This is a genomic window from Rahnella selenatireducens (assembly GCF_046449555.1).
Classification (GTDB): Bacteria; Pseudomonadota; Gammaproteobacteria; order Enterobacterales; family Enterobacteriaceae; genus Rahnella; species Rahnella selenatireducens.
This window is the reverse complement of record NZ_JBKEZJ010000003.1, coordinates 344,539-459,881: the sequence shown is the minus strand read 5'-3', so window position 1 is coordinate 459,881 and position 115,343 is coordinate 344,539. Positions and strand designations below refer to the sequence as shown.

92 protein-coding genes and 1 pseudogene (2 of these 93 only partly in view) are annotated in these 115,343 nt (G+C 53.2%); 43 read left to right on the top strand and 50 right to left on the bottom strand.

The features are described from left to right. The 4 genes from rpsA to serC all read right to left on the bottom strand — a co-directional run. Positions 1-1,566, bottom strand: the 5' portion of a protein-coding gene (gene rpsA, locus ACLBVC_RS07750) for a 30S ribosomal protein S1 (protein WP_101076455.1). 111 nt of this gene lie to the left of the window's left edge; 1,566 of the gene's 1,677 nt are visible here — the first part of the coding sequence; the start codon lies at positions 1,564-1,566; the stop codon falls past the left edge of the window. Between the two features lie 156 nt (positions 1,567-1,722). Next, positions 1,723-2,421: a (d)CMP kinase gene (gene cmk / locus ACLBVC_RS07745; protein WP_195812796.1), complete on the bottom strand. Its 699-nt coding sequence runs from the start codon at positions 2,419-2,421 to the stop codon at positions 1,723-1,725. Between the two features lie 195 nt (positions 2,422-2,616). Continuing rightward, positions 2,617-3,900, bottom strand: coding sequence for a 3-phosphoshikimate 1-carboxyvinyltransferase (gene aroA, locus ACLBVC_RS07740; RefSeq protein WP_410149143.1), 1,284 nt, complete (start codon positions 3,898-3,900; stop codon positions 2,617-2,619). Positions 3,901-4,004: 104 nt separating this feature from the next. Further along, complete coding sequence (gene serC / locus ACLBVC_RS07735) at positions 4,005-5,090, bottom strand: 3-phosphoserine/phosphohydroxythreonine transaminase (RefSeq protein WP_410149142.1); 1,086 nt, start codon at positions 5,088-5,090, stop codon at positions 4,005-4,007. 352 nt (positions 5,091-5,442) lie between these two features. Between serC and ycaO the strand changes: the two genes are divergently transcribed. The 4 genes from ycaO (at position 5,443) to pflA (ending at position 11,907) form a co-directional block, all read left to right on the top strand. Continuing rightward, the gene (gene ycaO / locus ACLBVC_RS07730) at positions 5,443-7,206 is read left to right on the top strand and encodes a 30S ribosomal protein S12 methylthiotransferase accessory factor YcaO (protein WP_410149141.1); all 1,764 of its coding nucleotides are present in this window, start codon (positions 5,443-5,445) and stop codon (positions 7,204-7,206) included. A gap of 476 nt (positions 7,207-7,682) precedes the next feature. Further along, positions 7,683-8,540, top strand: a complete 858-nt coding sequence (gene focA / locus ACLBVC_RS07725; RefSeq protein WP_095922616.1) for a formate transporter FocA — start codon at positions 7,683-7,685, stop codon at positions 8,538-8,540. A gap of 74 nt (positions 8,541-8,614) precedes the next feature. After that, on the top strand, positions 8,615-10,897 hold the full coding sequence (gene pflB / locus ACLBVC_RS07720; protein WP_195812800.1) for a formate C-acetyltransferase: 2,283 nt from the start codon (positions 8,615-8,617) through the stop codon (positions 10,895-10,897). Between the two features lie 269 nt (positions 10,898-11,166). Then, positions 11,167-11,907, top strand: coding sequence for a pyruvate formate lyase 1-activating protein (gene pflA / locus ACLBVC_RS07715; RefSeq protein WP_015689580.1), 741 nt, complete (start codon positions 11,167-11,169; stop codon positions 11,905-11,907). A gap of 78 nt (positions 11,908-11,985) precedes the next feature. Here the strand turns inward: pflA and ACLBVC_RS07710 are convergent, their stop codons facing one another. The 12 genes from ACLBVC_RS07710 to lrp form a co-directional block, all read right to left on the bottom strand. Continuing rightward, the gene (locus tag ACLBVC_RS07710; RefSeq protein ID WP_410149140.1) at positions 11,986-13,131 is read right to left on the bottom strand and encodes an MFS transporter; all 1,146 of its coding nucleotides are present in this window, start codon (positions 13,129-13,131) and stop codon (positions 11,986-11,988) included. A gap of 133 nt (positions 13,132-13,264) precedes the next feature. Then, complete coding sequence (napF, locus tag ACLBVC_RS07705) at positions 13,265-13,834, bottom strand: ferredoxin-type protein NapF (RefSeq protein WP_410149139.1); 570 nt, start codon at positions 13,832-13,834, stop codon at positions 13,265-13,267. Further along, positions 13,834-14,445, bottom strand: a complete 612-nt coding sequence (gene dmsD, locus ACLBVC_RS07700; RefSeq protein ID WP_410149138.1) for a Tat proofreading chaperone DmsD — start codon at positions 14,443-14,445, stop codon at positions 13,834-13,836. The genes napF and dmsD overlap by 1 nt, the downstream gene beginning before the upstream one ends. Before the next feature lie 61 nt (positions 14,446-14,506). Beyond that, complete coding sequence (locus ACLBVC_RS07695; RefSeq protein ID WP_410149137.1) at positions 14,507-15,364, bottom strand: dimethyl sulfoxide reductase anchor subunit family protein; 858 nt, start codon at positions 15,362-15,364, stop codon at positions 14,507-14,509. A 1-nt stretch (position 15,365) separates the two neighbouring features. Further along, positions 15,366-15,983, bottom strand: a complete 618-nt coding sequence (locus ACLBVC_RS07690; RefSeq protein WP_104921445.1) for a DMSO/selenate family reductase complex B subunit — start codon at positions 15,981-15,983, stop codon at positions 15,366-15,368. 11 nt (positions 15,984-15,994) lie between these two features. Next, positions 15,995-18,442 (bottom strand): dimethylsulfoxide reductase subunit A, encoded by a 2,448-nt coding sequence (gene dmsA, locus ACLBVC_RS07685; protein ID WP_410149136.1) that lies wholly within the window; start codon positions 18,440-18,442, stop codon positions 15,995-15,997. Between the two features lie 83 nt (positions 18,443-18,525). Beyond that, positions 18,526-20,982 carry a selenate/tellurate reductase subunit YnfE gene (gene ynfE, locus ACLBVC_RS07680; protein ID WP_410149135.1) on the bottom strand — a complete coding sequence of 819 codons (2,457 nt, stop codon included), beginning with the start codon at positions 20,980-20,982 and terminating at the stop codon, positions 18,526-18,528. 290 nt (positions 20,983-21,272) lie between these two features. Continuing rightward, on the bottom strand, positions 21,273-22,565 hold the full coding sequence (gene serS, locus ACLBVC_RS07675) for a serine--tRNA ligase (RefSeq protein ID WP_410149134.1): 1,293 nt from the start codon (positions 22,563-22,565) through the stop codon (positions 21,273-21,275). A gap of 107 nt (positions 22,566-22,672) precedes the next feature. Further along, complete coding sequence (locus tag ACLBVC_RS07670) at positions 22,673-24,016, bottom strand: replication-associated recombination protein A (RefSeq protein WP_129638968.1); 1,344 nt, start codon at positions 24,014-24,016, stop codon at positions 22,673-22,675. A gap of 7 nt (positions 24,017-24,023) precedes the next feature. After that, complete coding sequence (gene lolA, locus ACLBVC_RS07665) at positions 24,024-24,635, bottom strand: outer membrane lipoprotein chaperone LolA (protein WP_410149133.1); 612 nt, start codon at positions 24,633-24,635, stop codon at positions 24,024-24,026. Between the two features lie 195 nt (positions 24,636-24,830). Further along, entirely contained in the window at positions 24,831-28,313 is a 3,483-nt protein-coding gene (locus ACLBVC_RS07660) for a DNA translocase FtsK 4TM domain-containing protein (RefSeq protein WP_410149132.1), read from the bottom strand. 122 nt (positions 28,314-28,435) lie between these two features. After that, the gene (lrp, locus tag ACLBVC_RS07655; RefSeq protein WP_013574775.1) at positions 28,436-28,930 is read right to left on the bottom strand and encodes a leucine-responsive transcriptional regulator Lrp; all 495 of its coding nucleotides are present in this window, start codon (positions 28,928-28,930) and stop codon (positions 28,436-28,438) included. 721 nt (positions 28,931-29,651) lie between these two features. Between lrp and trxB the strand changes: the two genes are divergently transcribed. From trxB to infA, 5 genes are all read left to right on the top strand, one after another. Then, on the top strand, positions 29,652-30,620 hold the full coding sequence (gene trxB / locus ACLBVC_RS07650; RefSeq protein WP_410149131.1) for a thioredoxin-disulfide reductase: 969 nt from the start codon (positions 29,652-29,654) through the stop codon (positions 30,618-30,620). Positions 30,621-30,768: 148 nt separating this feature from the next. Continuing rightward, complete coding sequence (gene cydD / locus ACLBVC_RS07645) at positions 30,769-32,535, top strand: heme ABC transporter permease/ATP-binding protein CydD (RefSeq protein ID WP_410149130.1); 1,767 nt, start codon at positions 30,769-30,771, stop codon at positions 32,533-32,535. Between the two features lie 2 nt (positions 32,536-32,537). After that, positions 32,538-34,259 carry a heme ABC transporter ATP-binding protein/permease CydC gene (cydC, locus tag ACLBVC_RS07640; RefSeq protein ID WP_410149129.1) on the top strand — a complete coding sequence of 574 codons (1,722 nt, stop codon included), beginning with the start codon at positions 32,538-32,540 and terminating at the stop codon, positions 34,257-34,259. A 51-nt stretch (positions 34,260-34,310) separates the two neighbouring features. Beyond that, complete coding sequence (gene aat / locus ACLBVC_RS07635) at positions 34,311-35,045, top strand: leucyl/phenylalanyl-tRNA--protein transferase (protein ID WP_410149128.1); 735 nt, start codon at positions 34,311-34,313, stop codon at positions 35,043-35,045. A 93-nt stretch (positions 35,046-35,138) separates the two neighbouring features. Beyond that, positions 35,139-35,357 carry a translation initiation factor IF-1 gene (infA, locus tag ACLBVC_RS07630; protein ID WP_002211347.1) on the top strand — a complete coding sequence of 73 codons (219 nt, stop codon included), beginning with the start codon at positions 35,139-35,141 and terminating at the stop codon, positions 35,355-35,357. Between the two features lie 220 nt (positions 35,358-35,577). On the opposite strand, the gene clpA is transcribed toward infA, so the two are convergent. Together clpA and clpS are read right to left on the bottom strand one after the other, a co-directional pair. Then, positions 35,578-37,860 (bottom strand): ATP-dependent Clp protease ATP-binding subunit ClpA, encoded by a 2,283-nt coding sequence (gene clpA / locus ACLBVC_RS07625; protein WP_152324209.1) that lies wholly within the window; start codon positions 37,858-37,860, stop codon positions 35,578-35,580. Between the two features lie 27 nt (positions 37,861-37,887). Beyond that, on the bottom strand, positions 37,888-38,208 hold the full coding sequence (clpS, locus tag ACLBVC_RS07620) for an ATP-dependent Clp protease adapter ClpS (protein ID WP_104924673.1): 321 nt from the start codon (positions 38,206-38,208) through the stop codon (positions 37,888-37,890). Between the two features lie 394 nt (positions 38,209-38,602). On the opposite strand from clpS, the gene cspD reads away from it, so the two are divergent. Both cspD and ACLBVC_RS07610 read left to right on the top strand, forming a co-directional pair. Continuing rightward, positions 38,603-38,824 (top strand): cold shock-like protein CspD, encoded by a 222-nt coding sequence (gene cspD, locus ACLBVC_RS07615; RefSeq protein ID WP_152324210.1) that lies wholly within the window; start codon positions 38,603-38,605, stop codon positions 38,822-38,824. Between the two features lie 307 nt (positions 38,825-39,131). Next, positions 39,132-40,121: a VirK/YbjX family protein gene (locus ACLBVC_RS07610; RefSeq protein ID WP_410149127.1), complete on the top strand. Its 990-nt coding sequence runs from the start codon at positions 39,132-39,134 to the stop codon at positions 40,119-40,121. On the opposite strand, the gene ACLBVC_RS07605 is transcribed toward ACLBVC_RS07610, so the two are convergent. Then, the gene (locus ACLBVC_RS07605) at positions 40,118-41,851 is read right to left on the bottom strand and encodes a DUF2813 domain-containing protein (RefSeq protein ID WP_410149126.1); all 1,734 of its coding nucleotides are present in this window, start codon (positions 41,849-41,851) and stop codon (positions 40,118-40,120) included. The genes ACLBVC_RS07610 and ACLBVC_RS07605 overlap by 4 nt on opposite strands. A gap of 188 nt (positions 41,852-42,039) precedes the next feature. On the opposite strand from ACLBVC_RS07605, the gene ACLBVC_RS07600 reads away from it, so the two are divergent. The 7 genes from ACLBVC_RS07600 (at position 42,040) to ACLBVC_RS07570 (ending at position 51,643) form a co-directional block, all read left to right on the top strand. Next, positions 42,040-42,939, top strand: a complete 900-nt coding sequence (locus tag ACLBVC_RS07600) for a LysO family transporter (RefSeq protein ID WP_410149125.1) — start codon at positions 42,040-42,042, stop codon at positions 42,937-42,939. A gap of 169 nt (positions 42,940-43,108) precedes the next feature. Continuing rightward, positions 43,109-44,761, top strand: a complete 1,653-nt coding sequence (gene hcp, locus ACLBVC_RS07595) for a hydroxylamine reductase (protein WP_410149124.1) — start codon at positions 43,109-43,111, stop codon at positions 44,759-44,761. 7 nt (positions 44,762-44,768) lie between these two features. Next, on the top strand, positions 44,769-45,782 hold the full coding sequence (gene hcr, locus ACLBVC_RS07590; RefSeq protein WP_410149123.1) for an NADH oxidoreductase: 1,014 nt from the start codon (positions 44,769-44,771) through the stop codon (positions 45,780-45,782). Between the two features lie 215 nt (positions 45,783-45,997). Then, on the top strand, positions 45,998-47,719 hold the full coding sequence (poxB, locus tag ACLBVC_RS07585) for a ubiquinone-dependent pyruvate dehydrogenase (protein WP_410149122.1): 1,722 nt from the start codon (positions 45,998-46,000) through the stop codon (positions 47,717-47,719). A 90-nt stretch (positions 47,720-47,809) separates the two neighbouring features. Further along, positions 47,810-48,823 carry a low-specificity L-threonine aldolase gene (gene ltaE / locus ACLBVC_RS07580; RefSeq protein WP_410149121.1) on the top strand — a complete coding sequence of 338 codons (1,014 nt, stop codon included), beginning with the start codon at positions 47,810-47,812 and terminating at the stop codon, positions 48,821-48,823. An 81-nt stretch (positions 48,824-48,904) separates the two neighbouring features. Further along, positions 48,905-50,341 carry a DUF2867 domain-containing protein gene (locus tag ACLBVC_RS07575; RefSeq protein WP_410149120.1) on the top strand — a complete coding sequence of 479 codons (1,437 nt, stop codon included), beginning with the start codon at positions 48,905-48,907 and terminating at the stop codon, positions 50,339-50,341. A 267-nt stretch (positions 50,342-50,608) separates the two neighbouring features. After that, a complete protein-coding gene (locus ACLBVC_RS07570; RefSeq protein ID WP_195812822.1) occupies positions 50,609-51,643 on the top strand; it encodes an NAD-dependent epimerase/dehydratase family protein in 1,035 nt (344 codons plus the stop codon). 20 nt (positions 51,644-51,663) lie between these two features. Here ACLBVC_RS07570 and ACLBVC_RS07565 read toward each other — a convergent pair whose 3' ends face one another. Beyond that, a complete protein-coding gene (locus ACLBVC_RS07565; protein ID WP_410149119.1) occupies positions 51,664-52,509 on the bottom strand; it encodes an N-acetylmuramoyl-L-alanine amidase in 846 nt (281 codons plus the stop codon). Continuing rightward, the gene (locus ACLBVC_RS07560) at positions 52,506-52,832 is read right to left on the bottom strand and encodes a heavy metal-binding domain-containing protein (RefSeq protein WP_013574757.1); all 327 of its coding nucleotides are present in this window, start codon (positions 52,830-52,832) and stop codon (positions 52,506-52,508) included. Before ACLBVC_RS07560 ends, ACLBVC_RS07565 begins: the two co-directional genes overlap by 4 nt. Before the next feature lie 176 nt (positions 52,833-53,008). On the opposite strand from ACLBVC_RS07560, the gene ACLBVC_RS07555 reads away from it, so the two are divergent. From ACLBVC_RS07555 to ACLBVC_RS07505, 11 genes and pseudogenes are all read left to right on the top strand, one after another. Then, positions 53,009-53,590, top strand: coding sequence for a lipoprotein (locus ACLBVC_RS07555; RefSeq protein ID WP_410149118.1), 582 nt, complete (start codon positions 53,009-53,011; stop codon positions 53,588-53,590). Between the two features lie 230 nt (positions 53,591-53,820). After that, the gene (artP, locus tag ACLBVC_RS07550) at positions 53,821-54,549 is read left to right on the top strand and encodes an arginine ABC transporter ATP-binding protein ArtP (protein ID WP_195812970.1); all 729 of its coding nucleotides are present in this window, start codon (positions 53,821-53,823) and stop codon (positions 54,547-54,549) included. A 48-nt stretch (positions 54,550-54,597) separates the two neighbouring features. After that, a complete protein-coding gene (artJ, locus tag ACLBVC_RS07545) occupies positions 54,598-55,329 on the top strand; it encodes an arginine ABC transporter substrate-binding protein (protein ID WP_101075960.1) in 732 nt (243 codons plus the stop codon). A gap of 12 nt (positions 55,330-55,341) precedes the next feature. Continuing rightward, entirely contained in the window at positions 55,342-56,058 is a 717-nt protein-coding gene (gene artQ, locus ACLBVC_RS07540; RefSeq protein WP_410149117.1) for an arginine ABC transporter permease ArtQ, read from the top strand. Next, on the top strand, positions 56,058-56,726 hold the full coding sequence (gene artM / locus ACLBVC_RS07535; RefSeq protein ID WP_410149116.1) for an arginine ABC transporter permease ArtM: 669 nt from the start codon (positions 56,058-56,060) through the stop codon (positions 56,724-56,726). Before artQ ends, artM begins: the two co-directional genes overlap by 1 nt. A gap of 222 nt (positions 56,727-56,948) precedes the next feature. Continuing rightward, positions 56,949-57,683 carry an arginine ABC transporter substrate-binding protein gene (locus ACLBVC_RS07530; RefSeq protein ID WP_410149115.1) on the top strand — a complete coding sequence of 245 codons (735 nt, stop codon included), beginning with the start codon at positions 56,949-56,951 and terminating at the stop codon, positions 57,681-57,683. Positions 57,684-57,858: 175 nt separating this feature from the next. Further along, positions 57,859-58,743: a cytidine deaminase gene (cdd, locus tag ACLBVC_RS07525; protein WP_410149114.1), complete on the top strand. Its 885-nt coding sequence runs from the start codon at positions 57,859-57,861 to the stop codon at positions 58,741-58,743. 158 nt (positions 58,744-58,901) lie between these two features. Further along, positions 58,902-60,599 carry an NAD-dependent malic enzyme gene (locus tag ACLBVC_RS07520; RefSeq protein ID WP_410149113.1) on the top strand — a complete coding sequence of 566 codons (1,698 nt, stop codon included), beginning with the start codon at positions 58,902-58,904 and terminating at the stop codon, positions 60,597-60,599. Positions 60,600-60,830: 231 nt separating this feature from the next. After that, the gene (gene sanA, locus ACLBVC_RS07515; RefSeq protein WP_410149112.1) at positions 60,831-61,748 is read left to right on the top strand and encodes an outer membrane permeability protein SanA; all 918 of its coding nucleotides are present in this window, start codon (positions 60,831-60,833) and stop codon (positions 61,746-61,748) included. A 274-nt stretch (positions 61,749-62,022) separates the two neighbouring features. After that, positions 62,023-66,090, top strand: a pseudogene (locus ACLBVC_RS07510) (RHS repeat-associated core domain-containing protein). Between the two features lie 79 nt (positions 66,091-66,169). Next, on the top strand, positions 66,170-66,844 hold the full coding sequence (locus ACLBVC_RS07505) for an ankyrin repeat domain-containing protein (protein WP_410149111.1): 675 nt from the start codon (positions 66,170-66,172) through the stop codon (positions 66,842-66,844). Between the two features lie 463 nt (positions 66,845-67,307). Here ACLBVC_RS07505 and mglC read toward each other — a convergent pair whose 3' ends face one another. The 7 genes from mglC to ACLBVC_RS07470 all read right to left on the bottom strand — a co-directional run bounded on the left by mglC (position 67,308) and on the right by ACLBVC_RS07470 (position 75,918). Then, positions 67,308-68,318 carry a galactose/methyl galactoside ABC transporter permease MglC gene (mglC, locus tag ACLBVC_RS07500; RefSeq protein WP_101075966.1) on the bottom strand — a complete coding sequence of 337 codons (1,011 nt, stop codon included), beginning with the start codon at positions 68,316-68,318 and terminating at the stop codon, positions 67,308-67,310. Positions 68,319-68,336: 18 nt separating this feature from the next. Continuing rightward, a complete protein-coding gene (mglA, locus tag ACLBVC_RS07495) occupies positions 68,337-69,872 on the bottom strand; it encodes a galactose/methyl galactoside ABC transporter ATP-binding protein MglA (RefSeq protein ID WP_410149110.1) in 1,536 nt (511 codons plus the stop codon). A 226-nt stretch (positions 69,873-70,098) separates the two neighbouring features. Beyond that, positions 70,099-71,097 carry a galactose/glucose ABC transporter substrate-binding protein MglB gene (gene mglB, locus ACLBVC_RS07490; protein ID WP_410149109.1) on the bottom strand — a complete coding sequence of 333 codons (999 nt, stop codon included), beginning with the start codon at positions 71,095-71,097 and terminating at the stop codon, positions 70,099-70,101. Positions 71,098-71,346: 249 nt separating this feature from the next. Then, on the bottom strand, positions 71,347-72,378 hold the full coding sequence (gene galS / locus ACLBVC_RS07485) for an HTH-type transcriptional regulator GalS (RefSeq protein ID WP_410149108.1): 1,032 nt from the start codon (positions 72,376-72,378) through the stop codon (positions 71,347-71,349). A 269-nt stretch (positions 72,379-72,647) separates the two neighbouring features. Next, positions 72,648-73,802: a DUF418 domain-containing protein YeiB gene (gene yeiB, locus ACLBVC_RS07480; RefSeq protein ID WP_410149107.1), complete on the bottom strand. Its 1,155-nt coding sequence runs from the start codon at positions 73,800-73,802 to the stop codon at positions 72,648-72,650. Positions 73,803-73,976: 174 nt separating this feature from the next. Beyond that, positions 73,977-74,648 carry a GTP cyclohydrolase I FolE gene (gene folE, locus ACLBVC_RS07475; protein ID WP_410149106.1) on the bottom strand — a complete coding sequence of 224 codons (672 nt, stop codon included), beginning with the start codon at positions 74,646-74,648 and terminating at the stop codon, positions 73,977-73,979. Between the two features lie 142 nt (positions 74,649-74,790). After that, positions 74,791-75,918 (bottom strand): YbfB/YjiJ family MFS transporter, encoded by a 1,128-nt coding sequence (locus ACLBVC_RS07470; protein ID WP_410149105.1) that lies wholly within the window; start codon positions 75,916-75,918, stop codon positions 74,791-74,793. A gap of 200 nt (positions 75,919-76,118) precedes the next feature. On the opposite strand from ACLBVC_RS07470, the gene ptrR reads away from it, so the two are divergent. The 3 genes from ptrR to fghA are packed head-to-tail and all read left to right on the top strand — an operon-like array spanning position 76,119 to position 79,087. Next, positions 76,119-77,045 (top strand): putrescine utilization regulator PtrR, encoded by a 927-nt coding sequence (ptrR, locus tag ACLBVC_RS07465; protein ID WP_410149104.1) that lies wholly within the window; start codon positions 76,119-76,121, stop codon positions 77,043-77,045. 47 nt (positions 77,046-77,092) lie between these two features. Continuing rightward, on the top strand, positions 77,093-78,217 hold the full coding sequence (locus ACLBVC_RS07460) for an S-(hydroxymethyl)glutathione dehydrogenase/class III alcohol dehydrogenase (RefSeq protein ID WP_195825023.1): 1,125 nt from the start codon (positions 77,093-77,095) through the stop codon (positions 78,215-78,217). Between the two features lie 12 nt (positions 78,218-78,229). Beyond that, positions 78,230-79,087, top strand: coding sequence for an S-formylglutathione hydrolase (gene fghA / locus ACLBVC_RS07455; protein WP_410149103.1), 858 nt, complete (start codon positions 78,230-78,232; stop codon positions 79,085-79,087). 354 nt (positions 79,088-79,441) lie between these two features. On the opposite strand, the gene ACLBVC_RS07450 is transcribed toward fghA, so the two are convergent. The 7 genes from ACLBVC_RS07450 to ACLBVC_RS07420 all read right to left on the bottom strand — a co-directional run bounded on the left by ACLBVC_RS07450 (position 79,442) and on the right by ACLBVC_RS07420 (position 86,826). Further along, positions 79,442-79,894 (bottom strand): type II toxin-antitoxin system PemK/MazF family toxin, encoded by a 453-nt coding sequence (locus tag ACLBVC_RS07450; RefSeq protein WP_410149102.1) that lies wholly within the window; start codon positions 79,892-79,894, stop codon positions 79,442-79,444. Positions 79,895-80,003: 109 nt separating this feature from the next. Beyond that, positions 80,004-80,309 carry a hypothetical protein gene (locus ACLBVC_RS07445; RefSeq protein ID WP_410149101.1) on the bottom strand — a complete coding sequence of 102 codons (306 nt, stop codon included), beginning with the start codon at positions 80,307-80,309 and terminating at the stop codon, positions 80,004-80,006. A gap of 63 nt (positions 80,310-80,372) precedes the next feature. Then, positions 80,373-81,287: a glutathione ABC transporter permease GsiD gene (gene gsiD / locus ACLBVC_RS07440; RefSeq protein WP_410149100.1), complete on the bottom strand. Its 915-nt coding sequence runs from the start codon at positions 81,285-81,287 to the stop codon at positions 80,373-80,375. Between the two features lie 8 nt (positions 81,288-81,295). Next, a complete protein-coding gene (gene gsiC, locus ACLBVC_RS07435; protein WP_410149099.1) occupies positions 81,296-82,216 on the bottom strand; it encodes a glutathione ABC transporter permease GsiC in 921 nt (306 codons plus the stop codon). 109 nt (positions 82,217-82,325) lie between these two features. Next, positions 82,326-83,882 carry a glutathione ABC transporter substrate-binding protein GsiB gene (gene gsiB / locus ACLBVC_RS07430; protein ID WP_410149098.1) on the bottom strand — a complete coding sequence of 519 codons (1,557 nt, stop codon included), beginning with the start codon at positions 83,880-83,882 and terminating at the stop codon, positions 82,326-82,328. Between the two features lie 80 nt (positions 83,883-83,962). Then, the gene (locus ACLBVC_RS07425) at positions 83,963-85,819 is read right to left on the bottom strand and encodes a dipeptide ABC transporter ATP-binding protein (RefSeq protein ID WP_410149097.1); all 1,857 of its coding nucleotides are present in this window, start codon (positions 85,817-85,819) and stop codon (positions 83,963-83,965) included. Continuing rightward, entirely contained in the window at positions 85,816-86,826 is a 1,011-nt protein-coding gene (locus tag ACLBVC_RS07420) for an isoaspartyl peptidase/L-asparaginase family protein (protein WP_410149096.1), read from the bottom strand. The genes ACLBVC_RS07425 and ACLBVC_RS07420 overlap by 4 nt, the downstream gene beginning before the upstream one ends. Positions 86,827-87,108: 282 nt before the next feature. Here ACLBVC_RS07420 and tsgA (ACLBVC_RS07415) point away from each other — a divergent pair, with 282 nt between their 5' ends. Then, complete coding sequence (tsgA, locus tag ACLBVC_RS07415) at positions 87,109-88,308, top strand: MFS transporter TsgA (RefSeq protein WP_410149095.1); 1,200 nt, start codon at positions 87,109-87,111, stop codon at positions 88,306-88,308. 80 nt (positions 88,309-88,388) lie between these two features. Here the strand turns inward: tsgA (ACLBVC_RS07415) and ACLBVC_RS07410 are convergent, their stop codons facing one another. Continuing rightward, the gene (locus tag ACLBVC_RS07410; protein ID WP_410149094.1) at positions 88,389-89,297 is read right to left on the bottom strand and encodes a LysR family transcriptional regulator; all 909 of its coding nucleotides are present in this window, start codon (positions 89,295-89,297) and stop codon (positions 88,389-88,391) included. A gap of 159 nt (positions 89,298-89,456) precedes the next feature. Here ACLBVC_RS07410 and xapA point away from each other — a divergent pair, with 159 nt between their 5' ends. Continuing rightward, positions 89,457-90,290, top strand: coding sequence for a xanthosine phosphorylase (gene xapA, locus ACLBVC_RS07405; protein WP_152324241.1), 834 nt, complete (start codon positions 89,457-89,459; stop codon positions 90,288-90,290). A gap of 9 nt (positions 90,291-90,299) precedes the next feature. Next, complete coding sequence (tsgA, locus tag ACLBVC_RS07400; protein ID WP_410149093.1) at positions 90,300-91,496, top strand: MFS transporter TsgA; 1,197 nt, start codon at positions 90,300-90,302, stop codon at positions 91,494-91,496. A gap of 72 nt (positions 91,497-91,568) precedes the next feature. Here the strand turns inward: tsgA (ACLBVC_RS07400) and ACLBVC_RS07395 are convergent, their stop codons facing one another. Continuing rightward, positions 91,569-91,802, bottom strand: a complete 234-nt coding sequence (locus tag ACLBVC_RS07395) for a DeoR family transcriptional regulator (RefSeq protein ID WP_101075987.1) — start codon at positions 91,800-91,802, stop codon at positions 91,569-91,571. A 245-nt stretch (positions 91,803-92,047) separates the two neighbouring features. On the opposite strand from ACLBVC_RS07395, the gene moeA reads away from it, so the two are divergent. Then, positions 92,048-93,289, top strand: coding sequence for a molybdopterin molybdotransferase MoeA (moeA, locus tag ACLBVC_RS07390; RefSeq protein WP_410149092.1), 1,242 nt, complete (start codon positions 92,048-92,050; stop codon positions 93,287-93,289). Between the two features lie 2 nt (positions 93,290-93,291). After that, on the top strand, positions 93,292-94,053 hold the full coding sequence (gene moeB, locus ACLBVC_RS07385; RefSeq protein WP_410149091.1) for a molybdopterin-synthase adenylyltransferase MoeB: 762 nt from the start codon (positions 93,292-93,294) through the stop codon (positions 94,051-94,053). Between the two features lie 181 nt (positions 94,054-94,234). Here the strand turns inward: moeB and ACLBVC_RS07380 are convergent, their stop codons facing one another. After that, on the bottom strand, positions 94,235-95,827 hold the full coding sequence (locus ACLBVC_RS07380; RefSeq protein ID WP_101075990.1) for an ABC-F family ATPase: 1,593 nt from the start codon (positions 95,825-95,827) through the stop codon (positions 94,235-94,237). Between the two features lie 187 nt (positions 95,828-96,014). After that, positions 96,015-96,902, bottom strand: a complete 888-nt coding sequence (locus ACLBVC_RS07375) for a nucleoside-specific channel-forming protein Tsx (RefSeq protein ID WP_152324246.1) — start codon at positions 96,900-96,902, stop codon at positions 96,015-96,017. Positions 96,903-97,255: 353 nt separating this feature from the next. Between ACLBVC_RS07375 and parS the strand changes: the two genes are divergently transcribed. Together parS and ACLBVC_RS07365 are read left to right on the top strand one after the other, a co-directional pair. Then, positions 97,256-97,717, top strand: a complete 462-nt coding sequence (gene parS, locus ACLBVC_RS07370) for a type II RES/Xre toxin-antitoxin system antitoxin (protein ID WP_410149090.1) — start codon at positions 97,256-97,258, stop codon at positions 97,715-97,717. Next, positions 97,714-98,172, top strand: a complete 459-nt coding sequence (locus tag ACLBVC_RS07365; RefSeq protein ID WP_410149089.1) for an RES family NAD+ phosphorylase — start codon at positions 97,714-97,716, stop codon at positions 98,170-98,172. The genes parS and ACLBVC_RS07365 overlap by 4 nt, the downstream gene beginning before the upstream one ends. 37 nt (positions 98,173-98,209) lie before the next feature. On the opposite strand, the gene ACLBVC_RS07360 is transcribed toward ACLBVC_RS07365, so the two are convergent. Together ACLBVC_RS07360 and ACLBVC_RS07355 are read right to left on the bottom strand one after the other, a co-directional pair. Next, entirely contained in the window at positions 98,210-98,662 is a 453-nt protein-coding gene (locus tag ACLBVC_RS07360) for a DMT family transporter (RefSeq protein WP_410149088.1), read from the bottom strand. Positions 98,663-98,665: 3 nt separating this feature from the next. After that, complete coding sequence (locus ACLBVC_RS07355; protein WP_410149153.1) at positions 98,666-99,100, bottom strand: DMT family transporter; 435 nt, start codon at positions 99,098-99,100, stop codon at positions 98,666-98,668. Positions 99,101-99,216: 116 nt separating this feature from the next. On the opposite strand from ACLBVC_RS07355, the gene ACLBVC_RS07350 reads away from it, so the two are divergent. Further along, positions 99,217-100,146 (top strand): LysR family transcriptional regulator, encoded by a 930-nt coding sequence (locus ACLBVC_RS07350; RefSeq protein WP_410149087.1) that lies wholly within the window; start codon positions 99,217-99,219, stop codon positions 100,144-100,146. A gap of 636 nt (positions 100,147-100,782) precedes the next feature. Here ACLBVC_RS07350 and ACLBVC_RS07345 read toward each other — a convergent pair. The 4 genes from ACLBVC_RS07345 to betI form a co-directional block, all read right to left on the bottom strand. Next, complete coding sequence (locus ACLBVC_RS07345; protein ID WP_410149086.1) at positions 100,783-101,241, bottom strand: GNAT family N-acetyltransferase; 459 nt, start codon at positions 101,239-101,241, stop codon at positions 100,783-100,785. Positions 101,242-101,363: 122 nt separating this feature from the next. Continuing rightward, on the bottom strand, positions 101,364-103,049 hold the full coding sequence (gene betA, locus ACLBVC_RS07340) for a choline dehydrogenase (protein WP_410149085.1): 1,686 nt from the start codon (positions 103,047-103,049) through the stop codon (positions 101,364-101,366). A 24-nt stretch (positions 103,050-103,073) separates the two neighbouring features. Next, positions 103,074-104,543, bottom strand: coding sequence for a betaine-aldehyde dehydrogenase (gene betB / locus ACLBVC_RS07335; protein WP_410149084.1), 1,470 nt, complete (start codon positions 104,541-104,543; stop codon positions 103,074-103,076). A 45-nt stretch (positions 104,544-104,588) separates the two neighbouring features. Then, positions 104,589-105,176 carry a transcriptional regulator BetI gene (gene betI / locus ACLBVC_RS07330; RefSeq protein WP_410149083.1) on the bottom strand — a complete coding sequence of 196 codons (588 nt, stop codon included), beginning with the start codon at positions 105,174-105,176 and terminating at the stop codon, positions 104,589-104,591. A gap of 236 nt (positions 105,177-105,412) precedes the next feature. Between betI and ACLBVC_RS07325 the strand changes: the two genes are divergently transcribed. After that, a complete protein-coding gene (locus ACLBVC_RS07325) occupies positions 105,413-107,467 on the top strand; it encodes a choline transporter (RefSeq protein ID WP_410149082.1) in 2,055 nt (684 codons plus the stop codon). A 54-nt stretch (positions 107,468-107,521) separates the two neighbouring features. Here the strand turns inward: ACLBVC_RS07325 and ACLBVC_RS07320 are convergent, their stop codons facing one another. Continuing rightward, the gene (locus ACLBVC_RS07320; RefSeq protein WP_410149081.1) at positions 107,522-108,397 is read right to left on the bottom strand and encodes an alpha/beta fold hydrolase; all 876 of its coding nucleotides are present in this window, start codon (positions 108,395-108,397) and stop codon (positions 107,522-107,524) included. A 171-nt stretch (positions 108,398-108,568) separates the two neighbouring features. Here ACLBVC_RS07320 and leuC point away from each other — a divergent pair, with 171 nt between their 5' ends. Together leuC and leuD are read left to right on the top strand one after the other, a co-directional pair. After that, complete coding sequence (gene leuC, locus ACLBVC_RS07315) at positions 108,569-109,975, top strand: 3-isopropylmalate dehydratase large subunit (RefSeq protein WP_410149080.1); 1,407 nt, start codon at positions 108,569-108,571, stop codon at positions 109,973-109,975. A 10-nt stretch (positions 109,976-109,985) separates the two neighbouring features. After that, positions 109,986-110,594, top strand: a complete 609-nt coding sequence (gene leuD / locus ACLBVC_RS07310; protein ID WP_410149079.1) for a 3-isopropylmalate dehydratase small subunit — start codon at positions 109,986-109,988, stop codon at positions 110,592-110,594. A gap of 5 nt (positions 110,595-110,599) precedes the next feature. Here the strand turns inward: leuD and ACLBVC_RS07305 are convergent, their stop codons facing one another. From ACLBVC_RS07305 to ACLBVC_RS07290, 4 genes are all read right to left on the bottom strand, one after another. After that, positions 110,600-111,514, bottom strand: a complete 915-nt coding sequence (locus tag ACLBVC_RS07305) for a LysR substrate-binding domain-containing protein (protein WP_410149078.1) — start codon at positions 111,512-111,514, stop codon at positions 110,600-110,602. A 22-nt stretch (positions 111,515-111,536) separates the two neighbouring features. Next, positions 111,537-112,643 carry an endonuclease/exonuclease/phosphatase family protein gene (locus ACLBVC_RS07300; RefSeq protein ID WP_410149077.1) on the bottom strand — a complete coding sequence of 369 codons (1,107 nt, stop codon included), beginning with the start codon at positions 112,641-112,643 and terminating at the stop codon, positions 111,537-111,539. A 256-nt stretch (positions 112,644-112,899) separates the two neighbouring features. After that, positions 112,900-114,576: a kdo(2)-lipid A phosphoethanolamine 7''-transferase gene (gene eptB, locus ACLBVC_RS07295; RefSeq protein WP_410149076.1), complete on the bottom strand. Its 1,677-nt coding sequence runs from the start codon at positions 114,574-114,576 to the stop codon at positions 112,900-112,902. A 235-nt stretch (positions 114,577-114,811) separates the two neighbouring features. Further along, a protein-coding gene (locus tag ACLBVC_RS07290) for a heavy metal sensor histidine kinase (protein ID WP_410149075.1) crosses the window boundary here: on the bottom strand, positions 114,812-115,343 show its 3' end. The gene runs 926 nt beyond the window's last position; 532 of the gene's 1,458 nt are visible here — the last part of the coding sequence; its start codon lies beyond the right edge, outside the window — the gene reads right to left on this strand; it ends in the stop codon at positions 114,812-114,814.

Here is a 115,343-nt window from a genome sequence, read left to right as displayed (position 1 = left end):
CTTAGCGCGGACGGACAGGCTTACTACACGGTTCTTACGGTCAACACCGGTGAATTTAGCTTCAACTTCATCACCAACGCTCAGAACCAGAGTTGCATCTTCAATACGGTCGCGAGAAGCTTCTGAAGCGCGCAGGTAACCTTCTACGCCGCCAGCTAATTCAACTGTAGCACCTTTGGCGTCAACTGCTGTGACTTTACCAGTAACAATAGTACCTTTCTTGTTAACAGACAGGTAGTTATTGAATGGATCTTCAGCCAGTTGTTTCACGCCCAGGGAGATGCGTTCACGTTCTGCGTCAACTTGCAGGACCACAGCTGCGATTTCGTCGCCTTTCTTGTATTCACGAACTGCTTCTTCGCCTGCAACGTTCCAGGAGATGTCAGACAGGTGAACCAGGCCGTCGATGCCGCCGTCCAGACCAATGAAGATACCGAAGTCAGTGATTGACTTGATTTTACCTTCAACACGGTCGTTCTTGTTGTGGGTTTCTGCAAATTGCTGCCATGGGTTGTTTTTGCATTGTTTCAGGCCCAGGGAGATACGACGACGTTCTTCGTCGATATCCAGAACCATAACTTCAACAACATCGCCCACGTTAACAACTTTAGATGGGTGGATGTTTTTGTTAGTCCAATCCATTTCAGAAACGTGAACCAGACCTTCAACGCCTTCTTCGATTTCTACGAAGCAGCCGTAATCAGTCAGGTTGGTAACGCGACCAGTCAGTTTAGTACCTTCTGGGTAACGTTTAGCGATAGCGACCCAAGGATCTTCGCCCAGTTGTTTCAGACCCAGTGACACACGGGTACGTTCACGGTCAAATTTAAGAACTTTAACAGTGATTTCATCGCCAACATTGACGATTTCGCTTGGGTGTTTAACACGTTTCCAAGCCATGTCAGTGATGTGCAGCAGGCCGTCAACGCCGCCCAGATCAACGAATGCACCGTAGTCAGTGAGGTTCTTAACGATACCTTTAACTTCCATGCCTTCCTGCAGGTTTTCCAGCAGCTGATCGCGCTCTGCGCTGTTCTCAGACTCAATTACTGCACGACGGGAAACAACAACGTTGTTGCGTTTCTGGTCCAGTTTGATGACTTTGAACTCAAGATCTTTGCCTTCGAGATGCAGCGTGTCGCGAACAGGACGAACGTCTACCAGTGAACCTGGCAGGAACGCACGAATACCGTTCAGCTCAACGGTGAAGCCGCCTTTAACTTTACCGTTGATAACACCGGTAACAGTTGCAGATTCTTCGTAAGCTTTTTCCAGCGTGATCCAAGCTTCATGACGTTTAGCTTTTTCACGGGACAGCAGAGTTTCACCGAAGCCGTCTTCAACAGCGTCCAGCGCAACATCAACTTCGTCGCCAACCTGGATTTCCAGTTCGCCCTGTGCGTTTTTGAATTGTTCTGCCGGGATTGCAGACTCAGATTTCAGACCGGCGTCAACCAGTACGATATCTTTGTCGATAGACACAACAACACCACGAACGATGGAACCAGGACGGGTTTCGATTGTTTTTAAGGATTCTTCAAAGAGTTGAGCAAAAGATTCAGTCATGTTGATAATCTTTAAGTTCTTAAGTTTAACGTCCATCTGGCTTCCTGCTGGATGGGGTTGTTTCAAATGCCCCGCTACAGATCCTTGCGGCGAGGTTAAAAAAAACTATAGCCAAAACTGGCACTGAATATTCTTCAGCACCAGATTACGGCTCGATTACCGGGTTTGTTTTTGCGGCAATCCTAGAATTTCTGTGGCATAAGCCAGTGCTTTTTCGATGACTTCCTCGATGGACATGCTGGTTGAATCCAGCAATAACGCATCAGGAGCAGCCACTAAGGGCGCGATAGGCCTGTTACGATCACGGTCATCACGTTCTTTGATCTCGGCTAAAAGCCGTTCAAAGTTAACACTAAAGCCTTTTTCCTGCAACTGTAGCATTCTTCTGTTTGCACGTTCCTCTGAACTCGCGTCCAGAAAGATCTTCACAGGCGCGTCAGGGAAAACCACGGTGCCCATATCACGACCGTCGGCAATCAGGCCAGGCGTTTCACGGAACGCACGCTGACGACGCAACAATGCTTCACGAACACGGGGGAAAGCCGCAGCCTGTGAGGCCGTATTCCCGACCGTCTCGGTGCGGATTTCATTGCTGACATCCTCACCTTCTAAAATTACTTGCAACTGCCCGTCCTGAGCGACAAAACGAACGTCGAGATGTGCGGCCAGCGGAACTAATGCCTCTTCTGAGACAATGTCAACCTGGTGATGTAAAGCCGCCAGCGCTAAAACGCGGTAAATGGCACCGGAATCCAGTAAGTGCCAGTTAAAGGCTTCGGCCAAAGCTTTACACAAAGTACCTTTACCTGCACCACTTGGCCCATCAACGGTGATTACCGGGGCTAAAGCCGTCATTTTTGTCTCCTTTCGGTGGGGAATACCCGCTTCATTAGCCTCAGACGACTAATTCAGGAGCGGCATTATACGCTGCCTTTGTGGCAACTGTTACCCCGCATTTTTCAGTTGCCTAAAAAGCGGACGTTTCTGACACCTTGAAAGCAAAAAGCGGACATCAAAGATGTCCGCCGTCTTCACACATACCGGAAGAGTTTAAGCCAGAGTGCTGATCGCAGCCAGTTGATCAAAATAGTCCGGGAAGGTTTTCGCCGTACATTTTGGATCAAGGATGGTCACTGGCGTATCCGACAGCGCTACCAGCGAGAAACACATCGCCATACGGTGGTCATTGTACGTACCGATTTCTGCGAATTTGAGCGCTTTTGGCGGCTCAACGCAGATGTAATCCTCCCCCTCTTCAACTGTCGCGCCGACTTTACGCAGCTCTGTGGCCATCGCAGCCAGTCGGTCGGTTTCTTTAACGCGCCAGTTATAAATGTTACGCAGCGTGGTAGGACCTTCGGCAAACAACGCCGCCGTGGCGATAGTCATTGCCGCATCCGGGATATGGTTCATGTCCATATCGATGCCTTTCAGCTCACCGCGAGTACATTCAATATAGTCCTCAGCCCAGTGAATGGTCGCACCCATTTTTTCCAGCACATCAGCAAAACGAATATCGCCCTGCATGCTGTTTTTACCGATGCCGGTCACACGAACAGTGCCGCCTTTGATGGCTGCAGCCGCGAGGAAATAGGAGGCAGATGACGCATCACCTTCCACCAGATAAGCGCCCGGTGAAACGTATTGCTGTTTCCCTTTGATATGGAACTGTTGATATTGGTTATTATCAACTTCAATACCAAAGTTTTTCATCAGGTTAAGGGTGATGTCAATATACGGCTTTGACACCAAATCGCCTTTAATCTGAATCGTGGTGTCGTTTTCAGCCAGCGGTGCAGTCATTAACAACGCCGTCAGGAACTGGCTCGAGACGCTGCCATCCACGCTGACATCACCGCCGCGGAAACCACCGCGCAGGCGCAGAGGCGGATAATTTTCCTGCTCGAGATAATCAATCTGTGCGCCGCCCTGACGCAGGGCATCAACCAGATGGCCAATCGGACGTTCTTTCATCCGCGGTTCGCCCGTCAGCACGACATCCTGTTCACCCAGACACAGTGCCGCCGCCAGCGGGCGCATTGCCGTTCCGGCATTACCAAGAAACAGTTCAGCCCCTTTAGCATTGGAAAAAGCGTGGCCCAGCCCGTCAATTTCGCACTCTGTGCGGGACGCTGATAAACGATGTGTAACACCAAGTTCCGTCAGCGCGTTCAGCATGTGACGCACATCGTCACTATCTAGCAGGTTAGTCAGGCGGGTAGTGCCCTGTGCAAAAGCAGCCAGTAAAAGCGCACGGTTAGAAACACTTTTTGAGCCAGGTAAGTTGATGCTGCCGTTAACCAATGCAACGGGTTGTAATGTCAGGGATTCCACTCTTTCTCCAATTCTTCATTTCATAAAATGACCCCGGACAGTGAGCCGGGGTCATTTTTAAGGCTTCTTACTAAAGCATTGTACAGGCCCGAAAGCCAGCGCGCTTAACCATGGCGTTTTTCGAATTCCGCCATAAAGTCGGTCAGCGCTTTGACACCTTCAATCGGCATTGCATTATAAATGGATGCACGCATCCCACCGGCTACACGGTGGCCTTTCAGCGCATGCAAACCGGCTTCCTGAGCCTGGTCCAGGAACAATTTATCCAGTGACGCATCAGCCATCTGGAACGGAACGTTCATCCAAGAACGGTTCGCTGGGGCAACCGGGTTACGATAGAAACCGGTGCGATCGATGGAACCGTACAGCAGTTCGGCTTTGGCTTGATTGCGTTTTTCCATTTCACGCAGACCACCCTGCTCTTTTAGCCACTTGAAGACCATACCTGAAAGATACCAGGCGAACGTTGGCGGGGTATTGAACATGGAATCGTTCTCAGCCAGCACGGTGTAATCAAGGATAGAAGGCAGTTCAGTGCGCGCTTTACCTAATAAATCTTCGCGTACGATAACCAGCGTCAGGCCAGCCGGGCCGATATTTTTCTGTGCACCGGCATATATTACGCCAAAGCGGCTGACATCAATCGGGCGCGAAAGAATGCAGGAAGAGTAGTCAGCAACAACGATTTTATCGCCGAAATCAGGCATTTCATCGATAGCAATACCGTCAATGGTTTCGTTCGGGCAGTAATGAACGTAAGCAGAATTCGCATTCAGCTTCCACTCGCTCATTGGCAGAATGCCGCGTTTCCCATCAAGGGTCGTGGTGACGTCAATAACATTAGGTGTGCAGTATTTTTGCGCTTCTTTAACGGCGCTGTGAGCCCAGTAACCACCATCGATATAATCAGCAGACGCTTTATCGCCCAGCAGATTCATCGGCACTGCGGCGAATTGCGCACGCGCGCCACCGTGGCAGAACAGCACTTTGTAGTTCGAGGGAATATTCAACAGGTCACGAATATCCTTTTCGGATTCTTCAGCGACCTGGATAAACTCCTTACTACGGTGACTGATTTCCATCACCGAGGTACCCAGTCCGTGCCAGTTGCACAATTCCTGTTCTGCACGACGCAATACTTCAGCCGGGATCATTGCCGGACCTGCACTAAAATTATAAACCTGAGTCATTTCCCCTCACCACTTCTCTTGAGACAGCCACAAAGTAACAACTAATTTACCGGTTTTATCATCCCAGACAAGCAGTCTGCAACGGTTATTCATCACGACCTGATAAACAGCGATGAGAGGTTGAACGCAAGGTTCTTTCTTCCTTTTAATACTGATTTTGCGGGATTATGTTTGCATGAGCAGAGAACGCACAAATCGTGGTTTTTCCCTGGCATCGCGGTGGCGCTTACACCCGTTTTACCTACAAGCCTTTGAGTTCACAACACGATTACATTGTTAACACGAATACATGGAGGTAATGCGCAAAACCCCGTATCATTGCGCGTTTTTAGCACGCTCAAAAGTGAACTCAATGACGCAAACTTTTATTCCTGGTAAAGACGCGGCGCTGGAAGATTCCATTTCCCGCTTCCAACAAAAACTCACCGATCTCGGCTTTAATATCGAAGAAGCTTCCTGGCTGAATCCGGTTCCCCACGTCTGGTCAGTGCACATTCGCGACCGCGACTGCCCGCTGTGCTTCACCAACGGTAAAGGCGCCAGCAAAAAAGCCGCTCTGGCTTCTGCTTTGGGTGAGTATTTTGAGCGTCTGTCGACCAACTATTTCTTCGCCGATTTCTATTTGGGTAAAGAAATTGCTAACAGCGACTTCGTGCATTATCCGAACGAGAAATGGTTTACGCTGCCTGAAGATAACCTTCTGCCTGAAGGTATTCTGGATGAGCGTCTGCACGCATTTTACGATGCAGATAAAGAACTGGTCGCCAGCGATCTGATTGATCTGCAATCCGGTAACCCGGATCGCGGGATTTGCGCATTGCCGTTCACCCGTCAGTCTGACCTGGAAACCGTATATATTCCGATGAACATCATCGGTAACCTGTATGTGTCTAACGGCATGTCTGCCGGGAATACCGCGAACGAAGCCCGCGTTCAGGGTCTGTCTGAAGTCTTTGAGCGTTATGTCAAAAACCGTATCATCGCGGAATCTATCAGCCTTCCAGAGATCCCTGCAGACGTTCTGGCACGCTATCCGGGTGTGGTTGAAGCCATCGCCAAACTCGAAGAAGAAGGTTTCCCTATCCTGTCTTACGATGCCTCGCTGGGCGGCAACTATCCGGTCATTTGCGTGGTGTTGTTCAACCCGGCAAACGGGACTTGTTTCGCTTCCTTCGGCGCACACCCGGATTTCGGTGTTGCATTGGAGCGTACGGTCACTGAATTACTGCAAGGCCGCAGCCTGAAAGATCTGGACGTCTTCACCGCCCCGACCTTCGATGACGAAGAAGTGGCTGAACATGCCAATCTGGAAACTCATTTCATCGATTCCAGCGGTCTGATTTCTTGGGATATGTTTAAACAGGATGCCGACTATCCGTTTGCAGACTGGAGTTTCAGCGGCACGACAGAAGAAGAATTCGCCACGCTGATGGCAATCTTTGATAAAGAAGACGCTGAAGTTTACATCGCGGATTACGAGCATCTTGACGTGTACGCCTGCCGCATCATCGTTCCGGGTATGTCTGACATTTATCCTGCAGAAGATTTGCTGCTGGCCAACAACAGCATGGGTGCTCATCTTCGCGATCAGTTGCTGACTCTTCCAGACAGCGACCTGCCAAAAGAAGCTTATCTGGAAATGATCACGCAGCTTGATGATGAAGGCCTGGATGACTTTACGCGCGTTCGTGAACTTCTGGGCATCGCCAGCGGAAAAGACAACGGCTGGTATACCCTGCGCGTGGGCGAGCTGAAATCTATGCTGGCACTGGCGGGCGGCGATTTGGATCAGGCGCTGACGTGGGCTGAATGGGCACATGAATTCAACGCGTCTGTTTACAGCGATGAGCGCAACAATTATTACCGTTGTCTGCAGACGCTTCTTCAACTATCACTGGAAGAAGATCGTGATCCGGCTCAGTACTACACGGCATTCGTGAAAATGTACGGTCAAAAAGCGGTTGATGATGCTTCAGCAGCCATCAGCGGTGAAGAACGTTTCCACGGTTTGTTTGCCGTAGACGCTGACCTCAAGGCGCTGCCAGCTCATCAGGCGCTGCTGGGCGCTTACGAAAAACTGCAGGTAGCAAAACGCCGTTACTGGTCAAAAGCCTGATTTTCCGGCATTTAAAAAACCGACGAACCGGCGGAATTTTCTGCCGGTTTTTTTATTTCCCTTCGTAATGGCTTTGGGGGTTATTTACCGCCAAATGTTTGACTCAGCCGAAAAAATGACGTGTAATTCGCCGCGAAATAAAGGCTTGCTGTCATTTTTCTGAAATAAGTACGACGGACTTTTTAATAAGTTACTTATCTGTAAAAAATACAAAGTCAAATTGACCACAGCCATTAACAATGGCTTATTTTAATTTACGCATAAATAAAAATAAATTGAGCATCCATCAACTTTATTTGTAAAAATTAAAATGTTTTTATTCGTTTATTTTCATTGAGTTATCTAAAAAACCACCCATTCAGTAGTACATCGAAAAGCACCAAAACCCGCCTCGTATGATCCACGTCAATTTTTACGTTATACTGCTTTGCTAGTATCTCGTTGCGCAGTGCATAGCCCTGAATAAGAGAGTTAATGTGAAAGCTGACAACCCCTTCGATCTAATATTACCCGCCGCTACAGCGAAAGTTGCTGAAGATGCCGGCGTTTATAAAGCCACCAAACAGCCGTTAAAAACATTCTTTTTAGCCATTACTGCTGGCGTCTTTATTTCTATCGCCTTTGCTTTTTATATCACTGCCACCACAGGCACCGGCACCGTTCCTTACGGCCTCGCAAAACTCGTTGGGGGCATCTGCTTCTCACTGGGATTAATGCTGGTCGTTGTCTGCGGCGCTGACCTGTTTACCTCCACTGTGCTTATCGTGATTGCGAAAGCCAGCGGGCGTATCACCTGGGGGCAATTGGCACGTAACTGGGTCAATGTCTATATTGGTAACCTTATTGGATGTCTGTTCTTTGTCGCACTGATTTGGTTCTCGGGTGAGTATATGGTCGATAATGGTTTGTGGGGACTGAACGTTCTGCAAACTGCTGACCATAAAATGCATCACACGTTTATTGAAGCCGTTTGTCTGGGCATTCTGGCTAACCTGATGGTGTGCCTGGCGGTATGGATGAGTTACTCCGGCCGCAGTCTGATGGACAAAATGTTCGCAATGATCCTCCCCGTCGGCATGTTCGTCGCCAGCGGTTTCGAGCACAGCATTGCCAACATGTTCATGATCCCTTTAGGCATCGTAGTGAAGAACTTTGCGACACCAGAATTCTGGCAGGCTGTCGGCGCAACTCCGGCACAATTCGCAGAACTGAACATCACTAACTTTATCATCGACAATCTCATTCCTGTGACCATCGGTAACATCATCGGGGGCGGTTTGCTGGTAGGGTTAACGTATTGGGTCATATATCTTCGCGATGAGAAGCACCACTGATACAACGTGGCACTCTTGTTACGACAGTTTTACACGCGATTTTTAAGAAATCCAAATTAGAAGGTAGGTGCAAAATGTCCAAGCTCAATGAAAAATTGACCAACGCATGGGAAGGTTTTAGTGCTGGTGAATGGCAGAACGGCGTAAACGTCCGCGACTTCATTCAGAAAAACTACACACCGTATGAAGGTGATGAATCCTTCCTGGCTGGCGCGACTCAAGCGACAACCACCCTGTGGGATAAAGTGATGGAAGGTATCAAACTGGAGAACCGCACTAAGGCTCCTGTTGATTTTGATACTGACGTTGCGGCTACCATCACTTCTCATGACGCTGGCTACATCAATAAATCTCTGGAAACTATCGTTGGTCTGCAAACTGACGCGCCATTGAAACGTGCTCTGATCCCATTCGGCGGCATTAAAATGGTTGAAGGTTCATGTAAAGTTTATGGCCGTGAACTGGATCCAGCGCTGAAAAAAGTTTTCACCGACTACCGTAAAACCCATAACCAGGGTGTTTTCGACGTTTACACCAAAGACATTCTGAACTGCCGTAAATCTGGCGTTCTGACCGGTCTGCCAGATGCTTATGGCCGTGGCCGTATCATCGGTGACTACCGTCGCGTTGCGCTGTACGGTATTGATTTCCTGATGGCTGATAAATACGCACAATTCCAGTCTCTGCAAAACGATCTGGAAAACGGCGTGAATCTGGAAATGACCATCCAGCTGCGTGAAGAAATCTCTGAACAACATCGTGCTTTGGGTCAGATTAAAGAAATGGCTGCCAAATACGGTTGCGACATTTCTGGCCCTGCTACCAACGCACAAGAAGCGGTTCAATGGACTTACTTCGGCTACCTGGCTGCGGTGAAATCCCAGAACGGCGCTGCAATGTCCTTCGGCCGCGTATCTACCTTCCTTGACGTGTTCATCGATCGTGATATCAAAGCAGGCAAACTGAACGAAGAACAGGCTCAGGAACTGATTGACCACCTGGTTATGAAACTGCGTATGGTTCGTTTCCTGCGTACCCCTGAGTATGATGAACTGTTCTCCGGTGACCCAATCTGGGCGACTGAATCCCTGGCAGGTATGGGTGTTGATGGTCGTACTCTGGTAACCAAAAACAGCTTCCGCTTCCTGAATACCCTCTACACCATGGGGCCTTCACCAGAGCCGAACATGACCATCCTGTGGTCTGAAAAGCTGCCAATGAACTTCAAAAAGTACGCAGCGAAAGTGTCTATCGATACCTCATCTGTACAGTATGAGAACGATGACCTGATGCGTCCTGACTTCAACAACGATGACTACGCTATCGCTTGTTGTGTGAGCCCAATGGTTGTGGGTAAACAAATGCAGTTCTTCGGTGCTCGTGCAAACCTGGCGAAAACTATGCTGTATGCAATCAACGGCGGCGTTGATGAAAAAATGAAAATCCAGGTTGGCCCTAAAGAAGCGCCAATGATGGATGAAGTGCTGGACTATGACAAAGTTATGGATCGCATGGATCACTTCATGGACTGGCTGGCTAAACAGTACGTCACAGCACTGAACATCATTCACTACATGCATGACAAATACAGCTACGAAGCTGCGTTGATGGCTCTGCATGACCGTGATGTGTATCGCACAATGGCATGTGGTATCGCAGGTCTGTCAGTGGCTGCTGACTCCCTGTCTGCTATCAAATATGCAAAAGTTAGCACCATCCGTGACGAAGACGGCCTGGCTGTAGACTTCAAAATTGAAGGCGAATATCCGCAGTTCGGTAACAACGATTCTCGCGTAGACGATATCGCTTGTGACCTGGTAGAACGTTTCATGAAGAAAATTCAGAAACTGCGTACCTACCGTGGCGCTGTAGCAACTCAGTCTGTTCTGACCATCACCTCTAACGTGGTTTATGGTAAGAAAACAGGTAACACTCCAGACGGTCGTCGTGCTGGTGCTCCATTCGGCCCAGGCGCAAACCCAATGCACGGTCGTGACCAGAAAGGTGCGGTTGCCTCTCTGACCTCTGTTGCTAAACTGCCGTTTGCTTACGCAAAAGATGGTATTTCTTATACCTTCTCTATCGTTCCAAATGCGCTGGGTAAAGATGATGATGTTCGTAAAGCGAACCTCGCGGGCCTGATGGATGGTTACTTCCACCACGAAGCGTCCATCGAAGGTGGTCAACACCTGAACGTGAACGTCATGAACCGCGAAATGCTGTTAGACGCGATGGAACATCCTGAAAACTATCCTCAGCTGACCATCCGTGTTTCTGGTTATGCAGTACGCTTCAACTCACTGACTAAAGAACAGCAACAAGACGTTATTACCCGTACTTTCACCAAGTCCCTGTAATAATCTGCTAATGATTTAGTGTGATATAAAAAGGCTCCACAACGTGGAGCCTTTGTTTCTTCCTCCCTGCCCGCACTGTCCTCGCGACAGTCTGTTTTGCCAGAGCGCTATACGTTGTGGACCTCTGGCAAAGCAGTACCGCCATTGCTGACAATCAACCTTATTGATTGTCTGGTATCATAAACATGTGGTTTCCAGTTTATCTCTGCCAGGCCAGCATCCGCACATTTAGACTGCTATTCATTGGTCAATATGGAGAATAACCCGCAATGTCAGTTCAAGGTCGCATCCACTCATATGAATCCTGTGGCACCGTTGACGGCCCAGGTATCCGTTTCATTGTATTTTTCCAGGGTTGCCTGATGCGTTGCATGTATTGCCACAATCGCGATACCTGGGACACACATGGCGGGAAAGAGATCAATGTCGATGACTTAATGAAAGAAGTGGTGACCTATCGCCATTTTATGAATGCTTCTGGCGGCGGCGTAACGGCTTCTGGTGGAGAAGCAATTCTTCAGGCTGAATTCGTGCGTGACTGGTTCCGCGCGTGTCAGAAAGAAGGCATTAACACCTGTCTGGACACCAACGGTTTTGTCCGCCGTTATGATCCGGTGATCGACGAATTACTGGATGTCTCAGATTTGGTAATGCTCGATCTGAAACAGATGAACGACGATATCCACCAGAATCTGGTCGGCGTCTCTAACCACCGTACCCTGGATTTTGCCCGCTATCTGGCTAAACGTAATCAGCGTACCTGGATCCGTTATGTGGTTGTGCCGGGCTGGTCAGATGATGATGATTCCGCACACAAACTCGGTGAGTTCACCAAAGACATGACGAACATCGAGAAGATTGAACTGTTGCCTTATCACGAGCTGGGCAAACACAAATGGACTGCGATGGGCGAGAAATATGGTCTGGATGGCGTGAACCCACCGACTAAAGAAATCATGGAACGCGTGAAAAATATTCTTGCCAGCTACGGACACAAAGTCATTTATTAATGAGCTGATTGTTTATGGTAAAATTGTTGCCCAAAAAAAGACGCCTGAAGGCGTCTTTTTTGCTTTTAAATATTCGTATCAGGCGGTTGCCACCGGATTATGATGATGGTCGGCTTTACGCATCAACATCACCAGATAAACCAGTGAAACTACAGCGATCATCACAAACAGCAGACGGTCTGAATAGCTTTGCATCAGTAACGCGGTCATCGTCGGCCCTGCAAGGCTTCCGATGGTGTAACTCATCAGCAAAGCCTGATTCATCGCGACCAGTTCTTCAGAATTGACTTTTTCACAAGCCCAAGACATTGCAACCGGATACAACGTAAAGCCCGCGCATCCGAGAATGAACAGCGTCGGCGCCATCGCATAACCGCTCAGCATAGCGATACTGCCGAGGATCACGGCGAAGATCTGGATACGGAGTACCATCAGGCGGCCGTAACGATCGGCCAGACGCCCTACCGGCCATTGCCCGATAATCCCGGCGCTGACGAGAAGCGCCATCCAGTATCCGACATCAGCATCGCTCATGCCCTGATGCGCAAGAAACAGCGGCATCAGTCCATACAGAGAGCCCAACACAATGCCGGAAATGATACAGCCGTTGATCCCAAGGCGGGCGTTGCGGCGTCTGAACATCGGCATGACCGCATGCCGCGGCTGGTCGATATCCTGATTCTCAATATGAATCATCAAAATCGGCAGAATGGCGATAACGATCAGCGCCGTGACCCACGGCAGCACGCTCAGCAACGCTGTTGGAACTGTGCCGACCAGCAGTTGCCCGACCACGGTACCGATGTAATACATGATCATGTATGCCGCCAGCAGCTGGCCACGGTTTTTCACCGTACCGCTGCGCAGCAACGCGCTTTCCACCACAACCCAGATCAGCGCGCAGCCTACACCGGCAACAAAGCGTGCAGTAACCCAGCTCCAGAAGTCCATCGAAAGCGCCAGACCTGCAGTGGCGACAGCAAACATGATGCAGGAAAGATAATAGCTGCGGTTAAAACCAATGCGTTTTATCAGGCTACCGGCAATCAACGTACCCAGCAAATTACCGGTGAAATACGATGAACTGACAAGCCCGACCTGCCAGGTTGGCAATTGTTCGTGACTGAGCCACAACGGCACCAGCGTGTTTAAAGCGGCGATAGAAATCGTCAGCAGGAGAAGTCCGCACAACAGCAGAGCGACAGGACGGGAATAGGCGGACATAGGTTGTTGACGACCACAAAATCGAGGAAATTGCGCGCATCATGCCACCGGCCAACAAAATGTCAATCTGGCAAAAAGAGGCCCGCGCACAAACTGAGGGGTGATGATTGAAAACGCTAATCAAGCAAAGAGATCAGGAATCATGATGCTTCAATGACAACTGAATATCACCATGATAACAAACAAGTTTGCATTTCCCGCAGCCGTCACACTTCTGATTATCTGCGGAAGGTTGATTCTGTTGATTAAAAAATATTGCCGTGTGCGGACACGCAATTTCGCACATCCTGCACAAATCATCCATTCGCCCTAAACACTGCTGCAAAATTACCGGGCGCAGTCCCGTATCCGGCGCAGTATCTGGATCAAGCGCGCCACGGTCACAGGCATGAGTACAGGCACCACAAAAATCGCATTCTGCATACTCGATACTGAGCACGGCCTTACCGGACTCAACGCTGAGTAGTCCCACCGGGCACGCGTCAGCGCAATGCCCGCACCCGTTGCATTGTTGCAGGAAAAGCGGTTCCGCAATCGCCTGCGGTGGACGCGGAACTGCCCGCTGGAACATATCTGCGGCGACCGTGTTTTCTTCTGCGTGCGGCTTTGCGGATGACAATAATCCACGGAATAATCCCCGGCGGCTGACAACCCGGCTGCTCATCCAGGCGTGATAATAGTGGTTATCCCGTGGATCACTCATCAGAAATACAATTCCTTCGCCGGAGGAATTTTCAGCGCCAGCATCTGACCCCATCCGTTAAGCGTTGATTCCGCCAGAACGGCCACGCCCTCATACCAGGGATGTTCAGCTTTTATTCGCAGCAATTCGAAATAACGTCCCGACCACGGCAGTAAATGTGCCGTCAGATACTCACCGAGGAGTTGAGGTGAATTTTCGGCCAGCCAGGCAGACATCATCAGCATCAGTCCAATGTGATCTTCCGGTTCGGCCTGCGTCAGATGCGGTTCAATATGGTTCACGCGCATCCACTGGCGCAATGCCAGTGTAGAATCACCAAAAATGACCGATTCTTTATCGAGATAGACCGAGCCCCACGGCGGAGCCGGTAAGGCATATGGCCCGACGAACAGGCGCTGCCATGCTTCATTTAACTCTTCCGCAGACGCCTTAGTCTGAGCAAACAATTCTGCGGCACGGGCCTTTGCATCGTGCGTTGCACAGGGCCACATCGGCTTCCAGCCGCTGTCTTTCAATAATGCGACCAAAGGCTGAACTTGGTCTGAATCCGGGGGATAAAACAACATCGCGCCCAACACCTTCGCGGTTAAACTTATTGATTCTGCTGACATAGTTTACTCTTTCTTTCGGGGCACACCGCTTCCGGCGGCGTGTCCCCTTGATGAACTGAAATCAGCCGCTGACGGCCATACCGACGGTCATGTGCAAACCATAGAAAATCACACGTCCAATCAGCTCACCGGCAACGACCAGCACGAAAGCTAAAACCATCGAAGCGATCGCAGGACGCTTGCGCAGTATCAAAGGGCAAATCCAGCAACCCAGTCCTAATGCAATCAGCACCAGCCGTGAAACTGACAACATGCCGTATTGCGGAATCAGCGCAGAAGCCGCCTGAACGGCGCTGTTGATCGAGGCAAGGCTGGCACTTTGCATTACCACCACACACATACTGACGACCAGCGCCGTGACACTGATAACCGGCAGCAGACGAAGCGCACAGCCGTTAAAATCAGCGCCGCGCAGCAGCAAATACCCCAGAACCGGGCCGCCAATCAGCACCGTCAGTCCGAAGTGGAACGCGGTGTAAGCATTATCCCACGTTGGTACTGTATTAATTTCGTAAACACGGCACATGGCATAAACGAAACCAATACCTGCCACCATGGTCACGATCAGCCAGACTTTTCCCAATGCGCGCGGCATTTTATTGAGGACAGCCAGCAGCCAGTAAATCCCACCTAAAGCAAAGAAGAGTGAGCCACTGCCGATCTCATTACTGAGCGGCGAAGCGCCGAGACGGTTGAGAGAATTGAAAGCGCGCAGTGGTGAGCCCAGGTGCAGAACAGAGGCGATAAAAGCCACCGCCATCAGCACCCAGAGGAAAAACATCGACAGGTGGATCCGACGACATTCTTCTTCGCTACGCCGGGTCAGCAATGCAATCGCCAGCACGATAAATGCACCAACTACGCATTGCCCGAGAACCGTAAAGACCATTAAAGGCCATTCATGCCATCCGTTTCCCATCTCAAACCTCCTTCGGGTTAGCCAGATAACCCGTGGTATCGCCTACAGGACGGCAATTCGCATTGGGTTTAATGACGATATTAGGGTGAGTAAAATGCGCAGCGGGCAAAGGCGCGACTTCAGCCAGCTCGCCGTATTTCGCACGCAGCTCTTCGATCGGTGCCATATCCAGCGCGCGCAGCGGGCAGGACTCAACGCAAATAGGCTTCTTGCCTTCTGCGATCCGCTCGTAGCAGCCGTCGCATTTCGTCATATGCCCTTTGGCTTCGTTGTACTGCGGCGCACCGTACGGGCACGCCATATGGCAGTAACGGCAACCGATGCACACGTCTTCGTTGACCACCACAAAACCGTCCTCCCGCTTATGCATCGCACCACTCGGGCAAACCTTGGTACAGGCCGGATCCGCGCAGTGGTTGCAGGAAATCGACAGGTAATAGGCGAAGACATTCTGATGCCAGCCATCGCCGTCCTGCTGCCAGTCGCCACCGGCATATTCGTATACCCGGCGAAAACTGACATCAGGCGTCAGATTTTTGAAATCCTTACAGGCCAGTTCGCAGGTTTTACAGCCTGTACAGCGGCTTGAATCAATATAAAATCCATATTGAGTTGTCATGTTTTGCTCCATTAAACCTTAGCCACTTGCACAAGGTTGGTGTGAGAGGGGTTACCTTTCGCCAGCGGTGAAGGTCTTTGAGACGTCAGTACGTTGATGCTGCCCGCGCGGTCGATCTTTTTACTGTCGGGGGAATACCAGGCACCTTCGCTGAGCGCGACAACGCCCGGCATCATGCGTGGTGTCACTTTGGCGGCAATACGCACTTCGCCGCGATCGTTGTAGATGCGGATCATGTCGCCGTTCGTGATACCGCGCTGTGAAGCATCCATCGGGTTGATCCACATTTCCTGACGACAGGCAGCTTTGAGTACGTCGACATTGCCGTAGGTTGAATGGGTGCGTGCTTTGTAATGGAAACCGGTCAGTTGCAGGGGATATTTGCTGGCCAGCGGGTCGTCATAGTTCTCAAAACCGGCTGCATAAACCGGCAGCGGATCAATCACATCGTCTTTGGCGAGTTCCCATTCGGCGGCAATTTTTGCCAGCTCTGCCGAGTAGATTTCGATTTTGCCGGAAGGCGTATCCAGCGGATTTGCAACAGGATCTTCACGGAACGCTTTATACGCCACGTGATGCTGTTGAGGATCGCGTTTCTTGAACATGCCCTGTTTACGGAATGTGTCGAAATCCGGCAGTTCCGGCAGTGCTTCGCGGGATTGCTGATACAGATGACGCATCCACTCTTCCTGCGTGCGCCCTTCCGTAAACTTCTGCTCAACGCCCATACGACGCGCCAGTTCAGAGGTCATTTCATAAATATTTTTGCACTGGAAACGTGGCTTGATCGCCTGATCGGCAAAAATGATGTAGTCCATATTGCCGCAGGAAGCATCCAGGCAAAAATCCATCTGCTCAGACGCCGTACAGTCCGGCAAAATAATGTCGGCGTATTTCGCTGACGACGTCATGTGATTATCAATCACTACGATCATTTCGCATTGCGTATCGTCCTGCAGAATGTCATGCGTACGGTTGATATCAGAATGCTGATTGATCAGACAGTTACCGGCGTAGTTCCAGATAAACTTGATCGGGACATCCAGTTTGGCCTTTCCGCGTACGCCGTCTTTGGTGGCCGTCATTTCCGGGCCACGGACAATAGCGTCAGTCCAGAGGAACATGGAAATGCTGGTTTGGATCGGGTTTTCAAACGTCGGCATACGAACAAACGGGATTTCGTACGAACCCTCGCGCGCGCCGGAGTTCCCGCCGTGAACGCCCACGTTGCCGGTCAGAATCGCCAGCATCGCAATGGCACGGGTTGCAATTTCGCCGTTTGCATGGCGCTGCGGTCCCCAACCCTGAGTAATAAAGGCCGGTTTTGCCTGACCGATTTCACGCCCCAGCTTCACGATTTTATCGACAGAAATGCCGGTAATTTTGGCTGCCCATGCAGGTGTTTTTGCAATCCCATCCGGACCCTCGCCGAGAATATAGGCTTTATAGTGGGCATTTTGCGGGACACCGGCCGGTAGGGTTTTCTCATCGTAACCGACACAATATTTATCAAGGAACGGCTGATCGACCAAATTTTCGATAATCATTACGTGTGCCAGCGCAGCCGCAAGCGCCCCGTCGGTTCCCGGGCGAATCGGAATCCATTCATCTTCACGACCCGCTCCAGTATCGGTATAACGCGGATCGACAATAATCATGCGGGCGTTGGACTTCTGGCGGGCTTGCTCAAGATAATACGTCACGCCACCGCCGCTCATACGGGTTTCGCCCGGATTATTCCCGAACAGAACCACCAGCTTACTGTTTTCAATATCTGAAGGACTGTTGCCGTCCGCCCAGCCGCCGTAGGTATAATTCAGACCGGCGGCAATCTGTGCGGAGCTGTAATCTCCATAATGATTGAGATAACCGCCGCAACAGTTCATCAGGCGCGCAATCAGGGTTTTACCCGGCGGCCACGAACGCGTCATGGTGCCGCCCAACGTGCCGGTGCCGTAGTTCAGATAAATCGCTTCATTGCCAAAACGCTGAATAATGTCTTTCAGGCTGCCAGCCAGCGTGTCGAACGCTTCATCCCAACTGATTGGCTTAAATTTGCCTTCACCGCGTTTGCCGACGCGCTTCATTGGGTATTTCAGGCGGTCGGGATTGTAAACACGACGGCGCATTGAACGCCCGCGCAAACAGGCCCGCACCTGATGCAGCGCCTCATAATCATCTTCGCCAGTATTGTCGGTCTCGACGTAACGAATTTCGTCGTCCACCACGTGCATTCTGAGCGGACAACGGCTGCCGCAGTTGACCGTGCATGCACTCCAGACCACTTTCTCTTCGGCCGTTTTTGTCGTCGCGGGGGCTGAATCTGCTCGCACAAATTTGAACGGCAGCGATATTCCTCCTACTGCGGCGGCCATCCCGGCCAGCGTAGTTCCTTTGACCAGTTCGCGGCGGCTGATCCCGCTACCTGAACCGGATTTAGTTCTGTTTTGTTCCGACATTACATACTCCACATACGCCCCGGTTTAAGGGACGAAAATTTAACAACCGTGTCACTGAGCCTGGCTCTTTGTCCGTCGCTTCTTTAGACTTTTTCTATTTGAATCAGATTGGTATGTTGAGGATTCCCCTTCGCGAGAGGCGAAGGCCGCTGAGTCGTCAGCGTGTTCATGCAGGCACCATGGTCAATACGATCACCACTCATATTGGCCTGATGCCATGCACCCTGGCCCATAGCAACAACGCCGGGCATGATGCGGGGCGTGACTTTCGCTGCCACACGGACTTCACCACGGTCGTTGAAAACTTTCACTTTGTCGCCGTTTTGGATACCACGGGTTTGCGCATCCATCGGGTTGATCCAGACTTCCTGACGGCACGCGGCCTGCAAGACATCAATATTGCCGTAGGTTGAATGGGTACGCGCTTTGTAATGGAAACCGAACATCTGTAGCGGAAACTGGCCTCGTTTCGGATCATCCCAGCCTTCGAAAGTGGAGGCATAAACCGGTAACGGGCTGATGGTTTCGTCTTTTTGCAGCTCCCATTCACCGGCTATTTTTGCCAGCGCAGAAGAGTAAATCTCGATTTTTCCTGAGGGCGTTTTCAGCGGATTAGCCTGAGGATCCTGACGGAATTTTTTGTAGGCAACGAAATGCCCGGCCGGATCCTTGCGCTTATAAATTCCCATTTCACGCAGCTCTTCATAGGCCGGTAATGCCGGATCGTTTGCCAGCATTTTCGAGTAGAGCGCCTGCAACCACTGCCGTTGTGTACGGCCTTCCGTGAATTTCTGATAAACATCCGGGCCAAGCCGCCGCGCGACTTCGCTCATCATTTCGTAGATACCTTTTCGTTCAAACTTAGCGGATGTCGCAGGTTGAATGAAAATCAGATACCCCATATTCCCCGCGTAATCATTGGGAATGATGTCTTCCTGCTCTACGGTCATTAGATCCGGAAGCAGGATATCGGCGTATCTGGCCGAAGAGGTCATGAAGTTTTCGAGCACGACGATCATTTCGCACTGTGAATCGTCCTGCAAAATATCGTGGGTTTTATTGATGTCAGAATGCTGATTGGTAATGGTATTACCGGCATAGTTCCAGATGAACTTGATCGGAACATCCAGCTTGTCTTTACCGCGAACGCCGTCAGCTTTAGCCGTCATTTCCGGGCCACGCGCAATCGCATCGGTCCAGCTGAAACAGGAAATCTGCGTCTGAACCGGATTGTCCAGCACCGGCATGCGCTCAATGGTGATGGTATAGGTGGATTCCCGCGCCCCGCTGTTACCGCCGTTAATCCCAACGTTTCCGGTCAAAATCGGCAGCATGGCGATCGCACGCGATGTTAGTTCACCATTGGCCTGACGTTGTGGCCCCCACCCCTGAGAAATGTAGGCCGGTTTTGCCTGGCCGATTTCCCGCGCCAGTTTCACGATTTTGTCTGCAGGAATACCAGTGATTCGCGAAGCCCATTCCGGTGTTTTAGCGGTGCCGTCCGCGCCCTGCCCGAGAATATAAGCTTTGTAATGGCTGTTGGCGGGGGCGTCTGCCGGTAAGGTTTTTTCGTCGTAACCTACACAATACGAATCAAGGAAAGCCTGATCGACCATGTTTTCGGTGATCAATACATGTGCAAGCCCGGCGACCAGGGCGGCGTCGGTTCCGGGACGGATTGGGATCCATTCATCTTCGCGCCCTGCGGCGGTGTCGGTATAACGCGGGTCGATCACGATCATTCTGGCGTTTGAGCGCTGACGCGCCTGCTCAAGATAGTAGGTAATCCCACCGCCGCTCATGCGTGTTTCAGCCGGATTATTGCCGAACAGTACCACCAGTTTGCTGTTTTCGATGTCGGACGTGCTGTTGCCGTCGTTGCTGCCATAGGTGTAAGGCATGGCGCAGGCAATTTGCGCGGTGCTGTAAGTCCCGTAATGGCTGAGGAAACCGCCGTAGCAGTTCATCAGACGAGCGACCAGCGAGGCGTAAGGTGATGAGCGGGTAATGTTGCCGCCCACAACGCCGGAAGTGTAATTGATATACACCGCTTCATTGCCGTATTTGGCGACAATTCGCTTCAGGTTGTTGGCAATCTCGTCGAAGGCTTCTTCCCAGCTGATGCGTTTAAATTTCCCTTCACCACGCTTACCCACGCGTTTCATCGGATAATTCAGACGTTCCGGGTGATTCATACGGCGGCGGATCGAACGCCCGCGCAGACAGGCCCGAACCTGATGATCGCCGTAAATATCGTTGCCGGTATTGTCAGTTTCGACCCAGTAAACTTCATCATCACGGACATGAAGACGCAGCGCACACCGGCTGCCGCAGTTAACTGAGCACGCGCCCCATACCACTTTATCTTCGGGTGTTGAAACCGTTTTGCCACCGGTCACGTCGGCTAAAACCTTGCGGCTGAAAGGAAGTGAAACACCTCCCGCCGCGATGGCTAATCCGGCCAGCGTAGATGTTTTCATCAGCGTACGGCGGCTGATACCGTTCTTTTCCGTGATCTTATCTGATTTGATTACCGACATTTTCGCGCTCCGCTAAGTTGCCTCGCCATAGCGCACCGGTTATAAAAACCGGCGTCTAAAACCCTGGCAAGAAAATGAGCGGGTCGTGAAGTTTATATTCTCAGATTAGAAAAGTACCCACTCAGATAGCGTGGATATTACTTATTAAGGGTTAGTAAACTTTGTCTGCTATCAAAAAACGTCGGGTTGACTCAGGCAAATTGCCGGATATTTAACGCATCGCACTATTTTATACATAAAAAAAGCGCCCGGAGGCGCTTTTTCGCTATATTATTCAGAACATAACGGGGTTAGCCGATATATTCTAAACCGCCCATGTAAGGACGCAATACTTCCGGCACTTCTATCCGGCCATCAGCTTGCTGATAGTTTTCCAGCACAGCGACCAGCGTACGACCGACTGCCAGACCCGAGCCGTTCAGGGTATGAACGAGACGTGGTTTTTTGTCCGTTTTATTGCGGAAGCGAGCTTGCATACGACGCGCCTGGAAATCCCACATGTTTGAACATGAGGAGATTTCGCGGTAAGTGTCCTGCGCTGGTAGCCACACTTCCAGATCGTAAGTTTTGCTTGAACCGAAGCCCATGTCGCCGGTACACAGCAACATTTTACGGTATGGCAGATTCAGTAACTGAAGCACTTTTTCAGCATGACCGGTCAGTTCTTCCAGCGCCTGCATGGAATCTTCCGGACGAACAATCTGAACCATTTCGACTTTATCGAACTGGTGCATACGGATCAGGCCACGGGTATCACGTCCATAAGAACCGGCTTCTGAACGGAAGCAAGGTGTATGGGCGGTCATTTTAAGTGGCAGAGATTCTTCTTCCAGAATTTCGTCACGAACCAGATTCGTCAGCGGCACTTCTGCGGTTGGGATCAGCGCATAGTTGCTGCTGCCGGCTTCTTCATCCAAAGGCTTAGTGTGGAACAGGTCTTCGCCAAACTTCGGCAACTGACCTGTACCGTACAGCGTCTCGTGGTTAACAAGATACGGCACGTAGGCTTCCAGATAACCGTGTTGCTCGGTGTGCAGATCCAGCATGAACTGGGACAGCGCGCGGTGCATGCGGGCGATTTGCCCTTTCATGACCACAAAACGAGCGCCGGTCAGTTTCACTGCAGCAGCGAAATCCAGACCGCCTGCCATTTCGCCCAGCGATACGTGATCGCGGACGGAGAAATCGTACTGGCGCGGTGTGCCCCAGCGGCTGACTTCCTGGTTATCGTTCTCGTCTTTACCGGCAGGTACTGAATCATCTGGCAGGTTTGGAATAGCGGAAGCGATATCTCGGATATCGTTCTGCAATGCGTCCAGCTCAGCTTTCGCAGCGTCCAGCTTCTCACCCAGCGTATTCACTTCCAGACGCAGGGGTTCGATGTCTTCGCCACGGGCTTTTGCCTGACCGATAGATTTCGATCGTGCGTTACGTTCAGCCTGGAGAGTTTCCGTTTCTACCTGCAAGACTTTGCGGCGTTCTTCCTGAGAACGCAGCGTTTCCACATCGAGTTTAAAACCTCTGCGAGCGAGTTTTTCTGCAACTGCGTCTAGCTCATTACGCAGCAGATTGGGATCCAGCATGCTAATCCTGTACGTGTCGTTATTGAATGTTAATTTGACGATGCACGCTGCCTGAAATAGCAGCGTGTCAAAGAGTTATCACTGGTAACCTTACCGCAACGATAAAATTAGCGGTAGCGTTTTGTGGGGCTATTTTGATCTTGTTCAGCGAGCCATGCCAGCTTTTCGCCGATCTTACCTTCGAGTCCCCGTGAAGTCGGGTAATAATACTGCGTGCGGGCCATTTCTGGTGGGAAATAATCTTCACCGGCTGCGTAGGCATTAGGCTCATCATGCGCATAACGGTATTCCGCGCCCAACCCCATTTCTTTCATCAGTTTGGTCGGTGCATTACGCAGGTGTTCCGGTACATCGTAATCAGCCATTTCACGTGCATCGCGCATTGCCGATTTGAAAGCGGTATAGACCGCATTACTTTTCGGCGCACACGCCAGATAAACAATGGCCTGAGCAATGGCACGTTCGCCTTCCGCAGGGCCGACGCGCGTAAAGCAGTCCCAGGCCGAAATCGCCACCTGCATACCACGTGGATCGGCGTTGCCGACGTCTTCAGACGCAATCGCCAGTAAACGCCTTGCGACATACAACGGATCGCCACCAGCGGTAATAATGCGTGCGTACCAGTACAGCGCCGCATCCGGTGAGGAACCGCGCACAGATTTATGTAACGCAGAAATCAGATCGTAGAAACGGTCACCCTTATTATCGAAACGCGCGCTGCGCTCACCGGCAATCTCGGTCAGCAGTTCCGGCGTCAGCGTGCGATAGCCTTTGGCATCAATCTCAGCCATATCAGCCATCATTTCGATGCTGTTCAACGCACGACGGGCGTCGCCATTAACAAGTTCAGAAAGCATGCGGCGCGTTTCAGGCGGAACACGAATTTTTTCGTTGGCGTAACCACGCTCAGCGTTCGTCAGCGCCTGATCGATGACTTTTTCGATATCTTCAGCCGTCAGCGATTTGAGGAGATAAACACGAGCACGGGATAACAAGGCGGAATTTAGTTCAAAAGACGGGTTTTCTGTTGTAGCACCGATAAACGTAATTGTGCCGTCTTCGATATGAGGCAGAAAAGCATCCTGCTGGCTTTTGTTGAAACGATGGACTTCGTCAACAAACAGAATGGTGCGACGCCCGGCATCACGGTTTTGCCGCGCGCGCTCGATAGCCTCGCGAATATCTTTCACCCCTGAGGTCACCGCTGAAATGCGCTCAACATCGGCATTTGCATAACGGCCAATGAGTTCTGCCAGTGTGGTTTTCCCGGTTCCCGGCGGCCCCCACAAAATCATCGAGTGCAACTGACCCGCCTCGATGGCACGCGGCAAAGGCTTGCCCGGCGCGAGAAGATGCTGCTGACCAATGTATTCTGCAAGGGTTACTGGCCGCATTCTGGCGGCCAGTGGCTGGAATTCATTCTGGGAAAAATCGAGTGACAGATTACTCAAGCTTACCTCACTGACGCTGGTCGTCCACCGTCACACCTTTCGGGGGAGTAAATTTAAACTTCGCATCATCGACTGACGCGTTTTGCTCACCCTTTAGGGTATAAGCGCTCTTTTGACCATCCTGCTCAACCGCAGTAAAGCTTTTAATGGTACCTGTTGGCGTAACGGTGATAGCAAATTCCTTCAGATTTCCGGTGGACGCTTTCGGCGTCAGCTGGAAGTCGTCACCCTGCTGCTTCACGTTATATTTCGACCAGTCGCTGCTGTCGTTGCGGGTAATCAGCATAAATGGCGTGTTGCCGGTAGCATTTTTCAGCCAGGTTGCAGTAACCTGCTCAACAAACGGGTTGTAGAACCACAGTGTTTTGCCATCAGAAACCAGGATACTTTCGTCAGGCGTCGTCATATGCCAGTTAAACAGGTTTGGACGTTTGACCCACAGTTCGCCTTCACCCTGCTGAACGGCAGAACCGTCATCGCTGGTGACAGTCTGGGTGAAGCTGGCGTGGAAAGTGTTCAGTTTACCCAAGCGGGATTTGAGATCACTGCTGGCATCCGCCAAAACGGAAGCGGAGGTAAATGCAGTCAGTAAACACCCTACCAATAACAATTTTTTCATTCTTATAGTTACCTTAAAAATCCTTAAACTTCAGACGATGCCTTTCATAAAGACAAAAGACGTATGGTGCGAACTCTATCCGAGGCAACGCCCCGGTGGTAGCTCAATCATCTGAAAAGCAGTCATTTTACGCATCTTTGCACAAGGGCCGCATTCGCGACCCTTCTTAACAAAAACCCGGCAAAACCCAATGATTTATTCGTGTGATGGCGGAGCCAGCACTTCTCGGTTACCGTTATGGCCCGGCGCACTGACAATGCCCTGCGCTTCCATCTGTTCTACAATTCGCGCCGCACGGTTATACCCGATACGGAACTGACGCTGAACACCTGAAATAGACGCACGACGCTTGTCGACGACGAACGCAACGGCCTGATCAAACAGGGCATCGAGCTCTTCATCACCGTCCAGACCCAGACCGCCGCCTTCGCCATCGTCACCACCAGAAACGATGCTTTCGATGTACTTAGGACGACCGCGGGCCTTCCAGTCCTGAACCACAGCATGCACTTCCTGATCACGAACAAACGCGCCGTGAACACGAACCGGAATCGACGAGTTTGGCGCCATATACAACATGTCACCCATACCCAGTAACGATTCTGCGCCGCCCTGATCGAGGATGGTGCGGGAGTCAATTTTGCTCGAAACCGTGAAGGCAATACGCGTCGGAATGTTTGCCTTGATCAGACCCGTAATGACGTCGACGGAAGGACGCTGCGTTGCCAGCACCAGGTGGATACCGGCCGCACGGGCTTTTTGTGCCAGACGCGCAATCAGCTCTTCCACTTTTTTACCGACGGTCATCATCAGGTCAGCAAATTCGTCAACCAGCACAACGATAAACGGCTCCTTTTGCAGATATGGCGGTTCTGCGGCCATACCGTCGCCCGGTTTCCAGAATGGATCCGGAATCGGTCTGCCCATTGCTTCAGCTTCAAGAATACGTTCGTTATAACCCGCCAGATTACGCACCCCCAGCGCTGACATCAGCTTATAGCGACGTTCCATTTCACCGACACACCAGCGAAGCGCATTAGCTGCATCTTTCATGTCGGTAACCACTTCGGTCAGCAGGTGCGGGATCCCTTCATACACAGACAACTCGAGCATTTTCGGGTCGATCATAATGAAGCGCACATCTTCCGGCTTGGATTTATATAACATGCTGAGGATCATGGCGTTAACGCCCACAGATTTACCGGAACCGGTTGTACCGGCCACCAGCAAGTGCGGCATTTTCGCCAGATCGGCGATAACAGGTTCGCCTGAAATGTCTTTACCCAACACGATCGTCAGCGGAGACGTACTTTCTTTAAATTTCGCACAGTCCAGCACTTCTCGGAGATATACGGTCTGGCGCTTTTTGTTCGGCAATTCCAAACCAACGTACGGCTTGCCGGGGATCACTTCCACGACACGCACGGCGACGGCGGATAATGAACGGGCAAGGTCACGCGACAGGTTGGAAATTCGCGCCGCTTTTACGCCCGGCGCCAGATCCAGTTCAAAACGTGTGATGACCGGCCCCGGCAACTTCCCGACGACATCCGCTTTAATGCGGTAATCATTCAGACGCGCTTCAATCAGATTACCCATCTGTTCGAGAGCGAATTCATCAACCGGCTCGGCTTCCGCCGGTGGCGAAGTCAGCAAATCCAGAGACGGCAGCGGCGTTGTCGGCTTGACCAGCGGCTGCTCATTACGCATCAGGAAGGGATGGATCAGGCTGTCCATATCAGGCTGTGGCGACGGCGATGACTGACGTGGCGCTTCGTATTCCTGCGAATGTTGCACCGGTTCTGAAGCGGCCTGACGCTGATAAGGCGGCTGTTGTGCAAATGTCGCAGGCTGCGGTTCATCTTCTGCCTGAGCTGGCAACGTGAATAACGGTTCTGACGGTGTGTCATCCACCAGATCGGCCATTGGCGAGAAGCTGAATGCATCGTGCTGGCTCAGTTTCATCGCAGCCGCAGCGAAATCATCCGCAACAGTGTTTGTCGTTTCCGGCGGCAGATTCTGCGAGTGATGATGCTGAACCAGACCACTTTGTGGCTCGACATCCTGCTGATAACGGGCATTTTCACGCGCCGCAAACGCATTACGTAGTTCTGCTTCCTGCAACGCTGCCTCTTCATCAGGCTCATCATCGGTGACAGATTCACCGTAGCGTTCCTGCTGCTGAGCCGCAAAAGCTTCCTGCAACGCCGCTTCCTGTCGGGCTTCCTCATCAGCCTGCGCCAGAGGATCTTTATGCCAGTCAGCATGTTCAGCCTCTTTTTGCACGGCAGCCTGTGCATTTTCCTGCTGTTCGGCGATGCGTTGAGACGGCAATTTAATCCCGTAGGAAGCCAGTTCGCGACGCGTTGGAATACGCACTGGATTTGGACGCGGCAATTCCGGCCCGAAGCCTTTTTTCACCTGTGGATTTTCATCACTCACGGCGCTGAAAGCAGGCATAAACGTATTGCCGGCAGAAGTTGCCGCCGACTGGCCTGCCTGCGCAAGGCCAGTTGCCAGTGCTGCCGTGGCCGCGACGCTCGCAATTTGCGCCGCATCAGGTGCCGCAGAGCTGAAATCAAACGGAGAACGTGAATGCTCAACCGCCGTCTGCCAGTTACCCATACTCGGGCCATCGTCATCGCTGCGCTGAATCGGTGCCGGAGACGGCGATTGCTGTACCGGCTGCGGGTGACGCGGCACGGGTGTCTCTTCCGGAATTTCGAAGTTGTATAACGGCGGAGCCGCAGGCTGCGGTGCTTGCGGAGGCGGAGCAATTTCTACCACCGGAGGTTCAGCCGCATACGGATTCACTGTCTCTGCCTTCATAGCAGGAGCCGGTTCGGCCGCAATGGCCTGCGTAACCGGAGGCGTTTGCAACGCAGGTTCTGTTACAGAAGGCGCAGAGAAAAGAACGTCGTCTTCGTCAGCGTCTGAACCCGCGACAGCCTCTGGCACAGCGGCCGCCGCAGTAGCAGCAACCACTTTCGCCGCCGGTTTTTCGTCGCCTTCTTCCAGTAACGGATCGTCCTGCCCGTCGTATTCGTAATCTTCCTCACGGCGCGAACGGTTGGTCACAATATTGGTGACGCCAAGCACTGCGCCACCGATTTTCTCCGCGATAGTCAGCCATGACCAGCCGGTGAACAGCGTCAGCCCGGCCGCCCAGACGCACAGCAGAACCAGCGTTGCCCCGACGTTATTGAAGTACGGCGTCATCGCTGTGCTCAGCAAACTGCCGATTACACCGCCCGACGCGAAATAGTACAGGTCATCGACGTTGACGGATGCCAGACCGCAAGACGTGACAATGAGCGCCAGCGTCCCGATAAGGCGCAGCGACAGAGCAAAATAATCGACGAAATCCTGGTGATCGCGCTGACGAAAAGCCGCCCAGCACAGACTCAGGATAATAGGGGGAATAGCGTAACCAAATACGCCAAAAATGAAGAACAGCGTGTCGGCCATCCAGGCACCCACACCACCGCCCCAGTTATGAATGGGCCCATGCCATGCGGTCTGCGACCAGCTTGGATCAGAGGGGTTAAAACTCACCAGTGCTGCCATTAAATAAGCAGCAAAAATCGCTACCACAACCAGCAAAGCCTCCAGAATACGGCGACCATTGCTCAGTCTTTTCAGGGTAACGTCTTTATCTTCTGTGTATTCCTGGCTCAAGAAAGGCTCTCCAGGTTCCTGTGAACTGAGAAAAAGCAACAGCGCCGAGAGTTGACCCCGGCGCCATAGCTGTATAGATACACAGGAGTGTAGCTAAAAATGCAAGGTTTTGCACCTGACAATTACCGGGTCTTAATGACCAGGCGATTCGTCTGTTTCACTTCTTCCATTACCACATAGGTACGAGTGTCATTAACACCCGGCAGACGAAGCAAAGTCTCACCTAACAACTTACGGTAAGCCGACATATCAGGTACGCGGGTTTTCAACAGGTAGTCGAAATCCCCAGAAACCAAATGACACTCCTGAATATCTTCGAGTTTTTGTACTGCCGCATTGAACTGCTCAAACACATCTGGCGCGCCGCGGTTGAGAGTGATCTCAACAAATACCAGCAACGAAGCATCCAGATAATGCGGGTTGAGCAATGCGGTATAACCATTGATGAAACCCTGACGTTCCAGACGACGAACGCGCTCCAGACATGGAGTTGGAGATAATCCCACACGTTTGGAAAGCTCGACGTTTGAAATCCGGCCATCCTTTTGCAATTCGTTGAGGATGTTACGGTCAATACGGTCGAGATCTTTTCCCGGACGTTTTTTGTTGTCTACCATTATTATTGTCTCTCTGCTGTCCTTCCCTGCACCTGCCATACCCCAGCCAACTTCAATGTCTAAGGGTTGTCCCAAGCGAAGACCCGATTATTAAGGTTTACGCATCCAAAAGCCGTGTTGATCCCCTGTCAAAAGGAACACTGCCGTATAAACGGATACTCAAAAGAAATAACCTTGCGAAATTAATAGGTTGTAAACAGCCAACCTGATTCACTAAACCCTGCTGGAACTAAAAAACCAAAAAGCAAGACCAGAACGGGTCCGGTAGCAGCCAATTGCATAAATTCAAGTCACAGGCAGGCAGTTAATTTCTTCTTCCCCTGATGTTTTCGCAAATGCACAGCGGATTGTCAAAGTAAAAGAAGCAAAATCAGAAGAACGTGCCAGATTGAAAAGCCAGCGCCCCCTTTTTAGCTATCTTTTATCTTTGAACAATAACAATTCCGTTCACGCCTTATTTCAGTCAAATCCACACAAACTGCCGTGATTTGTCATCAAAAGTCCGCATACGGGCAAACAACCTCCCAGCGCATTCATGTCTTTGCGCTGTTTTTTTACTCTAACCATCAAACAGTTACCTGCGGCGAAATCCTTTCTACGCGGGTTCGGCAGTAAAAACTATCAGACAAATCGTTAACAACATCTGAGTTTGCTTTTTTTAACGCGCTATTTTCCCTACAATCGGTCTATCGCTAGTCGCCATCGCGGAGATGAATTACGCATGAGTACGGTTAAACACAGTAAATTATTGATTCTGGGCTCTGGCCCGGCGGGTTATACCGCTGCGGTTTATGCAGCACGCGCTAACCTCAACCCGGTTTTAATCACCGGTGTGGAAAAAGGCGGTCAACTGACCACCACGACGGAAGTGGAAAACTGGCCGGGCGATCCGGAAGGTCTGACTGGTCCGGGTTTAATGGAACGCATGCACGAGCACGCGACCAAATTTAATACCGAAATTATTTTCGACCATATCAATAAAGTTGATTTGCAGAACCGTCCGTTCCGCCTGACCGGTGACAGTGGCGAATATTCCTGTGACGCGCTGATTATTGCTACCGGTGCTTCTGCACGTTATATCGGTCTGCCTTCTGAAGAAGCCTTTAAAGGACGCGGTGTGTCTGCCTGTGCAACCTGTGACGGTTTCTTCTACCGCAATCAGAAAGTGGCGGTAGTCGGCGGCGGCAACACCGCTGTAGAAGAAGCGCTTTATCTGGCGAATATCGCCTCTGAGGTTCACCTCATTCACCGTCGTGACAGTTTCCGTGCGGAAAAAATCCTGGTTGACCGTCTGAACGATAAAGTCGCCAGCGGCAACATCGTTCTGCACACGCACAAAACGCTGAACGAAGTTGTCGGCGACCAGATGGGCGTCACCGGCGCGAGCCTGCTTGATGTCCGCACTGACGAAAAATCGCAGGTTGACGTGGCTGGCGTGTTCATCGCTATCGGACACAGCCCGAACACCGGCATTTTCGAAGGTCAGCTGGAACTGAAAGATGGCTACATCAAAGTGCAGTCCGGCTCGCATGGCAACGCTACACAGACCAGCATTCCCGGCGTTTTCGCCGCAGGCGACGTGATGGACCACATCTATCGTCAGGCAATTACCTCTGCGGGCACCGGCTGTATGGCGGCACTCGACGCCGAGCGTTATCTGGACGGTTTATCGCAAGCGCCGGATTTATAATTACTCTCCGAGGTAATTACCGGACCCAGAGTCCACATAAAGAGTAACGAATTGGGCGGCTTAATTGCCGCCTTCTTGTTTTCAGTCCTAACTCAAGCATGTAACATGAGCGGCCTCCCATCCGGATTGCTGCGCAGACTGATGCCTGATGAATAAAACACGACAACAAGAACTTATCCGCTGGTTAAAACAACAAAGCTCACGCGCCAAAGGCTGGATCCGTCTGTCCATGATGCTGGGTTTGCTCTCTGGTTTACTGATCCTTGCACAGGCCTGGCTGATGGCCGGACTGTTACACGGTCTGATCATCGAACAAGCGCCGCGTGAAACGCTCTTGCAAAGCTTCCTGCTGATGGCCCTGACGTTTATTCTGCGCGCCGTCGTGACCTGGCTGCGCGAACAGGTGGGCTTTATCTGCGGGCGGGTTATTCGTCAGGAAATGCGCAAACTGGTTCTGGATCGCCTCGAAAAACTGGGGCCCGCGTGGATTCAGGGCAAACCGGCCGGTAGCTGGGCAAGCATCATTCTTGAACAAATCGAAGATATGCAGGATTACTATGCTCGCTATCTTCCGCAAATTGCATTGGCCGGGATTATTCCCCTGCTGATTCTGGTCAGCGTGTTCCCGATTAACTGGGCTGCCGGATTAATTCTGCTCGTGACTGCCCCGCTAATCCCGCTGTTTATGGCGTTGGTGGGCATGGGCGCGGCGGATGCAAACCGTCGTAACTTTGTTGCACTGGCCCGTCTGAGCGGTAATTTCCTCGACAGCCTGCGCGGGTTGGACACCTTACGCCTCTTCAACCGCGGCACCGCCGAAGTGGAGAAAATCAAACGCTCCACCGAGAACTTCCGTGCGCGTACCATGGATGTCTTACGTCTGGCATTTCTGTCCTCTGCAGTTTTGGAGTTTTTCGCTTCGATTTCCATCGCTGTCGTCGCCGTTTATTTTGGTTTCTCCTATCTGGGTGAGCTTAATTTTGGCAGCTACGGCACGCCGGTTACGCTCTTTGCCGGTTTCCTGGTGCTCATCCTCGCACCGGAATTCTTCCAGCCGTTACGTGATTTAGGCGCGTTCTATCACGCCAAAGCGCAGGCGGTCGGCGCAGCAGAAAGCCTGCTGACGTTCCTGAGCGCCGAAGAAACCGGGATGGGTGACGGCGATAAGACCTGGCCACGTGGTCAGGACGTTTCACTCGAGGCACGTGACCTGTTTGTTCAGTCACCGCAGGGGAAAACGCTGGCGGGGCCGCTGACGTTTACGGTTCCTGCCGGGCAACGTATTGCGATTGTCGGGCTGAGCGGCGCGGGTAAAAGTTCCCTGCTCAATGCGCTTCTCGGTTTTCTGCCTTATCAGGGTTCACTGAACGCCAGCGGCATTGAGCTGAAATCGTTGCGCAATGATGAATGGCGTAAACAACTGAGCTGGGTCGGCCAAAATCCACATCTGCCGGAACAGACGCTGCGTTCGAATATTCTGCTGAATCAGCCAGATATCAGCGAAGCACAGCTCCAAAGCGCAATTAACCGTGCGTATGTGAATGAATTCCTGCCACTACTGCCTGAGGGGCTGGAAACTGAACTGGGCGACAGCGCGGCGCGATTGTCGGTGGGTCAGGCACAGCGTGTTGCTGTCGCGCGCGCCCTGCTTTCTCCCTGCCGGTTATTGCTGCTCGATGAACCCACCGCCAGCCTTGACGCACACAGCGAAAAACGCGTGATGAGTGCTTTAAACGAGGCGTCCCGATCGCAGACCACGCTGCTGGTTACGCATCAGCTGGAAGATACACGCGACTACGACGAAATCTGGGTCATGGAGAAGGGGCAAATCGCTGAGCGCGGCACATTCGCGCAGCTGGTTGCTCAGGGTGGATTGTTCGCCAGTTTGTTATCACAGCGCAGTAAGGAGCTGTAATTATGAGAATTCTTCTGCCTTATCTCGCGTTATATCGCCGTCACTGGTTCCGCCTGTCGCTGGGTGTCATTCTGGCTATCGTCACGCTGATGGCCAGCATCGGGCTGCTCACGCTTTCCGGCTGGTTCCTGGCGGCGTCTGCCGTTGCCGGGCTGGCCGGGCTTTATACGTTTAACTATATGCTGCCTGCAGCCGGGGTTCGCGGCGCGGCCATTACGCGAACGGCAGGACGCTATGCCGAGCGGCTGGTGAGCCATGATGCGACGTTCCGCGTACTGGCTCACCTTCGCGTATTCACCTTCACTAAAATCATGCCACTGACGCCGGGCGGTATTGCGCGTTTCCGTCAGGCTGATTTGCTCAACCGACTTGTCGCCGACGTCGATACGCTGGATCATCTTTATCTGCGCGTAATATCGCCGCTTATCAGTGCGCTGGTGGTGACCATTCTGCTGACTATCGGGCTGAGTTTCCTCGATGTCACGCTGGCCCTGACGCTGGGTGCTATTATGCTGGCGCTGATGGTGCTTCTGCCGGTGATTTTCTACCGTGCCGGAAAACCTGCAGGACGTGAACTGACGGCGCTGCGCAGCGATTACCGTACGCAGCTAACTGCATGGTTGCAGGGGCAAGGCGAGCTGGTGGTTTTTGGCGCTCAGCCGCAATTTCGTCAGCAACTGGATGATATTGAACGCCGCTGGATGTTGCGTCAGCAGCAGCAGGCAAAACTGACCGGTCTGTCGCAGGCAATGATTATTGCCGCTGCCGGGCTGACGGTGACGCTGATGTTGTGGCTGGCAGCGGGTGGGCTGAGTGCTTTCCCGCAACCCGGCGCGCTGATTGCGTTGTTTGTCTTCACGCCTTTAGCGGCGTTTGAAGCGCTCGGGCCTGTTGCTGCGGCCTTCCAGCATCTCGGGCAGGTTATCGCATCAGCGCAGCGCGTAAGCCAGATCATCAGCCAGCCTGCTGACGTGGCATTTCCGCCGCAAGGCCCGGCAGCCGGTGAGCAGGTCAGCCTTACGCTAAAAGACGTTAATTTCACCTATCCGGGCCAGCCATTGCCGGTGCTGAAAAATATCACACTGGATGTCTGCGCCGGTGAGCATATCGCCCTGCTCGGCCAGACCGGTTGTGGCAAATCTACGCTGTTGCAGTTGCTGACGCGCGGCTGGAATATCAGCAGTGGTTCGCTGATGCTTAACGGCCATGACATCACGGAATACGATGAAGCGACGCTGCGCCGGACGATCACCGTTGTCAGTCAGCGCGTACACGTTTTCAACACCACGCTGCGTGAAAACCTGAGGATGGCGTCGCCAAAATGTTCCGATGAACAGATTGCCGACGTTCTGAAACAGGTTGATTTGCATGTTCTTCTGGAAAACGAAGGGTTGAACGCGTGGCTTGGCGAAGGTGGTCGTCAGCTTTCCGGCGGCGAACAGCGTCGTTTAGGCCTTGCCCGCGCCCTTTTACATGATGCGCCGCTGTGGTTGCTCGACGAACCGACTGAAGGTCTGGATGCCGAAACGGAACAACATATTTTGGCACTGCTGCACAAGCATTGTCAGAATAAGACGCTACTCTTAGTGACGCACCGCCTCCACGGTCTGGAAACTCTCGACAGAATATGTGTCATGGAAGAGGGTCAGATTGTGGAACAAGGTGATCACCAGACACTGGCCGCCGCACACGGACGTTACGCGCGTTTTCTTTCGCGGGGCTGATGTTGTTTCAGGTTTTAACGGCGGCCCGCAGGTCGCCGGATAAGGAGATCTATGCGGTTAGTGAAGCTTGAGGCCAATTCTGTTCATTTCCCGGATCCAGACACTGCACTGTTGGAGCCAAACGGCCTGCTGGCTATCGGAGGGGATCTCACCGCGCCACGCCTGCTTTCAGCTTATCAAAACGGGATCTTCCCCTGGTTTGAACCCGGTGAGATGATCCTCTGGTGGACGCCCGATCCACGCGCCATTCTGGTTCCTGAAGAGCGCCACGCCAGCCGAAGCCTGCGACGTTTTATGCGTAAAAAACCTTACCGTTACACGCTCAACCAGCGTTTTGAGCAGGTCATCCGCGCCTGCGCCATGCAGCGCGAAGACGGTACGTGGATTGGCCCTCTGGTGCAGCGGGGCTATCAGGAATTGCATGAAGCAGGCCGCGCGCATTCCGTTGAGGTTTGGGAAGATGATGAGCTGGTCGGCGGTTTATACGGCGTGTCTGTCGGCGGATTATTTTGCGGTGAGTCGATGTTCAGCCGCCGGGAAAATGCCTCCAAATGTGCGCTGATGGTATTTTGCCAACATTTTTCCCGCAATGGAGGAGAACTGATTGACTGTCAGGTGCTCAACCCTCACACTGCGTCGCTGGGTGCGAGAGAGATCCCCCGCCGCCAATTTTTGCAGCAGTTATCCGAACTTTCGCAACGCGCGTTAGCGCCGGATTGCTGGTTGCCACAAGACTTATCCCCACATGATGAAGACCTGCCGGTGTTCCCGAAGGATAGGGAATAGGTGCGGTCATGGACCATACTTCTTTACATAATGTGGGTTTTTCGGCATTATCTTGCCGGTTAAAAACTATGGTAGTTAGACCTAGAGGATTCGATGGCCAAAGAAGACAACATTGAAATGCAAGGCACCGTACTTGATACGCTGCCAAACACTATGTTCCGCGTAGAATTAGAAAACGGACACGTAGTTACCGCTCACATCTCCGGTAAAATGCGTAAGAACTACATCCGCATCCTGACGGGCGACAAAGTCACTGTAGAGCTGACCCCGTACGACCTGAGCAAAGGCCGCATTGTCTTCCGTAGCCGTTAATAAGCGGCTCACTCATCGCTGATTTTCCGGCGATCCCTGAGGATACCCTCTTCGCCCTTCCTGCTTTTGCAAGGGCGTTTTGTGGTATCCGCAATTCGGCATTTTTTTCATTATCCTTTCTGAAATCCCTCACTAATTCCTGTAATTAAATAAAGAATCTCAGAAAGAAAAAAGGCGATGTTTTCACATCGCCTTTTGTTTTTTCGTCACGGATGAGAAATCAGTGCACCGCGCCTTCCGGTTTTTTCTTCTGCGCACTCATGAAGTGATAAGTCAGCTTGTCGGCCTCTTTATCCAGCGCCACAGAAACGGAACCACCGTCCACCAGAGAACCAAACAGCAGCTCATTGGCGAGTGGTTTTTTCAGGTTTTCCTGAACGGTACGGGTCATCGGACGCGCGCCCATTGCACGGTCATAGCCTTTCACCGTCAGCCAGTCGCGGGCTTCATCACTGACTTCCAGTGAAACACCTTTCGCATCCAGCTGCGCCTGCAACTCAACGATAAACTTATCAACGACCTGCTGGATGACATCCGTAGACAGATGGTTGAACCAGATTACATTGTCCAGACGGTTACGGAATTCCGGTGTAAAGGTACGTTTGATCTCTTCCATTGCATCCGGGCTGTTATCCTGATGAACCAGACCAATCGACTTACGTTCCGTTTCACGCACACCGGCGTTGGTGGTCATCACCAGAATCACGTTACGGAAGTCCGCTTTACGACCGTTGTTATCAGTCAGCGTCCCGTTATCCATCACCTGCAACAGCAGGTTGAAGACGTCAGGATGGGCTTTCTCGATTTCATCGAGCAGCACCACGGCGTGAGGATGTTTAATAACCGCATCCGTCAGCAAACCGCCCTGATCGAACCCGACATATCCCGGAGGCGCACCAATCAGCCGGCTGACTGTGTGGCGCTCCATATATTCCGACATATCAAAGCGCAGCAATTCGATATCCAACGCTTTGGCCAGCTGAACCGTGACCTCTGTTTTACCGACACCCGTAGGCCCGGCGAACAGGAATGAACCGACAGGCTTGTGATCCTGACCCAAACCGGCACGACTCATTTTGATCGCTTCAGTCAGTGCTTCAATGGCAGGATCCTGCCCGAAGACCAGCATTTTCAGACGATCGCCCAGGTTTTTCAGCACATCACGGTCAGTCGCCGAGACGGTTTTTTCCGGTATGCGGGCAATACGCGCAACCACGCTTTCAATGTCGCTGACGTTAACAGTTTTCTTGCGTTTGCTGACCGGCATCAACCGGCTGCGGGCGCCCGCTTCGTCAATGACGTCGATAGCTTTGTCCGGCAAGTGACGGTCATTGATGTACTTAACCGACAACTCAACTGCTGCACGCACCGCTTTCGCGGTATAACGCACGTCGTGATGCGCTTCGTATTTGGTTTTCAGGCCATTAATAATCTGAACGGTTTCTTCAACGCTTGGCTCAGTAATATCAATTTTCTGGAAGCGACGCGCCAGGGCACGGTCTTTCTCAAAGATATTGCTGAATTCCTGATACGTCGTTGAGCCGATCACTCTGATTTTACCGCTCGACAGCAACGGTTTAATCAGGTTAGCCGCATCCACCTGCCCACCCGACGCCGCACCGGCACCGATGATTGTGTGGATTTCATCAATAAACAGAATGCTGTTCTTATCCTGCTCGAGCTGTTTAAGCAGGGATTTGAAACGTTTTTCGAAATCACCGCGGTATTTAGTGCCCGCCAGCAAGGAACCGATATCCAGCGAATAGAGCGTGCAGTCGGCCATGACTTCAGGCACATCACCCTGCTCGATTCTCCATGCCAGACCTTCAGCAATGGCGGTTTTACCGACACCGGACTCGCCCACCAGCAGCGGGTTGTTTTTACGGCGACGGCAGAGCACCTGAATGGCGCGCTCAAGTTCTTTATCACGGCCAATCAGCGGATCGATGCCACCTACGCGCGCCAACTGGTTAAGATTAGTGGTGAAGTTCTCCATACGATCTTCCCCCGCCGACTGCTCTTCGTTAACTGGGTTTTCCGCATTGTTTTGCGCCTGGCCCCCCGTTTCATCTTTACGAGTACCGTGCGAAATAAAGTTCACCACATCAAGGCGGCTGACATCATGTTTGCGCAGAAGGTAGGCGGCCTGTGATTCCTGTTCGCTGAAAATCGCGACCAGAACATTGGCGCCAGACACTTCGCTTCGACCGGAAGATTGAACGTGGAATACCGCACGTTGCAGAACTCGCTGGAAACTCAGCGTTGGCTGGGTATCACGTTCCTCTTCACTGGCAGGTAAGGTGGGTGTGGTTTGCTCGATGAAGGCTTCCAGTTCCTGGCGCAAGGCCACGAGATCTACTGTACAAGCTTCAAGCGCTTCACGGGCAGCAGGGTTGCTGAGCAACGCCAGCAACAGGTGCTCCACGGTCATAAACTCATGCCGGTGCTCACGGGCTCTTGCGAAAGCCATGTTGAGACTGAGTTCAAGTTCTTGATTGAGCATAGGCACCTCCCAAATAGATTGCCTTAATCAGGCTTTTTCCAGCGTACACAGCAACGGATGCTCATTCTCCTTGGCGTACTCATTCACATGTGCGACTTTGGTTTCCGCGACTTCGGCGGTATAAACACCGCAGACCGCTTTGCCTCTATAGTGCACCTGGAGCATCAGTTGCGTTGCACGTTCAATATCATAAGAAAAGAACTTTTGCAGAACGTCAATCACAAATTCCATTGGAGTGTAATCGTCGTTGTTTAATATAACTTTATACATAGATGGCGGTTTTACCTCATCCTTTTGTTTATTCGCCGTCAAATGTTCAAAGTTTAGCCAGTCTTGATTATTGCCCATTGCCTGTTCATCACCTGTGAAGATCATATTGGAAGCCAAATACACCGACATAAAGACTTTCTGCGGAGTCTCATGTTGTAATTCCGGTATTTTACCATTTCTGGCTTCACCTTGCCGCTGCACAAAATGTCTTCCCCACACCCGACTCCGCTACCGAAATTTTAACAAAATAAGTCAATAGCGTTACCTGCTTCAAAGTTTGGTTATCTGCTCCCTTGGGACAAATGCCGTTTCCTTGACGTCCAACTCTATTCCACTAGAGTGTAAATTCGTGAGCTGAACGGATAGTAAACAGGCCTGAACAGGTGTTTATCTGCTGCGTTCTGGCCTTCGTGCTCACTCAACTGGCTTTATCTATTTACTACCAGACTAGTCATGAGAGGGATGTAGCAGCATGCAGACGGGTACTGTTAAATGGTTCAATAATGCTAAAGGCTTTGGCTTCATTTGCCCGCAAAATGGCGGTGAAGACATCTTCGCTCACTACTCCACAATCCAGATGGAGGGTTACCGGACACTCAAGGCCGGACAGCAGGTCAATTTTGACGTTCATGAAGGCCCAAAGGGGAATCATGCCAGCCTCATTGTTCCGGTGGAAAGCGAAGCGGTCGCCTGACCCCTTCAGCATACAGACTCGAATCACGCTCAGCGTGTGTTTATTGACAAATCAAATGCCGGTCACTCACTGACTGGCATTTTTATTTATGGGGGAGAATGCTTCTGGCTTCAAGCCCTGCACGCAAAAAAAAGGTCATTTTTTAGACACCAATTGCTAAGACAGTACACAAAACAAATTAAGTCTAAACATAATCTCAACAAATCACGTTCAATTTCTCCATAATTTGCCCCGTTGCATACCTGTTTATTCTCGCCCTGTTGAAATAACCGTTACCGATATCCGGTTCACTTTGACAGGTAATCCCATGACCACTTTCAGCTACCCTTCCGCAGAGAAGGCTCCGCTTTCCGGCCTTCAGTTGATGACGGCGTTACTTTCCTGCCGCACGGTGCCGGGTCCGTCATGGAAATTGCCGCGTTACCGGTTCAAATTCCTTTACCGTGCACTGCTGCATCCGCGCCGGACCTTCGCAATGCTCGATTATCTCGCGCATCATCCGCAGCGCGATGAAATTCTGGCGGCGATGCCAAGCCTGCCGTGCAAATTGCATCGTATTTATCAGACGGCCAATATCACGCCGGAACAGGCGATGAAGCGCATTACCGATCACTACGACATGATCGGCCACTGCCTGCCGGATGCGATTAATCACGGTTATCTCAGCAAAAAAGAGATGGCGATCGCTACGCTGACCGGCAAAGAAGAGCAGCGTTATGCCATCACCTTCAACGCTATCGCCCGCCTGGATAAAGAAGGCGAAGCCACGCTGACATTCCATAATGCCGAAGGCGTTTCCATTGCTATCGTGACGTTCTCGTTTATTGAATATCAGGGGAAACCGACGCTGTTTATTGGCGCGTTGCAGGGACCAAAGGCGAATGTGGATCATCAGGAAATTCAGCTCGCGACCAAAGCTTGTCACGGATTATTTCCAAAACGTCTGGTGATTGAAGCGCTGACAACGCTCGCAGATGTCACGGGCATGACGCAGATTGTGGCGGTCGGTAACCACACGCACATTTATGAAAATCCGCGCTATAAAAAACGCAAAGGCATGGTGTTTGCCGATTACGACAGCTTCTGGGAAACAATGGAGGCAAAACAGGGGGAAGACGGATATTTCCATCTGCCACGCCAGATTGCCCACCGCCCGCTGGAAGAAATCGCCAGCAAACGTCGTTCCGAATACCGCCGTCGCTATCAGTTGCTCGATGACCTGGAAAGCCAGATCCGCCAGAACTTCACCCGCGGACACGGCAATCCGGTCACGATACATGAAACACGGGCGGTTTAATCCGCCCTGCCGCGCGCCAGCCAGGCCACGCGGGAAAACATTTGCCGCAGCAGCGGAGGAATCGACGCGGTTCCCCGCAAAGACGCCGACATCGCCACATCAATGGCCAGATCTGGCTTCGAGCTGCGGTGAATCGCTTTATCGATAATTCGTCGCGGCGCCATCGGCACATTCGCCGCTATCGCCGAATTCTTGCGATACACGTCCTCGAACCCTTCACGATACAGGAAATACTCGATGTCCTGCGCCGGTAACGCCGTCAGGCGGTAACGCAGTGTATCGTCATGATTTTCCACGTTGGCAATGACCGTCGCCGCGTATTTGCGCCCGGCCTCGTCGCCGTCGACCAGAGCATGCCACTCAATGCCCATCTGCCGGGCGAAACGCAGCAACGGCTTCAGGCCACACTGCGCAAACTCAATCACCTTAATGCCTTCAGATTCGAAATGATAACCGCACTGTCGCGCCAGCTGATTGAGCAACCACACTTCCGTTTCGCCTTCCACCAGCAGCCAGCAGCGCGCAAACAAAGACGAAGGCCGGTTAAAGCGGATATGGAAAGCAATGCGCCGGCTGTCTTCCATGCTCAGCCCTTCCGGCCCGATACCATAAGCCGCCACGCGCCCGGATTCACGTACCAGCCTGCAAATCTGCTCGACCGGCACCAGCGAAAGCAAATCGCCGGAATTGGTCGTGGTGATCCGTTGCAGCGGCAGCTGATCCAGCAATCCCCACGCCACTGACAACATGATCGGATGCAGACGGGTTTCGGGGTCTTCAATCAGCAATAAAGGCCGCGCGTCCGGATGCAGCACCACTGAACCCTTCGCCTGCAATAAAGTGGAAAACATACCCAGCAGCATCACCCGCATGCTGCGGCTGTTCGGCTCTGCAATCATGCGGTTGATGTTATCCAGCGAACGCCACGCCCGGCGGCTCTCGGCGCGGCCATGCCGTTTTTGCTGCCACGGCATGCTGTTTGATGTGCCCTGCTCGGCAAAATAATGCTCCAGTAACTGCTGCATCGCGGACAGCCCGCTGCGCAGTTCGCTGTTGGTCAGCGTTTGCGGGTTATGCACCAGCCCGCGCGTCAGTTCGTCGAGCTGTTTCGCCAGTTCTTCATTATTCACCGCTAACCGCGGCGCCAGCGTTTCGCTGCGCAGACGCCGGATAAACCGCGCGTCACGTAAACGCAGTACCGGACTCAGACGGATCAGCGCCTGTGCCAGCGGGTCGATCGTCGTCAGATTTAACGGCTGACCGTTGGACGACAGAAAACTGCGCAATGTCATCACGCTGCCGTCATCATCCAGTTCGCCTTCCAGCCGGTAATAAATCCGGTTCAGCTTGTCAGCGCATTTCACCCATAATGGGGATAGCGGATTAAAACGCGGTGACGTATGGTGCCCAGCCTGGTTTTCACAAAACGTAAACACGACGTGCAGATACTGTGATTTGGATTCCTGTTCCCCGGCGGGAAAATAGAAATCCTCCTCTTTGAAACAGTAAAGTTTGGGTTCAGGCGAGAGCAGAAGCGTCAGGGCATCGAGCAGACTGGACTTACCCCAGGCGTTTTCACCAATCAGAACCGTATTCGTCAGAAAGGATTCTGCCTGTCCCTGACTGGCAGAACCGGTAATTGAAGCGCCCCGTTGCGCGGGCTGAGTCAGTGTCAAAGACAGCCGGTTGATACCCCGAAAACCGACAATATCAATATGTTCCAGATACATCAGACGCCTCCTGTGCGCTCAGTGCTTCACTGAGCATGGCGTTAAAAAAGGGTTCAGGTCAAGCCCGCAGAACGCGCTCTGCGGGCCGAAGCCGCTTTACAGTCTGATTACTTTTCGTTAGCGTGTCGGGCGGCATTTTCTGTGTCGCGCTCCGTTATGGAACCTCACTTTTCAGGGATTTTTGCATTATGTATTCCGGGCTGTTAATTATTCTTTTGCCGCTGATTGTCGGTTATCTCATTCCGCTCAAAAACCGGTCCATGCTGCATCTGGTTAACCAACTGCTGAGCTGGATGGTGTACGTTATTCTTTTCATTATGGGCATCAGTCTGGCTTTCCTCGACAATCTCAGTGCGAATTTATTACTGATTTTCAAATATGCCGCCGTCAGCTTCCTGTGCATTTTCGTGATGAACTACGCCGCGCTGTGGCTGCTCGAACGCCGCCGTCCGTGGAAAACCCAGCACAAACAGGAAAAGCTGCCTTCACGCGTCCATATGGCGCTGGAATCCCTGAAGCTCTGCGGCGTGGTCATCGTCGGTTTTGCACTCGGCCTGACGCAATGGCACTGGCTGACGTTCGCCTCGCAGGCCAGCGAAATCGCTCTGCTATTCCTGCTGGCGCTGGTGGGATTGCAACTGCGCAACAGCAGCATGACGCTGCGCCAGATTATCCTCAATCGCCGCGGCATGATGGTCGCGCTCGTGGTGGCAGTCAGTGCGTTAATCGGCGGTGCGATTGCCGCCGTGCTGCTTGGCCTGCCTCTGAAAACCGGTCTGGCACTAGCCTCGGGTTACGGCTGGTATTCCCTTTCAGGTATCGTTCTGACGGATTCATTCGGGCCGGTGATTGGCAGCGCCGCGTTCTTTAACGATCTGGCGCGTGAGCTTTGCGCCATCATGTTGATCCCGACGCTGGTACGCAGCAGCCGTTCGACCGCGCTGGGACTGTGCGGCGCAACGTCGATGGACTTCACCCTGCCGGTTTTACAACGCAGCGGCGGGCTGGATATGGTGCCGCCCGCGGTGGTTCACGGTTTTGTGTTAAGCCTGATCGCCCCGGTGCTGATGGCCTTTTTCTCCGCCTGATATCTGTCCTTCCCGCTGTATTCTGACAGCGGGAAATACCCCTGCAAAAATTGCTTTAAATCAACTTCCCCCCACATTGTCTTAAAAACCCCTTCATTTCTTTTCTCACCAGTCATAGGCTTGCATCAAAACAAGCATTTAAAATGCAACTTTATAAAAGGACCTCATTATGTTTTGTGTGCAATGTGAACAAACAGTCCGCACCCCGGCGGGCAATGGCTGCGCTTATGCGCAGGGTATGTGTGGTAAAACCGCTGAAACTTCCGATTTGCAGGACTTGCTGGTCGCCGTTTTACAGGGCTTATCGGCCTGGGCGCTGGCAGCGCGTGGTTACGGTATTGTCGATGAAGACATTGACAGCTTCGCGCCACGGGCCTTTTTCTCCACGCTGACCAACGTTAACTTCGATTCCGACCGCATCGTCGGGTATGCGCGTGAAGCGATTATTCACCGTGAAGCACTGGCGGTTCGCTGCCGTCTGATGGATCCGGAAATCACCGTTGATCACCCGCTGTCGGCGCTGGAACTGGTCAGCGATAACCTGAATGACCTGCAACAGCAGGCACAGCAATTTGCGCTTAACGGCGACAAAGCGCAGATCGGCGATGACATTCACGGGCTGCGCATGCTGTGCCTGTACGGTCTGAAAGGTGCGGCGGCCTATATGGAACACGCGCACGTGCTCGGCCAGTCGGACACCGCAGTTTATGCTGAGTATCACCGCCTGATGACGTGGCTCGGTACGCAACCTTCCGACATGGGCGTGCTGCTCGAAAACGCGATGGCGATCGGCAAAATGAACTTCGGCGTGATGGCAATTCTGGATAAAGGCGAAACAGACGCTTACGGCCATCCGCGCCCGACGTCCGTTAACGTACGCCCGCTGGCGGGGAAAGCGATTCTGATTTCTGGCCATGACCTGAAAGATTTGCAGATGCTGCTCGAACAGACCGCTGGCACCGGCATTAATATTTATACCCACGGAGAAATGTTGCCGGCGCACGGTTATCCGGAACTGAAAAAATTCCCGCACCTGGCCGGTAACTACGGCAGCGGCTGGCAGAATCAGCAGGTTGAATTTGCCAAATTCCCCGGCCCTGTAGTGATGACCTCCAACTGTATTATTGACCCTAACGTCGGCAACTACGGCGACCGCATCTGGACCCGCAGCATTGTCGGCTGGCCGGGCGTACAGCATCTGGAAGGCGAAGATTTCGCGCCGGTGATCAGCCAGGCATTGCAACTGGCCGGTTTCCCTTACAGTGAGATCGAGCAGGAAATTACTGTCGGCTTTGGTCGCCAGACGCTGCTCAGCGCGGCCGACACCGTGATTGATTTAGTCGCTGCCAAAAAATTGCGTCATATCTTCCTGATCGGCGGTTGTGACGGCAGCCGCGGCGAACGCAGTTACTTCACCGATCTGGCGCGCAGCGTGCCGCAGGATTGCGCGATCATGACGCTGGCCTGCGGGAAATACCGCTTCAACAAACTGGACTTCGGCACCATCGAAGGCCTGCCGCGTCTGCTGGACGTCGGTCAGTGTAACGACGCTTACTCCGCAATTATTCTGGCGGTCAATCTGGCCGAAAAACTCGGTTGTGGCGTGAATGATTTGCCGCTGAGTCTGGTGCTTTCGTGGTTCGAGCAGAAAGCAATTGTGATACTGCTGACGCTGTTGTCTCTGGGCGTGAAAAACATCGCCACCGGCCCGACCGCTCCGGCCTTCCTGACCGACAATCTGCTGGCGGTGCTTAACGAACAGTTCGGCCTGCGTTCGATTACGTCGGTTGAGCAGGATCTGAAAACCATGCTGGCGGAGTAAATCTGAGATGAACTTTCCTTTATTTCCTGACCAGCCGACGGCGCTGTGCCAGAACCGCATGCAGGTGTATTCCGTTACGCAGGAAACGCCCGATGTCTGGACGCTGTCGCTGATCAATCACGACGTTTATCCGTATCAGCCGGGCCAGTTTGCGCTGGTGAATATCGGCCAGAGCGGTGACGTACAGCGCGCGTATACGCTGTCCTCTACTCCGTGTTTGAGCCGGTTTATCCAGCTGACGGTGCGCCGGATTGATGGCGGTGAAGGCTCCGGCTGGCTCACACAGCAGGTTAAACCGGGCGATTACCTGTGGCTTTCGGATGCTCAGGGCGACTTCACCTGTGAAACACTGCAGCCTTTATTACTGCTGGCCGCCGGTTGCGGCGTAACGCCGGTGATGTCCATTGCGCGCCGTATTCTGGCGCATTCTCCGGCGCAAAGTGTGCAGGTGTTTTACAGCGTCCGCAGCCCGCAGGACGTCATTTTTGCGCAAGAATGGCAGCATATGGCCGCGCAATATCCGCAACTTCGCCTGACCATTCTGGCAGAAAATGATGCGGCGCCGGGCCAGATTGCAGGGCGTCTGAGTCAGGACTTACTGCAAAGCCAGATGGCGGATATCGCTGCGCGCCGGGTGATGATTTGCGGGCCTGCACCTTATATGGAGCTGGCCGGGAAATGGGCGGCTGAGCTGGGCGTTCCAGCACAAAACATCGTTAAGGAACAGTTCCAGGCCACAAAAGTGATTGTTTCAGCAGACCAGCAACTGACGCTGACCCGCCTGACGCCGCTGGCAAACTACCGCGTGCCGGTCGGTTCAACACTGCTGGCCGCCCTGGAGCAGCACAAACTGCCGGTCACAGCGGCCTGCCGCGCGGGCGTTTGCGGCAGTTGCAAAACTCGCGTGCTGTCCGGTAATTACACAACCACCAGCCGCATGACGCTCACCGACGAAGAAGTCGCGCAAGGCTATGTTCTGGCGTGCAGTTGCCAGCTTCAGGGCGACGTCACGCTCGCCTGATCCCCGCAGCCTCAAACTGCCCGCTCATGACTTTTTACAGTCTGAGCGGGCAGATTTACAAAACTTCACCTTCCCTCCCTGCGTAATTTTGTATGGTTTAAGGCTGTGCATTCATGGATGTAATCAGTGGACTATGCTTAATCCACTTATTTAAAACCCGCCCGCAGACTTCATGCATAACGAAAGATCACGGGCACACCGGAGGGAATCAGTTGATGAAACAAAGCGTAGCGTCATATCTGGCGAAAACTCTTGAAGCAGCAGGCGTAAAACGAATCTGGGGCGTAACCGGCGATTCGCTTAACGGGCTGAGCGACAGCCTGAACCGCATGGGCACCATCGAATGGCTCGGCACGCGTCATGAAGAAGTCGCCGCCTTTGCCGCCGGTGCCGAAGCACAAATCACCGGCGAACTGGCGGTCTGCGCCGGTTCCTGCGGCCCCGGCAACTTGCATCTGATCAACGGCCTGTTCGACTGCCATCGCAACCACGTCCCGGTACTCGCCATCGCGGCGCATATTCCCTCCAGCGAAATCGGCAGCGGCTATTTTCAGGAAACCCATCCGACCGAATTATTCCGCGAATGCAGCCACTATTGTGAATTAGTCACCAACCCGGAACAGCTTCCACAGGTGCTGGCGATCGCCATGCGTAAGGCGATCCTGAACCGCGGCGTTTCCGTCATTGTTTTGCCTGGCGATGTTGCGCTGAAACCGGCACCGGAAGACGCCAAAGTCAGCTGGTATCCGCCGCAGTTGCCTAAAGTACAACCTCAGCAGACCGAACTGGATAAGCTGGCCGAACTGCTCAATGGCGCGACCAACATTACCCTGATGTGCGGCAGCGGTTGTGCCGGTGCGCACGACGAAGTGATCACGCTGGCGGAAACCCTGAAAGCGCCAGTAGTACATGCTCTGCGCGGAAAAGAACATATTGAATGGGATAACCCGTATAGCGTCGGCATGACCGGGCTGATCGGTTTTTCCTCCGGTTTCCACGCCATGATGAATGCCGACACGCTGATCCTGCTCGGCACGCAATTCCCCTACCGCGCGTTTTATCCGACTGACGCAAAAATCATTCAGATAGATATCAATCCGGGCAGTATCGGCGCTCATTGCCATGTCGATATGGCGCTGGTCGGCGATATCAAATCCACCCTGACCGCCGTTCTGCCGCAATTACAGGTGAAAACCGGGCGTAAGTTCCTCGACAAAGCCCTGAAGCATTATGAAGAAGCGCGCAAAGATCTCGATGCGCTGGCAACGCCGAACGACAAACAGGCCATCCACCCGCAATATCTGGCACAGCAAATCAGCCGCTTCGCCGATGCCAACGCCATCTTTACCTGTGACGTCGGCACGCCTACGGTCTGGGCGTGCCGTTACCTGCAAATGAACGGCCAGCGCCGTCTGCTCGGTTCGTTTAACCACGGCTCGATGGCCAACGCCATGCCGCAGGCCATCGGCGCACAGGCGATTGACCGCACGCGTCAGGTGGTGGCGCTGTGCGGCGACGGTGGTTTTGCCATGCTGATGGGCGATTTCCTGACGCTGGCACAGCAAAAACTGCCGGTGAAAATTGTCATATTCAACAACAGCGTGCTGGGGTTTGTGGCGATGGAAATGAAAGCCGGCGGTTATCTGACCGACGGCACCGAGCTGAAAAACCCGGATTTCGCGGCGATTGCCGAAGCGGCAGGAATCAAAGGGATCCGCGTGGAAAAAGCTTCCGACGTGGACGCGGCATTGCAGGACGCGTTTGCTTATCAGGGGCCGGTGCTGGTGGATGTCATCACCGCCACCGAAGAACTGGCGATGCCGCCGCAGATTAAATTTGAGCAGGCAAAAGGCTTCAGCCTCTACATGCTGCGGGCGGTGATCAGCGGCCGGGGTGACGAAGTCATCGAACTGGCAAAAACCAACTGGCTGCGATAACCCCGACAGGGATATAGTGAAGAGTCTGGCGGGCACAGGTTGCCCGCTTTTTCCTCCACTTAACATTCACCTGGTAGAAGGATTATTACGTTGATCGATTTACGCAGTGATACCGTAACCCGCCCCAGCGAAGCTATGCGTCAGGCGATGGCCAGCGCTGAAGTCGGCGATGATGTCTACGGCGATGACCCAACGGTAAATGCTTTGCAGGACCTGGCCGCGAAACTGTGTGGCAAAGAAGCCGCGCTGTTTTTACCGACCGGCACACAGGCTAATCTGGTTGCCCTGCTGACGCACTGTCAGCGCGGAGAAGAATATATTGTCGGTCAGAAAGCCCACAACTATATGTATGAAGCCGGCGGTGCCGCCGTTCTCGGCAGCATTCAGCCGCAGCCGCTCGACATGGCCGCCGACGGTTCCATTCCGCTGGATAAAGTTGCCGCTGCCATCAAACCCGATGACATTCACTTTGCCCGCACCCGTCTTCTGAGCCTGGAAAATACGCACAGCGGCAAAGTGCTTCCACTCGATTATCTGCAAAAAGCTTACGCGTTTACCCGCGAAAAAGGGCTGGCGCTGCACATTGATGGCGCGCGCATCATGAATGCCGCGGTAGCGCTGAACGTCGAGCTGAGCGAAATCACCCAATATTGCGACACCCTGACCATATGCCTGTCGAAAGGTCTGGGCGCGCCGATTGGTTCCCTGCTGGTCGGCAGCAAAGAGTATATCCACCGTGCGAACCGCTGGCGCAAGATGACCGGCGGCGGCATGCGCCAGTCCGGTATTCTGGCCGCAGCAGCCATTTATGCGCTGGAAAACAACGTGGCGCGTCTGAAAGATGACCATGACAACGCACAATGGCTGGCTGAACAGCTGAGCAATATCGGCGTGGAAATCGCTGAACCCGGCCCGCAGACCAACGTTCTGTACATCAAACAGAGCGCTGAACTGGCCGAAAAAATGGGCCCGTGGATGCGTGAGCGCGGTGTCATCATCAGTGCCGGACCGCTGACCCGCGTGCTGACTCACATAAACATCAGCCGTGAAGACCTGCAAAAAGTCGTCACCCTGTGGCAGGAATTCCTGCACCAGCACGCCTGACAGTCAACCTGTCTTCGGCGGCCAGCCCTCCGGCTGCCGCCGTATTTTCATGATTTCCCCTACACTCAGAGCAAACGGATTATGCCAAGAATTGTCGTCCTCGGCGCCAGCGGATATATCGGACAACATCTGACTGCCCACCTGAGCCAGCACGGTTTTCAGGTTACTGCGGCTGCGCGGCGCATCGAATGGTTGCAACAACAAAAATGGCCCCACGTTCGTTGCTGTTTTGCGGATGTCTACCAGAGCAAAACGTTGACCAGCGCCTTCGAAGGTGCCGACGTACTGGTGTATCTGGTTCATGCTATGACCGAAGAGGATGATTTGCTGGAAAAAGAACGTCAGGCCGCCCAGCACACCCTGCTGGCGCTGCGCGACTCCTCCATCAAACACATTGTTTATCTCGGCTCCATGCAGCCGGAAGGCAACCATTCCCCCCATTTGCAGGCACGCAAACTGACCGGCGACTTGCTGCGGATGAGCAATATTCCGGTGACAGAACTGCGCACCGGCATTGTGATCGGCGCAGGTTCAGCGGCGTTCGAAGTCATGCGCGACATGGTGTACAACCTGCCCGTTCTCACGCCGCCGCAGTGGGTTCGCTCGAAATCCTCGCCGGTGGCGCTGGAAAATCTGCTGAATTATTTGCAGGGTCTGGTGACTTTACCTGCCAGCGGAAACCGTATTTTCGACGCCGCCGGACCGGAGTACATCAGCTATCAGACGTTGTTCGAACGCTTTATTGCCCAGAGCGGAAAACGCCGCTGGCTGATTCCTGTTCCGCTGCCGACCTCTTTTGTTTCGGTGTATTTCCTCAGTCTCATTACTTCAGTGCCCACCTCACTCGCCAAAGCGCTGATTCAGGGGTTGAACCACGATCTGCCCGCCGACAGTGAAGAACTTAAGGCGCTGATCCCGCAGGAGCTGATTTCGATTGATGAGGCAATCCGCCGCACGCTGGAAAAGGAACAACAGCAGGTCATGGATTCGCCCGACTGGGGTTATGACCCGGACGCCCGTGCGCGCTGGCGACCCGGCTACGGTTACTACCCGAAACAGGCGGGCTTTACGCTGGAAACATCGGCATCAAAAGCGTCCCTGTGGAAAGTGGTGCAGAAACTCGGTGGCGCGGAAGGCTATTTTTACGCCAACGGATTATGGAAAACCCGGGCACGCATTGACGATCTGCTCGGCGGTGGCGTGCAGTATGGACGCCCTGACCGGGATGCGCTGAAAATCGGCGATAAAATTGACGGATGGAAAGTGATCAGCCTGAAACCCCAGCGCGAACTGGCGCTGTTATTCGGGATGAAAGCACCGGGGCTCGGGCGGCTGACGTTCACGATCACCGACCACGGCGAAAGCCGCAGTCTGGACGTTCGCGCGTGGTGGCATCCGGCCGGGTTCAGCGGTTTGCTCTACTGGTTCAGTATGATGCCCGCTCATCAGTTTATTTTTCGAGGCATGGCGAAACGCATCGCCAGTCTGGCCCGTCAGAAAGACCGCTGCGGAAGCTGAAAGGGTTTATTTAAAGCGCAATCGCACAGTTTCAGACATTGCCGCCCCCCTTTCCCATTGCAACCCGCACAATTTCACGAAAGAATGGCGCGCTTATTGCTGAGAGGCGCCCCAGCCTCAGTAATTTCACTCATTGGGATGTACTCAAAATCATTCGGGTTGCAGCAAGGCAGCAAACGAATGAATCCCGATGAGCTGACTGGAGTCAGTGATTCGGGTGAATGAGAGCAGCGAACACCGCTGCAACGTGAAGGATGAAGAGTAGTTATGAGAGTTTTGGTTACCGGCGCAAGCAGTGGTTTAGGGCGCAATGCGGTCGAGTTTTTGCGAAATAAAGGGATTAAAGTCCGGGCGACGGGTCGTAATGCCGCCATGGGTTCACTTTTGCAAAAAATGGGCGCGGAATTTATTCATGCCGATCTCACCACGCTGGTTTCGGCGCAGGCTAAAGCCTTGCTCGCCGATGTCGATACCGTCTGGCACTGTTCCGGGCTGATGTCGCCGTGGGGGAGCGAACAGGAATTTGAACTGGCGAACGTCCGCGCGACGCGTCGTCTGGGCGAATGGTCCACGGCGTACGGCGTGGAAAATTTCGTGCATATTTCGTCACCGGCGATTTATTTCGATTTCCATCATCACCGCGACATTCCGGAAGACTTCCGCCCTCACCGTTTCGCCAACTCTTTCGCCCGCAGCAAAGCCGCCGGAGAGCAGGTGATCCACACACTGGCGATGTCCAATCCGCAAACGCATTTCACCATTTTACGCCCGCAGGGTTTGTTCGGGCCGCACGATAACGTGCTGCTGCCCCGTCTGCTGCAAATGCTGAAATATGGCGGTACGCTGATGCTGCCGCGCGGTGGCGAAGCGCTGGTCGACATGACCTACGTGGAAAACGCGGTTCACGCGATGTGGCTGGCGACGCAGTCCGAATCCACAGAATCCGGGCGCGCATTTAACATTACCAATCAGCAACCGCGTCCGCTGCGCACCATGGTGAAGCAACTGATGGAAAGTCTGGACATCAAATACCGCATCCGTTCAGTACCTTATCCGCTGCTGGACATGATGGCGCGCGGCATGGAACGCATCAGCAAAAGCTCACACAAAGAGCCTGTGCTGACGCATTACAGCGTCGCGAAACTGAATTTCGATCTCACGCTTGACACACAGCGCGCACAGAAAGAGCTGGGATATGTGCCGGTGATTTCGCTGGATCAGGGAATTATCCGCACCGCTGCCTGGCTGCGCGATCACGGTAAACTTCAGGGCCTGCACGGCATCGGTCCGAAACGCGACTGACCGCGAGGTCAGCCGCTTTCTCAGTGAGTAGAATCCGGGAATTGCTGCAACAGCGCCAGAACAATGGCTTCTGACTGCGCATCAGCATTCCCGCGATAATCACTCTGCCTGAAATGCATCTGGAACGCCGAAATCACACGGCGCGCCTGCTCCGGCGTCATGTTTTCCGTCACGCTATAACCGTACTGTTTAAGCAAAGTCAGCAAATGCGCCTGATCCACCGGCTGCTGCGGATTTCTGCCCGCCAGAAAATGGCTGACCCGCGCCGCATCCGGCCAGGCACCAATCCCCCGCGCCGCCATCTGTTGCCACGGGAATAATGGCCCCGGATCATCTTTACGCTGCGGCGCAATATCGCTGTGAGCGACCACGTTACGCGGCTCAATCTGATAGCGCGCGACAATGCCTTTGCTCAGGTCTGCCAGCAAATCGATTTGCGCGGACGGGAACGGATAGAATTTTTTGCCCAGAAGCGTCGTGCTGTAGCCTTTGTTTTCCAGCTCAATGCCGATGGACGTATCGTTAAGATTGGTGCGTCCGCGCCAGCCGCTGGCTCCCGCATGCCAGGCACGCATGTTTTCCGGCACCAATTGCCACGCGACCGGTTTCCCGTTTTCACGCGGCGGTTGCGCCGGGATCAGATAATGCGCACTGACATGTTCATCGGTAAGCGTATTTAATGCGTTGTGGAAATCTTCAGCCGTGTAGTGGATGACCAGAAAGCGCACCCGCTGATCCATGCCCTGCGCCTGCCGCGTCATTTCCAGCCGGTAAGGTAAATTTTCCGCCTGATCACTGCTCTGACAGCCCGTCAGGGCCAGCAAAAGCGCGGCAATCACGCCGCTTCTGATGCCCAAACGCCTCATTTCCGATGCACGATAACTGCGGTGCCGGAGACGCTGACCATCAGCATGCTGCTGTCTTTGCCCACGGTTTCGTAATCGATATCAATGCCGACCACGGCGTTAGCACCGCGTTCTTTCGCCTGCTCTTCCAGCTCGCGAAAGGCAATCTCACGCGCTTTGCGCAGTTCTTTTTCATACGCGCCTGAACGGCCGCCGACGATATCGCGCACGCCCGCGAAGAAATCACGAAAAATGTTCGCACCTAAAATCGCCTCGCCCGTGACCACACCGCAATATTCCGCGATGGTAAAACCTTCCAGGGTCGGAGTGGTTGAAATTTGCATGAGTATTCCTTATCAGTTGTCGTCCACATGTCGGAGAAAATCACCCGGATAGCATAAACGATGTCTCCCACCTGAACGTATCATTTCTCTGCGCCATGCATTAAGCCAAATCGGTTTTATACTGTAGGATTAAGAAAGTCATGGTGAAAACGTTCAATCTTTCAGTAAGGAATACGATGAAAAAGAAAATTCTTGTCGCCGCCATCCCTCTGGTATTGATGTTAAATGCCTGTACCACGGTTGACCCTGCCTATAAGGATATTGGTAGCCGCAGCGCGCCATGTATCGACGGTGGTCCCGACAGCGTCGCCCAACAATTCTATGATTTTCGTATCAAACAGGGCGGCAGCGGAATCCCAGATTCCGGCCAGCTCTCCGCTTACCGGCCTTATCTGAGCACCGCACTTTACGCTGCGCTGCTCAAAGCACAGTCGCAGCCGAAAGTGGATATCGCGGCCTCGCCAAATGAGAAAGCCGGTGCAGGTTCAGGCGATGGCGACATTTTCTCAAGCCTGTTTGATGGCCCGACGTCCGCCTCCGTTGACAGCGCATCCACCATTCCCAACACCGACGCCCGCAATATACCGCTGCGCGTCACGTTCACCCGCGAAAAAGATAAAGGCGCGACCACGCACTGGAAAGATGAAGTCCTGATGGTACGTGAAGGCAAATGCTGGACCGTTGATGACGTGCGCTATATGGCTAATCTGGACTTCGTTTCTAACGGGACATTACGTCAGGTTTTGGAAAACCAGTAATCCCGCTTTCTTAAAAAAGCCGCCTAAGTTGACGTCTTAATGTGTCTGCATAACAGGGGTTAATACTGAATATCGTCATTAACCAACATTTGCATCACAGCGATGCAACAATATCTTGTGCTACACTTTGCCACCTGGGCGGCGACACATAATTTTTAAGCCGTGATCGTTGCATAACTATGCTGTGGAAGTTACCATCTGCGGCATCAATGGCTATTCACTATTTGCGCATGAGTATTCAACTTAATAGCATCAACTGCTTCTATGGCGTGCATCAGGCGCTATTTGACATTCAGCTCGACTGCCCTGCCGGTGAAACCCTCGTTTTACTGGGTCCAAGTGGTGCAGGTAAAAGCTCTCTGTTACGTGTTCTGAACCTGCTGGAAATGCCCCGTTCAGGCACACTGCAAATCGCCGGTAACACCTTCGATTTCACCCGCAAACCGGATGAAAAAGCGGTCCGCGAACTGCGTCAGAACGTTGGCATGGTTTTCCAGCAATACAATCTGTGGCCGCACCGCACCGTACTCGACAACTTACTGGAAGCCCCGATGCGTGTTCTGGGTCTGACAAAAGATGTCGCGATGCAACGTGCCCAGAAATTGCTGACCCGTCTGCGCCTGACCGATTACGCTGATCGTTTTCCGCTGCACCTTTCCGGTGGCCAGCAGCAGCGTGTGGCGATTGCTCGTGCTCTGATGATGGAACCTCAGGTTCTGTTGTTTGATGAACCGACCGCCGCGCTTGACCCGGAAATTACCGCTCAGATTGTCAGTATTATTCGCGAACTGGCAGGCACCGGGATTACTCAGGTGATTGTGACCCACGAAGTGGAAGTGGCACGTAAAACGGCAAGCCGCGTGGTGTACATGGAGAATGGACGCATCGTGGAACAAGGTGACGCGTCGATTTTCGCTCAGCCGAAAACCAAAGAGTTTGCGAGCTACCTTTCCCACTAAAACTTTTTCCTATCAACATATTGATTGATGTTTTCTACGGAGTAAGCGATGAAAAAATTAGTAATTGCCGCGGTTCTGGCGACCGTCAGTTTGTCTGCCAGCGCTGCTGATACCATCCGTTTCGCGATGGAAGCGTCTTATCCTCCGTTTGAGTTTGTAGACTCCAGCAATCAGATTCAGGGCTTCGATGTCGATCTGGCCAACGCCATGTGTAAAGAGATGCAGGCTACCTGCACATTCACAAACCAGGCCTTCGACAGTCTGATTCCAAGCCTGAAATTCCGTCGTTTTGATGCGGTAATTTCCGGTATGGACATCACTCCTGAGCGTGAAAAACAAGTTTCCTTTACCAACGCTTACTACGATAACTCCGCTATTTTCATCGCCCACGCTGGCCAGTTTGCTGACGTAGCAGCGCTGAAAGGCAAACGCGTCGGTATGCAAAACGGCACCACTCACCAGAAATTCCTGATGGATAAACATCCGGAAATCACTGCCGTGCCTTACGATAGCTACCAGAATGCCGTGCTGGATCTGAAAAATGGTCGTCTGGACGCTGTGTTCGGTGACACCGCCGTAGTCAACGAATGGCTGAAGCAGAACAAAAATCTGGCCGCTGTGGGTGACAAAATCACTGATCCAACTTACTTCGGTACCGGTCTGGGTGTTGCCGTTCGTCAGAACAATACCGAGCTGCTGACTAAACTGAACGATGCTCTGGCAAAAGTGAAAGCAGACGGCACCTACAAGACGCTGTATTCCAAATGGTTCCAGCAATAAGTTTGCCTATCAATGACTGAATTCCAACCTTTAGCAAGCGCCGCCGGGATGACCGTCGGCCTTGCCGTTTGTGCGCTGGTCCTCGGCCTGATTCTGGCGATGATCTTCGCAGTCTGGGAATCTGCCCCGTGGAAGCCACTCAGTTGGCTCGGTACGGCGTGGGTCACTGTGCTGCGCGGTCTGCCAGAAATTCTGGTCGTGCTTTTCATCTACTTTGGCTCATCACAGCTGCTGATGGTGCTGGCGGATGGCTTTAACCTCAATCTCGGGCTGTTCACGGTGCCGATAAAGCTGCCCATCGAAAACTTCGAAGTTAGCCCGTTTGTCTGTGGTGTCATCGCCCTTTCGCTGCTGTATTCCGCTTATGCTTCGCAGACGCTGCGCGGCGCGCTGAAAGCCGTTCCGCAAGGCCAGTGGGAATCCGGTCAGGTGCTGGGCATGAAAAAATCGGCGATCTTCTTCCGCCTGATCATGCCGCAAATGTGGCGTCACGCGCTGCCGGGCCTGAGCAATCAGTGGCTGGTTCTGCTCAAAGACACCGCGCTGGTGTCACTGATCAGCGTGAATGATTTGATGCTGCAAACCAAAAGTATCGCCACGCGGACACAGGAACCTTTTACCTGGTACGTGATTGCGGCCTGCATTTATCTGATTGTCACCCTGTTCAGCCAGTTCGTGATTAAACGCATCGAACTGCGTACCACCCGCTTTGAACGGAGTGCTTCCTGATGTGGGAATATTTACCTGAAGTCCTGAAAGGATTGCACACCAGCCTGACACTGACCGTGGCGGCGCTGATTGTTGCGCTGCTGCTGGCGATGATTTTCACCGTGATCCTGACGCTGAAAGTGCCCGTGGTCAGCCAAATCGTTAAAGGTTACATCACGCTGTTTACCGGTACGCCGCTGCTGGTGCAAATCTTCCTGATTTATTACGGCCCCGGTCAGTTTCCTTCTATTCGCGAAATCCCGTGGTTGTGGGAAGTGCTGTCACAGCCGTGGCTGTGTGCGATGTTTGCACTGGCGCTGAACAGTGCCGCTTATACCACGCAACTGTTTACCGGTGCGGTACGTGCAATCCCATCCGGCCAGTGGCAGTCCTGCGAAGCGCTGGGCATGTCGAAACCGCAGACCCTGCGAATTCTGCTGCCGTATGCGTTTAAGCGCGCACTGTCGTCCTACTCCAACGAAGTGGTGCTGGTCTTCAAAAGTACCTCTCTGGCGTACACCATTACGCTGATGGACGTTATGGGGCACAGCCAGTTGATGTATGGCCGCACCTACGACGTGATGGTATTTGGCGCCGCCGGTCTGGTTTATCTGTGTGTAAACGGGTTACTGACCCTGATGATGCGCCTGATAGAGCGCCGTGCGCTGGCGTTTGAACGCCGAAATTAATGAACACCGGACGGTGAAGGGACGAGAAATCGTCCCTTTTTTATGCCTGCAAAATAGCTCGCCAATCTTCATTTAATTTTTTAATCAAATTTATTGCATACAAATTCATTTAATGGCAATTTAAACGCAGGTTTCACTTCCTGCCAGTTACCCGATTACATTAATAAAATCAGTAAACTGAACCATGAAGGGAATGTCATTTTTTGAACAGGAATGTATTGCATGAAAAAGCTGATTCTCGCTGCCGTTTTATCTGCCACCGCTTTCGCCGCTACCGCTGCTGAGACCATTCGTTTCGGGACTTCCGCAACCTATCCACCGTTCGAATCCATGGACGCTAACAACCAGATCGTCGGGTTTGATATGGATCTGGCGAAGGCCGTTTGTCAGCAAATGCAGGAAACCTGCACGTTTACCAACCAACCGTTTGACGGGCTGATCCCGGCGCTGAAATTCCGTCGTTTTGACGTCATCATTTCCGGTATGGACATCACAGAAGAGCGCAGCAAGCAGGTCACTTTTACCCAGCCTTACTACGCCAATACCGCCATGATTATCGGGCCGAAGGGTAAATTCTCTTCTATAGCCGATCTGAAAGGTAAACGTGTCGGCCTGGAAAACGGCACCACGCACCAGAAATACCTGATGGAAAAACACCCTGAAATCACCACCGTCGGTTATGACAGCTATCAAAATGCGATTCTGGATCTGAAAAGTGGTCGTCTGGATGGGCTGCTCGGCGATACTGCCGTGCTGAATGGCTGGCTGAAATCCAACCCAAATCTGGGTGAAGTGGGCGAACTGATTAAAGATCCGCATTACTTTGGTACTGGCGTGGGAATGGCCGTGCGTCCGGAGAATAAAGAATTACTGGCGAAACTGAATGCGGCGCTCGATGGTATTAAAGCTAACGGCGAATTCAAAAAGATTAACGACAAGTGGTTCCCGGCACACTGATTCCCCTTCATCATTCAGGCAGAAAGCCGCCTTTCATGGCGGTTTTCTGCGTGACATCTCTCAAAACTGCAACTCCACTTCTTCTGTTTCATCAAAAAAGTGACATCTGTCACACTTAGTTCACGTAATGACTTCTACACTGTTCAACCGTAATCACAGTCGAGATCGAATGTTTATGCACGCACGTTTTCACACCGCCTTTGCGGCACTCCCTGAAAATTTATCCTCCGCGCTTGAGCCGTTTCTGCGACATGATGACTTCCCGGCAATGTTCACGGCCACCGAGGTTGCGCAGATAAAACAGGCAACCGGTCTGGACGACGACGCGCTGGCATTCGCCCTGTTACCGCTGGCAGCAGCCTGCTCTGTGACGCCGATTTCCCATTTCAACGTGGGCGCAATTGCCCGCGGAACCTCCGGTAATCTGTATTTCGGTGCCAACATGGAATTTGCCGGTGCACCCATGCAGCAAACCGTTCACGCCGAACAATCTGCGGTCACACATGCCTGGCTGCGTGGCGAAACGCGTCTGGCCTCAATCACCGTCAATTACACGCCTTGCGGCCATTGCCGCCAGTTTATGAATGAACTGACCAGCGGCACAGCGCTGGATATCCATCTGCCGGATCGTGAGGTCGCGACGCTCGGCGATTATCTGCCGCATTCCTTCGGGCCGAAGGATCTGGATATCACCACACTGCTGATGGATAAAGTCGATCACGGTTACACGCTGAAAAACCCTGACGCGCTGGCAGCGCATGCGCTGGATGCCTGCAACCAAAGCCATGCGCCGTACAGCAAATCGCACAGCGGGGTGGCGCTGGAGACGCATAACGGCAAAGAGTTTGCCGGGCGCTACGCGGAAAATGCCGCTTTCAACCCGAGCCTGCCTCCGTTACAGGCGGCATTGATTCTGCTGAACCTTTCCGGCGAAGACTGCCTGAAAGTGCGTCGCGCCGTGCTGGTTGAACAGGAAGGCGCGCTGATCACCCAAAATGACGCCACCCGCGCCACGCTGAAAGCCATCGGCTGCGAGGATGTCACCACGCTGACCTGCTAAGTCTGCCGGGTTTCGTGATCTACCTAACACTAATGACTACGTTCCTGTAGTCATTAGTTACATAACATTCTCTGATTTGAATTCTCCGTTTCCTCTCTGTTACCCTTCCGTCTCTAAACTATAAAAATTAACATTCTGAGCCCCGGAAGAGTAAAACGATGGAACTTGAATACGAAAGCAAACGTCCCCTGTACATCCCTCACGCTGGCCCTATCCTGTTAGAATTTCCGTTACTGAATAAAGGCAGTGCGTTTACCGAAGAAGAACGCAGCAATTTTAACCTCCACGGCCTGCTGCCTGAAGCCGTCGAAACAATAGAAGAACAGGCCGACCGCGCCTACCGTCAGTTCCAGAATTTCAAAACTGACATCGATAAACACATCTATCTGCGTAACATTCAGGACACCAACGAGACGCTGTTTTACCGTCTCCTGGACAGCCATCTCAGCGAAATGATGCCAGTGATTTATACCCCGACCGTCGGCGAAGCCTGCGAACATTTCTCTGATATCTACCGCCGCGCCCGCGGCCTGTTTATCTCCTACCCTAACCGCGCGCACATCGACGACATGCTGCAAAACGCCACCAAACAACACGTCAAAGTGGTGGTGGTGACGGACGGCGAGCGCATTCTGGGTCTGGGCGACCAGGGCATCGGCGGCATGGGCATTCCTATCGGAAAATTGTCCTTATATACCGCATGTGGCGGCATCAGCCCGGCCTATACCCTGCCGGTCGTACTCGATGCAGGCACCAACAACCCGCAACTGCTCAACGATCCGCTGTACATGGGCTGGCGTCATCCGCGTATCACTGGCGAGGAGTACGAGGCGTTTGTCGATCAGTTCATTCAGGCGGTAAAAATCCGCTGGCCGAACGTACTGTTGCAGTTCGAGGACTTCGCGCAGAAGAACGCCATGCCGATCCTCGAACGTTACCGCGACGAACTGTGCTGCTTTAACGATGATATTCAGGGCACCGCTTCCGTGGCACTGGGCAGCCTGATTGCCGCCAGCAAAGCCGCCGGTGGCAAACTGAGCGACCAGACGGTCGCCTTCCTCGGCGCTGGTTCTGCCGGTTGTGGTATCGCAGAACAAATTATCGCGCAGATGAAATCCGAAGGCCTGAGCGATGAAGAAGCCCGCGCGAAAGTCTTTATGGTGGATCGCTTCGGTCTGCTGACGGATAAACTGCCGAATTTACTCGATTTCCAGAGCCGTCTGGTGCAGAAAAGCAGCGCGCTGACCGGCTGGGGCATGAGCAGCGACAGCATTTCCCTGCTTGATGTGGTGCGTAACGCCAAACCGACGGTGCTGATCGGCGTTTCCGGCCAGCCGGGGCTGTTCACGGAAGAAATCATCCGTGAAATGCATAAACACTGTGCCCGTCCGGTCGTCATGCCGCTGAGTAACCCGACATCGCGCGTGGAAGCGACACCAGCCGATATCCTGAACTGGACGGACGGCGCGGCACTCGTCGCCACCGGCAGCCCTTTTGCGCCGGTAAGCCATAAAGGCACGCTGTACCCTATTGCGCAGTGCAACAACTCCTTTATCTTCCCGGGTATCGGGCTGGGTGTGATTGCGTCCGGGGCAACCCGTGTCACCGACGGCATGCTGATGGCCGCCAGCCGGACACTGGCAGAATGCTCACCGCTGGCGACGGAAGGCAAAGGTTCGCTGCTGCCGGATGTGAATGACATTCAGGGCGTCTCGAAATGCATCGCGATGGAAGTGGGTAAAGCAGCGCAGTTGCAGGGCGTGGCGATGGTGACGTCTGAAGATTCGCTGTCCAAAGCAATTGAGCACAACTTCTGGGCACCGCAGTACCGTTCCTACAAACGCACATCATTCTGATCCCGCATTATCCGTAAGAATCAGACTGACCATGATCCAGACCAATGCCCGCGCATTGGTCTTTTCTTTTCACTTAAATTGCAGCCCTTCGCGCAAATCAGACAGTAATTCACTGAAAAGTGCTGAAAAAACCCGCGATGCCGGTGGATACAGAGTGCAACGTATTGCGTCCCCTAAACAGGTAAAGTAGCCTTGGATCCGATTTCAATTCGATCATAAACAGGGATATCTATGATTAAGCGACTTATAGCTGGCGTTACCGGCATCGTTATTCTGATGCTGGCGGTCGCTATCGGGCTTGATCAGTGGATCAGTCTGCGCACTCAGCCATACATTTATGATGAAGTGCAGACCCTGCCTCACCGTCAGGTTGGCGTCGTGCTGGGCACTTCTAAGTATTACCGCACCGGCGTGATCAACCAGTATTACCTGTACCGCATTCAGGGCGCGATTAACGCGTACAACAGCGGTAAAGTGAAATACCTGCTGCTGAGCGGCGACAATGCACAGCAAAGCTACAACGAACCGAGCACCATGCGCCGCGACCTTATCGCCGCCGGTATTCCTGCCAGCGACATCGTGCTCGATTACGCCGGTTTCCGTACGCTGGATTCCATCGTGCGGACCCGCAAAGTCTTTGATACCAATGACTTCATCATCATTACTCAGCGTTTCCATTGCGAACGCGCGTTGTTTATCGCGCTGCATATGGGCATTCAGGCGCAATGTTTCGCGGTGCCTTCACCGAAAAATATGCTCAGCGTGCGTGGCCGTGAAATCTTCGCCCGCCTCGGCGCGCTGACCGATTTGTACCTGCTCAAACGCGAGCCGCGCTTCCTTGGCCCGCTGATCCCCATCCCGGCCATTCATAACATCCCGGATGATGCGCAGGGCTATCCGGCCGTGAACCCTGAACAACTGCTGGCATTACAGCAACAGCTGGAAGCCGAGAAAAAAGCGGCAATCGCCAAAGCCGCCGCCGATAAAGCAGCCGCAGAAAAAGCCGCTGCGGATAAAGCAGCCGCCGACGAAGCTGCGCGAATCAAAGCCGCGCAGGAAGCCAATGACGCCGCGCAGGCCGAAACCGAAGACGCCGAACCAACACCTGAACCGGTGAAACCGGTGGGCAGAAATCCGTTCCGGCAGTGATTTGGGGGCGAGTCTCATTGAGTCTGGTCCACTCATTTATCCTTCTGCGTACCTGCCCTGGGGAATCCAAATCCTGCTGCCCGCTGATACAGTGAATACTTAACCTCTGCTTAATGCTCAGTTCTTTGTGAACCTCTTCACAACGCATATCCTTTTAAAAGTTTAACTTCCCCCATCTAATTGATTTAGTTGTATTTATATCGTGAATGAAACGATAAATACTTCACCTTAAAATCAATTATTCCACGGATGCTTTACCTAAAAGGACTTACCCATGACCGGATTTCCCGCTGCCCGCCAGGGCGATATGACCGCCACCGGTGGCCCGATTGTTCAGGGTTCGCTGGGCGTGATGATTGGCGCCCCGACCGGCGTGGCGTGCTCGGTCTGCCCCGGTGGTGTGCTGGAAGGCAGTCCCGTTAACCCGTCGCTCGGTGCCAAAGTCCTGCCGGGTGAAACCGACATCGCGCTGCCCGCGCAACTGCCGTTTATCCTTTCACGTGCCTACAGCAGTTTTAAAACCGACACGCCCGCGCCCATCGGGATGTTCGGCCCCGGCTGGTCGGCGGCGGCGGACATCCGTCTGCAAATCCGCGCGGACGAACTTATCCTTAACGATAATTAGGGGCGCAGCATCCATTTCCATCATCTTTCGCCGGGGCAAATTGTGTTCAGCCACAGCGAAAATCTCTGGCTGGCACGCGGCGGTGCTGATAAGCAAAACGAGGCGCATCCGCTCAGCAAGCTCTGGCAGGCGTTGCCGGAGGAACTACGCCACAGCCCGCATCATTATTTTGTCGCCAATGACGCCACCGGCCTCTGGTGGATTTTAGGCTGCGTGCAGCTGCCTGAAACCGCAGAAGACGTGCTGCCGCGCCCGCTGCCCGCCAGCCGGTTATTGTTCGGGCTGACCGACCGTTTCGGCAATCAGCTTAACTATCATCGTGACGCAGAAGGTGAATTTGCCGGGCACATCACCGGCGTCACCGACAGCGCAGGACGGCGCTTTCGTCTTGAACTGATGACGCTGCCGGACTTCAAACCCGCACTGAATTCCGGCTGGGGCGAAGATTCTGGCGTGCGGCTTTCCGCCGTGTGGCTGACGAAGGATATCGCGTTTCCGGATTTACCTTCAAAACCGCTGGTGCGCTACGACTACACGCCACGCGGCGAGCTGAAAACTGTGTATGACCGCGCGGGCGAAGTGGTCCGGGAGTTTGACTGGCATCCGGAACGCCCCGGCACCGGTCTGATGATTGCCCATCGCTACACCGGACGCCCTGCCACACATTACGTTTACGACGCCACCGGCAAAGCCATTTCACAGGTCAATCCCGGTGGCCTGAGCTATCAGTTTGAATATACTGAAAACCAAACCCGCGTCACCGACAGCCTCGGGCGCTTACGCGTCTATCACTTTGAAGGCGAGCAAGGATTGCGCCGCGTGGTCAGACTCGAACAGGCCGACGGCAGCGCTGTACAGAATAAATTCAATAACCGTGGTCAGCTGATATCCCAGACCGACGTCCTCGGGCGAACCACCGAGTTTCATATCAACCCGGCCAACGGCACGCTGGGCGCGATTTTGCATCCGGGCGGCGAAAAACGCAGCCAGTTCTACTACAACCAGGAGGGCCAACTGGTCTGCAGCACCGCGCCGGACGGACGTCGCGTGAGTCAGGAATATGATTCGTTTGGTCGCCTGAGTGCCGACACTGACGCCCTGCGCCAGACCCGCCGCTATCATTATGCAGACGATAACAGCGCGCAGCCGTGCGCCACCGAAGACGCGGCGGGCGGGCGTCAGACGCTGGAATGGAACGTCTCGGGTTTGCTGGAAAGTTTTACCGACTGCTCCGGTTTCAAAACGACTTACCGCTATAACCGCGACGGTCAGCCGCTGGAAATCCAGCACGAAGAAGGAATGAAAACCCGCTTTGCCTACGATGCGCGCGGGCGGCGGATTTCCCGTGAGGACAGCGCGGGCGGTAAAACGGTTTGGGAATATAACGCGGCGGGCGACGTCATCACCGTCACCCGACCGGACGGCAGCCAAAGCACGCAAAAATATGATGAGCGCGGTAATCCAACCGCACAGAACGAAGGCGGGCTGACCCGACAGACTGAATTCGACAGCGCGGGCAGGCTGATGCGGCTGGTGAATGAAAACGGCGTCGATACAAAATTTCGCTACGACGTGATGGACCGGCTGACGCAGGAGGTCGGTTTCGACGGGCGCGTGCAGAGCTATCAGTACAACGCCGCCGGTCAGCTTATCCGCAGCGACGACGCTGGGCAGATAACCCACTGGCACTACGATGACGAAGGCCACCTTGTCCGCCAGCAGCGGCCGGAGACAAACGACGGCCCGGACGACGTGCTGTGGCAATATGACGCCGCCGGACGCGTCACCGAAACCGCCCACCGCAGTGAAACCCATCTGGTCAGCGTGCGTTTTCAGTACGACGCCAATGACAACCTTAACGGCGAGCGGCAGATTATCCGCAACGCCCGCGGCGACCTGCTCTGGCAACACACGGCGGTGCGCGGCTTCGACGCACGGGGCTTTGAATCCGTCGTCCGCTACGACGGACTCCCGGAAATCCGCTGGCAGACCTACGGCCCCGGCCATCTGCTCGGCGTAAAACTCGGCGACGAGGTAGTGCTCGAACTCACCCGCGACAAACTGCACCGCGAAACCACCCGCCGGTTCAGCGACGGCTGGCAGAGCGAAAATGTCTATTCGCCCACCGGACAACTCGCCGCGCAGAACACGCCGGAGGTCGGCCATCCAAACCTGAAACGCCATTATCACTACAACGCCGCCGGTCAGATGACGCAGATGACCACCGGCCTCGGCGACCACCATTACGCCTACACCCCGGCCGGTCGCCTGAACAGCGTCAGCTCGCCGGACGGTTTTCTAGCGACCTTCACCGACGCCGCTGGCAACCGCAACTGCACGCACCCCGACCTGAACACGCCGCTGACCAATACGCTGCCGGTCTGGTACCACAACCGCATCCAGCGCGACGAACGGTACAGTTATGAACACGACAAATTTGGCAATCTGACGGAGAAACGCCCGTACCGCGCCGGCTGGCGGGAGGCTCCGCGCGGCGCCATCAGCCACTTCACCTACGACCAGGCGCACCGGCTGACGCGTCTGAAAATGGAAGAGGACGGCCAAACACTGACGCAGGCGCGTTATATCTACGACCCGCTCGGACGTCGCGTCGGCAAGCACGTCACGCAAATCAATCCGCAGTCCGGCGAAACAGAAACCCAAAACATCTGGTTCGGCTGGGACGGTGACCGTCTGATGCTGACGGAAAACCGCGACACCCAGTTGCACACGATTTATCACCCGAACAGCTTCGTCCAGCTGCTGCGCGCCGAGCACGCGCGGATGGAAGACAGCCACCGCTCGCTGGCAGAAAAGCTCGAAGAGGAAAACGGCAGCGCATTCCCGACCGAACTGCATCTGCGCCTGAATGAAATCGAAAAGGACATCCGCAAAAATCATCTGAGCGACGACAACCAGCAATGGCTGGACGCCGTCGGCCTGAAAGCCGAAAACCTCGCGCTGTGGCTCGACCCGCTGCCACAGGGTGACGCACTCAAACTACACCTTTATCACTGCGACCACCTCGGCACGCCGATTGCGCTGATTAATCACAAAACCAGCAAAGTGGAATGGAGTGCGGTGTTGGACGTCTGGGGCAACGCGGTCGATGTTTTCAACCCGTACAAACTGCGTCAGCCAATTAGAATGCAGGGGCAACATTACGACGACGAATCGGGGCTGCATTACAACCGTCACCGTTATTATGACCCGATGCAGGGGAGATATATTACGCAGGATCCGATTGGGTTGAGAGGCGGGTGGAATTTATATGGTTATGCGTTGGATCCGGTTCTTCGAGTAGATGTACTGGGACTGTCTGGTAAATACTTTTCGAATGTTGGGAATAATAAATCGAAAATTTCATTGAGGTCAGACGGTCAACCTTGGGGAGCTGGTTGCGGAGATGCGAATACAGATAAACTCGTGCCTGATGGCCTTTTTGGGGCTACATTCATGCCTGCATGCCGCTCTCATGATAAATGTTATGAAGATTTGAGAAAGAGTAAGGCCACTTGTGATGCTCAGTTAGGTAAAGATATTGTTTTAGCCTGTGATGATAAGTTTGGGGTGCTAAAAGGGATACCTGAAGCAGAGAATCTTCTTTATAACTGCCAAGCTATGTCCGGAATTTATCAGTCTGCCGTGGAAATGTTAGGTGGGCCTGCATATGAAGCTGCTCAGAAAGCTGCAATTGCTGATACAAAGGTGCAATAGCATGAAATAAATAAAAGCGCACAATTGTTAAAGTAACATTAATTTTTTTGATGAAGTTATTTGATTGATAGGGATGCATATGAATATCAAACCTATAGTTGTCCTGCTCGCCTTTAGTGTTTTAATGCTAACCGCATGTGATGAAAGTGAGATTAATAGAGACTTTTATTTGAGTCATGTTGCTGCTGCTCCATATGAAGTAGAAGGATTAAGGAGAAGAATATTGTTCTGTGATGAGTGTTTGAAAGGGAATGTGTGTGATTTGAATGATGAAACGCAATGCAGAGTGATTACTTTGCCTGATAGAAATAAAGCTCTAAATTTAGCAATGATAAGGCCAAACACTGAAGCTGTTTTTTTACTCGTTGATGTTGCCAAAACTGATGTAAACGGAACCTCCGGAGAATATCATGAAACGCCATTAATGATAGCTGCCTATTATGGTACTCAGAAACACAAGCAAATTGCAGAATACTTAATTTCCAAAGGCGCTGATGTAAATAGCGTTAGTCTCTCAACAGACAATACAGCATTGCTAACAGCAATTTGGAAAAATAACATTGATTTTGCAATTTTCCTTCTAAAAAATGGAACTAATCCTTCTTTAACACCTAAGGGTGAAAAAATCGGGTATGCCTGTAATTATGCGATTAACAGGAATAGGTTGAATTTCATCCCTGTCATTCCAGACTGTTGCTCTCTGGTAATACATAATTCTAAGTCAACGGATGAAATGAAATCGTACTGTCGATGATTTTTATAAATTCAACATTACATAGGTGAATATTGCTGTTTTATAAAGATATACATTGAAGGATGGATTATAACTGTGACACTGATGCTGAGATTATTATCGCCAGTAGTGCTATCACTGGTTGGTTGTAATGACGAGGAAAGAAATTTTTATATAAGTCCACTTACTTTATCCTCAGTGACAGTGAATGGACTAAAAGCAAGATGGCATTTTTGTGAACAATGCTTGAGTAATAGTGAATGTGATAATGAGGATGTTAGGCAATGTAAAACGGTAATGATACCCGATAAAAAAACGCATTAGATGCTGCAGTGAGAGAAGCAAATACTGACGCGATTTACTTCCAACTCAATATAGCTAAATAGATTTCCCCTCTCCCACACAATCTTTCAAAAAATAATCCCCGAATATATCGGGGATTATTCACACTTCAAAATCACTTATCCTGAATACAATCTGGTCGTTACTTCTTCTTAGCGTATTTCAAAGAGTCCAGCGCCACCGCGAAGATGATGATGCTGCCTTTGATGATGTACTGCCAGTAAGGGTTCACGCCGATGTAGGTCAGGCCGTAGTTGATGACGGTGAAAATCAGTACACCGGTCACCACACCTGCCACAGAACCTACGCCCCCTGCGAATGACACGCCGCCGACCACGCAGGCCGCGATGGCATCAAGTTCGTACATAAAGCCGAGGTTGTTGGTCGCACTGCCGATACGCCCTGCTTCCAGCAAACCACCGAATGCGTAGAACACGCCTGACAACGCGTAAATCATGATCAGGTTTAACGGAACGTTTACGCCTGAAACCTTCGCCGCTTCCGGGTTACCACCGATAGCAAAGATGTTTTTGCCGAAGCGGGTTTTGTTCCACAGTACCCAGACAAAGGCGATGGCAATCAGTGCATAGAATGTGATGTAAGAAAGCTTCAGGCCGCCCAGGTGAATAAACCCTTGTGCGAATTGTGAGAAGCCCGGGTCAAAGCCCGCCACCGGTGATGAGCCGACATAATCGTAATACAGGGAGTTAATCCCGTAGACGATAATCATCGTACCCAGTGTGGTGATAAATGGCGTCACGTTCAGGTAAGCGATAATAATACCGTTCAGCAAACCAATTAACGCGCCAACAATACACACGGTCAGAATAACCAGTGGAATTGGCACAACTTCCAGATGCGGGAAGACTTTGTTGACGTTATCCATCGCCTGCAACATGGTGGCCGCAACAACCGCCGCTAAGCCCACCTGACGCCCGGCTGACAGGTCGGTACCCTGCGTGACGATAAGCCCCGCGACGCCCAGTGCGATAATAACGCGCACGGAAGACTGGGTCAGAATGTTACTTAAGTTGACCAGACTGAGAAAGCTTGGATCCTGAATGATAATAATCGCCAGCAAAACCAGCAATACCACATAAATCCCGCCCTCTTTTAAATAAGTGAGCACACTTTTCTTATTTAATGCTTTCATAATAAGAACCCTTAAAAATTAGAGATGCAAGGAAGCCAGGCGTAATATTTCATTCTGCGAGGTCGTTTTTGTATCAACGATGCCCGCCACCTGTCCATTACTCATAACCAAAATCCTGTCAGTAATACCCAGCAACTCAGGCATTTCAGAGGAGATAATAATGATCCCCTTCTCTTTTTTAGCCAACTCGGTGATTAACTGGTAAATTTCAAACTTAGCGCCAACGTCAATCCCGCGAGTCGGTTCATCCAGCATTAATATTTCAGGATTGGTTAATAACCAGCGCCCGATAATAACTTTTTGCTGATTCCCGCCAGATAATGAACCAATACTGGTTTTATGTCCCGGCGTTTTCACCCGCATGGAATCGATAACCCATTGGGTATCGCTTTTCATGCGCGAGGTATCCAGTAAACCGGCTTTATTTTTATATTGACGAATATTGGAAATCAGCGAGTTAAAACCGATATCCAGATACGCATAAATACCGGTAGAACGGCGCTCTTCAGTCACCAGCGCAAAACCATGGTTAATGGCTTCATTCGCACTGTGATTATTAATTTTTTTGCCGTGAAGCTTAATGGTTCCGGCGACTTTCTCACGGATACCAAACAGCGTTTCGACAATGTCTGTACGCTTCGCACCGACCAGACCGGCGATCCCGAGAATTTCACCTTTGTGCAAATCAAAGGAGATATCACGAATGGAAGGCTGGCGCAGCGACGTCAGATTGCGTACTTCGAGGATGACTTCACCCGGTTTGTTCAGGCGATCAGGGAAACGCTGGCTCAGCGAACGACCCACCATCATGGAGATGATTCTGTCCATATCGAGGCCTTCGAGCGACTGAGTGGCAATCCACTGGCCATCGCGCAAAATGGTGATTTCATCACACAGCTGGAAGATTTCTTCCATTTTATGAGAGATATACACAATCCCGCAGCCGCGATCTTTCAGCTTACGGATAATCGTGAACAAATGGTTCACTTCTTTTTCCGTCAGGGAAGATGTCGGTTCGTCCATGATGACGATTTTTGCGTTGTAGGAAAACGCCTTGGCGATTTCGATCATCTGCATCTGCGAAACGGACAGCTTACCCACCTTGTCGCGCGGATCGATATCAATGTCCAATTCGTCAAAAATCGCTTTGGTATCTTTATACATTTTGTCCTGATCAACAAAAATGCCTTTGGTCGGATAACGACCCAGCCACATGTTGTCCATGACAGTACGTTGCAACACCAGGTTTAATTCCTGATGCACCATCGACACGCCTTGCTCAAGCGCTTCTTTTGAGCTTTTAAAATTAACTTCTTGTCCCTGAAAAAGAATAGTTCCAGAGTCTTTACTGTAAATTCCGAAAAGACATTTTAATAATGTGGATTTACCCGCGCCATTTTCACCCATTAATGCATGGATGGAATACGGACGCACTTTTAAATTCACATTATCTAACGCCTTAACGCCTGGGAATGATTTATTAATACCGCTCATTTCCAGCAGGAATTCACCTGGCTTTTCTGTTTTTGTGTCAGAGAGCGAAATATCGGCCATAGTTGTACCTGGCTAAAGATAAAAATAAACGGGTTATTAATGCCTGATGTCAGTAATGCAGCCGGCAAGCGAACTCACCAGCTGCATCGTGACATGACATCCTGTCAGACAAGCATTAACGTCTAATCACACTTAATCTTTATTTACGGCTTAACCGCAATTATTTTTGCCACTGCTTAGCTTTGTTTTTTTATTGCTGTCTGTATTGACTGCTATCGACGAACTCTTATTTCACAAACTCAGACAGGTTGTCTTTGTCTACTGCGACGTAAGGAATACGAACGACTTTGTTTTCAATTTTCCAGTTAGTGCCATCGGCGGCTGGTTTACCCGCTGCCAGATTTCTTGCAAGATCAAAGGTGGCTTTAGCCTGGTTGTTGGCATCGTTCAGCACGGTACCGGCCATTGCGCCAGATTTCACCAGCGCCAGCGCTTCTGCCAGGGCATCCACACCAAATACAGGAATGCTGGATTTGTTATGAGATTTCAGAGCTTCTACAGCACCCATTGCCATGGCATCGTTGTTAGCGATAACCACTTCGATTTTGTTCGCGTTAGGGCCGGACAGCCAGGCGTCCATTTTGTCTTTCGCCTGAGCGGTATCCCACATGGCTGTGTCGAGTTGCAGCTGATCTGTTTTCAGACCTTCTTTGCCATTCAGCGTGCTGATGACGTATTTGGTACGCGCTTCAGCATCCGGATGGCCCGGTTCACCTTTAATGAGCACGTATTGGATCACGCCGTCTTTATTCAGGTCCCAGGCCGGGTTCGCTTTCCAGTGTTTAGCAATCAGCTCACCCTGGATAACGCCAGACTCTTTGGAGTCAGTCCCGACGTAATACGCTTTGTCGTAGCTGTCTAAAGCTTTACGGGATGGCTCTTTGTTGTAGAACACAACAGGGATGCCAGCACCACGCGCTTTCTCAATGATGACCGGAGCAGCAGCCGGGTCAACCAGGTTAATGGCCAGGGCTTTAACGCCTTTCGCCAGCATGACGTCAACCTGGTCATTCTGAGTGGACTGGCTGTTTTGCGAGTCATTCATCAGCAGTTGCACGTCTGGAGAAGCTTTCGCATCTTTCTCGATGGCTTTACGCACTTCAGACATGAAGTTGTCATCGTATTTGTAGATGGTGACACCGATTTTAGTATCAGCAGCGTGTGCGGCAAAACCAAACATCATGCTCGCAGCCAGAGTAGCCAGTGTGAAAACCTTTTTATTCATTTGTATCTCCGGTTTATATGAGGGGTACAGGGTGGAACCGGCAATCCATGCGGGAGCAGTACAGCTCCACGTCATTATCGCGGGTGCCTGCCATCCTTGACCTACAACATCCTGACTCGCTGTGAAACCAGTCCGGTAACGCCGGACACAAAGTGAATCATGTTGAAAACGAATGCATCATAAAGGTCGCGATGTTAATAAACTGTGAAAGTTCTCACAGATTGAAAACGGTTACATCGCGTTATTTGATCAATAAGTGACGGGTGCCACATTTTGCCACGGTGCCACGGAATGCCGTCTGACCAGCGTCGGCATAAAACAATGCGAAATGCCCGTAGCTAACTGTTCTGCCGCACCTTTTAATGCCAGTTCGGTAGCAAGCGTAGCCATGGAAACGATCGGGTAACGCACCGTCGTCATTTTCGGACTGGTGTACCGGGCGATCGGAATATCGTCAAAGCCCACCAGTGAGAAATCGTCAGGAATGTTAATTCCGTTTTCTTTCAACACCGCCATTGCCCCTGCCGCCATCGAATCGTTATACGTGAAGACCGCGCTCAGATGCAGATTACGCCCGAGGAGTTCGACCATCGCCGCTTCTCCGCCCTGCAAATCTGGTGAACTTTGCGCACGCCAGGCCGCAGGGGGGGCAGCAGCAGAATGATGTGCCTGCGTCATAGCCTGTAAATATCCCTGATAACGCTGCAAATCATCCTCGATGCCGTGGCTCGAGCCGATATAGCCGATGCGCTGATGTCCCTGAGACAGCAGCAAACGCGTGGCCATTTCCGCGCCGCTGACGTTATTGAGCCACACGCAGCGATGCTCGTAGCCGGGAATAACGCGGTTAATCAACACCATGCCGGAAACCTGATCCATAAAGCGCGAAAGCTCGTCATCACCCAGCGCCTTGGAATGCACAATGAGCGCGTTACAGCGCTGGCGAATCAAAACTTCAATGGCATGCCTTTCTTTTTCGGCGATGTGATAGCTGTTACCTATCAGAACGTATTTCTGATGCTGCTGAGCGACGGTGTCCACCGCTTTCACTAGCGCGCCAAAAAAGGGATCTGACACGTCCATCACCACCACGCCGATGGTGTCGCTGCTTTGTGTTGCCAGCGCCTGGGCATTGGCATTCGGCCGGTATCCCAGCGTAGCGACGGCCTGCAAAACCTGCTCGCGCGCCTCTTTACTGGCGATAGACGGATTGTTCAGAACTCGGGAAACCGTGGCGACAGATACGCCGGCCAGACGGGCGACATCACGAATTGTGACCATTTGTCGCTCCGTCATCAGCCAGAGAGTGGTACGGAGGAATACGGAAATGGTTAACCCAGGAGGTAAAAAATGCAGACAAAGAGAAGCGAGGTGAAGTGCTCATGGCGTTTCCTTTTTAGTGTAGTGGTCGTCAGACTGGCACGACCGCTATCCTAAACATTTTGCGAAACTGCCTGCGTGAATCACGTCACAGGAAAGAAAACGTTTACATACAATTCTGCAACGTCCATCTCAAATCTATAATTTAGGGTGATAGAACAGCGCCTACCTCAGGCTGTTTTCACCTCAACGCCCGAGGCTTTGATGGTTAGGGTTCGCCATAACCATTCCAGCGGCCCCTGACGGAAATAACGCAGCCACAGCAGCGTCACCAGCAGGTTACACGCCCACACCAGCGGCACCAGCGCCAGCAGTTGTAGCCGGTCGAAGTGCAGGAAGAAGCCGAAGAAATTGAAGAACGTGGTGCAGATCAGCGTCTGTAACAGGTAATTGGTCAGCGCCATGCGGCCAACCTGAGAAATCCAGTGAACCAGCCGCCAGCGCGAAACTACCGACCAGAAGCCATAACACAGCGCCAGATAGCTGACTGCCTGCATCAGCGATCCAATTTCACGCGGAACCTGCAATAAAAAGCCGCTCCAGCGGTAGTCCCAGCCACTCTTCCATTGCAGGTAAATCGCCGGAATTTGTATCAGCAATGAAAGCGGTAACAGCGCCGTCGCCACTTTGCGGTAATGCCGCTCGCTGAATTCACCTTTCAGCCATCCGCTGCGCATCAGCCCGGAGCCAATTAACATTGCGCCCGCCAGTTCCCAGCCGTATTGCGCACCAATCGCCAGCAAACTTGAAGATAGGAGATCCAGCCGGTTCTGAATGGCTTCCCAGCCACCTTTCAGCCGCCAGTATTGCTCATACTGAATTTCAGCCGGTCCCGGCAGCCAGAAACTCCCTGCTTTGGGCGAAGAAATCACGCCCAAAATCGCCAGTACCGCGACGCCGATGAGGTACAAGATAATCCCGGTCGAAACCAGCGACTGGCTGCTGCGCCCTTCCCTCACCATGCGCCAGCACACCAGACCAATCAGCCCGTAGGACAACAGAATATCGCCGTCCCACAACAATGTGGCGTGGATCAGGCCGCACAACAATAAAATCGAAAGACGCGACTGGATCCAGTGTTTGCCACGCGGCAGCAGCAAGTACAAGCCACCGCCAAACAGCATGGCGAACATCATCAGGAATTTACCCTGCGCGACGGCGTCGAGCACCGCCCAGGTCCAGGCGTCAGAAGCAGAAGGAAGACCGGCATAGGCCGGGTTCAGATAGGCGGCCTTCGGTAAGCCGAACGCGCTGATATTGAGCAGAAGAATGCCAAAAATGGCCAGACCACGGGCAAAATCGAGTGTGGCGATACGTGAGCGCACCCGGAGATTCCTTTTGAGGATTATTTAGATTTTAAGAATAAGTGAAGAGAATCATCGGGGCTACTCTTCAGGTAAATGAAGTTGCAGCAAGGCAGCAAGGAAGGAGAGCCCGATGAGCTGACACAAGTCAGTGATTCGGGTCTCCGAACGCGGCGAACGCAGCTGCGGCTTTATTTACGAAGAATGGCGGACGGTACGCAGGAATTCCTGACGCGTATTCTGGCTGGACTTGAACAAACCGCCCAGAGAGGTGGTGGTGGTTGCGCTGGTTGCGTCACGCACGCCACGGGCTTTCACGCAGTAATGCACGGCATCAATCGACACAGCCACGTTTGGCGTGCCAAGCAGCGTCTGTAACGCAACCAGAATCTGCTGGGTCAGACGTTCCTGAACCTGCGGACGCTGCGAGAAAAACTGCACGATGCGGTTGATTTTCGACAAACCGATCACGGTATCTTTTGGCAGATACGCCACTGTCGCTTTCCCGTCGATGGTCACGAAATGGTGCTCGCAGGTGCTGGTCAGGGTGATATCACGCACCGTCACCATCTCATCCACTTTCATCTTATTTTCGATAACCGTGATTTTCGGGAAGTTCGCGTAATCCAGCCCGGAGAAAATTTCATCAACGTACATCTTCGCGATACGACGCGGCGTTTCCACCAGACTGTCATCGGAGAGATCCAGATTGAGCAATTGCATGATGCCAGTCATATGTTCCTGGATCCGCTGTTTGCGCGTTTCGTTGTCGATCGGCAGGGCTTCACGCAGAGGGGTTTCCAGACCACGGGCTAACAACGCCTCATGGACCAAAATGGCTTCTTTACTCAGGATTGGGGTTGGCATTCATTCTTCTCCGGCAGGTGTAATCACTTTGACGCAGATCACGCTAAAGTGAGGTGGCTTACTGTAGTAGAGAGCGGATTCAGAATCCAGTGATTGCTTTCCTGAAGGATGAAAAAGCCATAATGGATGAAATAGGTGTACGTTATCGGTTATCCCGAACCACCAGCACGCCTGCAATCACAAAACCAGCGAGCGCGACATACAGCGCCGGTTCCAGATGATGCGTCAGCGCGGTGGATATCGCCGACAGTACTGGCCCGAACAACTGCCCTACCGCGTATCCGGTGGTCAGCAGCCCCGCCATGTAGCGGCTGTGGTTCGGCGCCAGTTCGCGGCTGTACTGTAACGCCAGCTGAACCACGCTGAGAAAGCCGCCGCCCGTCAGCAATGCACCAAGCACCAGGCCGCTGACGCCCGGCACTACTTCCGCGCACAAAATACCCAGCCCCTGGATCCACAACGTCAGCGCCAAACGCGTATGCGTGGTCAGGCGGTGCCGGGTCAGAATACCAATAATAATGCCGATCACCGCCGCGCCGCCGAACACCGGCCAGACAAACTGCGCAAACAGGCTGTCAGGAAAACGCGCCGTCGCCATCTGCGATAAAAAAGTAGCTGGCAGGATGTAGCCGAAGCCCGCCAGACTGTAACTCCACACCAGACGTTTCAGCGCCGGTGTCATGACCAGCGGTTCCGCTGCCACATGCGAACGATGCAAATCGCCTTTGCGCGGTAAATTCGGCGTGATAATCGCCACGAAAATCAGCGCCAGCACGCCGTACACCGACCAGGCCTGTGCGGACGTCAGCTGCAAACTGTGGATCCCCACGGCCAGCATTCCGCTGAGGAAAATCCCGACGCCCGGCCCGGCAAACACCGCCGCGCTCAGCGCCGGACGGCCATAATGCGCCAGCCGTTCATTACACCACGCCGACACCATCACCATCGCCCAGCCGCTGGTCCAGCCAATCAGAAAGCGCACAATACTGTGCAGCACTTCGCCGGAAATCACCGCCGACAGTAATGTCAGTAACACGCCGCCCCACACGCCCAGCCATAACCGGCGTTCCAGATGTTTCGTCGCACGCATTCCGTCAAACGCGCCACACAGATAACCGAGATAGTTGAAGGCGGCGACCAGACCCGCGCCCGTCAGCGTGAACTGATGTTCAGCTATCATTAAAGGAACTTGCGGCGTAAAGGCGAAGCGCCCGATACCCATCGCGACGACAAAAGCCAGAAAACCACTTAGCGCAATCCGAAAAGCCATAACTGCTCCGCTGTAAGAAACCGCAATGCAACATAGTAGAAACAATGAGTAAACATACTCAAAGGCCGATACTGAAAACAGAGGATTTCTGAAAAGAAAGTGAATTGGACGTTGTCAGCTATGATGCCTTACGGATACAATCACGAAAACTGAATAATACAAACCAAGTTGTTTACGATTAGAGAACACAGGAACTCATTATGGATCTCACCCAGTTGCGGATGTTTTGCTGCGTGGCGGAAACCGGATCGCTGGCGCGGGCGGCAGAACAGCTGCATCGCGTGCCTTCGAACCTCACCACCCGTCTGCGTCAGCTCGAACTCGAACTGGGCACGGATTTGTTCATCCGCGAAAAGCAGCGTATCCGCCTTTCGGCGATGGGCCATAACTTTCTCAATTACGCCGAACGCATTCTGGCGCTCAGTGACGAAGCGATGAGCATTACCCACGCCGGTGAACCTGCCGGGAATTTCGCGCTGGGCTCGATGGAAAGCACCGCAGCCACCCGCCTGCCTTCGCTGCTGGCGGCCTATCACCAGAAATTTCCGCAGGTAGCGCTTTCGCTGGTCACAGCGACTTCCGGTGAAACTATCGACAGCGTACGGGCCGGCCGTTTAGCCGCCGCGCTGGTGGACGGCCCGATTGATTTTGACGATCTGAACGGCTGCATCTCTTTTCGCGAACGTATGGTGGTGATTTCTCCGCTTGGGGAATCACCGCTTGAGCTTCCGGCAGGCCGCAGCGGACATACCGTTTTCGCATTCCGCCCGAGCTGTTCCTACCGCCAGCGTTTGCAGGCGTGGATTAAAGAGATGAATGTGCCGGTGGCAAACACCATGGAAATTCAGTCCTATCATTCGATGATGGCCTGCGTCGCCAGCGGCGCGGGGATTGCGATGATCCCGCGCTCTGTACTGGAACAATTACCCGGCCACGAACGGGTACAAATTCACGAAATCCCGGATGAATTCGCCGATACCGCCACCTGGCTTATCTGGCGACGGGACGCCTTCAGCCCCAATGTTAGGGCGCTGAAAGAACTGATCATTGAACAAAATGACGGGGTGATCCCGTTACTGAAACATCCTCTTGCCGGCGAAAATGACCCGGTGATGGATCCGGCATAAGCCAACCCTTTTAACTAAAAAACACCTGACGAAAATGGAGTACGACCATGGAAATGATTAAAACACGCGCCGCCGTCGCCTGGGGCCCGAATCAACCTCTGTCCATCGAAGAAGTGGATTTGATGCCACCGCAAAAAGGCGAAGTGCTGGTGCGTATCGTTGCCAGCGGCGTATGCCACACCGACGCCTACACCCTTTCAGGCAAAGATCCGGAAGGCGTTTTCCCGGCGATCCTCGGCCATGAAGGCGGTGGCGTAGTGGAAGCTGTCGGCGAAGGCGTGACCAGCGTTGCCGTTGGCGACCACGTGATCCCGCTGTACACCCCGGAATGTGGCGAATGTAAGTTCTGTAAATCCGGTAAAACTAACCTGTGTCAGGCGATCCGCACCACACAGGGTAAAGGCCTGATGCCGGACGGCACCACGCGTTTCTTCAAAGACGGTAAGCCGATTTTCCATTACATGGGGACTTCGACTTTCTCCGAATACACCGTGGTTCCTGAAATTTCACTGGCGAAAATCAACAAAGAAGCGCCACTGGAAGAAGTGTGTCTGCTCGGTTGCGGCGTGACCACCGGTATGGGCGCTGTGATTAACACCGCCAAAGTGAAAAAAGGCGATACCGTGGCGATATTCGGCCTCGGCGGCATTGGTCTCTCGGCGATTATCGGCGCTGTAATGGCGGGCGCAGGCCGCATCATCGGTATCGATCTGAACACCAGCAAGTTCGATCTGGCCCGCAAACTCGGCGCAACCGATCTGATTAACCCGAAAGATTTTGATAAGCCGATTCAGGACGTTATCGTCGAAATGACCGACGGCGGCGTGGACTTCTCCTTCGAATGTATCGGCAACGTGAATGTGATGCGTTCCGCGCTGGAATGCTGCCATAAAGGCTGGGGCGAATCGGTCATTATCGGCGTTGCCGGAGCCGGTGAAGAAATCTCCACACGTCCGTTCCAGCTGGTAACCGGCCGCGTATGGCGTGGTTCCGCATTCGGTGGCGTCAAAGGCCGCAGCCAGCTGCCGGGCATTGTGGAACGTTATCTGGACGGCGAATTCGCTCTGAACGATTTCATCACTCACACCATGCCGCTGGAAGAAATCAACGAAGCGTTTGATTTGATGCACGAAGGTAAGTCTATCCGTACGGTTATTCATTTTAACAAGTAAGGAAAGTTTTCGATGAGCAGCTCGATTGAACTACTCGAAGAACACCGGATGTTTGGCGGCTGGCAGCAGCGCTACCGCCATACATCGGCCAGCCTGAATTGCGGCATGACGTTCAGCATCTATCTGCCACCGGCAAAAGATGACACGCCTCCGCCGGTGCTGTATTGGCTGTCGGGCCTGACCTGTAATGATGAAAACTTCACGCTGAAAGCCGGGGCGCAACGCGTCGCGGCGGAACTGGGCCTGATTCTGGTGATGCCGGATACCAGCCCGCGCGGTGAGGATGTCGCCAATGATGACGGTTACGATCTTGGTCAGGGCGCAGGTTTTTACCTGAACGCCACACAGTCGCCGTGGGCGGTACATTACCGGATGTATGATTACCTGCTCGATGAACTGCCGGCGTTAATCAGCGGACATTTCAGGGTCAGCGACCGTCAGTCGATCTTTGGCCACTCGATGGGCGGCCATGGCGCACTGATGCTGGCACTGCGTAATCCGCAGCGTTTCCACTCTGTTTCCGCGTTCGCACCGATTGTGAATCCGGCGCAAGTTCCGTGGGGACGTAAAGCGTTCAGCGCCTATCTGGGTGACGACGAAAGCCAGTGGTTGCAGTACGACAGCTGCCATCTGCTGAGTTCACTGCCTGCGGATCAGGTGCCATTCCCGATTTTAGTCGATCAGGGTGATGGCGATCAGTTCCTTGCGGATCAGCTGCAACCGGCAAAACTGGCCGAAATCGCCCGCCAGCGTGGCTGGCCGTTACAGCTGCGCGTGCAGCCGGGGTACGATCACAGCTACTTTACGATTGCCTCGTTTGTGGAAGATCACCTGCGGTTTCATGCGGGGTATTTGCACTCGAAGGCATGAGTGCGGGAATGCCGTCTGCCCGAGATAGTTTCGGTTTCTCACGAGCAGAGATCGCGTAGTATCTGACGCCGAAACCGACCACAGGAGGGAAGTGCTTTCCCTCCTGTGGATTCCGCTCAGTTCAGCAAACTTTCTGATTGCGCCTTGCAAGCATTCTAAAATAAGCGTTTTCGTTTTATATCGCTTACAGATTAATAGATAAAATATATAATCTGAAATATTAAAAAAGGCAGAAGCCTGATTTCTAATCAAGCTTCGCGGTCCCATGAAGGGAAAGGGTAAATCTTAAAGGCCTCAATGGGCAACGCAAGGATATTATCAAAAATAATGCGTTAATCAAGCCAATAATGATTACTAAACTAAAAAGTTTGCTGCATTGATAGAACGAATAACCGCTATCTGGATTAATGTAACTATTTGATTAGGAATTCGCTGAGTTAATCTTCCTCGTTCAACTAACATAGGTCGGTTCAGCCGGTTATTACTGACCGTCTGCACCAAATCGCATTTAGCCCAGCATGTTTTTGGGTGAAAGTGTTTGAGATCGGCGCTCACGCCTGAATCCAGCTGAATATGTATTCCCTTACTGATTTTCAATTCATTCTTCGTTGGTGATAAAGGAACAACGATTGATGAATTATCGTTAAGTTTGCCATTAAGGACGATCACCAACCTGTGCTTAATCATTTCCGGCGGCATATGCGCATCAACCCTATCAGGAATAATCGCCCCCTGGAGATCTCTGGGGTAAACTCCGTAATTACAGTCAAGAACCTGCCCTACTTTGGGTTTAAAATTAATCGACATAACAGTTCCTTTGTTTACATTCACAAACAAAGAACATACTGCACACCGAAACGCATTCCAATTACGTGTTCTGTTTATTACGAGGCGTATTCCAGTAAAAATAAAACGATTACATCGAAGTTACATTCAATAAAAATATAATAGCAATAAAAAAATGCCGAAACAAAATATCTTTAAAAACCCAATATGGCGCAATCAGAAAGTTTGCTGAACGGAGCGGCTCCGAAACCTTAGGTTCGAAGATGAGAGAAGGTACCGCGCAGCGGCAAGCTTTCGCGCCAGTCACGGCGTTAACTGAAACATAGCCAACAAGCGACAGCGCGCAGTTAAAGAGCCCGGGATTCTCAAGGAGCGCGGCGACAGGCGCTCCTTGAGGCCGGTTTGGGTGGCAACCCAAGATCTCGATCACCGCCATTGAGAAACCGAAATTTTCTCGATCAGCTAAAAAGGAGCCTTTGGGGATACTCCCCAAAAAACACTAATTTTTCAATTTCGGATCCAGTGCATCTCTCAACCCATCCCCCAGCAGATTAAACGCCAGCACCGTCAGGAATATCGCCAGGCTCGGGAATATCGCCACGTGCGGAGCCATCACCATGTCGGCGCGGGCTTCGTTAAGCATCGCGCCCCACTCCGGCGTCGGGGGCTGTGCGCCCATGCCGAGGAACGACAAACTCGCGGCGGTGATAATCGACGTGCCTATGCGCATGGTGAAATACACCACAATGGAAGACAGCGTGCCGGGCAGAATGTGGCGGAACAAAATGGTGGCGTCCGATGCACCGATGCTGCGCGCTGATTCGATGTAGGTCTGCTGTTTCAGCACCAGCGTGTTCCCGCGTACCAGACGGGCGAACGCGGGAATGCTGAATATCGCCACGGCAATAATCACGTTCGACATACCGTTGCCCATCACGGCGACCACGGCAATCGCCAGCAGAATGCCGGGAAAAGCGAACAGCACGTCACAAATACGCATGGTAATGCGGTCCCACGCCCCTTCGTAATATCCGGCCAGCAAGCCGAAAAAGGTGCCGATAACCGCGCCCAGCACCACGGAAAGCACGCCGGCGGCCAGTGAAATACGCGCGCCCATCAGGATACGGCTGAAAATATCCCGCCCGAGTGAATCCACGCCGAGCCAGTGCATCAACGAAGGACCTTCGTTCAGACGGTCATAATCGAAGTAATTCTCCGGATCAAACGGCACCAGCCACGGCGCAAATACCGCAGCGGCAATTAATAAAAGAATAAAAACGCCCGCAATCATCGCGATATGTTGCCGGCGAAAACGCCGCCAGAACGCTTTCCACGGCGTTCTTACTGCCTGAGGGGTTTCGGATGTGAATATCGGCAAGCTCGCCAGTACGGCATTTCTCCGCCAGTTTTTCATGCGCCTGCTCACTTGTATCGGATAGAAGGGTTAATCACGGCGTACAGCATGTCCACCAGCAGATTGATGAGGATGAATTCGAGCGAGAAGAGCAGCACTTCGGCCTGGATCACCGGGTAATCGCGCATCTCCACGGAATCCACCAGCAACCGCCCTAACCCCGGCCAGTTGAAGACTTTCTCGACGACAATCGAGCCGCCGAGCAGGAAACCAAACTGTAATCCCATCATGGTCACAACCGGGATCATTGCGTTGCGTAGCCCGTGTTTGACCACCACAACGGCTTCATGAACGCCCTTCGCCCGCGCCGTACGCATGTAATCTTCCTGCATCACTTCGACAAAAGACGCCCGGGTAAAGCGCGCCATAATAGCCGCTACCGCCGCGCCCAGCGTGATGGACGGCAGAATATAGTGCTGCCAGCCGTCAGCGCCGACGGTCGGCAACCAGCCCAGTTCAACGGAGAAAACCTGCATCAGCAGCATGCCCAGCGCAAAGGCCGGGAAGGAGATACCGGAAACGGCGAGCGCCATGCCCAGACGATCCGGCCAGCGGTTACGCCAAACGGCGGAGACCACGCCGATGATCAACCCGATAATCACCGACCACAGCATGCTGGTCAGCGTGAGCCAGAACGTTGGCATAAAGCGGGAGCTGATTTCGTCGATCACCGGACGCTTCGACACCATCGAATGCCCGAAATCGCCGGTCAGCGCGTTGCCAAAAAAGGTGAAAAATTGCTGATAGAGCGGTTTATCCAGCCCTAAATCCTGACGGACCAGCGCAATAACGCTGGCGTCTGCGTCCTGTCCGGCCATCAGACGCGCCGGATCGCCCGGCAAAAGATGTACAAATAAAAAGACCAGCACTGCCACAATCAGCAATGTCGGAATCAATCCCAGTAGTCGTTTCAGAAAATAATTAAGCATGATTCGCTGTCTGTGATTTCACGGTATGACATCCCTATTCCGGCTGCGGAACACGTAAGTTCAGGGCGCGGTGTCTATGAACCCCGCGCCCTGAAAGCTTCACCGCATATTATTTCACATCGGCATCATCAAAGCTGAACGCCGTATCTGGCATCACGTAGAAACCTGTCAGACGTTTGTTGTTGGCAGAAACCAGACGCTCAGTTACCAGGAACGCCCACGGCGCGTCGGTCCAGATTTGTTTCTGGGCATCTGCGTAGAGTTTTGCTTTCTCGGCTTTGTCGGTCGTTTTCAGCGCGTCGGACAAATCTTTATCCACCTGCGCATTGCTGTAGAACGCCGTGTTGAACTGTTTCGGTGGCGCGGCCTGGGTTGAGAACAGCGGCGACAGCGCCCAGTCAGCTTCGCCCGTTGACGCCGACCAGCCGGTATAAAACATCCGGATCCCCGCGTCTTTCTGCCCGACGTTTTCGACCTGCGCCGCACGCTGCGCGGCATCCATCGCGGTTACGGTGACTTTAATACCCACCTGCGCCAGCTGCTGTTGCGTGAACTGCAACACTTTCTGCGCGGTGCTGTTGTTATGTGAAGACCACAGCGTGGTGGTAAAGCCGTCCGGATAACCCGCTTCTTTCAACAGTAGTTTGGCTTTTGCCGGATCGTATGGCCAGGGTTTAAATTTAGCGGCGTACTCAATTCCCTGCGGCAATGGCCCTTCGGAAGGCACAGCGTAACCGGCAAACGCGACTTTAATCAGCGCCTGTTTGTTGATGGCGTAGTTGATCGCTTCACGCACTTTCACGTTATCGAACGGTTTTTGCGTGACATTAAAGCTGATGTAACGATGCAAAATTGACGGCGCGGCTACCAGATCCAGTTTCGGGTTTTTCTCCAGCAGCGCGGCCTGCTCGTAAGGCACCGGGAACGCCAGATCGGCTTCACCGGTTTGCAGCATCGCGGCGCGGGTGTTGTTATCGACAACCGGGCGCCAGGTGATGGTGTCGAGTTTAGGCTCGCCTTTTTTCCAGTAACCGTCGAATTTCTTCACTTTCACGAAATCGGTCTGATTCCACTGATCCAGCGTATACGGGCCGGTGCCCACCGGATGGAAACCGATCTCTTTGCCATATTTGGTCAGCGCCGCCGGAGAAATAATCACGGCCGACGGGTGTGCCAGAATATTGATGAACGCCGAGAACGGTTCTTTCAGCGTAATTTTCACCGTGGTGTCATCCACCGCTTCCGTGCTGGCAATATTTTTAAACAGGTTGTATCGCTTGAGATGATTGTCAGGATTGCTGGCGCGGTCAAAGTTAACTTTTACCGCCGCCGCGTTAAAGTCGATGCCGTCCTGGAATTTCACGCCCGGATGCAGCTTGATGGTGTAAACCAGCCCGTCCTTGCTGACCGTGTAGCTGTCCGCCAACACGTTTTCCAGCTTCATGTTTTTATCGAAGCCAAACAGGCCCTGATAGAAGGATTTTGCCACCGCCTGCGACAGGGTGTCGTTCGCATCATAAGGATCAAGCGAGGTGAAGTTAGAGCCTACGGCGATCACAACGTCTTTGGCAGCCCATGCTGAAGCTGAAGCCAGAGAACCGAAAATAGCGGCAGCGAGCACCGCCTGGCGGATCACGTTCTTACCTTTACGTTTCTGCTGATTCATGTCAGTTCCTTTTCCTGTCTTACCCGTTTGTCTTACAAATTGACGGCTTGCACTTAACCCAAAACAAGCCACCACAAAAATCAGTAAAGCCCCGCAATCGCGTGCCGGGCGACAAAGTGCCCTTCGCCCACCTGCACCAGCGGGGAAACCAGCGGCTCATCGTTGAGCGCACGGATCGGGCTGGGGATTTCATCGACCAGCAAGGCCTGTTCTTTTCTTTTATGCGCCGGATCGGCCACCGGCACCGCTGCCATCAGTTTGCGGGTATAAGCATGTTGTGGATTTTCAAACACCGCGCGCCGCGTGCCGATTTCAACGATTTGTCCGAGATACATCACCGCCACGCGATGACTGATGCGCTCGACCACCGCCATGTCGTGCGAAATAAACAGAAACGCCAGCCCGAACTCTTTCTGTAAATCCATCAGCAAATTAATGATTTGCGCACGGACAGACACATCGAGGGCAGAAACGGATTCATCCGCAATCACCACTTTCGGATTGAGCGCCAGCGCTCGGGCAATGCAAATCCGCTGACGCTGACCGCCGGAAAACTCGTGAGGATAGCGCTGCGCGTGTTCCGGCAGCAGCCCGACTTTTTCCAGCAGCCAGGCGACGCGCGCCTCGGCCTCTGCGTCTTTCGCCAGTTTGTGAACCAGCAGCGGTTCCATAATGGAATAGCCGACCGTCAGACGCGGATCGAGCGAGGCATACGGATCCTGAAAAATAAACTGAATATCGCGCCGCAGATGTTGCAGCGCATTGCCGCTGACATCGGTCAGCACCTGACCGTTAAACGTAATCGTCCCGCCCTGACTTTTCACCAGTTTCAGCAGCGAGCGACCGGTGGTGGATTTTCCGCAACCGGATTCGCCCACCAGCGCCAACGTTTCGCCCGGATGTAAATCAAAGCTAACTTTTTCCACGGCATGAACGCGGCGCTTCACGCGGTTGAAAATGCCACTGCGCAAATCAAAACGCGTAACGAGATCGCGAACCTGCAAAACCGGCGGAGCACCCGGCGTCAGGGTGTCCTGCACCAGTTCCGGGTCACTTTCTTTTTGCTCCTGCACAGGGAAACGCGCGGGCAACGGTTTACCGGCCATCGAACCTAATTTTGGCACCGCCGCCAACAGCGAGCGGGTATAGGGCTGTTGCGGTGCACGGAAAATCGCGCCCACGTCGCCGGTTTCCACGCTGTTGCCCTGATGCATCACCAGCACGCGGTCGGCAATTTCAGCCACCACGCCCATATCGTGGGTGATGAAAATCACCCCCATCTGCATCTCTTTTTGCAGCACGCGGATGAGCTGTAAAATCTGCGCCTGAATGGTCACATCCAGCGCCGTGGTCGGTTCGTCTGCAATCAGCAGCGCAGGTTTGCACGACAGCGCCATCGCAATCATCACCCTCTGGCGCATGCCGCCGGAAAGCTGATGCGGATAGCTGTCGAGAATGTTTCGGGCTTCAGGGATGCGCACCAGATCCAGCATCCGCAACGCCTCAGCACGTGCGGCGCGGCTGTCTTTGTTCTGATGCAGGCGGATGGATTCCGCGATTTGCTCGCCCACCGGAAACACCGGATTGAGTGAGGTCATCGGCTCCTGAAAAATCATCGCAATATCGGCACCGCGCAGGCTGCGCATGGACGATTGTGACGCCGCCATTAAATCTACAACTTCGGCATTTCGGCGGCGAAAAAGCATGTCACCCTTGGAAATCTGCCCGCCGCCCTGCTCCACCAGACGCATCAGCGCCAGCGACGTCACCGATTTACCGGAACCCGATTCGCCGACAATCGCCAGCGTTTCGCCGCGCCTGACCTGAAAGTTGAGATCATTCACAGCCGGAATGATTTGCCCTTCATGCGAAAATTGCACGCTGAGCTGGCGGACGGCCAGCACGTGGTCGGGCGGCAAAATAACCGGGCTGCTCATCGGTAAATACTGACGACGGGCACGTCACCCACGCGGGCAAATCCGCGGTACATGCCTTCGCTGTTAAACGGCAAAACGACGTTGCCAAAGCGGTCGATGGCGATCATTCCGCCGCTCCCGCCCAACGGCAGCAACTTTTCCTGCACCACCCGGTGTGTGGCTTCTTCGAGCGTTAACCCTGCGTATTCAATCAGCGCTGCAACGTCATACGCTGCGACCGTACGCATAAAGACTTCGCCGGTGCCGGTGCTGGAAATCGCCACGGTGTTATTGCTGGCGTAGCAGCCTGCGCCAATAATCGGGCTGTCGCCGACGCGCCCGGCCTGTTTGTTGGTCATGCCGCCTGTGGATGTTGCCGCCGCCAGATTGCCCTGGGCGTCCATCGCCACCGCGCCGACGGTGCCAAATTTATGCTCCGGGTCGATCGGGTCGCCAGACGGCTGCACATTCAGGAACGCCCCGTCGTGATCGAGCATCACGCCGCCGTCTGCCGCAATCGCGCGCTGCAACTGGTCGAAACGTTCCTGCGTGTGGAAGAATTCCGGCTCAACCATTTCCTGCCCGTGCTCGCGGGCAAACGCTTCCGCACCCGCGCCGGTAAACATGACGTGCGGGCTGTTTTCCAGCACCTTACGCGCGGTCAGAATCGGGTTGCGGATGTGATTGACGCAGCTAATAGCACCGGCCTCAAGCGTGCGGCCATCCATGATGCAGGCATCCAGCTCATGCGTGCCCTGATGCGTGAAAACGGCACCTTTTCCGGCATTAAATAACGGGCATTCTTCCAGTAAACGTACCGCTTCGGTGACCGCATCCAGTGCGCTGCCGCCCGCAGCCAGAATAGCCTGCCCGCTGGTAACAATACGTTCCAGCTCGGCTAAATAATGTTGTTCTTTTTCGTGGCTCATTGCTGCGCGGGTAATCGCCCCGGCACCACCGTGAATGGCAATGACCGGACGCTTCTTGTCCGAAACGGAACTCGCTGAATTATCAGTAGAAGAACTCATTAGAACTGCACCCTGAGTTGTTGTATTTATGTATACAGAAAGTGATGTTGCCCTGTTTTTTGACTATATTTAGCCCGCTACAGTATGTAAAGCAGAAATGTAAAACTACAAAAACGCGCTAATTGCTTAGATTGTTTAAGAAAATCAAATACGAAGATTGAATAAACGTTCAAGACAAACCGTCAAAGAACAGGAATAATAAACATCCTAACCGCAGATAAAAGCCCCTCTGGCAACGCTTACTGTGGCCTTCTTATATTTTTTATTTTTAGGAAATCAGTTATGGAAACTGTTTATAACCGCCGTCGGATCAACGTGATCTCATGGCTAAGTTACTTCTTTACCGGTGGGCTGGTTTCCACTTTAGGGATTGTCATCGGCCCGGTGGCAACCGCTTTCAATAAAGAGCCTGCATTTATCGGCCTGATGTTCTCACTGATGAACATCGGTTTGTTCCTGCCGATCATGATAAGCGGCATCCTGATGCGTAAGTTCGATCTCGGTAAGCAGCTGATTACCGGCTCAATTATCACCATTCTGACCTGTATCGCCCTGTTTATAATGCCGTCGATCACACTGTTTGGTGTCGGCGTATTCCTGATTGGTGCGACGGCAGGTCTGATGATGTCTATCGGCAGCTATCTGGTGGTGCGCATCAACGATGATCCGAAAAAGCGTTCTGCGAACCTGATTTTCACCGATTTCTTCTTTGCGCTTTCCGGCATGACGCTTTCACTGATACTCGGTTTCCTGTTCAAACACGGCGCAAGCTGGCTGGCGATGTACGGCATCATGGGCACCCTGAGCGTGCTGATGATTTTGCTGTGCGTGGGCCAGAAATTCCCGGTTGTCGCTAAACCGGAAGCCGTGGCGAAACAAGATCGCGAAGAAAAAGAGCCGTGGGGTTTCGCCGCATACGTGCTGTGTTTTGCGCTGTTTGCCTTCGTCTTCAGCGAACTGGTTTTCACCCTGTGGATGCCAAGCTGGTTGCATGAACACTTCGGTCTGGATACTGACCGCGCCGCAATTTACATCACCACCTACTGGATGGTGAAAGCGATTGGCCTGTTCCTAAACCAGTTCACCGTGCGTTTCGTCAAACTGCGTACGTTCCTGTTTGTCTCCGCAATTGTTGGCTTAATCAGCCTGTGCGTAGTGACGCACAGCGAAAACACGGCGCTGGTGATGGCTGCGGTGGGCCTGTTCGGGTTCTGTAACTCCGGGATGTTCTCCGGCCTGATGAGCTACGGCAGCCTGCAGGTGAAAAACTCACCGCCAACGCTGACGTCTGCATTGCTGACCACCGCGTCAGTCGGCACGCTGATTTTCGCGTCATTCTCTTCGTTCATCTACCGCGAATACGGTCTGTTCTGGGCGCTGAATATCGCTACCGTTTCTTACGTGCTTCTTGTGCTGGCAGTGATCATTGCCGGTATCCGCAGCAAAGCAGAAAAGATTCATCGCGAAATGTCTGTCGGCTGAATGACAGATTGAGTTGCTCAAAAGCCGCGGGATAACTCCTGCGGCTTTTTTATTGGATGGGATTTTAGATGCGAAGTGCGTCAGAGCAGATCAAGAAAACGCGCCGCTGCCGGTGTCACCGAATCCGCCTGATAAATGGCGTAGAGATCGGCGGGCAGCATTTCACTCAGCGCGCAAAAGCGCACGCCGGGCCAGTGGATCCGCGCATAGCTTTCCGGCAACAGCGTAATCCCGTAACCGTTCGCCACCAGTGCCAGCGCAGTCTGCGGCTCATTAACCTGCTGTTTCACGTGCGGCAGAAAACCGTGCTGACGGCACATTGAATACAAATAACTGCCCAGACTCGAGGTATTCATCGGCATCAGAATGAAATCTTCATTCGCCAGCTGGCTGAACGCCACACTATTTCTGACCGCCAGCGGATGATTTTCTGACAACGCCACGGCCACGTTCTCACGCCCCATCAGCTTGCTTGATAACCCCTGCGGCAGAGCCAGCTTTGCCTCGCGCCAGATGCCGATATCAATCCTTTGCAGCTGCAACGCATCGATCTGCTGGACTGGCGTAAGTTCGGTGATCGTCCAGCTGATTTCCGGCGCATTCTTGCCGAAATTATTCAGCACCGGCATCAGCGGCCCCCAGGCAGCGGTCCCGACCGTACCAAACTGAATATGCCCGATTTCCCCCCGTCCAATTTTTCGCACCTGATGCAATGAGCGGTTGATGCTGTCGAGCATCAACCCTGCCTCACGCATCAGCGCTGCGCCCGCGGGTGTCAGTGACACGGAACGCGTCGTGCGCAGAAACAGCGGCGTGCCGAGCAGATGTTCCAGCTCTTTAATATGCAGGCTCAGCGGCGGCTGCGACATATTGAGCCGCACCGCCGCTTTGCTGAAACTCAGCTCCTCGGCCACTACGCGGAAATAATGCAGCAGGCGGAGATTAATCTGGCCGAGATCGAAAACTGAATCGGTGAATGGACGCGTCACATATTCTCCAGCAACATTTATTTTCCCTTAAATATTAGCGTATTGGATTTATAGATTTTGACTATAAATCCCTGCGGCGAACGGTATTAGACGCCACAGGCCGCTCACCCTAGCATTGCCTTCAACTCAACCCTACTGTCAATAATGAGAGAAGTGATCATGCTCAATAACAACGCGTTTGACTGTGCAGCAATTATCCGCCAGCGTGCCCCGGGCTTTATTCCGCGCGCCGCGCTTATCTTAGGTTCCGGCCTCGGCACGCTGTGTGACGATATGTCCGGTGCGATTACCATTCCTTATCACGACCTGCCGGGATTCCCGCAAAGCAGCGTCGTCGGCCACGCCGGTGAACTGGTTCTGGGCCATCTCGAAGGTGTACCGGTGATGTGTATGAAAGGCCGCGGCCATATGTATGAAGGCCACGGTATGTCAGTGATGACCAGCGCGGTGCGCACCTTCAAACTGCTGGGCTGTGAATTCCTGCTGGCGACCAACGCCGCCGGTTCCATGCGCAAAGAAGTCGCACCGGGCCGTTTGGTTGCGCTCACCGACCACGTCAGCTTTATGCCGGAATCCCCGCTGGCAGGCCCGAATGACGACCGCTTCGGCCCGCGTTTCTTCAGCCTGGCCAACGCCTATGACAAAGACCTGCGCGCACAGCTTCATGCTGTCGCCGGCAAACTGGACATCGACGTGGCTGAAGGCGTATTCGCCGCCTACACCGGCCCGAACTTCGAAACGCCGGCTGAAATCCGCATGATGCAAACCCTCGGCTGCGACGTTGTCGGTATGTCCATCGTGCCGGAAGTGATTTCAGCGCGACACTGCGGCCTCAAAGTACTGGCCGTTTCTGCCATGACCAACTTCGCCGAAGGCTTATCCGACACCCCGCTTTCCCACGAACAAACCCTGAGCTGTGCAAAACTGGCGGTGGGCGATTTCACCCGCCTGATCCGCGCGTTCTTCGCCGACCTGTCAGCGGCTGGGAAATAAGGGAAGTTTATGGAACAGGCATTCAACCGCCAGCGGATCAATATGATTTCCTGGCTGAGCTATTTCTTCACCGGTGCACTGGTTTCCACGCTCGGTATCGTGATCAGCCCGGTGTCGCAGGCGTTTGGCAAAGACCCCGGATTTATCGGACAGATGTTTACGCTGATGAACATCGGCCTGTTCCTGCCAATCATGATAAGCGGCGTGCTGATGCGCAAATTCAATCTGGGCAAACAGCTGATTACCGGCTCAACCGTCTCTGTGTTGACTTGCATCGCGCTGTTCCTGATGCCGACCATTACGATGTTCGGTATCGGCGTTTTCCTGATTGGCGCGGCGTCCGGCATTATGATGTCCATCGGTAGCTATCTGGTGGTGCGCATCAATGAAGATCCGAAAAAACGCTCGGCGAACCTGATTCTCACCGATTTCTTCTTTGCGCTGGCGGGTGTGATTCTGTCCCTGCTGCTGGGATATTTATTCCAGCACGGCGCAAGCTGGCTGGCGATGTACGGCGTCATGGCTGTGCTTAGCCTGATGATGATCGTGCTGTGCGTCGGCCAGAAATTCCCGTCGATTCCGCAGACTGTTGAGAAAGAATCATCAAACAACCATCAGCACGACCGCTGGGGCGTTTCGGTATGGGTGTTGTGCTTCGCGCTGTTTGCTTTCCTGCTGGCAGAACCGGTGTTCACCATGTGGCTGCCAAGCTGGTTGAAAGAGCATTTCGGGATGGCGGCTGACCGCGCGGCGTTCTACATCACAACCTACTGGACGGTGAAATCCATCGGCCTGTTTGTGAATCAGTTCACCGTTCGTTTCGTGAAACTTCGCACGTATCTGCTGATTTCTGCGGGTGTCGGGCTGGTGAGTCTGGCCGTTGCAGCCAACAGCGGGAACCCGATGCTTATCCTGATTTGCGCCGGTCTGTTTGGCTTCTGCAATTCCGGCCTGTTCTCCGGCATCATGAGCTACGGCAGTTTGCAGGTCAGAAATTCTCCGCCAACGCTGACGTCTGCTCTGCTGACTATCGGCACTATCGGGACGCTGATCTTCTCCACGCTGTCGTCGCTGGTGTACAGCCAGTACGGCCTGTTCTGGGCGCTCAATACCGCGACCATCGCTTACGTCTTCCTGGTGGCAGCGCTAATTTTTGCCTCAGTCAACAGCAAAGCCGAAGCGCTGGAGCAGCAACCGGCGCACTGATTTACTTAAGTATTGTGCATAATAAAGGGAAGACTCTGTGGAGCCTTCCCTTTATTTATTTCACTGCCGCCATTAAAGCTGCGGGCAGCGCTGCAAACTGTTTAGCCAGGATGTTTCAGGCTGAGCAACCAGACGACGCGCGCGGCCATGACGACGCAGAATTAACCCTTTATCCTGCATTTCACTCAGGTCACGACGAATGGTTTCAAGACTCACATCCAGCGATTGTGCCAGTTCGCTTACCTGTAGCACTTCATGCTGTTCTACCAGCTGAAGGATGGCCTGATGGCGATTTTTTTTAAGCACTGGTTATTCCTGTATATTTGACAGTTGCGTGACCCAGGTCACAAATAACGGAAACCATCATACCTGCGTTACATTGTTAATTTTGGGATCGATCTCAATTTTTCTGGAATCCCCACGAAAATTTCACGCCTTCCGCAATTTTTGGTTCGCCGCATTTCTCTGTCATACTGTGCGCATGCTCCACTTCCCCGCCCGGTTCCGGTGAAAACACCCGTTCCGCCGGGATGAACCTCAAAGGAATTTTCATGGAATTCAATACTGCCGGTCTGATCTCGCTGGAAGAAGCGCTGGAAAAAATGCGCGCTTATGTCCCGTCTAAAACAGCGAAAGAGGCTGAATCTCTTCCGCTGGCCGCCGCCGCAGGCCGTATCACCGCCTCGCCGGTGAAATCCCCGGTTTTCGTCCCGCCTTTTGATAATTCCGCGATGGACGGTTACGCCGTGCGCTGCGCCGATTTGCACATGGACGCCGTTCTGCCTGTGGCAGGTAAAGCCTTTGCCGGTGCGCCTTTCCACGGTGAATGGCCTGCCGGAACTTGTATCCGCATCATGACCGGCGCGCCGGTTCCGCAAGGTGCTGACGCGGTGATCATGCAGGAACAGGCAGACGTGTCAGAAACGGGCGTGCGGTTCACCGCAGAAGTGCATAAAGGCCAGAATATCCGTTTGACCGGCGACGACATTAAACAAGGCGACAGCGTGCTGCCTGCCGGTGTGCGTCTCGGCGCAGCTGAACTGCCACTGCTGGCTTCTTTAGGCGTGACGGAAGTTAACGTCTGGAAAGCGCTGAAAGTCGCGGTGTTTTCGACCGGGGACGAACTGCAACCCGTCGGCACGCCGTTAGAGGAAGGCCAGATTTACGACACCAACCGTTTCGCCGTGCGTCTGATGCTCGAACAGCTCGGCTGCACCGTGATGGATTTAGGGATTATCCGCGATAATCCGCAGGCGCTGCGCAAAGCCTTTGAAGAAGCCAATGCGTTTGCCGATCTGGTGATTTCCAGCGGTGGCGTGTCCGTGGGCGAAGCCGATTACACCAAGCAAATGCTCGATGAACTGGGCGAAATTGGTTTCTGGAAACTGGCGATGAAACCGGGTAAACCTTTCGCGTTCGGCAAATTGCAGGACAGCTGGTTCTGCGGCCTGCCGGGTAATCCGGTTTCTGCTGCACTGACGTTTTATCAGCTCGTACAACCGTTTATTGCTCAGCTTTCCGGCCACACCGCCTGGCAGTTCCCGCCACGTCTGAAAGCTAAGGCTTTGACACCTCTCAAAAAATCCTCCGGACGCCTAGATTTCCAGCGCGGTGTTTTCAGCACGAATGCCGAAGGCCAGCTCGAAGTTCGCACCACCGGCCATCAGGGCTCGCACGTCTTCAGCTCATTCAGCCTGGCAAACTGTTTTGTGGTGCTTGAACGTGAGCGCGAAAACGTCGCCGCAGGCGAAATCGTAGAAATCGAACCTTTCAACGCCCTGCTTCGGAGCTGATCATGGCAAAGCTGCCGGAACTGACGGACGCTGAAATCCTGCGTTATAACCGCCAGATCGTGCTTAAAGGGTTTGATTTTGATGCGCAGGAAAAGCTGAAAGCCAGCCACGCGCTGATTGTCGGTCTGGGCGGTCTGGGCTGTGCGGCCGCGCAATATCTGGCAGCAGCCGGAACAGGCACGCTGACATTGCTGGATTTCGACACCGTTTCGCTGTCCAATTTGCAGCGTCAGACACTGCATACCGACGCCAAAATCGGCATGTCAAAAGTGGGATCCGCCGCGCTGGCACTGGCGGCAATTAATCCGCACATTCAGCTCAATCAGGTGGATGCACAGGCGGATGACGAAATGCTGCGCGAACTGATCGCCGCCTGCGACATCGTCGTCGATTGCACCGACAACGTCACGACGCGGAATCAGCTCAATCAGCAATGTTTTGCGCAGAAAAAACCGCTGGTCTCCGGTGCTGCCATCCGCATGGAAGGCCAGCTGAGTGTGTTTACATGGCAGCCCGGCGAGCCTTGCTATCGCTGTTTGAGTCGTCTGTTTGGCGAAAACGCGCTGACCTGCGTCGAAGCCGGTGTGATGTCCCCGCTGGTCGGCACCATCGGCAGCTTACAGGCCATGGAAACTATCAAGCTGCTGACTCACTTCGGCGAAACACCACGCGGAAAACTGCTGATGTACGACGCCATGACGCTGCAATTTCGCCAGATGAACCTGATGAAAGATCCGGGTTGCGAGGTATGCGGGAATTGCTGATTCTCAGATTTAAGACACAAAAAAACCGCCGGATAATGGCGGTTTTTTAATGATACTAACCTCTAAATCATTCGAGTTGCATCAAGGCGGCAACTGAGTGAATCCCCGGGAGCATACATCAGTATGTGACCGGGGTTCGCGAAGGCAGCCAACGCAGAGGCAGCTTGAAGGATGACGAGGTTTAGTTGATGCCCTGGCTGCGCAGGTAGTCTTCGTAGTTACCGGAGAAGTCGATGACACGGGTCGGTGTCATTTCCAGAATACGCGTCGCCAGCGAGCTGACGAATTCACGGTCGTGGGAAACGAAGATCAGCGTACCTTCGTACATTTCCAGCGCCATGTTCAGTGACTCGATAGATTCCATATCCAGGTGGTTGGTTGGTTCATCCATGATCAGGATGTTCGGACGCTGCATCATCAGTTTCCCGAATAACATACGACCTTTTTCACCACCGGAAAGCACTTTCACTTTCTTCTTGATGTCGTCCTGACCGAAGAGCAGACGCCCGAGAACACCGCGCACAGCCTGCTCGTCGTCTTTCTCGGATTTCCACTGACTCATCCAGTCGAAAACGTTCAGGGTATCATCGAATTCATATTCGTGATCCTGCGCGTAGTAACCGATTTTTGAGTTTTCAGACCATTTAACTGAACCGCTTTCCGGCTCATGCTCACCCACCAGCGTTTTCAGCAGAGTGGATTTACCGATACCGTTGGCGCCCAGAATCGCGACTTTCTCACCGACTTCCAGCATCAGGCCCAAATTTTTAAACAGCGGACCGTTGTCGAAACCTTTGGTAATTTTTTCCACTTCCAGCGCATTACGGAACAATTTCTTGTCCTGCTCAAAACGCATGTAAGGGTTCTGGCGGCTGGACGCTTTGATTTCGTCGAGCTGAATTTTATCAATCTGACGGGCACGGGAAGTTGCCTGTTTAGATTTGGAGGCGTTAGCGCTGAAACGGCTGACGAAGGATTGCAGCTCGGCAATTTGCGCTTTTTTCTTGGCGTTATTGGCACTCAGAAGTTCACGAGCCTGCGTTGCCGCCGTCATGTATTCATCGTAGTTGCCCGGATAAACGCGCAGTTCGCCGTAGTCCAGATCCGCCATGTGCGTACATACCATGTTCAGGAAGTGACGGTCATGCGAAATGATGATCATGGTGCTGTTACGCTCGTTCAGCACCTGCTCCAGCCAGCGAATAGTATCGATGTCCAGGTTGTTCGTCGGTTCGTCGAGCAGCAGAATTTCCGGGTCAGAGAACAGCGCCTGAGCCAGTAATACGCGCAGTTTAAAGCCCGGTGCGATTTCGCTCATCGGGCCGTAATGTTGCTCAACAGGAATGCCGACGCCCAGCAGCAATTCACCGGCACGGGATTCGGCGCTGTAGCCGTCCATCTCACCGTAAGCGACTTCCAGATCAGCCACTTTGTAGCCGTCTTCTTCGCTCATTTCTGCCATGGCATAAATTCGGTCGCGCTCTTCCTTCACTTCCCACAATTCGGTGTGGCCCATGATCACAGTGTCCAGCACGCTGAACTGTTCGAATGCGAACTGATCCTGGCGCAATTTACCCAGGCGCTCGTTCGGGTCGAGGACTACGTTGCCGCCTGATGGCACTAAATCGCCACCGAGGATTTTCATGAAAGTGGATTTACCACAACCGTTCGCGCCAATCAGGCCATAGCGGTTACCGCCGCCAAATTTGACGTTAATGTTTTCAAATAACGGCTTGCTGCCGAATTGCATGGTGATGTTGTAAGTACTTAGCACAACGCTCGCTCTTCATTGGGAAATGTGATTTGGCGCGCATTATGCCACAACGGCGCGGCGGGATCGCCTGTAGTTGTGGTCATTTTTCACTCAATAGCTAAAAAAGTGTGTTATGCGCAGGATTATTAGAGGGTCAGAAAAGCAAAAAACCCGGCATCAGCCGGGTTTTCAGGGTTAACAACTGCAATCAGAAGTTGTAACCAATCACGCCGTAGTAACCCCAGCCGGTAGATTTCACGTCGAAATTACCGTTGCCGAAGTTCAGTTCAGCGCCGTCAGCCCACTGGCCGCCGTTGTGGAAGTAACGCGCCACGAACGAGTAATGCCAGTGCGTGTAGTTCAGCGAGAGGATGTGGCTGGACGCGATAGAGTTGTTAGAACGCGCTTTGTTGCCATTCAGGTCGCGGAAATCGTCATCGCCCAGTGTTGAGCCCCAGTCAAAGTTGGTGAACCCGATGTAGCTCAGGTTACCGCCCCACAGTTGCGTCAGAGGAACGAAATATTTCACTTTGAAACGGTAGCCGTCCCAGCTGTTTTCGTTCGCTGCGCCGTAGTTTTCCCACTGGTATTTTGCATACACGTTCAGAGACAGGCTCATCGGCAGATGGGTATCAATATCGGTACCCAGACCCATATACCAGGTGTTCTGACGGTTATCGCTGTCCGGGCCCATATCGTAGATATAGTTGTTCGCGAAGTACCATTCTTTGAACGGACCAAAACTCAGGTCAGTGCCGGTCAGTTTATCGATAGAGAAACGCGGTTCGATTTCCATAAACAGCGGAGAACCGTTCTTATCCCAGATACCGGTGTCGTTGCCGTTACCTGCACCGAAGGTTTTAGGGATATCGATATAGCCGTAGAAATCAAACCAGTCTTTGTGCGCAAACGCTTCATATTCAAGATAAACATCGTTACGCAGAGTAGGCCCGAAGCGGGTGTCGGCGCTGCCAACAACGTTGACACTCTGGTGCCACCAGTCAGAAACAAATTCGCCCTTGCTATCATCAGCGAGCACGGTCGCGCTGTAGGACAAAGCCATCAAAGCGCCTGCTGCAATAATTTTATTTTTCATATTTTTACCAGAAGCGGGGGGGTGGGACAACGCCTTGCCACTTTCAGACGTTGCATAAATAGAACCCTAAAACTGTGATCCGCAACCGATTGCTGCACATAGTGCAATAAACATGCAATTTCCAGTCACTTCCTACAAGAGTTAACTTTTCTTAGCTAATAAATAGATTTGGTCAAGGTTTGTCAATTTCTGTTTCATTCTGATACATGCCCAATGTGACACTGATCACACTTATCTTTCATGGCTATTTCATCCGCATGTCATCTGAGCAAAACAAAGGGTGTACGCAAATCCACCACACCGTTAATTGTCATGCTATAGTTATGACAATTAACGGTGTGGAGATCAACATCATGAGTTCAAAAATTACCGGGCTGTCTTCCAGACAAATGAAAGAGCCTGTAACCCCGCTGTGGGAATCTGCGGGGCTTCCCGCAGGTAGCGGAATCAGTTTGTTAAATGCCATACAGAAAGGTTTTCCGGTTGATAGTATCAACCGCCTGAACACAGAGCTGGGGTGGCCGAAAATGGTTTTGCTGGAAATAATGGGGATCAACGAGCGCAATTATGCGCGTCGTAAAGCGGGAAATGGATTGCTGAAAAGCGATGAAAGCGAGCGCGTGGCGCGGCTGGTGCGCACCATCGATGCGGCGACGGATCTGTTTGAAGGCGACCGCATCGCGGCATTGGACTGGATAACCCGCCCTGCTCCGGCGCTGGCAGGTTCGAGGCCACTGGGGCTATTGTCTTCTGAAGCGGGTGCGGTGGAAGTGAACAGGCTGATTGGACGTCTTCAGCACGGGGTATTCAGTTGAAGCTGTTTCGCATTATTCAGACCCAACATTTAGCCACAGCCTGGACAGGTGCCGGAGCCCAGATTTACGGTGGCCGGTGGAACCCGCCCGGCAGACCGGTGGTGTATCTGACCACCAGCATCTCGCTGGCGATCCTCGAGATTCTGGTGCATTTACAAAACAGCATGCTGATGCGCTCATACACTCTGCTCAGTATTGAGGTACCCGATACGCTGCTCGAAACTCTTGAGGTCGATGAGCTGGCCGCGGACTGGCGCAGCCCTTCCCCGCCGGACAGCACACAGCGTCAGGGCGAAGCGTGGCTGGCTGAAGGTGAACACGTCGGGCTGAGGGTTCCGTCGGTGATTGTCCCGACGGAATATAATGTGCTGCTTAATCCGCAGCATCCGGATTTCGCGCCGTTGCTCGATTCCGTAGAGCGCGAGCCAATGATGTTCGACCCGCGTTTGCAATAATTTGCCAGTCACTGATATGAGGCAAATCGCCCGGTTTTTATGCCGCTTTCCGGTTGCTACGGTAAATCAGTGCCAACGCGATAATCAGACAAGGGATGGCCGCCATACGGTGCCATGACAGCGCGATTTGCGGGTTATCCAGCCAGCCAAAATTGTCGATGAGCATTCCCATCGCCAGTTGCCCTAAAATCACGGCCACCGTCGCTACCGCCGTCCCTACCCGCGGCACCGCGGTTACCATCACAATGATGTAAGGCACACCAAATAACGCGCCCATCAGCTGCCATTTGGGTACGGTGAGCAACGTTGCCGGCTGAGGCGTTTGCAGAAACAAGATCAGCACTGCCGTGATGGCTGCGCCGACGCTGAACGTCAGAAATGCGCTTTTCAGTACACCAACCTTTTCGCCCAGTTGCCCGTTCACCGCCGCCTGCATGCTCAGCGCCGCACCGGCTACGATGGCCAGAACAATCATAATCATTTCAGTCATTGGTTAACCCCAGGCAATCAGAACAAGTGCAGCAACAATGAACACCAGCGCCAGCAGGCGTTCACCGCCCACTTTTTTGTGCGGTGTGCCAAACCAGCCGAAGTGGTCAATCAGAACACTTTTCGCCACCTGCCCGGACAAAATTGCGATCATCGTCATCCCGATACCAATCACCGGTGTCGCAATAGTCAGCACCACCACATACACCGGCCCCAGCACGCCGCCGAGCAGTTGCCAGCCGGGTTGCTCAGTATAAGAAGGCGCATTACGCGGGCTGAAAAACAGCACCAGTAAACCGGTCAGCACCGCGCCGACGCCAAAAATGCTGAGCGTCGCCCACAAGTGCCCGACTTCTGTTCCCAGCGGGCCGAGAAGCCCCGCTTCCAGTGAAAGCCCCATCCCCGCCAGAACGACCAGCGGAATTAACATCAGATTCATCATTGCCCTGCTCTCATTATTTTACTGCCCGGTATTTAAGAAGCCGCGACTATAGCGTGACAAAGTTATGCAAAAAACAGCACAATCGGGAAAATACCTTTGCAGGAATTGCACAGATGAAAAGCTTCAATCAGATCAATATTCAGTCTTTGCGCCTGTTTGTGGCGGTGCTCGACCAGGGGAATTTCTCCGAAGTGGCGCGACGCGAAGCGATGTCCCCTTCAACGGTTTCGCGCGTTATTGCCCAGCTGGAGCAGGCATTAGAGACGCAGTTGCTGTACCGCAACACACGGGCGGTTAGCCCGACAGAATCAGGAAAGTTGCTGGCGGAGCATGCGCGTCAGGTGCTGACACAGCTGGATCTCGCCGAGCAGGATTTGCAGGAACAAAGCAGCGAACCGGGCGGACTGGTACGAATTAATGCGCCGGTGGTTTTTGGTCAGCGTCATGTTGCACCCTGGCTGCCGGAACTGAGTACACGTTTTCCCCGGCTGAACATCGAACTGATGCAGACGGATGATTTCATCGATCCGTTGCAGGACAGCGTCGATCTGCTGATCCGGATTGGCGTCATGGCTGACTCCACCCTTCAGGCGCGAACGCTCGGGCACCAGAACTTCCGTCTCGCCGCCAGCCCGGCGTATCTCGCCCGAGCGGGCATACCGGCCACGCCGGACGATCTTTCTAATCACAGTTGTTTGGTTTTTAAAGGGTTTGCCGGTTCCCAGCGCTGGTACTTCCGCCAGCCGGAAAAAGAATGGCGCTCATGGAATCTGCGCGGTGTTCTCACCAGCAATAATGCAGAAACCCTGACGCAGGCAGCCCTCGGCGGAATGGGGTTAGTGGTTTTCCCGACCTGGCTGATTGGCGATGCACTCCACGCCGGAACACTGGTGAACGTGTTGCCTGAGTACCAGGTTTCCACGTCGCCGGAACCACAGACTATCTCGGCATTGTATCCGAATGCCCGGAGGGCTTCAGTTAAGGTGCGGGTGGTGATTGATTATCTGGTGGAGAAGTTCGGGGAGCCAGCTTATTGGGAGTAGAGCGGTTTTTCGCTTGCAGCGAGAGGCCAAAAACGGATCGAGAAAATTTCGGTTTTTCATGAGCTGTGCTCACTCAGCTCAGGTCAAAACCTTGGGTTGACACCCAAACCGGCAAGACCTTGGGCTCGCCGCCCAAACTGGCCTCAAGGAGCGCCTGTCGCCGCGCCCCTTGAGAATCCCGGGCTCTTTAACTGCGCGCTACCGCTGGGAAGATGGACATGTTCTGGCACAACAGCGTGTGGCGCGAAATCTTGCCGCTGCGCGGTTCCTTCCCCGTGGGTTCGAGCCACAGGTCTCGAACCCACGGTCAGCAACATTTCTGAGCGCGCCAGATTGCCTTTGTAAAAGATTAAAACCAGCCTGATTTTGAATTTAGATAAGCCCCCAGCCGCTTTCAAAAATCACGCCGTAGCGAGAGGTGGAAAACCGCGTATTTTTTCGCGCGGTTTGTAACCCGAGTGCAGGGAACCGCGCAGCGGCGAGATTTTGCGGCAATAGCTGTGGCACCTGAAACATAGCCAGCCAGCGGTAGCGCGCAATTAAAAAAGCGCAGAGTCCAGAGATCCGCGCGTTACCGGGTCTTTGGTCGGTGTGGGCCGACGCCCACGGTTTTGACCTTAAAGTTGAAATTGAAAACTAAACCTTAAACTCCATCCCGACATGCGCGATTCCATCTTCATCATAAATTTCCGTATACGCCGCAAACCCCAGCCTGCCGTAAAACTGTTGTAAGTGCGCCTGCGCGGAAATCGCAATCCGCTCGCCCGGCCAGTGTTTCTGGCACGCCGCCAGCGCCTGTTCCATCAGCTGATACCCCAGTTTCAGGCCACGGGCGGAAGGCGCGACGATCACTCGTCCGATGGCGACGTCATCTTCATGACGCAAAATACGTGCGTACGCCGCCGGTTTCCCGTCTAGCCATGCAACGATATGACGGTTTTCGCCAGCCAGATCCTGCCCGTCGATATCCTGATAAACACAGGTTTGTTCGACCACAAACACTTCGCTGCGCAGAGCCAGAATGGCGTAAATCTGCGTGGCGTTAAGTTCGCTGTGGTGGTAATCCTGCCAGTGGAGAGATGAAGATTCGCTCATGAATAGATGCCCCGCCCTTACCTGAATTCGCCGTTATCTGGCTGCAAAAAAAAGAGATATCCCGAAGAATATCTCTTTGTATCATGCCTTAACGATTATTTGTAACCGGCTTGTAAAAACGTTCAGGCAGATTTTTTTAACGGTCCGGTGCGTACCGGCGCGTCGCCTGCGGTGTAGTAATCCGCCGTGCTGCGCGGCAAAGGCTGACGTCCGCGGATTTTGTCAGCAATCTTCTCGGCAATCATGATCGTCGTAGCGTTCAGGTTGCCGGTGATGATTTGTGGCATGATGGAAGCATCGACCACCCGCAGCGCTTCAGTGCCGTGAACACGCCCCTGCCCGTCCACTACCGCCATTTCGTCGGTGCCCATTTTGCATGAACAGGACGGGTGGAACGCCGTTTCCGCGTGTTCGCGGATAAACGCATCCAGCTCTTCATCGGTCTGCACATGTTTGCCCGGGCTGATTTCACGGCCGCGATAAGCATCCAGCGCCGGTTGTGCCATGATTTCACGGGTGATGCGGATCGCATCGCGAAATTCCTGCCAGTCCTGCTCGCTCGCCATGTAATTAAACAAAATGCTCGGATGCTGATGCGGATCTTTCGATTTCACCTGCACGCGTCCGCGGCTTGGTGAACGCATCGAGCCAACATGCGCCTGGAAACCGTGCTCTTTCACCGCGTTACTGCCGTTGTAATTAATCGCCACCGGAAGGAAGTGATACTGAATATTCGGCCACGCAAATTCTTCACGGCTGCGGATAAAACCGCCCGCTTCGAACTGATTACTCGCGCCAACGCCGGTGCCTTTGAACAGCCATTCCGCGCCGATCGCGGGCTGATTGTGCATCTGCAACGCCGGATACAGCGAAACCGGCCGGGTACAGCTGTATTGCAGGTACATTTCCAGATGATCCTGCAAATTCTCGCCGACGCCCGGCAAATCATGCACCACCGGAATATCCAGTTTATTGAGTAATTCGGCCGGGCCAACGCCCGAACGTTGCAGAATTTGCGGAGAGGCTATCGCGCCGCTGCACAGCAACACTTCCCGCTTCGCTTTGGCCTTCACCGCTTTATCACCGTCACCTTTGAAATAGCTGACGCCCACGGCGCGCTTGCCTTCAAAGAGGATTTTGTCGGTCATAGCGTGCGTGACGATAGTCAGGTTCGCGCGCGGTTTTGCCTGATCCAGATAACCGCGAGCGGTACTGGCGCGTCGACCTTTCGGCGTTACGGTCCGGTCCATCGGACCAAAACCTTCCTGCTGATACCCGTTCAGATCGTCAGTGCGCGGATAACCGGCCTGAACGCCGGCTTCAATCATCGCGTGGAATAGCGGATTATTGCCTTTTTTAGGCGTCGCCACGCTCACCGGGCCATCGCCACCGTGGAAATCATTCGGGCCGATATCGCGGGTTTCTGCCTTGCGGAAATACGGCAGGCAATCCAGATAACTCCAGTCTTCCAGCCCCGGCGCTTTTGCCCAGTTGTCGAAATCCATCGCGTTACCGCGGATGTAACACATCCCGTTAATCAGCGACGAACCGCCCAGCCCTTTGCCGCGTCCGCATTCCATACGGCGGTTGTTCATGTGCGGCTCCGGGTCAGTTTCATACGCCCAGTTATAACGGCGCCCCTGCAACGGAAAAGCCAGCGCGGCAGGCATCTGCGTGCGGAAATCCAGACGATAATCAGGGCCACCGGCTTCGAGCAGCAGTACATTGACGGCGCTGTCTTCGGTCAGTCGGGTGGCGAGAACGTTGCCGGCAGAACCAGCACCAATAATGATGTAATCGTAATCCATTAAAATCTCCTCTGTTGCGGCGGATTAAAAGACTGAGCTAAATTCGCCCAGTTCGACCTGCACGGATTTGATTTGGGTGTAATGCTCAAGCGTGGTGACGCCGTTTTCGCGCCCGACGCCGGAATGTTTGTAACCGCCCACCGGCATTTCTGCAGCGGATTCGCCCCAGGTGTTGATCCAGCAAATCCCGGCTTCCAGCTTGTGGATCACGCGGTGCGCGCGGTTAAGATCTTGCGTGACCAGCCCGGCGGCCAGACCGTATTCGGTATCGTTGGCGCGACGGATCACTTCTTCTTCACTCTCATACGTCAGGATGCTCATCACCGGCCCGAAGATTTCTTCGCGGACGATCAGCATGTCATCGCGGCAGTCGGTAAAGACCGTCGGGGCAACGTAAGCACCACGGGCAAAGTCGCCGGTGGTGACGCGTTCGCCGCCGGTCAGCAGCGTTGCGCCTTCGCGTTTGCCGCTTTCGATGTAACGCAGCACGGATTCCATATGCGCGAAGCTGACCAGCGGGCCGAAGTTGACGTTCTCATCCGCCGGGTCACCCGGACGGATGCGTTTCACGCGCTCCAGCACTTTGGTCTCGAAAGCTTTGTGCAGCGATTTAGGAATGAATACGCGCGTGCCGTTGGTGCAGACCTGACCGGAGCTGTAGAAATTCGCCATCATGGCGATGTCGGCGGCTTTATCCAGATCTGCGTCGTCAAAAATAATCAGCGGGGATTTACCGCCGAGTTCCATCGTCACTTCTTTCAGGGTCGATGCCGACGCGCTGGCCATTACTTTCTTGCCGGTTTTGATGCCGCCGGTGAAAGACACTTTGGCGATGTCAGGATGATCCGTTAATGCCTGCCCGACGTCTGCCGCACCGGTGACGACGCTGAATACGCCGTCCGGCACGCCGGCTTCGGTGTAAATTTCCGCCAGCTTCAGTGCGGTCAGTGACGTATTTTCGCTGGGTTTGAAGACCATCGCGTTTCCGGCGGCCAGCGCGGGTGCGGATTTCCACAACGCAATCTGAATCGGGTAATTCCACGCGCCGATCCCGGCCACCACGCCCAGCGGTTCGCGGCGGGTGTAAACAAAGGAAGAATCGCGCAGCGGGATCTGCTGGCCTTCAATGGCAGGAATTAATCCGGCGTAATATTCCAGCACGTCTGCGCCGGTCACGATATCTACTGCCAGCGTCTCGGACAGCGGTTTGCCAGTGTCGGCGGTTTCTATCGCCGCCAGCTCATCGTTGCGCTCGCGCAGAATATCTACCGCACGGCGCAGGATGCGCGAACGACTCATGGCGGTCATCGCCGCCCAGACTTTCTGGCCTTTTTGCGCGGCTTTCACCGCCAGATCAACGTCGGCGTGCGTGGCGGATTGCACCTGCGCAATCACTTCGCCATTAGCCGGATTCACGGCGTCGAAGGTGTCATCGCCGGTGCTGTCCTGAAAACGCCCGTTGATATAAAGTTTTTGCTTGCCGTAGCGGGACATAAATCTCTCCTCGGTCTGTGCGGTCTGATGAATTCTCTGCATGAATTACGGCGTAACCAGCTGCGACTCAATGTGGCGGCGGGTAATTTGCATCGCCTCGGCGCGGTTAAATTCCTTACCACTCAGCGCACCGCGAAGCCACAGGCCGTCAATCAGTGCAGCGGTACTTTGCGCCGCGAGTCGCGCTTCGCCTTTGGGCAGAAAACGCCTGAATTCAGAGCATAAATTTGAATAGAGCCGGCGGCTGTTGACCTGTTGCAGCCGGTACAACTGCGGGTGATGCATGCTGCTCGCCCAGAAGGCCAGCCAGGTTTTCATCGCCGCGCTGTTGGTCTGACTGTCGTCAAAATTGGCTTCTGCAATCGCATGCAGCCGCGCCGTCGGTGCGATATCCGTCAGTTGCGACAACCGCAACTGCACCCCTTCCCCCAGATGGCTGAGCAGATAGCGCATGGTCGCTTCCAGCAGCCCATTCTTGTCACGAAAATAGTGACTGATGATGCCGTTGGAGACGCCTGCGCGGCGCGCAATTTGCGAAATCGAGGCATCGTGCATCCCGACTTCGTTCACTGCGGCCAGCGTTGCCTCAATCAATTGCTGCCGTCTGATGGGCTGCATTCCTACTTTGGGCATGGATCCGGCTCCTGAAAATGAGCGGGTTAAGACGCGCTTAAAAAACCGTTTTTTTACGCTTTCGTCCAACCTTGTTAACGCTCTGACGTCACCTATTTAACTTTTTTTTGATTGAACGTTCAATTAAAAATGCATATATTTTATTACCAATACGTTAGTATTTTGTATGAATATTGGGATGCATTTAGCGCCAATTTATTGAAAAACAGTGAATAATTAACAAGACAGGGGAAAAGATGGCGATTGCCGATACGAAAGAGAAATTACCTGAGAAACCACGGGATCAGCTCAACAAGGTGGTATTTTTCACCTCCGCCGGTCTGATTTTAGCCTTCACTTTGATGACCATTTTCTTCACCGATTTATCGGGGAAATGGATCAGCCTGACGCTCAACTGGGTATCCGCCACCTTTGGCTGGTATTACATGCTGGCGGCGACGCTGTACATCGTGTTTGTAGTGTTCATAGCCTGTTCGCGCTTCGGTTCGATCAAGTTAGGCCCTGAACAATCCAAACCCGAATTCAGCATGATGAGCTGGGCGGCGATGTTATTTGCCGCCGGGATCGGTATCGACCTGATGTTTTTCTCGGTCGCCGAACCGGTAACACAATACATGTTGCCGCCGGAAGGCAACGGCCAGACGCTGGAAGCCGCGCGACAGGCGATGACCTGGACACTGTTCCACTACGGGCTGACCGGCTGGGCGATGTATGCGCTGATGGGCATCGCACTCGGGTATTTCAGCTACCGTTATAACCTGCCGCTGACCATCCGTTCAGCGCTCTACCCGATTTTTGGCAAGCGAATCAACGGGCCTATTGGCCACAGCGTGGATATCGCCGCGGTCGTCGGGACGATTTTCGGGATTGCAACAACGCTTGGGATCGGCGTTGTGCAGCTGAACTACGGGCTGAAAGTGCTGTTCCATATTCCGGAAAACCTGACCGTGCAGGCGGCGCTGATCCTGCTGTCGGTGATCATGGCGACGGTCTCGGTCACGTCCGGCGTAAATAAAGGTATTCGTATTCTTTCGGAGCTGAACGTGCTGCTGGCGCTGGGGCTGATTCTGTTCCTGCTGTTCTTCGGCAACACCGAATTCCTGCTGAACGCGCTGGTGCTGAATATCGGCGATTACATCAACCGGTTTATGGGCATGACGCTGAACACCTTTGCGTTCGACCGCCCGACCGAGTGGATGAACAGCTGGACGTTGTTCTTCTGGGCGTGGTGGGTGGCGTGGTCGCCGTTTGTCGGCCTGTTCCTGGCGCGTATTTCCCGTGGCCGTACCATCCGCCAGTTTGTACTGGGTACGCTTATCATCCCGTTCGTCTTCACCCTGCTATGGCTGTCGATTTTCGGTAACAGCGCCCTGTATCAGATTCTGCACGGCAATCTGGATTTTGCGAACGAAGTGATCGCGCACCCTGAACGCGGCGTTTACAGCCTGCTGGCGCAGTATCCGGGCTTTACGCTCAGTGCGTCTGTCGCGACCATCACCGGCCTGCTGTTTTATGTCACTTCGGCGGATTCCGGCTCGCTGGTGCTGGGGAACTTCACCTCAAAACTGGCGGATATTAACAATGATGCGCCGAACTGGCTGCGAATTTTCTGGTCGGTCACTATCGGCGTGCTGACACTCGGCATGCTGATGACCGACGGCGTTTCTGCGCTGCAAAACACCACGGTGATCATGGGTCTGCCGTTCAGTTTTGTGATTTTCTTCATCATGGCCGGGCTGTATAAATCCCTGCGTCTGGAAGATTATCGCCGCGCCAGCACCCAGCAAACGCTGGCACCACTTCCGGCGACAAGCGACGCGGCGCTGAACTGGAAGCAACGCCTTTCACGCGTAATGAATTATCCGGGCACGCGCCATACGCAAAAAATGATGGATACCGTGTGCCGCCCGGCGATGCAGGAAGTGGCGCAGGAACTGGAATTGCGCGGCGCAAAAGTCACGTTCAACGAACATGAGCCGCAGGAAGATGAAAAAATCGGGCCGCTGGAATTGCAGGTAGCGCTGGGCGAAGAGCAGAACTTTTTGTACCAGATCTGGCCGGTGCGTTACGCGGTTCCGGCGTTTACCTACCGCGCCCGCGCCGGGAAATCGCACTATTACCGGCTGGAGACGTTCCTGCTCGAAGGCACGCAGGGCAATGACCTGATGGACTTCACTAAACATCAGGTGATCAATGACATTCTGGACCAGTACGAACGTCATCTGAATTTCCTGCATATTAACCGCGAAGCGCCTGGGAATACGCTGACATTCCCGGAACAACCGGTTTAACACCGAATCACAAAAACCCGCGAAAGCGGGTTTTTTAATGCCCGGATGTCCGCGTTATCGCAGGAACGGCAACACCTTCTCCAGCAGCAGTTCCGGTTGTTCTTCGGCAATATAATGGCCGCAAGGCAGCGCTTCCCCCTGGACGTCTTCGCTAACTTTTCGCCACTCTTCCAGTGGCGCAAAACATTGACCGACCGTGCCTTTTTCGCCCCAAAGCACCAGCAACGGACAACTCAGTTTGCGGGCTGCATCCAGATCTTCTTTGTCGTGTTGCAGGTCGATACTTGCCGACGCCCGGTAGTCCTCGTAAATCCCGCGCGCCGTTCCATTTTGTTGCAGACAGCGCAAATAATCTGCGTAAGCTTCCTCGGTGAAAGGCTGCATACCGGCGCTGCGGCTGCCCATGACGCTGCGCAGATACTGATCCGGATCGGCGGTGATCAGCGTTTCCGGCAGCGGCGCCGGGCGTATCAAAAAAAACCAGTGCCAGTAAGCACGGGCAAAAGCTTCATTGGTTTGCTGATACATGGAAAGCGTCGGCGCAATATCCATCAGCACCAGGCGTTTAACGGCCTGCGGATGATCCAGCGCCAGCCGGTGCGCCACGCGGGCGCCCCGGTCATGGGCAATAACGCTGAACCGGCTGAAGCCGAGCGCAGCCATTAACTCCCGCTGGTCCTGCGCCATTTCACGTTTGCTGTAGCGCAAATGTTCCACATCGGGTTCGGGTTTACCGCTGTCGCCATAGCCACGCAAATCAGCCAGAACGACGGTGAACAGAGATGTTAGAAACGGCGCGACTTTATGCCAGATAGCCTGTGTTTGCGGGTGTCCGTGCAGTAACAGCAGGGGCTCGCCCTGCCCGGCGATCCGGTAGGCGATCTCCGTTCCGCTGACCTGCATACGGCCTTGGGTAAAATGTTCAAACATGGGTGTTCTCCTTTTTTACCCATCTTAGTCGCTGGCTTTTCAGCAACAAGGTCACAAATGAAGATTGCCGCTTCACGATCTGTGTTTTGAGACACCACACTCTGGCCGTTGCCCGGAAACAGGTAATTTTGCGACGCTGACATTATCCATTACGTTCATCAGGGCAATGAAATGAAGCCAAAAACGCTGTATGAAAAGCACATCGACAGCCACACCGTCCGAACGCTGGACGACAAAGGGCATGTGTTGCTCTACATCGAACGGCAGGTGATTAACGAGTACACCAGCCCGCAGGCTTTCAGTGGTTTGCGTGACGCGAGCCGTCGCGTCTGGCGACCGGAAACCTCACTGGCAGTGGTCGATCACGTCAATCCGACTGCGCCTTTGCGCACACGCCAGATGCCGGACGCCGGTGGCGCACGCCAGGTTTCGTATCTGGCTGAGAACTGCGCGGAATATGGCATCGAGCTGTTTGATATTCTTGATTCCCGTCAGGGCATTGAACATGTTGTGGCACCGGAGCAGGGCTTTATCTTACCGGGCATGGTGATTGCCGCCGGTGACAGCCACACCACCACGTATGGCGCGCTCGGCGCATTCGGTTTTGGTATCGGCACATCAGAGATTGAACATTTGCTGGCAACCCAGACGCTGGTCTACAAACGCCTGAAAACCCTGCGCGTGACGGTAAATGGCACCCTGCACAACAGCATTACCGCCAAAGACATGGTGATGGCGCTGGTGGCGAAAATCGGCGCTTCGGGGGCAACGGGTTACGCCATCGAATTTTGCGGCCAGGGCATCGATATGCTGAGCGTCGAAGGCCGCATGACCCTCTGCAATATGGCGGTGGAAGCCGGTGCGCGCGGTGCGTTTATGGCGCCGGATGACAAAGTGTTTACTTACCTGAAAGACAAACCCCGCGCGCCAAAAGGCCAGCAATGGCTGGAGGCCGTCGACGTCTGGCGCACGCTGCGCAGTGACCCGGGCGCCGTGTTTGACCGCGAAGTTGAGCTGTGCGCCGGAGATATCGCCCCGATGGTCAGCTGGGGAACCAGCCCGGATCAGGCGCTGGCGATTAGCGGACGCGTACCCGATCCGCAGAACGAACCGGATCCTGCACGGCGAAAAGACCTGCAACGCGCACTCAGCTATATGGGATTACGCGCCGGGCAACCGCTTAACAGTATCGGCATCAGCCACGCCTTTATCGGCTCCTGCACCAATGCTCGCATCGAAGATTTGCGCGCCGCCGCCGACGTTGTGCGTGGCAAAAAAGTGGCGTCAGCGGTACGGGCGATGATCGTTCCTGGCTCAAGTCAGGTGCGCGATCAGGCCGAAGCCGAAGGGCTGGCAGAGATATTTATTGACGCCGGTTTTGAATGGCGCCAGTCCGGCTGTTCAATGTGTCTGGCGATGAACGACGACGTGCTGTCGCCGGGTGACCGGTGTGCGTCGAGCACCAACCGTAATTTCGAAGGCCGTCAGGGTGCCGGTGCGCGAACCCATCTTATGAGCCCGGCGATGGTTGCCGCCGCCGCAATTTGCGGTCATCTGACCGATGTTCGCGAAGCGTGAGGAGAAAAAAATGCAAGCATTTACCGTGTTAACCGGCGCAGCCGCGCCCTTCCCAGCGGCCAACGTCGATACCGATGTGATTATGCCAAAGCAGTTTCTGAAAGGCATCGACCGCAGCGGTCTGGATCAGGGCGTTTTCTTTGATTTGCGCTTTCAGGCCGACGGCTCACCCGACCCGGCGTTTATCCTCAACCAGCCTGCGTGGCAGGAGGCTAAATTCCTGCTGGTCGGTCCGAACTTTGGTTGTGGCTCAAGCCGTGAACATGCGGTGTGGGGGCTGAAACAGCTGGGTATACGGGCGCTGATCGGCACCACGTTTGCGGGGATCTTTTTCGACAACTGCCAGCGTAACGGCGTGCTCACCGTACAACTCGCCCCGGAACAGTGGGCACAGCTGGCTGAACAGGTCACGCAGGCGGAAAGCAACGAAATTACCGTCGATTTACCGGCGCAGACAATAAGCTTGCGCGATGGCAAAGATATCGCTTTCAACATTGACGAACTGAGCAAAATGTCCCTGCTCAACGGGCTGGATGCGGTGGGAAATACGCTGCGTTACAGCGATAAAATCCGTGAATTTCAGCAGGCACATTTGCAGCGTAACCCGTGGCTGGCGTGAAAACGTTATTGCAGTAACTGGCTAAAGCGCTGATGCAGGAATTCAACGCAAACCCGCAGTTTTGCAGAATCTGCCAGCCGTGTGGGATAAACCGCCCAGACGCTGGCGGGCTGGGAAAACTGCGGTAAAACCTGCACCAGTTCGCCCCGGTCGATGTAAGGCCGGACATCCCACTCAGAGCGCAAAATAATTCCGTGATGTTTCAGCGCCCACTGCAATACCACTTCGCCGCTGTTGGATGACAACACGCCTTTGACCCGGACGCGCTGTTCCTGCCCTTCTCCGGTCAGCGACCAGATGCCAAACGGATTGTCACGTTCTTTGAGCACCAGACACTGGTGTTGCGTCAGGGCCTCCGGCGAACCGGGTTCGCCGTGCGTGGCCAGATACTGCGCAGAAGCGCAAAGAATGCGCTGATGCTGCGCCAGTTTTTTTCCGATGTGCTGTTCGGGAATGTCATCGCCGACCAGAATTTCGAGATCAATACCTTCGGCGACCAGATCAACAACCCTGTCGAACAGGTCGAGGCGCAGGTTTAGCTGCGGATAACGTTCGGCAAGTTCTGCAACAGCGGGCGCAACGTGGCAGCGTCCGAAACCGAACGAACTGCAAATATGCACGTTGCCACGCACCTCGCTGCGGGAATCTGAAACATCACCAATAAACTGATCAAACGTGTCGAGAATTTGCAACGCCCACCGTTGCGCCCGCTCGCCATCTTCAGTCAGGCGAACGCCACGGGTCGAACGATGTAGCAAACGGGTGTTCAGGGACTCTTCGAGGATCTGAATACGCTTACTGACATAGGCCGGAGACTGCCCGAGTTCAGTCGCAGCGGCGGCAAAGCTTTGCTTGTTCACTACTGCCAGAAAAACCCGCAGGTCTTCGGCCAGCGGCAAACGGTCACGTTCAGTAGTCATGGTTAGCCCGTAAGCCCTCACATTATTTGTTATTGGCAGGATTTTTATTGTGCGGATAGATATCCGTGAGTTTTACACCCGCCAGTTCCAATTTTTCCCTGGCTTCTTCCAGATCGTCGCTTTCGATTTCCAGCGGTTCCTGATCTTTCCCCTGACAAGGCGTCAGCGCCAGTTCGACCAGGATCGGGAAGTGATCGGAGCCCATGAAGTCCAGCCGTTTCAGATCAATCAGCGTGAAGTCTTTGCTGTGGAAAACGTGATCCAGCGGCCAGCGCAAAAACGGATAGCTCGCATGAAAAGTATTGTACATACCCCGCCCACGGCGCGGGTCGAGCAATCCGCTAATTTTCATGAATAAACGAGTGGTTCGCGACCACGCGACGTCATTCAGGTCACCGGTCACAATGGTCGGGAAATGCGCTTTCGCGGCGGTATGCCCGACGGCGATCAGTTCACCGTCACGGGCGGTTGATTCATCCGCTTCGGTCGGACTTGGCGGCCTCGGGTGCAGACAGTGAAGCACCACCTGTTCGCCCGACGGCAGTTCTGCGCGAAAATGCATGGAAGGAATATCTTCCGCCACCAGAAACTGAATCTGCTCGCCGTACATCGGTAAACGCGAATAGACGTGCATACCGTAGAGGTTATCCAGCGGGCAGCGCAGGCTGTGCGGATAATCGGCCTCCAGCGGGGTCATCTGGTCCTCCCACCACTGGTCAGTTTCCAGCAGCACGATAATGTCCGGTTTATGTTCCTGAATCTGAATGAGTAACTGCGCGCTCTCCCGGTTGGTAGTGAGCACATTGCTGTTCATGATTTTGATACGCGAATGGCCGTTGGGCACCGTCTTCTTCACCTGCACGCGGTACAAACGGGTATAAGGCAGGATCCACCAGCCCTGATACGCCATGCAGGCGACCGTCAGGATAATCACGATACCGGTCAGCACGCCGTCAAACGGCAAAATCAGCAGTTCAGTCAGCAGAAAAAGCAGGCACAGGGAAACCATTTGCAGGCGCGGGAAATCCCACACACGCACCCACCAGCGCTGATTTTTGGAAAGAGGAAGCAGCGTCAGTAAGGTCATGATGACCGTCAGAACGCAGACGATAATTCGGAGTGCTTGCATCGGTTATCAGCCCTGATAAAGAGAAATCAATTAGTAAGACCCTAGATAATTCGCATTGCAGGAAGGCGGCAAGTTGAGGAATCCCGATGAGCTGAAATAAGTCAGTGATTCGGGTGAGTAAGCGTAGCCAACGCTCATGCAACGTGAAGTATGACGGGAATTTTGTTAACCGATTGTGACTCAAAAAGAGTGGAGCGACCAGAAGGATGTCGCCGCCTTTTTCATTCATCAGAAAAAGACGGCGATTTTAGCAGTATTACTTCGCCGGTGCTGCCGGATCAGGCTTATGGCACCAGTTGCGCTGCTCTACGATCCCGCCGTTTGGCGAGGTGTAGCCGATACAGCCCAGAATGGTGTCGTACAGTTTTTCATGGAAAGCCGGTTTCTTCTCTGCGGCCATTTTTTGCAGCTGTTCGAAACCTGCTTTGTTCTGGTCGTTTGACAGGAATTTGTCTGACGCCCAGACCATGATCGGCACAGTACGTTGCTCAATCGGCGCATGATCACGCGGCGTACCGTGGAAATGCATGCTTTTGGAAATCGATTCGCCGTGATCGGAAGCATAGAAAACAATCGCGTTTTTATCGCGCAGCTGATCAAACACCTGCGACAGGAAGTAGTCGGTGTAAAGCAGCGTATTGTCGTAAGCGTTGATCATTTCCTGCGTTGAACAGGAATCGTCGATACCCATACACTCCGGCTGATATTTGGCAAATGAGCGAGGATAACGGTCTGAATACAGGTAATGCGAGCCCTTGGTATGCAGAATAATCAGGTGTTTGCCCTGCGGATGATTGGTCATAGAGTCTTTCATTTCATCGACCAGCAGCATGTCATCGACCGGCTTGCCTGCGTTACGTTTTTCAGAGGCGATGTTTTCACGCAATGAATAATCATCGGCGCGGGTTTTGTTGTAGAACCAGGCTTCACTTTGCATGGAATACAGCTCAGAGCTCCAGCCGTTGCTTTTCAGCACGGAGAAAACGTTCATCTCTTTCAGCGTTCGTTGTGGCGCTTCCGAAGCCCCGCCTTCACGCACAAACATGCAGCGCAGTGAGAGTTTGGTGGCGGTATCACAGGAATAGCCCTGCAACGCGACAAGATTTTTCTCTTTATCGAGGTTGGGCGTGTTGTCGCGGTCGTAGCCGTACAGGCCCATATGATCGCGGCGCGCACTCTCACCGATAATGAATACCACGTACATATCCTTGGCATCTGCCGGTGCGGTATAAGTGAAATGCTTCGCCGGGTCGTAAAGATTTTTGGTGTCTTCGGCCTGGCTGTAGCTGCTGTAAGAGTACAGCCCCAGTGCGGACAGCCAGTTGGACGGAGAATAGGTTCCTGCCACGACGCCACCGTAACTTGCCATCATGCGGTTACTTTCTTTGTCATGTCGATCCTGCACTTTGCCCATCAGGCGGAGCGGCATGTAACAAAGCAAGCCGGAGATCACCAACAGGCCGGTTTTTACCGCGACTTTTTTGAAAGTGGTTTGTCTTAGTGCCGCCCCCGGCAATGTGCTGAGCCACAGCAACAGAACCGGGATCAGGCTGACCAGTGCGGTCCAGGCAACAAAATGTGTGCCGACAGATTCTTTCGATAAATCAATGGAGTCAGAGGCCAGTGCTGCCGCCAAAATCCCGTAGCCGATATCAACGTTGAACAGGATCATGTAATAGCTGGCCGCCGCCGAGGAAATCACAATAGCGGTCATCAGCACACGGAAAACCGTTTTGCCGGTATAGGAGAGCAGCATGCAAAGGAAGTAAACCAGGGCGAAACACGCGACCATCTCAACGGCTATCGACAGGGCATTGTCATAATGCAGCTGGCTGTAACGACGAAAGAAAATCGGAAGGTTTAACAGGATCCCAAGATAAAGCGCAATGAAAACAGAAATGCTCTGCAGCGAAAGTGAACGTATTTTATGCATTAGTAATAAATGGCTCTTTTGTGAGTCTGTTTACGTCGTACTGACCGTTCGAACCGGAGTATAAAACCCACTCCTTAGGACTATTGAGACCCCGGGACGAGCATTTTTGTTCAAATGCAAAGGTTTCTGCCATTGTGATAATGTAACTAAATTAACGAAACCCTTACTTTTCAATAAGTAAAAAATGAATTTTCTCTAAAATTTTCTGAACTTTTTCCGCGCCGTTGAAGAATTATTAAGAAAGCTTGTGATCCGGATCGGATAATGGCCCTGGAAATGACAGCGTGAACCGGGTCTCGCCCTGCGGTGAACTCGTTACCCGAACGCTTCCCTGATGCAGTGCCATGATCGCCTGAACTATCGATAACCCGAGACCACTGGAGCTACCGCCTTCGCTGCGCGATGCGTCGGCCCGGTAGAAACGGTCAAACAGTTTGCCCAGCTTTTCCGGCGGGATCGGATTGCCCTGGCTGGTCACATCAATTTCCATGCCTTTCCCCTGCGGGTGCGCGCTGATCGTGATGGTGCTGCCGTCATGCCCGTAACGCACTGCGTTGGCGACAAGATTGCTGATCGCACGCTGAAACAAGATAGCGTCCGCGTACAAAATCCCCTGTCCTTCGCCGTACAACACCATGTTCCGCTCTTCCGCCAGACCTTCAAAATATTCCTGAATACGAGTAATTTCAGAGGAAACATCAATACTGGTGATTGTTAAAACAGACCGTGCATCGGTGGCGCGGGCAAGAAACAGGATGTTTTCCACC

Excerpts from the sequence above, each read along its gene's own strand:
- cmk (WP_195812796.1), bottom strand. The coding sequence starts at position 2,421 with ATGACGGCTTTAGCCCCGGTAATCACCGTTGATGGGCCAAGTGGTGCA.
- serC (WP_410149142.1), bottom strand. The coding sequence starts at position 5,090 with ATGACTCAGGTTTATAATTTTAGTGCAGGTCCGGCAATGATCCCGGCT.
- ycaO (WP_410149141.1), top strand. The coding sequence starts at position 5,443 with ATGACGCAAACTTTTATTCCTGGTAAAGACGCGGCGCTGGAAGATTCC.
- pflB (WP_195812800.1), top strand. The coding sequence starts at position 8,615 with ATGTCCAAGCTCAATGAAAAATTGACCAACGCATGGGAAGGTTTTAGT.
- pflA (WP_015689580.1), top strand. The coding sequence starts at position 11,167 with ATGTCAGTTCAAGGTCGCATCCACTCATATGAATCCTGTGGCACCGTT.
- ACLBVC_RS07710 (WP_410149140.1), bottom strand. The coding sequence starts at position 13,131 with ATGTCCGCCTATTCCCGTCCTGTCGCTCTGCTGTTGTGCGGACTTCTC.
- napF (WP_410149139.1), bottom strand. The coding sequence starts at position 13,834 with ATGAGTGATCCACGGGATAACCACTATTATCACGCCTGGATGAGCAGC.
- dmsD (WP_410149138.1), bottom strand. The coding sequence starts at position 14,445 with ATGTCAGCAGAATCAATAAGTTTAACCGCGAAGGTGTTGGGCGCGATG.
- ACLBVC_RS07695 (WP_410149137.1), bottom strand. The coding sequence starts at position 15,364 with ATGGGAAACGGATGGCATGAATGGCCTTTAATGGTCTTTACGGTTCTC.
- ACLBVC_RS07690 (WP_104921445.1), bottom strand. The coding sequence starts at position 15,983 with ATGACAACTCAATATGGATTTTATATTGATTCAAGCCGCTGTACAGGC.
- dmsA (WP_410149136.1), bottom strand. The coding sequence starts at position 18,442 with ATGTCGGAACAAAACAGAACTAAATCCGGTTCAGGTAGCGGGATCAGC.
- ynfE (WP_410149135.1), bottom strand. The coding sequence starts at position 20,982 with ATGTCGGTAATCAAATCAGATAAGATCACGGAAAAGAACGGTATCAGC.
- serS (WP_410149134.1), bottom strand. The coding sequence starts at position 22,565 with ATGCTGGATCCCAATCTGCTGCGTAATGAGCTAGACGCAGTTGCAGAA.
- lolA (WP_410149133.1), bottom strand. The coding sequence starts at position 24,635 with ATGAAAAAATTGTTATTGGTAGGGTGTTTACTGACTGCATTTACCTCC.
- lrp (WP_013574775.1), bottom strand. The coding sequence starts at position 28,930 with ATGGTAGACAACAAAAAACGTCCGGGAAAAGATCTCGACCGTATTGAC.
- trxB (WP_410149131.1), top strand. The coding sequence starts at position 29,652 with ATGAGTACGGTTAAACACAGTAAATTATTGATTCTGGGCTCTGGCCCG.
- cydD (WP_410149130.1), top strand. The coding sequence starts at position 30,769 with ATGAATAAAACACGACAACAAGAACTTATCCGCTGGTTAAAACAACAA.
- cydC (WP_410149129.1), top strand. The coding sequence starts at position 32,538 with ATGAGAATTCTTCTGCCTTATCTCGCGTTATATCGCCGTCACTGGTTC.
- aat (WP_410149128.1), top strand. The coding sequence starts at position 34,311 with ATGCGGTTAGTGAAGCTTGAGGCCAATTCTGTTCATTTCCCGGATCCA.
- infA (WP_002211347.1), top strand. The coding sequence starts at position 35,139 with ATGGCCAAAGAAGACAACATTGAAATGCAAGGCACCGTACTTGATACG.
- clpA (WP_152324209.1), bottom strand. The coding sequence starts at position 37,860 with ATGCTCAATCAAGAACTTGAACTCAGTCTCAACATGGCTTTCGCAAGA.
- clpS (WP_104924673.1), bottom strand. The coding sequence starts at position 38,208 with ATGGGCAATAATCAAGACTGGCTAAACTTTGAACATTTGACGGCGAAT.
- cspD (WP_152324210.1), top strand. The coding sequence starts at position 38,603 with ATGCAGACGGGTACTGTTAAATGGTTCAATAATGCTAAAGGCTTTGGC.
- ACLBVC_RS07610 (WP_410149127.1), top strand. The coding sequence starts at position 39,132 with ATGACCACTTTCAGCTACCCTTCCGCAGAGAAGGCTCCGCTTTCCGGC.
- ACLBVC_RS07605 (WP_410149126.1), bottom strand. The coding sequence starts at position 41,851 with ATGTATCTGGAACATATTGATATTGTCGGTTTTCGGGGTATCAACCGG.
- ACLBVC_RS07600 (WP_410149125.1), top strand. The coding sequence starts at position 42,040 with ATGTATTCCGGGCTGTTAATTATTCTTTTGCCGCTGATTGTCGGTTAT.
- hcp (WP_410149124.1), top strand. The coding sequence starts at position 43,109 with ATGTTTTGTGTGCAATGTGAACAAACAGTCCGCACCCCGGCGGGCAAT.
- hcr (WP_410149123.1), top strand. The coding sequence starts at position 44,769 with ATGAACTTTCCTTTATTTCCTGACCAGCCGACGGCGCTGTGCCAGAAC.
- poxB (WP_410149122.1), top strand. The coding sequence starts at position 45,998 with ATGAAACAAAGCGTAGCGTCATATCTGGCGAAAACTCTTGAAGCAGCA.
- ACLBVC_RS07575 (WP_410149120.1), top strand. The coding sequence starts at position 48,905 with ATGCCAAGAATTGTCGTCCTCGGCGCCAGCGGATATATCGGACAACAT.
- ACLBVC_RS07570 (WP_195812822.1), top strand. The coding sequence starts at position 50,609 with ATGAGAGTTTTGGTTACCGGCGCAAGCAGTGGTTTAGGGCGCAATGCG.
- ACLBVC_RS07565 (WP_410149119.1), bottom strand. The coding sequence starts at position 52,509 with ATGAGGCGTTTGGGCATCAGAAGCGGCGTGATTGCCGCGCTTTTGCTG.
- ACLBVC_RS07560 (WP_013574757.1), bottom strand. The coding sequence starts at position 52,832 with ATGCAAATTTCAACCACTCCGACCCTGGAAGGTTTTACCATCGCGGAA.
- ACLBVC_RS07555 (WP_410149118.1), top strand. The coding sequence starts at position 53,009 with ATGAAAAAGAAAATTCTTGTCGCCGCCATCCCTCTGGTATTGATGTTA.
- artP (WP_195812970.1), top strand. The coding sequence starts at position 53,821 with ATGAGTATTCAACTTAATAGCATCAACTGCTTCTATGGCGTGCATCAG.
- artJ (WP_101075960.1), top strand. The coding sequence starts at position 54,598 with ATGAAAAAATTAGTAATTGCCGCGGTTCTGGCGACCGTCAGTTTGTCT.
- artQ (WP_410149117.1), top strand. The coding sequence starts at position 55,342 with ATGACTGAATTCCAACCTTTAGCAAGCGCCGCCGGGATGACCGTCGGC.
- artM (WP_410149116.1), top strand. The coding sequence starts at position 56,058 with ATGTGGGAATATTTACCTGAAGTCCTGAAAGGATTGCACACCAGCCTG.
- ACLBVC_RS07530 (WP_410149115.1), top strand. The coding sequence starts at position 56,949 with ATGAAAAAGCTGATTCTCGCTGCCGTTTTATCTGCCACCGCTTTCGCC.
- cdd (WP_410149114.1), top strand. The coding sequence starts at position 57,859 with ATGCACGCACGTTTTCACACCGCCTTTGCGGCACTCCCTGAAAATTTA.
- ACLBVC_RS07520 (WP_410149113.1), top strand. The coding sequence starts at position 58,902 with ATGGAACTTGAATACGAAAGCAAACGTCCCCTGTACATCCCTCACGCT.
- sanA (WP_410149112.1), top strand. The coding sequence starts at position 60,831 with ATGATTAAGCGACTTATAGCTGGCGTTACCGGCATCGTTATTCTGATG.
- ACLBVC_RS07505 (WP_410149111.1), top strand. The coding sequence starts at position 66,170 with ATGAATATCAAACCTATAGTTGTCCTGCTCGCCTTTAGTGTTTTAATG.
- mglC (WP_101075966.1), bottom strand. The coding sequence starts at position 68,318 with ATGAAAGCATTAAATAAGAAAAGTGTGCTCACTTATTTAAAAGAGGGC.
- mglA (WP_410149110.1), bottom strand. The coding sequence starts at position 69,872 with ATGGCCGATATTTCGCTCTCTGACACAAAAACAGAAAAGCCAGGTGAA.
- mglB (WP_410149109.1), bottom strand. The coding sequence starts at position 71,097 with ATGAATAAAAAGGTTTTCACACTGGCTACTCTGGCTGCGAGCATGATG.
- galS (WP_410149108.1), bottom strand. The coding sequence starts at position 72,378 with ATGGTCACAATTCGTGATGTCGCCCGTCTGGCCGGCGTATCTGTCGCC.
- folE (WP_410149106.1), bottom strand. The coding sequence starts at position 74,648 with ATGCCAACCCCAATCCTGAGTAAAGAAGCCATTTTGGTCCATGAGGCG.
- ACLBVC_RS07470 (WP_410149105.1), bottom strand. The coding sequence starts at position 75,918 with ATGGCTTTTCGGATTGCGCTAAGTGGTTTTCTGGCTTTTGTCGTCGCG.
- ptrR (WP_410149104.1), top strand. The coding sequence starts at position 76,119 with ATGGATCTCACCCAGTTGCGGATGTTTTGCTGCGTGGCGGAAACCGGA.
- ACLBVC_RS07460 (WP_195825023.1), top strand. The coding sequence starts at position 77,093 with ATGGAAATGATTAAAACACGCGCCGCCGTCGCCTGGGGCCCGAATCAA.
- fghA (WP_410149103.1), top strand. The coding sequence starts at position 78,230 with ATGAGCAGCTCGATTGAACTACTCGAAGAACACCGGATGTTTGGCGGC.
- ACLBVC_RS07450 (WP_410149102.1), bottom strand. The coding sequence starts at position 79,894 with ATGTCGATTAATTTTAAACCCAAAGTAGGGCAGGTTCTTGACTGTAAT.
- ACLBVC_RS07445 (WP_410149101.1), bottom strand. The coding sequence starts at position 80,309 with ATGGCGGTGATCGAGATCTTGGGTTGCCACCCAAACCGGCCTCAAGGA.
- gsiD (WP_410149100.1), bottom strand. The coding sequence starts at position 81,287 with ATGAAAAACTGGCGGAGAAATGCCGTACTGGCGAGCTTGCCGATATTC.
- gsiC (WP_410149099.1), bottom strand. The coding sequence starts at position 82,216 with ATGCTTAATTATTTTCTGAAACGACTACTGGGATTGATTCCGACATTG.
- gsiB (WP_410149098.1), bottom strand. The coding sequence starts at position 83,882 with ATGAATCAGCAGAAACGTAAAGGTAAGAACGTGATCCGCCAGGCGGTG.
- ACLBVC_RS07425 (WP_410149097.1), bottom strand. The coding sequence starts at position 85,819 with ATGAGCAGCCCGGTTATTTTGCCGCCCGACCACGTGCTGGCCGTCCGC.
- ACLBVC_RS07420 (WP_410149096.1), bottom strand. The coding sequence starts at position 86,826 with ATGAGTTCTTCTACTGATAATTCAGCGAGTTCCGTTTCGGACAAGAAG.
- tsgA (WP_410149095.1), top strand. The coding sequence starts at position 87,109 with ATGGAAACTGTTTATAACCGCCGTCGGATCAACGTGATCTCATGGCTA.
- xapA (WP_152324241.1), top strand. The coding sequence starts at position 89,457 with ATGCTCAATAACAACGCGTTTGACTGTGCAGCAATTATCCGCCAGCGT.
- tsgA (WP_410149093.1), top strand. The coding sequence starts at position 90,300 with ATGGAACAGGCATTCAACCGCCAGCGGATCAATATGATTTCCTGGCTG.
- moeA (WP_410149092.1), top strand. The coding sequence starts at position 92,048 with ATGGAATTCAATACTGCCGGTCTGATCTCGCTGGAAGAAGCGCTGGAA.
- moeB (WP_410149091.1), top strand. The coding sequence starts at position 93,292 with ATGGCAAAGCTGCCGGAACTGACGGACGCTGAAATCCTGCGTTATAAC.
- ACLBVC_RS07375 (WP_152324246.1), bottom strand. The coding sequence starts at position 96,902 with ATGAAAAATAAAATTATTGCAGCAGGCGCTTTGATGGCTTTGTCCTAC.
- parS (WP_410149090.1), top strand. The coding sequence starts at position 97,256 with ATGAGTTCAAAAATTACCGGGCTGTCTTCCAGACAAATGAAAGAGCCT.
- ACLBVC_RS07360 (WP_410149088.1), bottom strand. The coding sequence starts at position 98,662 with ATGACTGAAATGATTATGATTGTTCTGGCCATCGTAGCCGGTGCGGCG.
- ACLBVC_RS07355 (WP_410149153.1), bottom strand. The coding sequence starts at position 99,100 with ATGAATCTGATGTTAATTCCGCTGGTCGTTCTGGCGGGGATGGGGCTT.
- ACLBVC_RS07350 (WP_410149087.1), top strand. The coding sequence starts at position 99,217 with ATGAAAAGCTTCAATCAGATCAATATTCAGTCTTTGCGCCTGTTTGTG.
- ACLBVC_RS07345 (WP_410149086.1), bottom strand. The coding sequence starts at position 101,241 with ATGAGCGAATCTTCATCTCTCCACTGGCAGGATTACCACCACAGCGAA.
- betA (WP_410149085.1), bottom strand. The coding sequence starts at position 103,049 with ATGGATTACGATTACATCATTATTGGTGCTGGTTCTGCCGGCAACGTT.
- betB (WP_410149084.1), bottom strand. The coding sequence starts at position 104,543 with ATGTCCCGCTACGGCAAGCAAAAACTTTATATCAACGGGCGTTTTCAG.
- betI (WP_410149083.1), bottom strand. The coding sequence starts at position 105,176 with ATGCCCAAAGTAGGAATGCAGCCCATCAGACGGCAGCAATTGATTGAG.
- ACLBVC_RS07325 (WP_410149082.1), top strand. The coding sequence starts at position 105,413 with ATGGCGATTGCCGATACGAAAGAGAAATTACCTGAGAAACCACGGGAT.
- ACLBVC_RS07320 (WP_410149081.1), bottom strand. The coding sequence starts at position 108,397 with ATGTTTGAACATTTTACCCAAGGCCGTATGCAGGTCAGCGGAACGGAG.
- leuC (WP_410149080.1), top strand. The coding sequence starts at position 108,569 with ATGAAGCCAAAAACGCTGTATGAAAAGCACATCGACAGCCACACCGTC.
- leuD (WP_410149079.1), top strand. The coding sequence starts at position 109,986 with ATGCAAGCATTTACCGTGTTAACCGGCGCAGCCGCGCCCTTCCCAGCG.
- ACLBVC_RS07305 (WP_410149078.1), bottom strand. The coding sequence starts at position 111,514 with ATGACTACTGAACGTGACCGTTTGCCGCTGGCCGAAGACCTGCGGGTT.
- ACLBVC_RS07300 (WP_410149077.1), bottom strand. The coding sequence starts at position 112,643 with ATGCAAGCACTCCGAATTATCGTCTGCGTTCTGACGGTCATCATGACC.
- eptB (WP_410149076.1), bottom strand. The coding sequence starts at position 114,576 with ATGCATAAAATACGTTCACTTTCGCTGCAGAGCATTTCTGTTTTCATT.